The 115343-nt window shown below is 36.4% G+C and carries 110 protein-coding genes, 1 pseudogene and 1 riboswitch (1 of these 112 running past the window's edge); of the genes and pseudogenes, 91 read left to right on the plus strand and 20 right to left on the minus strand.

All coding sequences use genetic code 11. From position 1 onward, the window contains the following. Both BM012_RS10710 and fsa read left to right on the plus strand, forming a co-directional pair. Positions 1-405, plus strand: a 405-nt coding sequence (locus BM012_RS10710) for a class II fructose-bisphosphate aldolase (RefSeq protein WP_197232479.1), incomplete at its 5' end; no start/stop codon positions are given. 96 nt (positions 406-501) lie between these two features. After that, a complete protein-coding gene (gene fsa / locus BM012_RS10715; RefSeq protein ID WP_061804814.1) occupies positions 502-1149 on the plus strand; it encodes a fructose-6-phosphate aldolase in 648 nt (215 codons plus the stop codon). A gap of 43 nt (positions 1150-1192) precedes the next feature. On the opposite strand, the gene BM012_RS10720 is transcribed toward fsa, so the two are convergent. From BM012_RS10720 to BM012_RS10730, 3 genes are read right to left on the minus strand one after another with little or no spacing between them, the layout of a single operon-like run. Further along, the gene (locus BM012_RS10720) at positions 1193-1852 is read right to left on the minus strand and encodes a DUF1129 family protein (RefSeq protein WP_061804813.1); all 660 of its coding nucleotides are present in this window, start codon (positions 1850-1852) and stop codon (positions 1193-1195) included. A 43-nt stretch (positions 1853-1895) separates the two neighbouring features. Further along, the gene (locus BM012_RS10725) at positions 1896-2567 is read right to left on the minus strand and encodes a G protein-coupled receptor family protein (RefSeq protein ID WP_061804812.1); all 672 of its coding nucleotides are present in this window, start codon (positions 2565-2567) and stop codon (positions 1896-1898) included. A gap of 1 nt (position 2568) precedes the next feature. Then, a complete protein-coding gene (locus tag BM012_RS10730) occupies positions 2569-2892 on the minus strand; it encodes a PadR family transcriptional regulator (RefSeq protein WP_061804811.1) in 324 nt (107 codons plus the stop codon). Between the two features lie 402 nt (positions 2893-3294). On the opposite strand from BM012_RS10730, the gene BM012_RS10735 reads away from it, so the two are divergent. The 41 genes from BM012_RS10735 to BM012_RS10935 all read left to right on the plus strand — a co-directional run bounded on the left by BM012_RS10735 (position 3295) and on the right by BM012_RS10935 (position 40701). Beyond that, a complete protein-coding gene (locus tag BM012_RS10735) occupies positions 3295-4581 on the plus strand; it encodes a UDP-N-acetylglucosamine 1-carboxyvinyltransferase (RefSeq protein ID WP_061804810.1) in 1287 nt (428 codons plus the stop codon). Between the two features lie 24 nt (positions 4582-4605). Next, positions 4606-5574: a class II fructose-bisphosphatase gene (gene glpX, locus BM012_RS10740; protein WP_061804809.1), complete on the plus strand. Its 969-nt coding sequence runs from the start codon at positions 4606-4608 to the stop codon at positions 5572-5574. Between the two features lie 582 nt (positions 5575-6156). After that, positions 6157-7431 carry a transcription termination factor Rho gene (gene rho / locus BM012_RS10745; RefSeq protein WP_061804808.1) on the plus strand — a complete coding sequence of 425 codons (1275 nt, stop codon included), beginning with the start codon at positions 6157-6159 and terminating at the stop codon, positions 7429-7431. 134 nt (positions 7432-7565) lie between these two features. Beyond that, on the plus strand, positions 7566-7766 hold the full coding sequence (gene rpmE / locus BM012_RS10750; RefSeq protein ID WP_019394784.1) for a 50S ribosomal protein L31: 201 nt from the start codon (positions 7566-7568) through the stop codon (positions 7764-7766). Between the two features lie 225 nt (positions 7767-7991). Then, the gene (locus tag BM012_RS10755; RefSeq protein ID WP_019394785.1) at positions 7992-8564 is read left to right on the plus strand and encodes a thymidine kinase; all 573 of its coding nucleotides are present in this window, start codon (positions 7992-7994) and stop codon (positions 8562-8564) included. Positions 8565-8759: 195 nt separating this feature from the next. Beyond that, positions 8760-9809 carry a 2,3-butanediol dehydrogenase gene (locus BM012_RS10760; protein WP_061804807.1) on the plus strand — a complete coding sequence of 350 codons (1050 nt, stop codon included), beginning with the start codon at positions 8760-8762 and terminating at the stop codon, positions 9807-9809. Between the two features lie 235 nt (positions 9810-10044). Beyond that, complete coding sequence (gene prfA, locus BM012_RS10765) at positions 10045-11121, plus strand: peptide chain release factor 1 (protein ID WP_321170003.1); 1077 nt, start codon at positions 10045-10047, stop codon at positions 11119-11121. Beyond that, positions 11121-11987: a peptide chain release factor N(5)-glutamine methyltransferase gene (gene prmC, locus BM012_RS10770; RefSeq protein ID WP_082802597.1), complete on the plus strand. Its 867-nt coding sequence runs from the start codon at positions 11121-11123 to the stop codon at positions 11985-11987. The genes prfA and prmC overlap by 1 nt, the downstream gene beginning before the upstream one ends. A 119-nt stretch (positions 11988-12106) precedes the next feature. Continuing rightward, on the plus strand, positions 12107-12811 hold the full coding sequence (spoIIR, locus tag BM012_RS10775) for a stage II sporulation protein R (RefSeq protein WP_061804805.1): 705 nt from the start codon (positions 12107-12109) through the stop codon (positions 12809-12811). 63 nt (positions 12812-12874) lie between these two features. Next, positions 12875-13321 (plus strand): GNAT family N-acetyltransferase, encoded by a 447-nt coding sequence (locus BM012_RS10780; protein ID WP_061804804.1) that lies wholly within the window; start codon positions 12875-12877, stop codon positions 13319-13321. Between the two features lie 174 nt (positions 13322-13495). Next, positions 13496-14539, plus strand: coding sequence for an L-threonylcarbamoyladenylate synthase (locus BM012_RS10785; RefSeq protein ID WP_061804803.1), 1044 nt, complete (start codon positions 13496-13498; stop codon positions 14537-14539). Positions 14540-14607: 68 nt separating this feature from the next. Continuing rightward, positions 14608-15168, plus strand: coding sequence for a manganese efflux pump MntP (locus tag BM012_RS10790; protein WP_061804802.1), 561 nt, complete (start codon positions 14608-14610; stop codon positions 15166-15168). 76 nt (positions 15169-15244) lie between these two features. Further along, a complete protein-coding gene (locus BM012_RS10795; protein WP_061804801.1) occupies positions 15245-15679 on the plus strand; it encodes a low molecular weight protein arginine phosphatase in 435 nt (144 codons plus the stop codon). A gap of 77 nt (positions 15680-15756) precedes the next feature. Then, entirely contained in the window at positions 15757-17040 is a 1284-nt protein-coding gene (locus BM012_RS10800) for a methyl-accepting chemotaxis protein (protein ID WP_061804800.1), read from the plus strand. An 83-nt stretch (positions 17041-17123) separates the two neighbouring features. Beyond that, a complete protein-coding gene (locus BM012_RS10805) occupies positions 17124-17627 on the plus strand; it encodes a TIGR01440 family protein (RefSeq protein WP_061804931.1) in 504 nt (167 codons plus the stop codon). Between the two features lie 218 nt (positions 17628-17845). After that, positions 17846-19087 (plus strand): serine hydroxymethyltransferase, encoded by a 1242-nt coding sequence (locus BM012_RS10810; protein WP_061804799.1) that lies wholly within the window; start codon positions 17846-17848, stop codon positions 19085-19087. Between the two features lie 336 nt (positions 19088-19423). Beyond that, positions 19424-20053, plus strand: a complete 630-nt coding sequence (upp, locus tag BM012_RS10815) for a uracil phosphoribosyltransferase (protein WP_019394797.1) — start codon at positions 19424-19426, stop codon at positions 20051-20053. A 22-nt stretch (positions 20054-20075) separates the two neighbouring features. After that, positions 20076-21221 carry a non-hydrolyzing UDP-N-acetylglucosamine 2-epimerase gene (wecB, locus tag BM012_RS10820; RefSeq protein WP_061804798.1) on the plus strand — a complete coding sequence of 382 codons (1146 nt, stop codon included), beginning with the start codon at positions 20076-20078 and terminating at the stop codon, positions 21219-21221. 76 nt (positions 21222-21297) lie between these two features. Beyond that, positions 21298-23505, plus strand: coding sequence for a S8 family serine peptidase (locus BM012_RS10825; protein WP_061804797.1), 2208 nt, complete (start codon positions 21298-21300; stop codon positions 23503-23505). A gap of 363 nt (positions 23506-23868) precedes the next feature. After that, positions 23869-24090, plus strand: a complete 222-nt coding sequence (locus tag BM012_RS10830; RefSeq protein ID WP_026009747.1) for an AtpZ/AtpI family protein — start codon at positions 23869-23871, stop codon at positions 24088-24090. Positions 24091-24095: 5 nt separating this feature from the next. Then, positions 24096-24467, plus strand: coding sequence for an ATP synthase subunit I (locus BM012_RS10835; protein ID WP_061804796.1), 372 nt, complete (start codon positions 24096-24098; stop codon positions 24465-24467). Positions 24468-24488: 21 nt separating this feature from the next. Continuing rightward, positions 24489-25199, plus strand: a complete 711-nt coding sequence (gene atpB, locus BM012_RS10840; protein WP_061804795.1) for a F0F1 ATP synthase subunit A — start codon at positions 24489-24491, stop codon at positions 25197-25199. A 52-nt stretch (positions 25200-25251) separates the two neighbouring features. Further along, positions 25252-25464 (plus strand): F0F1 ATP synthase subunit C, encoded by a 213-nt coding sequence (gene atpE, locus BM012_RS10845; protein ID WP_061804794.1) that lies wholly within the window; start codon positions 25252-25254, stop codon positions 25462-25464. Between the two features lie 145 nt (positions 25465-25609). Beyond that, complete coding sequence (atpF, locus tag BM012_RS10850; protein ID WP_061804793.1) at positions 25610-26137, plus strand: F0F1 ATP synthase subunit B; 528 nt, start codon at positions 25610-25612, stop codon at positions 26135-26137. Next, a complete protein-coding gene (locus tag BM012_RS10855; RefSeq protein WP_061804792.1) occupies positions 26137-26679 on the plus strand; it encodes a F0F1 ATP synthase subunit delta in 543 nt (180 codons plus the stop codon). Before atpF ends, BM012_RS10855 begins: the two co-directional genes overlap by 1 nt. Before the next feature lie 15 nt (positions 26680-26694). Then, the gene (gene atpA, locus BM012_RS10860) at positions 26695-28206 is read left to right on the plus strand and encodes a F0F1 ATP synthase subunit alpha (protein ID WP_061804791.1); all 1512 of its coding nucleotides are present in this window, start codon (positions 26695-26697) and stop codon (positions 28204-28206) included. 70 nt (positions 28207-28276) lie between these two features. After that, on the plus strand, positions 28277-29143 hold the full coding sequence (locus BM012_RS10865) for a F0F1 ATP synthase subunit gamma (protein WP_019394807.1): 867 nt from the start codon (positions 28277-28279) through the stop codon (positions 29141-29143). Positions 29144-29221: 78 nt separating this feature from the next. After that, complete coding sequence (atpD, locus tag BM012_RS10870) at positions 29222-30640, plus strand: F0F1 ATP synthase subunit beta (RefSeq protein ID WP_019394808.1); 1419 nt, start codon at positions 29222-29224, stop codon at positions 30638-30640. Between the two features lie 25 nt (positions 30641-30665). Beyond that, a complete protein-coding gene (locus BM012_RS10875) occupies positions 30666-31070 on the plus strand; it encodes a F0F1 ATP synthase subunit epsilon (RefSeq protein ID WP_061804790.1) in 405 nt (134 codons plus the stop codon). Between the two features lie 110 nt (positions 31071-31180). Further along, a complete protein-coding gene (locus tag BM012_RS10880) occupies positions 31181-31417 on the plus strand; it encodes a DUF1146 family protein (RefSeq protein WP_019394810.1) in 237 nt (78 codons plus the stop codon). Between the two features lie 149 nt (positions 31418-31566). Beyond that, positions 31567-32319, plus strand: coding sequence for a YwmB family TATA-box binding protein (locus BM012_RS10885; protein ID WP_061804789.1), 753 nt, complete (start codon positions 31567-31569; stop codon positions 32317-32319). Between the two features lie 31 nt (positions 32320-32350). Beyond that, positions 32351-33655 (plus strand): UDP-N-acetylglucosamine 1-carboxyvinyltransferase, encoded by a 1305-nt coding sequence (gene murA / locus BM012_RS10890; protein ID WP_019394812.1) that lies wholly within the window; start codon positions 32351-32353, stop codon positions 33653-33655. Between the two features lie 127 nt (positions 33656-33782). After that, complete coding sequence (gene spoIID, locus BM012_RS10895) at positions 33783-34817, plus strand: stage II sporulation protein D (RefSeq protein ID WP_061804788.1); 1035 nt, start codon at positions 33783-33785, stop codon at positions 34815-34817. A gap of 144 nt (positions 34818-34961) precedes the next feature. Continuing rightward, on the plus strand, positions 34962-35777 hold the full coding sequence (locus BM012_RS10900; RefSeq protein ID WP_061804787.1) for a stage II sporulation protein SpoIIQ: 816 nt from the start codon (positions 34962-34964) through the stop codon (positions 35775-35777). A 362-nt stretch (positions 35778-36139) separates the two neighbouring features. Continuing rightward, a complete protein-coding gene (spoIIID, locus tag BM012_RS10905; RefSeq protein ID WP_019394815.1) occupies positions 36140-36409 on the plus strand; it encodes a sporulation transcriptional regulator SpoIIID in 270 nt (89 codons plus the stop codon). A gap of 285 nt (positions 36410-36694) precedes the next feature. Continuing rightward, complete coding sequence (gene mreB / locus BM012_RS10910) at positions 36695-37696, plus strand: rod shape-determining protein (RefSeq protein WP_061804786.1); 1002 nt, start codon at positions 36695-36697, stop codon at positions 37694-37696. A 91-nt stretch (positions 37697-37787) separates the two neighbouring features. Beyond that, on the plus strand, positions 37788-38609 hold the full coding sequence (locus tag BM012_RS10915; RefSeq protein ID WP_061804785.1) for a flagellar hook-basal body protein: 822 nt from the start codon (positions 37788-37790) through the stop codon (positions 38607-38609). A gap of 16 nt (positions 38610-38625) precedes the next feature. Beyond that, positions 38626-39450: a flagellar hook-basal body protein gene (locus tag BM012_RS10920; RefSeq protein ID WP_061804784.1), complete on the plus strand. Its 825-nt coding sequence runs from the start codon at positions 38626-38628 to the stop codon at positions 39448-39450. A 19-nt stretch (positions 39451-39469) separates the two neighbouring features. Further along, positions 39470-39751 carry a DNA-directed RNA polymerase subunit beta gene (locus BM012_RS25880; protein ID WP_225985354.1) on the plus strand — a complete coding sequence of 94 codons (282 nt, stop codon included), beginning with the start codon at positions 39470-39472 and terminating at the stop codon, positions 39749-39751. A gap of 14 nt (positions 39752-39765) precedes the next feature. Continuing rightward, positions 39766-40203, plus strand: coding sequence for a 3-hydroxyacyl-ACP dehydratase FabZ (gene fabZ, locus BM012_RS10930; protein WP_019394820.1), 438 nt, complete (start codon positions 39766-39768; stop codon positions 40201-40203). A 120-nt stretch (positions 40204-40323) separates the two neighbouring features. Next, positions 40324-40701 (plus strand): hypothetical protein, encoded by a 378-nt coding sequence (locus tag BM012_RS10935; RefSeq protein ID WP_061804783.1) that lies wholly within the window; start codon positions 40324-40326, stop codon positions 40699-40701. 51 nt (positions 40702-40752) lie between these two features. Here BM012_RS10935 and BM012_RS10940 read toward each other — a convergent pair whose 3' ends face one another. After that, positions 40753-41154 (minus strand): helix-turn-helix domain-containing protein, encoded by a 402-nt coding sequence (locus BM012_RS10940; RefSeq protein ID WP_061804782.1) that lies wholly within the window; start codon positions 41152-41154, stop codon positions 40753-40755. Between the two features lie 350 nt (positions 41155-41504). Here BM012_RS10940 and BM012_RS26395 point away from each other — a divergent pair, with 350 nt between their 5' ends. Beyond that, the gene (locus BM012_RS26395) at positions 41505-41660 is read left to right on the plus strand and encodes a hypothetical protein (protein ID WP_161939314.1); all 156 of its coding nucleotides are present in this window, start codon (positions 41505-41507) and stop codon (positions 41658-41660) included. Here the strand turns inward: BM012_RS26395 and BM012_RS10950 are convergent. Beyond that, entirely contained in the window at positions 41651-42067 is a 417-nt protein-coding gene (locus tag BM012_RS10950; RefSeq protein ID WP_061804780.1) for a YwpF family protein, read from the minus strand. The genes BM012_RS26395 and BM012_RS10950 overlap by 10 nt on opposite strands. A 115-nt stretch (positions 42068-42182) precedes the next feature. Here BM012_RS10950 and BM012_RS10955 point away from each other — a divergent pair, with 115 nt between their 5' ends. Continuing rightward, positions 42183-42518, plus strand: coding sequence for a single-stranded DNA-binding protein (locus BM012_RS10955; RefSeq protein ID WP_061804779.1), 336 nt, complete (start codon positions 42183-42185; stop codon positions 42516-42518). A 140-nt stretch (positions 42519-42658) separates the two neighbouring features. Here the strand turns inward: BM012_RS10955 and BM012_RS10960 are convergent, their stop codons facing one another. Then, positions 42659-43714: a C40 family peptidase gene (locus BM012_RS10960; RefSeq protein ID WP_061804778.1), complete on the minus strand. Its 1056-nt coding sequence runs from the start codon at positions 43712-43714 to the stop codon at positions 42659-42661. Between the two features lie 292 nt (positions 43715-44006). Here BM012_RS10960 and galU point away from each other — a divergent pair, with 292 nt between their 5' ends. The 6 genes from galU to BM012_RS10990 all read left to right on the plus strand — a co-directional run bounded on the left by galU (position 44007) and on the right by BM012_RS10990 (position 51452). Continuing rightward, positions 44007-44888 (plus strand): UTP--glucose-1-phosphate uridylyltransferase GalU, encoded by an 882-nt coding sequence (gene galU, locus BM012_RS10965; protein WP_061804777.1) that lies wholly within the window; start codon positions 44007-44009, stop codon positions 44886-44888. Between the two features lie 122 nt (positions 44889-45010). Beyond that, complete coding sequence (locus BM012_RS10970) at positions 45011-46354, plus strand: UDP-glucose dehydrogenase family protein (RefSeq protein ID WP_061804776.1); 1344 nt, start codon at positions 45011-45013, stop codon at positions 46352-46354. Between the two features lie 138 nt (positions 46355-46492). Beyond that, positions 46493-47776: a nucleotide sugar dehydrogenase gene (locus tag BM012_RS10975; protein WP_061804775.1), complete on the plus strand. Its 1284-nt coding sequence runs from the start codon at positions 46493-46495 to the stop codon at positions 47774-47776. Between the two features lie 88 nt (positions 47777-47864). Beyond that, positions 47865-48572, plus strand: coding sequence for a WecB/TagA/CpsF family glycosyltransferase (locus BM012_RS10980; protein WP_061804774.1), 708 nt, complete (start codon positions 47865-47867; stop codon positions 48570-48572). A 10-nt stretch (positions 48573-48582) separates the two neighbouring features. After that, positions 48583-50112 (plus strand): murein biosynthesis integral membrane protein MurJ, encoded by a 1530-nt coding sequence (murJ, locus tag BM012_RS10985; RefSeq protein ID WP_061804773.1) that lies wholly within the window; start codon positions 48583-48585, stop codon positions 50110-50112. Between the two features lie 32 nt (positions 50113-50144). Then, entirely contained in the window at positions 50145-51452 is a 1308-nt protein-coding gene (locus BM012_RS10990; RefSeq protein ID WP_061804772.1) for an oligosaccharide repeat unit polymerase, read from the plus strand. Positions 51453-51693: 241 nt separating this feature from the next. On the opposite strand, the gene BM012_RS10995 is transcribed toward BM012_RS10990, so the two are convergent. From BM012_RS10995 to BM012_RS11010, 4 genes are all read right to left on the minus strand, one after another. Further along, positions 51694-52920 carry an S-layer homology domain-containing protein gene (locus BM012_RS10995; protein ID WP_064505004.1) on the minus strand — a complete coding sequence of 409 codons (1227 nt, stop codon included), beginning with the start codon at positions 52918-52920 and terminating at the stop codon, positions 51694-51696. A 256-nt stretch (positions 52921-53176) separates the two neighbouring features. Continuing rightward, complete coding sequence (locus BM012_RS11000) at positions 53177-54061, minus strand: accessory Sec system S-layer assembly protein (RefSeq protein WP_139210333.1); 885 nt, start codon at positions 54059-54061, stop codon at positions 53177-53179. Between the two features lie 65 nt (positions 54062-54126). Next, on the minus strand, positions 54127-56487 hold the full coding sequence (gene secA2, locus BM012_RS11005) for an accessory Sec system translocase SecA2 (protein WP_061804929.1): 2361 nt from the start codon (positions 56485-56487) through the stop codon (positions 54127-54129). Between the two features lie 148 nt (positions 56488-56635). Beyond that, positions 56636-57886 carry a polysaccharide deacetylase family protein gene (locus BM012_RS11010; protein WP_061804771.1) on the minus strand — a complete coding sequence of 417 codons (1251 nt, stop codon included), beginning with the start codon at positions 57884-57886 and terminating at the stop codon, positions 56636-56638. A gap of 307 nt (positions 57887-58193) precedes the next feature. On the opposite strand from BM012_RS11010, the gene BM012_RS11015 reads away from it, so the two are divergent. From BM012_RS11015 to BM012_RS11025, 3 genes are all read left to right on the plus strand, one after another. Then, complete coding sequence (locus BM012_RS11015) at positions 58194-59039, plus strand: polysaccharide deacetylase family protein (protein ID WP_061804770.1); 846 nt, start codon at positions 58194-58196, stop codon at positions 59037-59039. 165 nt (positions 59040-59204) lie between these two features. Continuing rightward, positions 59205-62723 carry a S8 family peptidase gene (locus BM012_RS11020; RefSeq protein WP_061804769.1) on the plus strand — a complete coding sequence of 1173 codons (3519 nt, stop codon included), beginning with the start codon at positions 59205-59207 and terminating at the stop codon, positions 62721-62723. Positions 62724-62853: 130 nt separating this feature from the next. Continuing rightward, the gene (locus tag BM012_RS11025; protein WP_061804768.1) at positions 62854-65250 is read left to right on the plus strand and encodes an S-layer homology domain-containing protein; all 2397 of its coding nucleotides are present in this window, start codon (positions 62854-62856) and stop codon (positions 65248-65250) included. Between the two features lie 51 nt (positions 65251-65301). Here the strand turns inward: BM012_RS11025 and BM012_RS11030 are convergent, their stop codons facing one another. Further along, positions 65302-66300 (minus strand): C40 family peptidase, encoded by a 999-nt coding sequence (locus BM012_RS11030; RefSeq protein WP_061804767.1) that lies wholly within the window; start codon positions 66298-66300, stop codon positions 65302-65304. Positions 66301-67001: 701 nt separating this feature from the next. Here BM012_RS11030 and BM012_RS11035 point away from each other — a divergent pair. The 5 genes from BM012_RS11035 to BM012_RS11055 all read left to right on the plus strand — a co-directional run bounded on the left by BM012_RS11035 (position 67002) and on the right by BM012_RS11055 (position 74624). After that, the gene (locus BM012_RS11035) at positions 67002-69686 is read left to right on the plus strand and encodes an S-layer homology domain-containing protein (RefSeq protein ID WP_061804766.1); all 2685 of its coding nucleotides are present in this window, start codon (positions 67002-67004) and stop codon (positions 69684-69686) included. Positions 69687-69833: 147 nt separating this feature from the next. Next, complete coding sequence (locus tag BM012_RS11040; protein WP_235606169.1) at positions 69834-71306, plus strand: ArnT family glycosyltransferase; 1473 nt, start codon at positions 69834-69836, stop codon at positions 71304-71306. A gap of 198 nt (positions 71307-71504) precedes the next feature. Continuing rightward, positions 71505-72482 carry a glycosyltransferase family 2 protein gene (locus BM012_RS11045; protein ID WP_061804764.1) on the plus strand — a complete coding sequence of 326 codons (978 nt, stop codon included), beginning with the start codon at positions 71505-71507 and terminating at the stop codon, positions 72480-72482. 2 nt (positions 72483-72484) lie between these two features. Next, the gene (locus BM012_RS11050) at positions 72485-72898 is read left to right on the plus strand and encodes a GtrA family protein (RefSeq protein ID WP_061804763.1); all 414 of its coding nucleotides are present in this window, start codon (positions 72485-72487) and stop codon (positions 72896-72898) included. A 232-nt stretch (positions 72899-73130) separates the two neighbouring features. Then, positions 73131-74624, plus strand: a complete 1494-nt coding sequence (locus BM012_RS11055; protein WP_061804762.1) for an ArnT family glycosyltransferase — start codon at positions 73131-73133, stop codon at positions 74622-74624. Positions 74625-74646: 22 nt separating this feature from the next. Here BM012_RS11055 and BM012_RS11060 read toward each other — a convergent pair whose 3' ends face one another. From BM012_RS11060 to BM012_RS11080, 5 genes are all read right to left on the minus strand, one after another. Continuing rightward, positions 74647-75942, minus strand: a complete 1296-nt coding sequence (locus BM012_RS11060; RefSeq protein ID WP_061804761.1) for an ArnT family glycosyltransferase — start codon at positions 75940-75942, stop codon at positions 74647-74649. A 34-nt stretch (positions 75943-75976) separates the two neighbouring features. Continuing rightward, positions 75977-76318 carry an EamA family transporter gene (locus BM012_RS11065; protein ID WP_061804760.1) on the minus strand — a complete coding sequence of 114 codons (342 nt, stop codon included), beginning with the start codon at positions 76316-76318 and terminating at the stop codon, positions 75977-75979. After that, positions 76315-76665: a DUF2304 domain-containing protein gene (locus BM012_RS11070; protein ID WP_061804759.1), complete on the minus strand. Its 351-nt coding sequence runs from the start codon at positions 76663-76665 to the stop codon at positions 76315-76317. The genes BM012_RS11065 and BM012_RS11070 overlap by 4 nt, the downstream gene beginning before the upstream one ends. Before the next feature lie 4 nt (positions 76666-76669). Continuing rightward, positions 76670-77377 (minus strand): glycosyltransferase family 2 protein, encoded by a 708-nt coding sequence (locus BM012_RS11075; protein ID WP_061804758.1) that lies wholly within the window; start codon positions 77375-77377, stop codon positions 76670-76672. A 197-nt stretch (positions 77378-77574) separates the two neighbouring features. After that, on the minus strand, positions 77575-79794 hold the full coding sequence (locus tag BM012_RS11080) for a S8 family peptidase (RefSeq protein ID WP_061804757.1): 2220 nt from the start codon (positions 79792-79794) through the stop codon (positions 77575-77577). Positions 79795-80435: 641 nt separating this feature from the next. Between BM012_RS11080 and BM012_RS11085 the strand changes: the two genes are divergently transcribed. The 13 genes from BM012_RS11085 (at position 80436) to BM012_RS11145 (ending at position 93235) form a co-directional block, all read left to right on the plus strand. Next, complete coding sequence (locus BM012_RS11085) at positions 80436-81611, plus strand: CAP domain-containing protein (RefSeq protein ID WP_061804756.1); 1176 nt, start codon at positions 80436-80438, stop codon at positions 81609-81611. Between the two features lie 143 nt (positions 81612-81754). Next, a complete protein-coding gene (locus BM012_RS11090) occupies positions 81755-82648 on the plus strand; it encodes an S-layer homology domain-containing protein (protein WP_061804755.1) in 894 nt (297 codons plus the stop codon). Positions 82649-82820: 172 nt separating this feature from the next. Beyond that, complete coding sequence (locus BM012_RS11095) at positions 82821-83093, plus strand: hypothetical protein (RefSeq protein ID WP_061804754.1); 273 nt, start codon at positions 82821-82823, stop codon at positions 83091-83093. 128 nt (positions 83094-83221) lie between these two features. Then, a complete protein-coding gene (locus tag BM012_RS11100) occupies positions 83222-83563 on the plus strand; it encodes a YflT domain-containing protein (RefSeq protein WP_061804753.1) in 342 nt (113 codons plus the stop codon). A gap of 112 nt (positions 83564-83675) precedes the next feature. After that, positions 83676-84254: a DedA family protein gene (locus BM012_RS11105; protein ID WP_061804752.1), complete on the plus strand. Its 579-nt coding sequence runs from the start codon at positions 83676-83678 to the stop codon at positions 84252-84254. 162 nt (positions 84255-84416) lie between these two features. Continuing rightward, the gene (locus tag BM012_RS11110; RefSeq protein WP_061804751.1) at positions 84417-84695 is read left to right on the plus strand and encodes a hypothetical protein; all 279 of its coding nucleotides are present in this window, start codon (positions 84417-84419) and stop codon (positions 84693-84695) included. A 583-nt stretch (positions 84696-85278) separates the two neighbouring features. Beyond that, a complete protein-coding gene (locus BM012_RS11115) occupies positions 85279-86745 on the plus strand; it encodes an N-acetylmuramoyl-L-alanine amidase (RefSeq protein WP_061804750.1) in 1467 nt (488 codons plus the stop codon). Between the two features lie 201 nt (positions 86746-86946). Further along, a complete protein-coding gene (locus BM012_RS11120; RefSeq protein ID WP_061804749.1) occupies positions 86947-88077 on the plus strand; it encodes a polysaccharide pyruvyl transferase family protein in 1131 nt (376 codons plus the stop codon). 20 nt (positions 88078-88097) lie between these two features. Beyond that, positions 88098-89192, plus strand: coding sequence for a glycosyltransferase (locus BM012_RS11125; protein ID WP_197232467.1), 1095 nt, complete (start codon positions 88098-88100; stop codon positions 89190-89192). Positions 89193-89195: 3 nt separating this feature from the next. Then, on the plus strand, positions 89196-89681 hold the full coding sequence (gene pssD, locus BM012_RS11130) for a PssD/Cps14F family polysaccharide biosynthesis glycosyltransferase (protein ID WP_019394859.1): 486 nt from the start codon (positions 89196-89198) through the stop codon (positions 89679-89681). Then, entirely contained in the window at positions 89678-90172 is a 495-nt protein-coding gene (gene pssE, locus BM012_RS11135; protein ID WP_061804748.1) for a PssE/Cps14G family polysaccharide biosynthesis glycosyltransferase, read from the plus strand. Before pssD ends, pssE begins: the two co-directional genes overlap by 4 nt. Positions 90173-90176: 4 nt before the next feature. Further along, positions 90177-91700, plus strand: coding sequence for a murein biosynthesis integral membrane protein MurJ (gene murJ / locus BM012_RS11140; RefSeq protein ID WP_061804747.1), 1524 nt, complete (start codon positions 90177-90179; stop codon positions 91698-91700). Between the two features lie 485 nt (positions 91701-92185). Then, positions 92186-93235: a glycosyltransferase family 4 protein gene (locus BM012_RS11145; protein ID WP_019394862.1), complete on the plus strand. Its 1050-nt coding sequence runs from the start codon at positions 92186-92188 to the stop codon at positions 93233-93235. 72 nt (positions 93236-93307) lie between these two features. Here the strand turns inward: BM012_RS11145 and BM012_RS11150 are convergent, their stop codons facing one another. Together BM012_RS11150 and BM012_RS11155 are read right to left on the minus strand one after the other, a co-directional pair. Next, on the minus strand, positions 93308-94300 hold the full coding sequence (locus BM012_RS11150; RefSeq protein WP_061804746.1) for an LCP family protein: 993 nt from the start codon (positions 94298-94300) through the stop codon (positions 93308-93310). 170 nt (positions 94301-94470) lie between these two features. After that, a complete protein-coding gene (locus tag BM012_RS11155; protein ID WP_061804745.1) occupies positions 94471-95106 on the minus strand; it encodes a YigZ family protein in 636 nt (211 codons plus the stop codon). A 468-nt stretch (positions 95107-95574) separates the two neighbouring features. On the opposite strand from BM012_RS11155, the pseudogene BM012_RS11160 reads away from it, so the two are divergent. The 15 genes and pseudogenes from BM012_RS11160 to tenA all read left to right on the plus strand — a co-directional run bounded on the left by BM012_RS11160 (position 95575) and on the right by tenA (position 107737). After that, positions 95575-96734 (plus strand): annotated as a pseudogene (locus tag BM012_RS11160) (sensor histidine kinase). Between the two features lie 35 nt (positions 96735-96769). Beyond that, a complete protein-coding gene (locus BM012_RS11165; protein WP_061804744.1) occupies positions 96770-97456 on the plus strand; it encodes a response regulator in 687 nt (228 codons plus the stop codon). 130 nt (positions 97457-97586) lie between these two features. Continuing rightward, on the plus strand, positions 97587-98429 hold the full coding sequence (locus tag BM012_RS11170) for a DegV family protein (protein ID WP_061804743.1): 843 nt from the start codon (positions 97587-97589) through the stop codon (positions 98427-98429). A gap of 101 nt (positions 98430-98530) precedes the next feature. Continuing rightward, positions 98531-100003 (plus strand): ATP-dependent helicase ComFA, encoded by a 1473-nt coding sequence (locus tag BM012_RS11175; protein WP_061804742.1) that lies wholly within the window; start codon positions 98531-98533, stop codon positions 100001-100003. After that, the gene (locus tag BM012_RS11180; protein ID WP_061804741.1) at positions 100000-100701 is read left to right on the plus strand and encodes a ComF family protein; all 702 of its coding nucleotides are present in this window, start codon (positions 100000-100002) and stop codon (positions 100699-100701) included. The genes BM012_RS11175 and BM012_RS11180 overlap by 4 nt, the downstream gene beginning before the upstream one ends. Before the next feature lie 92 nt (positions 100702-100793). Beyond that, positions 100794-101162, plus strand: a complete 369-nt coding sequence (locus BM012_RS11185) for a hypothetical protein (protein ID WP_061804740.1) — start codon at positions 100794-100796, stop codon at positions 101160-101162. 172 nt (positions 101163-101334) lie between these two features. Further along, a complete protein-coding gene (gene flgM, locus BM012_RS11190; protein ID WP_061804739.1) occupies positions 101335-101613 on the plus strand; it encodes a flagellar biosynthesis anti-sigma factor FlgM in 279 nt (92 codons plus the stop codon). Positions 101614-101616: 3 nt separating this feature from the next. After that, positions 101617-102090, plus strand: coding sequence for a flagellar export chaperone FlgN (flgN, locus tag BM012_RS11195; RefSeq protein WP_061804738.1), 474 nt, complete (start codon positions 101617-101619; stop codon positions 102088-102090). Positions 102091-102110: 20 nt separating this feature from the next. After that, positions 102111-103544 carry a flagellar hook-associated protein FlgK gene (flgK, locus tag BM012_RS11200; RefSeq protein ID WP_061804737.1) on the plus strand — a complete coding sequence of 478 codons (1434 nt, stop codon included), beginning with the start codon at positions 102111-102113 and terminating at the stop codon, positions 103542-103544. Positions 103545-103557: 13 nt separating this feature from the next. Next, positions 103558-104439, plus strand: coding sequence for a flagellar hook-associated protein FlgL (gene flgL, locus BM012_RS11205; protein ID WP_061804736.1), 882 nt, complete (start codon positions 103558-103560; stop codon positions 104437-104439). A gap of 80 nt (positions 104440-104519) precedes the next feature. Further along, positions 104520-104954 (plus strand): flagellar assembly protein FliW, encoded by a 435-nt coding sequence (fliW, locus tag BM012_RS11210; protein ID WP_061804735.1) that lies wholly within the window; start codon positions 104520-104522, stop codon positions 104952-104954. 11 nt (positions 104955-104965) lie between these two features. Then, positions 104966-105193 carry a carbon storage regulator CsrA gene (gene csrA / locus BM012_RS11215; RefSeq protein ID WP_061804734.1) on the plus strand — a complete coding sequence of 76 codons (228 nt, stop codon included), beginning with the start codon at positions 104966-104968 and terminating at the stop codon, positions 105191-105193. Between the two features lie 100 nt (positions 105194-105293). Beyond that, entirely contained in the window at positions 105294-105551 is a 258-nt protein-coding gene (locus BM012_RS11220; protein ID WP_061804733.1) for a hypothetical protein, read from the plus strand. A gap of 41 nt (positions 105552-105592) precedes the next feature. Continuing rightward, positions 105593-105694: riboswitch (TPP riboswitch) on the plus strand. An 85-nt stretch (positions 105695-105779) separates the two neighbouring features. Beyond that, positions 105780-107063 carry an acetylornithine deacetylase gene (locus tag BM012_RS11225; RefSeq protein ID WP_061804732.1) on the plus strand — a complete coding sequence of 428 codons (1284 nt, stop codon included), beginning with the start codon at positions 105780-105782 and terminating at the stop codon, positions 107061-107063. Next, entirely contained in the window at positions 107060-107737 is a 678-nt protein-coding gene (tenA, locus tag BM012_RS11230) for a thiaminase II (protein ID WP_061804731.1), read from the plus strand. Before BM012_RS11225 ends, tenA begins: the two co-directional genes overlap by 4 nt. A 196-nt stretch (positions 107738-107933) precedes the next feature. On the opposite strand, the gene BM012_RS26400 is transcribed toward tenA, so the two are convergent. After that, complete coding sequence (locus tag BM012_RS26400) at positions 107934-108101, minus strand: hypothetical protein (RefSeq protein ID WP_019394881.1); 168 nt, start codon at positions 108099-108101, stop codon at positions 107934-107936. A gap of 352 nt (positions 108102-108453) precedes the next feature. Here BM012_RS26400 and BM012_RS11235 point away from each other — a divergent pair, with 352 nt between their 5' ends. Then, the gene (locus BM012_RS11235; protein WP_061804730.1) at positions 108454-108708 is read left to right on the plus strand and encodes a GlsB/YeaQ/YmgE family stress response membrane protein; all 255 of its coding nucleotides are present in this window, start codon (positions 108454-108456) and stop codon (positions 108706-108708) included. Between the two features lie 38 nt (positions 108709-108746). Here BM012_RS11235 and BM012_RS11240 read toward each other — a convergent pair whose 3' ends face one another. Further along, positions 108747-109556 (minus strand): MBL fold metallo-hydrolase, encoded by an 810-nt coding sequence (locus BM012_RS11240; RefSeq protein ID WP_061804729.1) that lies wholly within the window; start codon positions 109554-109556, stop codon positions 108747-108749. 624 nt (positions 109557-110180) lie between these two features. Here BM012_RS11240 and brnQ point away from each other — a divergent pair. From brnQ to BM012_RS11255, 3 genes are all read left to right on the plus strand, one after another. After that, positions 110181-111536 carry a branched-chain amino acid transport system II carrier protein gene (gene brnQ / locus BM012_RS11245; RefSeq protein WP_061804728.1) on the plus strand — a complete coding sequence of 452 codons (1356 nt, stop codon included), beginning with the start codon at positions 110181-110183 and terminating at the stop codon, positions 111534-111536. Positions 111537-111946: 410 nt separating this feature from the next. Beyond that, complete coding sequence (locus BM012_RS11250) at positions 111947-113803, plus strand: acyltransferase family protein (RefSeq protein ID WP_061804727.1); 1857 nt, start codon at positions 111947-111949, stop codon at positions 113801-113803. 141 nt (positions 113804-113944) lie between these two features. Further along, positions 113945-115343, plus strand: partial view of a flagellar hook-associated protein 2 gene (locus tag BM012_RS11255; protein ID WP_235606168.1) — the 5' portion only. The gene runs 89 nt beyond the window's last position; the window shows 1399 of its 1488 coding nt (coding positions 1-1399); the start codon lies at positions 113945-113947; its stop codon lies beyond the right edge, outside the window.

Genomic DNA, 115343 nt, shown 5'->3' on the forward strand with positions numbered 1-115343 from the left:
GGCGTAATTTACGCAGATGCACAAGAATGTAAAGAGCTTGTAGAGCGTACAGGTATCGACTGCCTAGCTCCAGCACTTGGTTCTGTTCATGGTCCTTACAAAGGGGAGCCAAACTTAGGATTCAAGGAAATGGAAGAAATCAGTGGTCTTACAAACATGCCGCTTGTATTACACGGTGGTACTGGAATTCCAACAAAAGATATCCAAAAAGCGATTTCTTTCGGTACAGCTAAAATCAATGTAAACACAGAAAACCAAATTTCTTCTGCAAAAGCTGTTCGTGAAGTATTAGCAACAGACGCTGAAGTATATGATCCACGTAAATACCTAGGACCAGCTCGTGAAGCAATTAAAGAGACTGTTATTGGTAAAATGCGTGAGTTTGGTTCTTCAAACAAAGCATAATTAAACATGTGAGGAAGTCTTTTTTGCAAGCTTCCTCACTTTTATATCTTTCTTGTAACCGTTTTAAATAAAAGGAAAAGAGAAGGGATGAGGAAAATGAAATTTTTTATCGATACAGCAAATCTAGATGAAATCAAAGAGGCACATGAATTAGGAATTCTAGCTGGTGTTACAACAAATCCTAGCCTAGTTGCAAAAGAGAATGTATCTTTCGAAGAGCGTTTAAAAGAAATCGCTAGTCTTGTTCCAGGATCTGTAAGTGCAGAGGTTATTTCATTAAAAGCGGAGGAAATGATTGAAGAAGGAAAAGAGCTTGCTCAAATTTCTCCGAATATTACGATAAAAGTTCCAATGACTCCCGATGGCTTAAAAGCTGTCAAATATTTTTCTGAAGCGGGCATTAAAACAAACGTTACACTTGTTTTCTCTGCAAACCAAGCACTTTTAGCAGCACGTGCAGGTGCAACATATGTATCTCCATTTTTAGGACGTCTTGATGACCTTGGTCATGATGGATTAGATTTAATCAGTGAAATTGCCGAAATCTTTGCAATTCATGATTTACCAACGGAGATTATTGCTGCAAGTATCCGTCATCCGTTACATGTTAAAGAAGCAGCCTTACGTGGTGCAGATATTGCGACAATTCCGTTAAAAGTTATCATGCAACTTTTCCACCATCCATTAACAGAACAAGGTATTGAGAAATTCCTACAAGACTGGGAAGCTCGTGTGAACGTTTGATAGATGAAAAAATCCCTCTAGAAATATCTAGAGGGATTTTTTGTTAGACCCATTCATTCTGAAGGGACTTAGACCATTTTTTTAAAGTATATTGAATCAGGAATAATGATAAGGTAATAAAGAAACTAATGGAAAGATTAATAGGCAATGTCCAAACACCTTCAAATAAATACCTTGAGACAATAAAAGATGGAATACTTAATGCTCCAACGATGATAGTGATCACAGTCCATAACTTTGAATCTGCGTTTTTAAGTAACTTCATGAAGCAAGCAATAAGAAGAGCTAAAGAAATTAAGCTAATAAGATAAGGAATGATTGAAAAGGTATCTTTTGAGAATCTATCAAAGAATGTGCTAAGAAACTGCCCTGCTGTTTCGACAATAAACATCCACATAAGCATTAAGGTTCCAAAATAAAAGGCATCAATTAGCTGAACTGATTTTGTTTCCTTAGGTAAGTTCGCTACAATATCTTTACTATATTGTTTTAAGTCCCGACCAAATAAATCTTCTGCATTTTTTCCATGTTTTTGCCCTGTGATTAAGTGCTCAATAATTTCTAAAAGCGTTTCCTCTATTGCGCGTTCAGAAACATTGCTTCCTCTTACATAGGCAAGCACTATTTCGTAAGCAGCAGCATTTCCCCTTGTTAAACTTCGTTGAAGAATAGTATTCCTTTTAATTAGTTCTTCTGTAGTCAACGTTTTTTGCTCCTTTTATAGGTTTTTTAGTTTATGTGAATGCTTAGCTGTAGGAGATTTTTGTTTCAAGATGTATTGAATATTTTTTAAATGCGTATTGAAGAGTGAAAAGTAGACAAGTAATAGAGATGCTTATTAACAGATTCATCGGAATTGTCCATATGTCTTTAAAAATTTGGTCTGTGAGAACGTATAAGATAGTACCGATGACGAACGTAGAAACTCCAAGGGCAATCCAGCCTTTTGAGCCATAAACACTATTTTTAATAGCTTTTAAAACTGCCCAAATGATAATCCATGTAAAAGGCCATGAAATTAAAAAGGGAAGGAGGGAAATACGATCTTCTGAAAAAGCAGGGTAGAAGAGACCAATGATTTCTCCAATAGTTTTAGGAATAAACATCCACATAAAAATTAAAGTATTGAAATAAAGCATATTCATAAATTGAAGAGCTTTTGTTTCCTTAGGTAGATTGACTAATACATCATCACAATAAGCCTTTGAATCAGAGCCGAAGATTTCTTCCGCCATTTTGCCATTTTGCTGTCCAATAACGAGATGTTCCAATATTTCAAGTAACGCTTCTTCTGTGGCTCGCTCAGATAGTGAGTTCAGTCTTATATAGACAACCATATTCTCGTAAACTTTTTCGTTATGAGTATTTAGGGATGCCTGTAGTTCCCTATTCCTCTTAATAATATCTTTCATATTCAAGCTACATCTCTCCTTTCAACTGACTAACGGCCCCAATGATATCATCCCAATTTTCTTCAAACTGCTTTAAGGCTTCTTTTCCTTCACTTGTCAGTTTGTAGTATTTTCGGTTTGGACCTGATGGAGAAGGTTTCATTGTGCCTTTAATCCATTTTAGTCTTTGCATACGAGCAAGCACTGGATAAATACTTCCTTCTTTCACCATAGTTAGCCCTGCCTGATGAAGACGCTCACTAAGTTCATATCCATATACTTCTTTTTGAGAGATAACAAGCAAAATACAGCCTTCTAGTATCCCTTTTAGTAACTGGCTTTGATTATCCAATTGTTCTCATCACCACAATTCTTACCTATATTGTTTTGCAAGGTAGATTACATACATTATATTCCAGTCTATATTGTTTTGCAAGGTACCTATATTCATTTATTGAAATTTGAGGAAGTAAGAATTGTTTTTTTAGGCAAGAATGATATATTGTATGGTAGAAGAAGGTTGAGAATAAGAAAAAAGATAGGGGTTAAAAAGAATTACTTTTTTCTTTATATGTGTGAAAAACCCTATCGTCATCCTTTTTTGAAAGTGTTATCATAAGGTAGTCTATTATAAATTGTTTAAAGTTTTTATTATTTTTGTAACATATAAGTTATTATCGGCAATAATGATGACGAACGTATAATACGTAACTCTGACATAGTAGAACATCGGTCTGCTAGAAAGGAGAATAACATGGAAAAATTGAAAATTGAAGGTGGTCACAAGTTAAAAGGTGAAGTGAGAATAAGCGGGGCTAAAAATAGTGCTGTTGCTTTAATTCCTGCTACGATTTTAGCTGAGTCGCCTGTTACAATCGAAGGTCTTCCTGATATTTCGGATGTTGCCATCCTAAGCAGCTTAATTGAGGAAATTGGCGGAAGTGTTTCAATGGATGCTCACGAGCTTAAAATAAATCCTGAAAAGATGATTTCTATGCCGCTCCCAAATGGAAAGGTGAAAAGGCTACGAGCTTCTTATTATTTAATGGGAGCTATGCTTGGAAGATTTAAGAAAGCAGTTGTTGGACTTCCTGGAGGATGTCATTTAGGTCCTCGTCCAATAGACCAGCATATTAAAGGCTTTGAAGCTCTAGGGGCAAAGGTGACCAATGAGCAGGGAGCTATCTATTTGCGAGCAGAAGAGTTAAAAGGAGCACGTATCTATTTAGATGTTGTCAGTGTTGGGGCTACAATTAATATTATGCTTGCAGCTGTAAGAGCAAAAGGGCGCACTGTTATTGAAAATGCGGCGAAAGAGCCGGAAATCATTGATGTTGCTACCCTTCTTACAAGCATGGGAGCACGTATTAAAGGGGCAGGAACAGACGTTATTCGTATTGATGGAGTTGATCATCTAAGCGGTTGCCGTCATTCCATTATTCCTGATCGGATTGAAGCAGGTACATACATGATAATGGCGGCTTCAATGGGAGAAGAAGTGTTAATTGACAATGTAATCCCTAAGCATATCGAACCATTAATTGCAAAACTTCGTGAGATTGGAGTAGAAGTGCAAACGAAAAATGATCAAGTGCTTATTAGAGGAAAAGAAAACTTAAAAGCAGCAGATATTAAGACACTCGTTCACCCTGGATTCCCAACAGATTTACAGCAACCAATTACAGCTCTTCTAACAAAAGCAGAAGGGACAAGCATGGTAACTGATACTATTTATAGTGCGCGCTTCAAACATATTGATGAATTAAGAAGAATGAACGCTTCTGTAAAAGTAGAGGGTCGTTCTGCTATTATTAATGGTCCAACAGAGCTTCAAGGAGCAAAAGTGAAAGCTTCTGATTTGCGAGCAGGTGCAGCACTTGTAACAGCAGGATTAATGGCAAAAGGTATCACTGAGATTACTGGACTTGAGCATATTGACAGAGGGTATAGTCATCTCGTTGATAAACTCTCAGGTTTAGGTGCAGTTATTTGGCGCGAACGTATGACAGAACAGGAAATTGAGCAATTTCAAAATTCTTAAATCACCGACTGGAGATGGATGAGAATGGAAAGAAGTTTATCAATGGAGTTAGTTCGTGTAACAGAAGCAGCAGCTCTTGCATCAGGACGATGGATGGGAAGAGGAAAAAAAGCAGAAGCAGATGAGGCTGCTACATCTGCAATGCGTGATGTTTTTGACACAATCCCAATGAAAGGGACTGTTGTGATTGGTGAGGGGGAAATGGATGAAGCGCCAATGCTATATATTGGTGAGAAGCTTGGTACAGGTTATGGGCCACGTGTTGATGTTGCTGTTGACCCTCTTGAAGGAACAAATATTGTTGCAGCAGGAGGGTGGAATGCCCTAGCTGTATTAGCTGTTGCGGATAATGGGAACTTACTTCATGCCCCTGATATGTATATGGAGAAAATTGCTGTAGGTCCGGAAGCTGTTGGCAAAGTTGATATTAATGCTTCTGTTATTGATAACTTGAGAGCGGTAGCAAAAGCTAAAAACAAAGATATTGAAGATGTTGTAGCAACAGTCCTAAATCGTTCACGTCATGAGAGAATCATTGATGAGCTTCGTGTAGCAGGTGCACGTATTAAGCTTATTAACGATGGAGACGTTGCAGGGGCTATTAACACAGCTTTTGACAATACAGGCGTTGACATTTTATTTGGTTCAGGCGGAGCGCCAGAAGGTGTTTTAGCTGCTGTTGCTTTAAAATGTTTAGGTGGGGAACTTCAGGGGAAGCTTTTACCACAAAGTGAAGAAGAATTAAAACGTTGTAAAGAAATGGGCATTGAGGATGTTGATCGCGTTCTTTATATGGATGACCTTGTAAAAGGGGAAGATGCCATCTTTGCAGCGACAGGGGTAACAGATGGTGAACTTTTAAAAGGTGTTCAATTTAAAGGATCTATCGGTACAACTCAATCACTTGTTATGAGAGCAAAATCCGGTACAGTTCGTTTTGTTGATGGTCGTCACAGTCTGAAGAAAAAGCCAAACCTAGTTATTAAGCCATAACGGAACTTTTTAACCATAATTAAAATTAGAGCTATCATATCTTGTATTTCTTTTGATAATGTACTATTTTAATAGTTGTATAAAGTCTAATGATCAAGCGTTGCCAGATTGAGGCAACGCTTGATATATTACTGGAATTTGTTTCCATTTCCTTTATAGTGACATTAGCCTAAAATGAAGGAAATGAAGGGATGAGCGCGAATTTATCTTTAATCTCCATTTCTAAGTCCCATTGTGATAGCTCACCTTTTTTGTTGATTAAAAAGTGTAAAAAGGGTTAGAATAGAGAATGCTACACAAATAGAAAAACACTACTCTACTCTTTATACTTCTGTTTATCTTATCTCAACTGCTTTTTATCCAGAACAAAGTAGTAAAGATGAACTCCTACACGTTAGAAGTTTTAATTTATCTTCTCCTAAAATATAGATTGATCCCAGCGGAAAAATAGTAAAAGAATTATTTAGGAAGAACAGGCTAAACGAGTATTTAGTTTTTTTATCATTGTTTGTGCAAGCTTTCCTAATGCTTTATAAAATCTTGCATTTTTGAAAAATTTTATCTTGAAAAGTGGTGTTTTCCATGAGCTTAACATTATCGAGTTTAGAAAATATGAAATTAAAAGAATTATATGAGCACGCTCGTGAATATAGTGTTTCATACTATAGTAAGTTAACTAAAAAGGAATTAATCTTTGCAATTTTAAAAGCACAAGCTGAAAAGGATGGCTTACTATTTATGGAAGGTGTTCTTGAAATTATTCAATCAGAGGGTTTTGGTTTTTTACGTCCAATTAACTACTCTCCAAGTTCAGAAGATATTTATATTTCAGCATCTCAAATTCGTCGTTTTGATTTGCGTAACGGAGACAAAGTTTCTGGGAAAGTACGCCCTCCTAAAGAAAATGAACGTTATTATGGTTTGTTACACGTGGAAGCGGTTAACGGAGATGATCCAGAGTCTGCAAAAGAACGTGTACACTTCCCTGCGTTGACTCCAATTTATCCAGATCGTCAAATTACGCTTGAAACAAAACCAAATCACTTATCGACTCGTGTGATGGATTTGATTGCTCCTGTTGGTTTTGGTCAGCGTGGTCTTATTGTAGCCCCGCCAAAAGCAGGGAAAACAATGCTTTTAAAAGAAATTGCTAACAGCATTGCTACAAATAATCCAGAAGCAGAGCTTATTGTTCTTCTTATTGACGAGCGTCCTGAAGAAGTAACAGATATTGAGCGTTCTGTAGAAGGGGATGTTGTTAGTTCAACATTTGACGAAGTTCCAGAAAACCATATCAAAGTAGCAGAACTTGTTCTAGAGCGTGCTATGCGTTTAGTAGAACATAAAAAAGATGTTGTTATCTTAATGGATAGTATTACAAGATTAGCTCGCGCTTATAACTTAGTTATTCCACCAAGTGGACGTACGCTTTCAGGCGGTATTGATCCTGCAGCGTTCCACCGTCCAAAGCGATTTTTTGGGGCTGCCCGAAATATTGAAGAAGGCGGTAGTTTAACTATTCTTGCAACAGCGCTTGTTGATACAGGTTCACGTATGGATGACGTTATTTATGAAGAGTTTAAAGGTACAGGAAACATGGAGCTTCATCTTGACCGTTCACTTGCTGAGAAGCGTATCTTCCCTGCGATTGATATTCGTCGTTCAGGTACTCGTAAAGAAGAAATGTTGATCCCGAAAGAGCATCTTGATCATTTATGGGCAATCCGTAAAACAATGGCAGATGCTCCTGACTTTGTTGATAAGTTTATGCGTCGTTTACGTCAAACGAAATCAAACGAAGATTTCTTTCAAGCATTGACAGAGGAAAGAAAAGCGGTCACACACGGCAAACGTTAACATTTTCTTCTTATAAAACAATGCTATTGCAAAAGAAGTAAACCCTTGTTATAATTCAAAGATGTGCGACATCACGCAATCAGCGTGGATATAACTCTGTTTCAGATGATTCAGGGCGGAAGGAGATGAAAAACATGAAATCAGCAATTCATCCGGATTATAAAAAAGCGACAGTAAAATGTTCTTGCGGAAATGAATTTGAAACTGGTTCTGTTAAAGAAGAGGTACGCGTAGAGGTTTGCTCTGAGTGCCATCCATTCTACACAGGACGTCAACGTTTTGCTTCTGCAGACGGTCGTGTTGAACGTTTCAATAAAAAATACGGTCTTAAGTAATCGTAAATATGTACGATCAAAACAGGCAAGCGGCTCAAGCTCTTGCCTGTTTTTTACATAGTGAAACATAAAACGTTTATATTATCATAGGGCACCTAGGAAGATATGTATAAAACTTATCTTCTTTTTAATGTGTTTCGCTCTAAACATAGAAAAGCGTAACGTATGGAAAGCTAATCCTAAGGATATGTAAAGAGAGATGAATAACAAGGTAAGGAGAATTTGATGGCACAGTTATTTTTTAAATATGGCGCAATGAATAGTGGAAAATCAATTGAAATTTTAAAAGTGGCAAACAACTATGAGGAACAAAATAAAACAGTCCTTATGTTTACTTCTGGAATTGATACAAGAGATGAAATTGGATATGTCTCAAGTAGAGTTGGCCTTCGTCGAAAAGCTATTCCAATATTTGATGACACCGACATCTTTAATATTGTCTTGGATCATTCTCCAAAGCCGAACTGTATCCTTATTGATGAAGCTCAGTTTCTTAATAAAGATAACGTTTTACAGCTTGCTCGTATTGTAGATGAACTCAATATTCCTGTTATGTGTTTTGGACTCAAAAATGATTTTCAAAACGAACTTTTTGAAGGAAGTCGTTATTTATTAATTTATGCTGATAAAGTAGAAGAAATGAAGACAATTTGCTGGTTTTGTGAGCGTAAAGCAATTATGAATTTACGCGTAGATGATGCTGGGAAGCCTGTTTATACAGGAGAACAAATTCAAATTGGGGGAAATGATTCCTACTATCCAGTTTGTCGTAAATGTCATGCTAATCCGCCTCTGTAAAATAAATAGTAATGGAAAAAGCGATGAAAATTCTTTTCTAGTTGAAGAGTTTTTATCGCTTTTTCTTATAATAAAAGGTAAACATGGACATTTTTTTACAATATATTCTTTATTATTGAAAATTTTACATAATAGGGGTAGATTGATGGTGAAAAGGTTTTTATTTACAATTATTCACTCTAGGAGATGAAACATATGAAAGCGTTGAGATGGCATGGAGTAAAAGACTTAAGACTAGAAGAAATTGAAGAACCATCAGTTCGAGAAAGCGAAGTGAAGATTAAAGTTGAATGGTGTGGGATTTGTGGAAGCGACCTGCACGAATATACAGCAGGACCTATTTTTATCCCAACAGAAACACCGCATCCATTAAGCGGTGACAAAGCACCTGTTACATTAGGTCATGAGTTTTCTGGAAGAGTTGTTGAAGTAGGTAAAAATGTAACAACAGTTAACGTAGGGGACAGAGTTGTTGTAGAACCGATTTATGCTTGTGGTGAATGTGAAGGATGTAAACAAGGGAAATACAATCTCTGTGATAAAATGGGTTTTTATGGACTTGCAGGTGGTGGCGGGGGTTTTTCAGAATATGCTTCAATCCCAGTTGAAATGATTCATAAAATTCCAGAAACCGTTTCCTTTGAACAAGGCGCACTTGTTGAACCAGCAGCAGTTGCTCTACATTCTGTACGTCAAAGTAAATTCAAAGTAGGTGATAAAGCAGCTGTATTTGGAGTAGGTCCAATTGGACTTCTTGTTATCGAAGCATTAAAGGCATCAGGAGCTTCAGAAATCTATGCAGTTGATTTATCACCGCAACGTCTGCAAAAAGCGAAGGATTTAGGTGCTATTGTTATTAATCCTAAGGAAGTTGATCCTATTGAACATATTCACAAGCTAACAAATGGTGGGGTTGAAGTAGCGTATGAAGTAACAGGAGTTTCTCCTGTGTTAACTCAAGCTATTAAATCAACAAGAATCGGTGGAGAGACAATGATTGTAAGTATCTTTGAAAAAGAAGCTTCTCTTCATCCTCAAAATATTGTGATGAAAGAAAGAACAGTAAATGGGATTATCGGATATCGAAACGTATTTCCTGCTGTAATTAGTTTAATGGCTCAAGGTTACTTCTCAGCAGAAGATCTTGTGACAAAACGGATTACACTTAATGAGGTAATTGAAGAAGGATTTGAAGGTCTTCTTCGAGAGAGAGATCAAGTGAAGATTCTTGTTCAAGCAAAATAAGGAAAAAAGGTAGGGAACTTTGTTTCCTCCTTTTTTATAAGAAAGAGAATGGTTCATCACCTTTATTTTGTAGGCTTATTTGCTTTTGACGTTTGCTACAGCCTATACTATAATTATAATGTTATGGATAAAATTTGATTTCCACTTAGAAGTGTCTATATTTCACTACTGTAAAGGGTGAGATGAGACATTTATTCAGATGTCTTTAAGACGCGATTAAGGGAATATAATAGAGGTGAAGAACGTGTTTGATCGTTTAGATTCAGTAGAAATGCGTTATGATAAATTAAATGAGCTATTGAGTGATCCTGAAATTGTAAATGACGCAAATAAACTTCGTGAGTATTCAAAAGAACAGTCTGATATTCAGGAAACAGTTGAAGCATACCGTGAATATAAAGAAGTAAAAGAGCAGCTTGACGAAGCAAAATTAATGCTTGAAGATAAGCTTGATGTTGAAATGAAGGAAATGGTAAAGGAAGAAATCTCGGAGCTTTCTGAACGTGAAGAAGAGCTTGTTGAACGTTTGAAAATCTTACTTGTGCCAAAAGATCCAAATGACGATAAAAACGTAATTATGGAGGTTCGTGGTGCAGCAGGTGGAGATGAAGCAGCTCTATTTGCAGGAGACCTTTATCGTATGTACAGCCGTTATGCAGAAGCAAATGGTTGGAAAACAGAAGTAATGGAAGCAACATCAACGGGTGTTGGTGGTTATAAAGAAATCATCTTTATGATTAGCGGAAAAGGCGCTTATTCAAAGATGAAGTTTGAAAATGGAGCACACCGTGTGCAACGTGTACCAGAGACAGAATCAGGTGGACGTATTCATACATCAACAGCAACGGTTGCTTGCTTGCCAGAAGCAGAAGAGGTTGAGGTTGATATCCATGAAAAAGATATTCGCGTTGACACCTTTGCATCAAGCGGTCCAGGTGGGCAAAGTGTAAATACAACAATGTCAGCTGTTCGTTTAACCCACGTACCAACAGGTGTTGTTGTATCATGTCAAGATGAGAAATCTCAAATCAAGAACAAAGAAAAAGCGATGAAGGTTTTACGTGCTCGTATTTATGATAAATTCCAGCGTGAAGCACAGGCTGAATATGATCAAAACCGTAAACAAGCGGTAGGAAGTGGAGATCGTTCTGAGCGTATTCGCACGTATAACTTCCCACAAAACCGTGTAACAGATCACCGCATTGGATTAACAATCCAAAAACTTGATCAAATCTTGCAAGGTAAACTTGATGAAGTGATTGAAGCACTTATCATGGAAGATCAAGCTCAACGTATGGAAGAGTCGATGTAATGATGAAAAACAGAACAAAAATTTTTGAAGTCCTTAAATGGGCTTCTTCTTTTTTAGAAGAACATAATCGAGATCAAAATGCAGGTGAACTTCTTTTGATTCACCATTTAAAAACAACGCGCTCAAAACTTTTAGCTTCTCTTCATGATGAAGTAAGCCAGGAGATCTTCTCTGCTTTTGAAGCTGATGTACAACGTCATGCTGAAGGACTTCCAATTCAATACCTCATTGGAAAAGAGAGTTTTTATGGGCGAGACTTTTTAGTAAATAAGGAAGTATTAATTCCACGTCCTGAAACGGAGGAGCTTGTCTTTCATGTTTTACAGAAGATAGAGCAAAAATGGGGAAGCAATAAGAAACTGAACGCTGTTGACGTTGGAACAGGCAGTGGGGCAATTGCGATTACCCTTGCACTAGAAAATCCAAATTTAGCTCTAAAAGCTATTGATATTGCTCCAGCTTCAATTGAAGTGGCAGAACAAAATGCTCGGTTGCTCGGAGCAGCTGTTGAATTTCTAGAAGGAGATATGCTATCTCCATTAATAAAGATGGGAAAAAAGGCAAGTGTTATCGTATCTAATCCTCCCTATATTCCAAGTTGTGATATTCATACACTTTCCCCTGTTGTGAAAGAACATGAGCCAATGCGTGCTCTTATTGGAGGAGAGGACGGGCTTGATTTTTATCGTCAACTAATGCAAGAACTTCCTGATGTATTAGAAAAAGACGGAATCGTAGCGTTTGAAGTTGGAGTTGGACAAACAAAGGATGTAGGAAACATGCTGCAAGAAACTTTTCCGACAGCGGATGTAAAAGCAATTGATGACATTAACGGCAAAGATCGAATTGTTCTAGCAAGTCTTTAAGTCAAATTCCTCTTTTAGGAGAGGAACTTCTTATCTGAAAAAATAAAAGAATAATAGTTTTCAAGGTTTAAGAAAGCAAATTTTGCCCATACTGTTCTAGTGAGAGGGCGGTGTGGGAAATGAAGAAACAAGCAATTATTTTTTTATTACTTTTATTTGTAGGAGCATATCTCCAAGTTACAGGAAATGGAACAGCACAGGCCACTGAACGAACGGTTATTCCAAATGACGCTATAAGGCTTCGAATTTTAGCTAATAGCGATAGTGATAAAGATCAAAAAGTAAAGCGTATGGTTCGCGATGAAGTGAACAAGGAAATTAATAAGTGGGTAGAAGAGCTAACATCTTTTGAAGAAGCTAGTAAAGTAATTCAAAGTAATCTTCCAGAAATTAAGGAAATTGCTAATAGAGTTCTTAAAGAACAAGGGTTTTCATATGAAGCAAACGTTAAATTCGGTAAAGTATCATTTCCAACGAAACTTTATGGGAATTTATTATATCCTGCTGGAGAATATGAAGCAGTATTGATTACGCTTGGAGAAGGCGAAGGCGCAAATTGGTGGTGTGTATTATTTCCGCCTATGTGTTTCCTGGATTTCTCAAACGGTCAAGCTATTCCAGAACAAGAAGGTGTAAAAGCTTCTGAATCAACTTCAAAGCCGGTGAAAGAAGAAGTGACACAAACAGAACCATCAGTAAATGTAGAGGAAGAAGAAACAAAAAATACTAAACCAAAAAAGAAAGAAAGCAAGATAGAAGAGAAAGAACAAAAACCAGAAGTGAAGTTCTTTGTTGTAGAATGGTTTGAAAAAGTGGTCTCTTAGTTCTATTTCTCTTTCCTCTTCATAGAGTAGGTAGTAGATATCAAAGACTAGGGGGAAAGAGAGATGCATTTACGCTATGCTGAGAAGAGTGATGCAAGAAATATACTTGCCTTTATTGAGAAAGCTGGAGTTGATTCAGAAGGGATTAAGGAGCAAATACAACATTTTGTTTTAATGGAGGACAAGCAAGGAAATCTACAGGGAACGCTAGGCATTTATAAACTAGGTGATAAAGGGCTTCTGCGCTCTCTTGTTATGAGTGAAAAAGTAAGTCAGGAAGAAATCTTAGCGCTCTTTCACGAAGCTTTTCGACTTGCATGGCAAAAAGAGTTGAAAGATTTGTACTTAGTGACGAATAAAAGCAGTGCTTTGCCGTTTTTCCATCTGCTTGGTTTTCAGGAAGTTCCTCCAGTAAGTTCACCATCTGTTTTCCAACGATTTTATCAAGAAGCTGTTGAGGAAAATGAAGAAATTTATTTTATGCATTATAATGTAAAGAAAGAAGCGTAGAAAAGCTGTTGATAACTTTTATAAAAAATACTATCCACAGAGTTATTAACACCCCAGCGCCTTTTATCCACAAAATGTGGACGAAGGGCGCTTATTGGTGCTATTTTTAGTAAAAAAGCGAGTAGAATCCCTGTTTTAGTGGGAATGAATAAAAAGATAATAGGAGGTAAGAAGATGAAAACAAACATGTGGATTGTGGATAATTCAGAAAATAACGTGAATAGTTATCCACAACTCGAAGAAGCTGCTTCTTTATTAAAAAAAGGGGAAGTTGTGGCTTTTCCAACAGAGACAGTTTACGGTCTTGGAGCAGATGCAACAAATGATAAAGCAGTGAAGAAGATTTTTGAAGCCAAAGGTCGACCAAGCGACAATCCTCTTATTGTACATATTGGGAATGCTAATCAGCTTGATGGACTTGTTGAGGAAGTACCCTTAAAAGCTAAAAAACTCATAGAAGCCTACTGGCCTGGCCCGCTTACACTTATCTTAAAAAGTAAAACAGGCGTCTCTCAAGGAGTGACAGCAGGGCTATCAACAGTTGGCGTTCGTATGCCTTCGCATCCTGTAGCTCTTGCTCTTCTCCAAAAAGTAAACCTTCCTATTGCAGCTCCAAGTGCAAATTTGTCTGGCCGACCTAGCCCAACTACTGCACAGCACGTTTACGAGGATTTACAAGGAAGAATTGCGGGGATTGTTGATGGGGGTCAAACAGGAGTAGGTCTTGAATCAACAGTATTGGACTGTACATGTGAACCGCCCCTTATTTTGCGACCAGGTGGTGTTACAAAGCGACAGTTAGAAGAAGTTATCGGAAAAGTTGAAGTTGACCAAGCATTATTAAAAGAAGAGGAGAAACCAAAATCTCCGGGTATGAAATATACGCACTATGCACCAAATGCTCCTCTTTTCATTGTATCTGGAACACGGGAGTTTATGCGAGAGACTATTATGAAAGCACAAGAAGACGGAAAGAGAGTAGGTGTTCTTTCTACAGAAGAAAACCATTCTTTCTATCCAGGAGATAAAGTCATTGTATGTGGACATCGAGAAGATCAAGCTTCAATTGCTGCCTCTTTATATGATTCATTGCGAGCTTTCAATCAGGAGGACCTTGATATTATTTATAGTGAAAGCTTTGAAAGAGAAGGGTTAGGAGAGGCGATTATGAATCGTCTTGTTAAAGCTGCAGGACATAAAATCATTTCAGAAGAATAGAACCATTCTAAACCCCTTTGGACGTGCATATGGTGAATTAGGATATGTACACCTGAGGGGGAGAAAAAATGACCTTGCCTGATTTTGCGAGTGAGTTTCTTACGTTATTTGTGATGGCATTTGCACTAGGAATGGATGCTTTTTCAATCGGTCTTGGAATGGGCCTTATTCAATTGAGGATGAAACAGATTTTTTACATTGGTCTAACTATTGGTATTTTCCATTTCATTATGCCTTTGTTAGGAATTGGAATGGGTCGTTTGCTTTCAGCGAAATTTGGGATGTTTGCAACATATGTTGGAGGAGCTCTTCTTCTTTTCCTTGGCGTGCAAATGATTTACTCGTCTTTTAAAAAAGGAGAAGATATACTAATAAAACCGGTTGGATTGGGTCTTATTGTTTTTGCTTTAAGCGTTAGTTTAGACAGTTTTTCAGTGGGACTTAGTCTAGGGATTTTTGGAGCAAAAACGTTGCTTACTGTTATTGTGTTTGGAGCTGTCAGCATGATATTAACGTGGATAAGCCTTTTACTTGGACGTCGTGTTCAAGGATTGTTAGGGGCTTATAGCGAGGTGCTTGGGGGAAGTATCCTTCTTGCGTTTGGTATAAAATTGCTCTTGCCATTTTAACTTTTTATAATAGAAAGAAGAGGAACAAAAGCTCAAAGATTTGAGCTTTTTATTTTTTAGAGAGAAGGTTGATTATATGAAGAGAGTTTTGTTCGTTTGTACAGGTAACACGTGCCGTAGTCCAATGGCTTCTGCATTGCTGAAGGAAAGAAAGGATTTTGAAGTTCAGTCAGCTGGAATATTTGCAGGAAAAGGAATGCCCATTTCCGCTGCAGCCTCTCAGGCTTTATTAGAAAGAGGAATAGAGCATAATCACCGCTCACAGCCCTTTACATCAGAGCTTGCAGAATGGGCTGATTATATTTTTACGATGACAAATCAACATAAGCAATTAATTGTTAGTCAGCATCCCTCTGCTGCTAAGAAAACATTCACATTGCATGAATTTTCTACTTCATCAGTTGGAGATGTACAAGATCCATATGGGGGAGATCTCTCTATCTACCGAGAAACACTCGGTGAATTAGATGAGCTTATTCGTCAACTTATCCTTAAATTAGCCGATAAATAGGACAGAAGTTCATTATCTCTAAATGCTGCATGGAAGGCATTGTAGAGGGGCATTTATCGGATAAGTGAGGGGTCTTTATGACGAAGCAGTATAAATTTAATTTAAGATTTAAGCTTGTATTTTTCACTTTTATTTTAGCAATCATCACCTATTCCACAAGTGCTTTTTTTCTATATTTTGTCTATCCCCATGCAGGAGAATTGATGAGTCAGACAGTCTTTACAGCTCTTGTTCTCACGCTTGGGGTATTTTGGACAGGGTTGTTAATGTTTTTAGCGACAGGTTTCATTATCCGTCCTTTGCAAAAGTTAGAGATTGTAGTAAATAAAGCAGCTGAAGGTAATCTCAGTGATGAAGTAAATCTAAAACTTTCAAATGATGAAATCTATGGTATCGGACAAGCTTTTAATAGTATGCTACAAAATATGCGTGACATAATTATGACCATTGACGAGAACACAAATAAAGCAAATGAGTGCGTGCTTCAAATCTCTAATTTAGCAGATGATGCCTTTAGACATTCTTCGCATATTTCCCAAACAATTGATGAAATATCAGAGGGTGCTGAGAACTCTGCAGCTGCTATTGAAGAAACAGCAGAATCTATTGAGCATGTGCTTGTTCTAGCAGGAGATGTGCGGGGAAAAGCACTGGATTCAAAGCGTCTTTCTGAAACAATGGTTGGATCTCTAGATGGAACAAGTGAAGCAACAGTTGGGCTTATAAAAGGGCTAGAACGATTGGTTGAGCAGAATGGTCAATCTTTGCAAGCTGTTGGCCAACTTAAGAAACACGCCCAACAAGTAGAAGATATTATCTCACTTGTAGGGGACATTTCGAGGCAGACCAATTTGCTTGCATTAAATGCCTCGATTGAAGCAGCACGGGCAGGGGAGCATGGAGAGGGATTTGCTGTTGTAGCAGAAGAAGTGCGTAAATTGGCTGATGAAAGTGCACAAGCTGTAAAAAGTATTACAAAGCTTATTCAAAATATTCAAAATGGGATTAGTGAAGTTGTAAATCAAATTCATCACCAAGTCGAAATCGGAAAGCAAGAAGTGTTAAAAGGGGATAAAACACAAAAAGTATTAAAAGATATGAAAGAATCTGTTTATGAGGTTTCTTCCTCTGTTGAAACTATTGTTTCTTTCTCGCAGCAGCAAGTACAAAACATAGGTCAAACATCAAGTCAATCTCAGGAAGTAGCAGCAATCGCTGAAGAAACATCAGTAGGTGCAGAAGAAGTAAATGCCGTAATTAAGGAACAGCTTCATTTAATGAAAGAAGTTAGTAATGTTGCAAAATATTTAGCAGAACAAGCTGAGCAATTGAAATCCACAATTCAACGTTTTAAGTTATAATGAAGGAAAGTGCGAATATTAACCGTGGAGAGGTGTTTACTTTGAGTAATAACTTCAGCAGTCTAGCGAGTGATTTTCAGGCAATGTTGACTGACTTTTCAGAACAAGTTTCTTTGCATGATAAAACACTAGTCATTGGTTGCAGTACAAGTGAAGTGAGCGGGGAGAGAATCGGAACAGCGGGCAAGAGCCCTGTAGCAGAGACGATTTTTTCTTCATTGGACAAGCTTAGTAAAGAAAAAGGAGTCAAATTAGCTTTTCAATGTTGTGAACATTTAAATCGAGCTATTGTTGTTGAAAGGGAGACGGCGAAAGAGCATGGATTAGATCCTGTAAGTGTTATTCCAGCAGCAAAAGCTGGCGGATCAATGGCAACGTATGCTTACGAACATATGAAAGACCCTGTTGTAGTGGAAGAAATAAAAGCTGAAGCTGGAATTGACATTGGTGACACATTTATTGGAATGCATTTAAAAGCTGTTGCTGTTCCTGTTCGGTGTCAAAGCAATAAACTTGGAGAAGCACACGTTACTTTTGCTACAACAAGACCTAAGTTCATTGGTGGGGCCAGAGCAACATATGCTTAAAAAATAGGCTTATTAACATATATTTTCATATTGAAAATCAGTTAATGTTCGTGTTTAAATAGAGGTGAACGTTGTTATTTGCCCTTTTTCTATTTATTTTTATATAAAACATGAACTTTTATAAAAAATAGCCTCTCATAGTTAAGGAAATGTGCTACAATAGGGAAAGACTTAGGACTAAATAACAAAAAGTACCGTAAAAGAAGGGGAGGACCACCATGGAAAAACTTTCAAAACAAGATCCAAAAATCTATAATGCCATTCAAGATGAGCTATCAAGACAAAGATCTAAAATCGAGCTGATTGCTTCAGAAAACTTTGTAAGTGAAGCTGTTATGGAAGCACAAGGTTCAGTATTAACAAATAAATATGCAGAAGGTTATCCTGGCCGTCGTTATTATGGCGGATGTGAGCATGTTGATGTTGTTGAGGATATCGCACGTGATCGTGTAAAAGAACTTTTTGGGGCAGAACATGCTAATGTTCAACCTCACTCAGGTGCACAAGCTAACATGGGTGTTTATTTCACAATTCTAGAACAAGGTGATACGGTTCTTGGTATGAACTTATCACACGGTGGACATTTAACACACGGAAGTCCTGTTAACTTCAGCGGTGTTCAATATAACTTTGTAGAGTACGGTGTAGACGAAAAAACACATCTTATTGACTATAATGATGTAAGACAAAAAGCAGTAGAACATAAACCAAAATTAATTGTTGCAGGTGCAAGTGCATATCCACGTGAAATTGATTTTGCTCGTTTCCGTGAAATTGCTGATGAAGTTGGCGCATATTTAATGGTTGATATGGCCCACATTGCTGGACTTGTTGCAGCTGGTCTTCATCCAAACCCAGTTCCATATGCAGATTTTGTAACGTCAACAACTCATAAAACATTACGTGGACCTCGTGGTGGTTTAATTTTATGTAAAGAAGAGTTTGCGAAGAAGATTGACAAAGCGATCTTCCCAGGTCTTCAAGGTGGTCCACTTATGCACGTTATTTCAGCGAAAGCAGTAGCATTTGGAGAAGCATTAGAGGAAGATTTCAAAACATATGCTCAACAAATCATTAATAATGCAAAAGCATTCGCAAGCGCTCTAAAAGAAGAAGGATTCTCTATTGTTTCAGATGGAACGGACAACCATTTAATTCTAATCAATGTAAAAGAGATGGGATTAACAGGTAAAGTAGCTGAAGAAGCTCTTGATTCAGTAGGAATTACAACAAATAAAAATGCTATCCCTTATGATACAGAAAGCCCATTTGTAACAAGCGGTATTCGTATTGGTACTGCAGCAGTTACAAGCCGTGGTTTTGGGGAAGAAGATATGAAAGAAATTGCTTCAATTATGAGTCTAACATTGAAAAATGTAGAAGATGAAAGCAAACTTGCAGAAGCAAAAGAACGTGTTGAAGCTTTAACAAGCAAATTTACACTTTACCCAACATACTAAAGATCGAAAAGGCACGTCTTGAGGACAGCTCAAGGCGTGCCTTTTTATCGTCTTAAAAAAGCTTTATTCCAGAAGAAGGACTTGAACTCACTTTTTTTTTTCTGTAAAATAAACGCAATGTGTTTATTTCGTTTAGGCGATATTACAAACGAACCGTTATTTATGATAAACAGTATTACATATTGCTGGTGAACGCTTTTCGCTTTTTATTGCTGTGCGTACTTGACGGCAGAACATGTGAGGCTAACAAGATTTGAGAGGTATTCTAAAAGTAAGATTTCTTATTTTAGAATGCCTTGTTCCATGTGTAACATTTTAACTAAAGGAGATGTAATTGTGGGAAAAGTATATGTGTTTGATCATCCGTTAATTCAGCATAAGTTAACGTATATTCGTGATAAAAGTACAGGAACGAAAGAATTCCGTGAGCTTGTGGATGAAGTAGCAAGCTTAATGGCTTTTGAAATTACAAGAGATTTACCTTTGCAAGAAGTAAACGTTGAAACACCAGTTTGTGAAGCTACATCGAAAGTATTAGCAGGTAAAAAACTGGGGATTGTCCCAATTTTACGTGCAGGCCTTGGAATGACGGAAGGAATTTTAAAACTTATTCCTGCGGCAAAAGTAGGGCATGTTGGTTTATATCGCGACCCTGAAACACTAAAACCAATTGAATATTACGTAAAACTTCCTCGTGATGTTGAAGAACGTGACTTTATCGTTGTAGATCCAATGTTAGCTACAGGGGGATCTGCGGTTGAAGCGATTAACTCTCTGAAAAAACGTGGAGCAACAAGCATTAGATTTATGTGTTTAGTAGCAGCACCTGAAGGAGTAGAAGTGATGCAAGAAGCTCATCCAGATGTTGATATTTATATTGCAGCATTAGATGAAAAGTTAAACGATCACGGCTATATTGTCCCAGGTCTTGGGGATGCAGGAGACCGTTTGTACGGAACGAAATAAACAAAATAAAAGGTGATGAAAAATGGCTAAGCGGATTAAAGTTATGACTATTTTTGGGACACGTCCGGAAGCAATTAAAATGGCTCCTCTTGTACTTGAACTAAATAGTCGCTCAGAACAGTTTGAATCAATTGTTACAGTAACAGCACAGCATAGAGAGATGCTTGATCAAGTTCTGTCCATCTTCAACATTACACCAGACCATGACCTTAACATTATGAAAGATCGCCAAACACTTATGGACGTAACAACAAGAGGTCTTCAAGGTCTTGATGCTGTAATGAAAGAAGTGCAGCCTGATATTGTCCTTGTCCACGGAGATACAACAACAACTTTCATTGCAAGTTTAGCAGCTTTCTACAATCAAATTGTTGTTGGACATGTTGAAGCTGGATTAAGAACATGGAATAAGTACTCTCCGTATCCTGAAGAAATGAATCGTCAATTAACAGGTGTGCTAGCAGATTTACACTTTGCTCCAACAAATAAATCAGCAAACAACTTAAAGATAGAAAACAAAGAAGAAGAAAACATCTACATTACAGGAAATACAGCTATTGATGCACTTCAAACAACAGTAGACGAAAGTTATCATCATGAAATCTTAGAAGGTCTTGGTGACCATCGTTTAATTCTTTTAACAGCACACCGTCGTGAAAATTTAGGTGAGCCGATGCGCAACATGTTTAAAGCGGTAAAAAGAATTGTCGAAGAGCATGACGATGTACGAGTAATTTACCCTGTTCACCTTAATCCAGTTGTGCGTGAACTAGCTGATGAGGTGCTTGGCAATGATCCGAGAATTCAGCTTATTGAACCGCTTGGAGTTGTAGATTTTCACAACTTTGCTTCACGTGCACATATCATCCTAACAGATTCAGGTGGAGTGCAGGAAGAAGCGCCTTCATTGGGTGTTCCTGTTCTTGTTCTTAGGGACACAACAGAGCGTCCTGAAGGAATTGAAGCAGGAACATTGAAGCTTGCGGGATTAGAAGAAGAACATATTTATAAGCTTACAAAAGAGCTTTTAGAAGATAAGGAAGCATATGAGCAAATGGCAAAAGCCTCAAATCCATATGGAGATGGACGTGCTTCAGCTCGTATTGCAGATGCTATTTTGTATCACTTTAAACAAAAAGAAAATCGACCTGATACATTCAATCCATAAAAGGTCTATATGATAAAGAAACATCTCTCGCATGAAAAGCGCTGTTTGTGAAACGCTATGTGAGAGGTGTTTTTTTATGAGAAAATGTTTCTTTATAAGTATTGTTTTATGTTTTCTATTGTTACCTATAGATGTATATGGACAAGCTTTTGAAAAACCTCCTTCAATTGACAATGCTCTTTCTCAGAAATTACAAAAGACCATTATCGTAGTAAAGAAGGGGCATCTTCAAGAAGCCATAAGAAATGTAAAGGCACATTACCCAAATGTCAAAATAAGAAATATGTATCATCATGTTTTTGAAGGTTTTTCAGTAGAAGGGCTTGGTATAGATCTTCAAGCAATCAAGAAAGAAAAGTGGACAGAACAGTTATTTGGAGTAACTTATTATCAGCAAACAATGAATGAGAGTGTTCCATTTATTGGTGGAGATGAAGTAAGAGGGATCTTTGACAAAGAAAACAAGCGTTTGACAGGTAAAGGTGTAAAAATCGGAATTATTGATACAGGTATTAACATGCTTCATCGCGATCTTCAACATTCATACAAAGGAGGCTACGACTTCGTTGATGTTGATGAATACCCAATGGAAACGGTGGAAAAGCAAGGACCTCCTACTTATCATGGAACACATGTAGCAGGCATTATCGGTGCAAACGGTAAAATGAAAGGCATAGCTCCAGAAGCTGATATTTATATGTACAGAGCACTAGGACCAGGTGGCATGGGAAGTTCAGAGCAAGTTATTCTAGCAATAGAAAAAGCAATTGAAGAAAAAATGGACGTGTTAAATCTTTCTCTAGGAAACGAGATTAATGGTCCTGATTGGCCAACAAGTTTAGCTGTAAATGAAGCTGTTCGTCAAGGTGTCGTAGTTGTAGCTGCAAATGGTAACTCAGGTCCTGATTTATGGACCGTCGGTGCTCCGGCAACCGCTTCTGAGGCTATTTCAGTTGGTGCTTCAGCTCCTCCATTAAAGTTGCCTTATCTTGAAGTTAACAGAAAGAAGGTTGCGCTTCAAAAGCTACAAGGATCGCCAAATTGGAATTTAGAACAAAGTTATGAAATTGTAGCAGGGGGTTATGGACAAAAGAACGAATTAGAAGATGCAAGAGGAAAAGTAGTCCTTGTAAAAAGAGGGAAAATATCATTTACAGAAAAAGCGCTTAATGCTGAGAAAGCTGGAGCAAAAGGAGTTCTTATTTCAAACAATGAGAGGGGTTTATTTGCTGGTGCTCTTCAATCTGAGCTCAAAATACCCGTCGCAGCAATTAGTCATAATGATGGGGAAGAGCTTCTTTCGAAGAAGAAAGATAAACGCCTTTATGGAGTAACACAATATGAAGAGATTCAAGACAAGATAGCTCCATTTAGCTCTAGAGGACCTGTTACAACAACGTGGGAAATTAAGCCAGATGTATTAGCTCCAGGGATGGAGATTAATAGTACAGCGTTGAAAGATTATATGTCTCTTCATGGTACAAGTATGGCTGCACCACATGTAGCGGGAGCGTGTGCTCTCATTTTACAAGCTCATCCAAGGTGGTCTCCAAACCAAGTGAAAGCAGCTCTTATGAATACAGCAGTATCTCTTCAAGACGATAAAAAAAGAAACTTACCTGCTTATGTTCAAGGATCAGGGCGCGTTGACTTAAAAAGAGCTATTGAACAAACATTGTTTGTCACTCCATCTTTATCACTTGGAATTGTTCATGAAACAAAAAAGGGTGAAACAACGAAAAAGGCTTCTTTAACAGTTGAAAATATAAGTGAAGAACCTAAAAGACTTAGCTTACAGTTTCCAAAACGCGAAGGAATTCGTTGGGAGGCGCCTTTATTTATAGATGTTCTTCCACATGAAAAAAAAGAAATTATGGTAAAGGCTGTTATTGAGAACTCAAGGCTTAAAAAAGGCCTTCATGATGGGCTTGTTTCTGTAAAAGACTCTACTCGTGAAATTCATCTTCCATATCTCTTTATTATAGGAGAACCTAGCTATCCTAAAGTTATGGGATTTCAATTCTCACGAGTTAAAAGTGACGATCTTTATCAATATGAGCTTTTCTTACCTGAAGGAGCAGATAAGTTAGGGATAGCTCTTTATGAAAAAGATACGTTAAGATTTGTTCAATATGTTGATGTTCGTGAAAATATTGGAAGAGGACGATTTACCTCTGTTGTTGAACGTTCATTACTTCCTGTGAAAGGGGAGTATAAAGCAGTCATTTTTGTGTATAAAAATGCAAAACAACAAACTTTTGAAGGTGAAATAACAATAGAATGAATAGTAAACAAACCTAAATGTTAAGCATATTAACATCTAGGTTTGTTTGTGAGAAAATATGACGAAAATGTGTACAAAAGCGAAGTTTTGGATGAATAAAGATGATTTTCACTTTAAACACATTGACATGAATATAGTCGTATTGTATGCTAACAGGGGATATGAATGGTAAGGTTTTCACACCCTAAAAAAAGTTGTAGTGTCAATGTTTTTCCTCATAAAATCAACCAATTTATAAAGCCGTGTTTTTTACAATTAGTAACAAATTTTTCCTCTCACACCCAACTCTTAAACATCAAATTTTCAAGGAATTATTAAAAGAATTTTAAAAATATTAAAAAAACGGGGGAGGGAAACTAGGTGATGAAAGATGGACCTCATCAGTTGCTTAAAGCAATGTCTTTGATGACAACCATTGTTTCACAACTAGCAGGCTTTCCATTGATTGGTATGTTTGTTGGAGGCTTTCTTGATCGAAAGTTTGGGACAGATCCCCTTTGGCTTATAGTAGGTATACTGCTTGGAATTGCCCTTGGGATTTATGTGATGCTTTACTCAATTAAGTACTTTTTCTCAGGAGACTAATGCCTATGTCAGACATTCAAAATCTATTTATAAGGTTAAGAGGGTACATGTTTTCCATTCTAGCTCTGTTTGCCATTGGCTGGGGAGTTACACCTTATAAAACCATCTTTCTTAGTTTGATTATGGGTGCAGCTTTTAGCTTTTACATGCTTTGGACAATGGTAAGAAGTCAGCAAAAATTAGCTAAGGCGCTGAAAGAAGGAAAAAAGCTTAGATCACTTGGTACCTTTACACGCTTTGCGATAGCATTACTTGCTGTCATTATCGCAGTAGAGTATCCGAAGCTATTTGATCCCATTGTAGTATTGCTTGGCTTAATGACAGTTTATATTGTCATTGTCATAGATTATCTTATTCAAATTTTACGTAATAAATAATGGGAAGAGAGGTGAGCAAAATTGGATCATAAAGCGCCTATACATGAATTCTTTGGACTTTCTTTCAATTTGAGTAATGTCTTAATGATTACAGTAGCTTCGATCATTGTATTCATCATTGCAGTTCTTGGTGCAAGGACATTGGCTATGAAACCTACAGGAATGCAGAACTTCGTAGAATGGATCATAGACTTTGTAAAAGGAATCATTGGCAGTAATATGGACTGGAAAACAGGAGGACGTTTTCTATTCCTAGGTGCGACCTTATTAATGTATATCTTTGTTTCTAATATGCTAGGATTACCGTTTGCTGTAGTTGTAGATCATACGCTTTGGTGGAAATCGCCAACAGCAGATCCAGGAATTGCCCTAACGTTAGCAGCAATGGTTGTCGTACTAACTCATTACTATGGCATCAAAATGAAGGGAGTAGCAGAGTACGGACGCGACTATTTCCGTCCATTGCCATTATTGTTCCCATTAAAAATCATTGAAGAATTTGCCAATACATTAACGTTAGGTCTTCGTCTTTACGGTAATATTTTTGCCGGAGAGATATTATTAGGACTTTTAGCAGGTCTTTCGGCAAGTGGAGTTTTTGGAATCCTTGGAGGAGCTATCCCAATGCTATTATGGCAAGGATTTAGTTTGTTCGTAGGAACAATTCAAGCATTTATTTTCACTATGTTAACAATGGTTTACATGGCTCATAAAGTCACGAAAGACCATTAAAAGTTATATAAATTAACTACATTAATACATAAATTAAAGGAGGAGCTTTTAAATGAATTTAATAGCAGCTGCAATTGCAATTGGCTTAGGTGCACTTGGTGCAGGGATTGGTAACGGATTAATCGTTTCACGTACAGTAGAAGGTGTTGCTCGTCAACCAGAAGCACAAGGTAAACTACAAACAATCATGTTTATCGGGGTTGCCCTTGTTGAAGCATTACCGATTATCGCTGTAGTAATGGCATTCATTTTCCAAGGCCAATAACAAGAATCTTAACAAGAATCTTAACAAGGATGAACACGGCGAAGATCATTCTCTACGAACCTTCGCCTTTCCTTTATTCACAAACTATTTTTTCTTTATAATACATTAAAAAAACGGTAACCCTCTGAAAGGAGTGAGCATCGCGATGTCTGTTCTAAATCCAGATTCACTTATGTTAGGAGCAGCTGGTGGAGGCTTTCTAGTTGGAGATATGCTTTTCCAACTTGTTATGTTTATTATCCTACTAGTGCTTTTAAAGATATTTGCATGGAAGCCTATTATGGGTATTATGAAAAAGCGTGAGCAATATATTGCGGATGAAATTGATCAAGCAGAACAAAGCAATGCTGAGGCTAGAAAGCTAGCTGAAGAACAACGCGAAATTCTAAAAAATTCTCGTCAAGAGATTCAAACAATGATGGAAGAAGCGCGTAAAACAGCAGATGAGAAGAAAGAAGAAATCATCGCTGCTGCAAGAAATGAAGCGCAGCGTTTGAAAGAATCTGCGAAAAGAGAAATTGAGCTTGAGAAAGAGCAAGCAATGGATTCTGTACGCGAGCAAGTTGCCTCTCTATCTGTTTTAATTGCCTCTAAAGTTATTGAAAAAGAGCTTTCTGAAGATGATCAGGAGCAATTAATCAAACAATATATTAATGAAGTAGGGCGAGCGTAATGAGTAACGGAGTAGTTGCAAGACGTTACGGAGTGGCCTTGTTTCAATTAGCAAAAGAGCAACATATTTTAGATGAGGCAAGCAAACAGCTTGAAATCATTAAAAATGTGTTCGATGAAAATCCGCAATTTCTTGAAATTTTAACACATCCTAAGATTGATAGACAAAAAAAGAAGGCGTTGATGGAAGAAACGTTTTCTACATGTCTTCCACCAGTTCAGCACGCGCTTTTATTACTTTTAGATCGTCACCGAATTGCTATTGTGACTGAAGTGATTGATCATTTCCTTGCGCTATATGATGAAGAAAAGAGCGTGGCAAAAGCGCTGGTTTATTCTGCAAAAGCACTAAGCGAAGATGAGAAATCGTCGCTTTCCAATACTTTTTCTAAGAAAGTAAACAAGAAGTCTTTACATATTGAAAACATTGTTGACCCAAGTCTTATTGGTGGTGTAAAGCTTCGAATTGGCAATCGTATATATGATGGCAGTGTGAAAGGACGCCTAGACCGTGTCCGTAGCACGCTTACAAAGAGATCGTAGATAGGGGTGAAACACATGAGCATTAAAGCTGAAGAAATTAGTGCACTGATAAAAAAGCAAATTGAAAACTATCAGTCAGATGTTCAAGTTCATGACGTGGGAACAGTAATCCAGGTCGGAGATGGTATTGCTCGTGTTCATGGCTTAGATGGTGTTATGGCTGGAGAGCTTGTGGAATTCTCAAACGGTGTTATGGGATTAGCACAAAACTTAGAAACAAATAACGTAGGTATTGTTATTTTAGGACCTTATACAGATATCCGTGAAGGTGATGAAGTTCGCCGTACAGGAAGAATTATGGAAGTACCAGTTGGTGAAGAACTAATTGGTCGTGTCGTAAACCCACTTGGGCAACCAGTTGATGGAGCTGGTCCAATTGGCGCAACGAAAACTCGTCCAATTGAAAGCCAAGCACCAGGTGTTATGGATCGTAAATCAGTTCATGAACCATTGCAAACTGGAATTAAAGCAATCGATGCTCTTGTTCCAATTGGTCGTGGTCAGCGTGAGTTAATCATTGGTGACCGTCAAACAGGTAAAACATCTGTTGCAATCGATACAATCTTAAACCAAAAAGACGAAGATATGATTTGTATCTACGTTGCTATTGGACAGAAAGAATCTACAGTACGTAACGTAGTAGAAACGCTTCGTAAAAAAGGAGCTCTTGACTATACAATTGTTGTGACAGCGTCTGCTTCACAGCCTGCACCATTGCTGTTCTTAGCACCATATGCAGGTGTAACAATGGGTGAAGAGTTTATGTACAATGGAAAACACGTTCTAGTTGTATATGATGACTTAACAAAACAAGCATCAGCATATCGTGAACTTTCATTATTATTACGTCGTCCTCCAGGTCGTGAGGCATATCCTGGTGATGTATTCTACTTACACTCTCGTTTACTTGAGCGTGCAGCAAAGCTTTCAGATGCAAAAGGAGCAGGTTCTCTAACAGCTCTTCCATTCATCGAAACGCAAGCTGGTGATGTTTCAGCATACATTCCAACAAACGTAATTTCCATTACAGATGGACAGATTTTCTTACAATCAGACTTGTTCTTCTCAGGCGTACGTCCAGCGATCAATGCAGGTCTTTCTGTATCTCGTGTTGGAGGATCTGCTCAAATTAAAGCAATGAAAAAAGTAGCCGGAACGCTTCGTCTTGACTTAGCTTCTTTCCGTGAACTAGAGTCATTCGCCCAGTTTGGTTCAGACCTTGATAAAGCAACACAAGCAAAACTTAACCGTGGGCAGCGAACTGTTGAAGTATTGAAACAAGGATTAAATAAGCCTTTAACAGTTGATAAGCAAGTTGCTATTCTTTATGCGTTAACTCGTGGTTTCCTTGATGATATTCCTGTAGGTGATATTCAACGCTTTGAAGAAGAATATCTTACATGGTTAGAAAAGAACAAGAGCGATATGATGAACGCTATCCGTGCGACAGGAAACTTACCTGAAGACGAAGAGTTCAAAGGTGCAATCGCAGAATTTAAAACGAAGTTCGTTGTATCAGAAGAATAAAAAGGGAAGTTTAAAGAGCTTTCCTCTTTAAACTTCAACGTGACTTTTTGAAAAAAAGGTGGTGAGACCTTTGGCATCTTTACGTGATATTCAGTCTCGAATTAATTCGACGAAGAAAACAAGCCAAATTACGAAAGCAATGGAGATGGTTTCAGCCTCCAAGCTAAATCGAGCTGAGACAAATGCAAAGTCTTTTAACCCGTATATGGATAAAATCCAAGATGTTGTTGCAAGTATTGCGAGCGGAAGCCGTAATGCTACACATCCTATGTTAAAGTCTCGTGAAGTTAAACGTACAGGCTACGTTGTCATTACATCTGATCGTGGTTTAGCAGGTGCTTATAACAGCAGCATTCTTCGTACGGTTTATAATAAAATTAAGCAAAATCATCAGTCTCCAAACGAATATGGCGTTATTGTCGTTGGACGCGTTGGCCGAGACTTTTTCAAAAAGCGTGAAGTTCCAATCATGCTTGAAGTTATTGGTCTGTCTGATCAACCGAGTTTTTCAGATATTAAAGACCTTGCATCTCAAACAGTAAACATGTTTGGTGACGAGACGTTTGATGAAATTCATTTATTCTACAACCATTTTGTAAGTGCTATTCAGCAAGAAGTAACAGAGAAGCAGCTTCTTCCTCTAACAGATATTGGAGCAGAGAGTAAGTCTCTTAATCTTACATCTTATGAGTTTGAACCTTCTCAAGAAGAAATTTTAGAAGTGTTACTTCCTCAATATGCAGAAAGCCTTATTTATGGAGCTTTATTAGATGGAAAAGCAAGTGAACATGCTGCACGTATGACAGCAATGAAAAATGCGACAGATAATGCAAAAGATCTTATTAGCTCGCTTACACTTGTTTATAACCGTGCTCGACAAGCAGCAATTACACAAGAAATTACTGAAATTGTTGGTGGAGCAGCGGCACTTGAATAGAAATTTTACATTGAACAAAGGAATTTTACATACTATTCCTTGTTTTAGACTGATAAATGTACGTTAGGAGGGAACATGATGACAAAAGGACGCGTTACTCAAGTTCTGGGTCCAGTTGTAGACGTGAAATTTGAAAGTGGACACCTTCCAGAAATCTATAACGCGCTTCACATTGTTCGTGAAGCAAATAATGAAAATAATGTGAGTATTGACCTTACACTAGAAGTTGCTCTTCACTTAGGGGACGACACAGTTCGCGCTGTAGCAATGTCATCAACAGATGGTATTGTTCGCGGTATGGAAGTGGAAGATAAAGGAGCTCCAATCTCTGTTCCAGTAGGGGATGTTACATTAGGACGCGTATTTAACGTTCTTGGAGAGAAAATTGACCTTGATCCAGATCTTCCTGCAGATATTCAGCGTGATCCAATTCACCGTCAAGCACCAACCTTTGAGAATTTATCAACAGAAGTTGAGATTCTTGAAACAGGTATTAAAGTTATCGATTTATTAGCACCGTATATTAAAGGTGGAAAAATTGGGCTGTTTGGAGGAGCGGGTGTTGGTAAAACCGTTCTAATTCAGGAGCTTATCAATAACATCGCTCAAGAGCATGGCGGTATCTCAGTATTCGCAGGTGTTGGAGAGCGTACACGTGAAGGTAATGACCTTTATTATGAAATGAAAGACTCTGGAGTTATCAATAAAACAGCTATGGTATTCGGTCAAATGAATGAACCACCTGGTGCTCGTCAACGTGTAGCACTAACAGGTCTTACAATGGCAGAGCATTTCCGTGATGAGCAAGGTCAAGACGTACTTCTTTTCATTGATAACATTTTCCGCTTTACACAAGCAGGTGGTGAGGTATCTGCCCTTCTAGGACGTATGCCTTCAGCCGTAGGTTATCAGCCAACTCTTGCAACAGAGATGGGTCAATTACAAGAGCGTATTACATCAACAAACGTTGGTTCTGTTACGTCAATCCAAGCAATCTACGTTCCTGCCGATGACTATACAGATCCAGCACCAGCAACAACATTTGCTCACTTAGATGCAACAACAAACCTTGAGCGTAAGTTATCAGAGATGGGTATCTATCCAGCGGTAGATCCGCTTGCTTCAACTTCTCGTGCACTTTCACCTGAATATGTAGGTGAAGAACATTACAATATTGCACGTCAAGTTCAGCAAACTCTACAGCGTTACAAAGAGCTTCAAGATATCATTGCAATCTTAGGAATGGATGAGCTTTCAGAAGAAGATAAACTGACAGTACACCGTGCACGTCGTATTCAATTCTTCTTGTCTCAAAATTTCCACGTTGCTGAACAGTTTACAGGTCAGAAAGGTTCATATGTTCCTGTAAAAGAAACTGTTAAAGGATTTGGAGAACTTCTTGCTGGTAAGTATGATGATCTTCCAGAAGATGCTTTCCGTCTAGTTGGACGCATTGAAGAAGTAGTTGAAAAAGCAAAAGAAATGCAACAAGCATAATGATAGGGACCTAGGAGGGTGTTAGATGAAGACGATGAATGTCAGTGTGGTAACTCCTGATGGCCCGGTATATAGTGAAGATGTAGAAATGGTCATTGCCAAAACACAGGGCGGTGAGCTAGGTGTTTTGCCAGGTCATATTCCGATGGTCTCACCGTTGAAAATCGGAGCTGTAAAACTTAACACGCCAAGTGGAACAGACTTTATCGCAGTAAGCGGCGGTTTTCTAGAAGTAAGATCGGATCAGGTGACAATTTTAGCACAGGCAGCAGAGACAGCAGGTGCCATCGATATCAAACGTGCGGAAGAGGCTAAGCAGCGTGCGGAAGAGCGGCTAGCTAACAAGCAAGCTGACCTTGATGTTCAGCGTGCTGAACTTGCTCTAAGACGTGCTTTAAACCGTATTAAAGTAGGTAGCCGTAACGTTTAACATAAAAAACCTCTAGGGAACGAACGTAGAAACCCTAGAGGTTTTTTTATCTATATTTATTAACAATTCAAGCATGCAAAAACAATAGGATTTAAAAGGAATGATAAAATATGTTACAAGCAATTGGTCAACAAGCATTAGTTGGGATGTTTTCACATCTTATCTTTCTTGTTGTAACATGGTGGGCTCTTCAAGCTCTTTCCATTGATAAGATGATTAGAGCTAATCGTGTTGTGCAAGCACGACTTTTATTAATGCTTCTTACAATTGCCATCGGCACAAGCGTTAGTAACTTCTTTCTGGACTTTTTGTCATGGTCCCAATCGTTACCATCACTTTTCTTTTAATATTGTACTGTCAAAACGTTTTTTCTTTTTATAGCTATGCATAGCGATATATCGTTAGACAATCTCCTCTGAATTCTGTCGATTTTTTTCACGTATGAGACATTCTCATTTGGAAAAAATGAGAGATAAGGAGAAGGGGGAGAAATTGGATGTTAAAATTTAAAAATAGTGTCTTTTTAGCTATTTTCATTCTAGCTATATTCCTATATCATGGTAATTACGTGAGTTTTGCTTTTGGGGAGAAATACCCAATTGAAGAGCTTGCTCACGGGGTGCATAAATCAGAAGGAACGATTACAGAATGGTCAATTTATAATCGAGAGCAAATTGATGTAACAACAAAAGCAGCTTTTGAGAGCAAAGTGGCTTTATTAAAGAAGAAGTATGCCCATTTTCAGTGGTCGATTCAAAAGGATAAAGAGGTTTGGAAAGCTGTTGGGGTAGGGAAAGAGAAAAAGTATGGAATTAATGAAAAAATTCAGCTACTAATGACCCTCAAAAAAGAACATCATCAATCGTATATTATATATGATGTCAAAGGGAAGCAGTGGAGTCAGGAAGTCTGGTCTTATTTTAATCCATATTTAACAAAGAAAAACGAAGAATTATTTACAGGAAATTTCGAAAGTTTTGCTTGTATTAGAGGGCACTTCAATGATAATATTAAAGGTGTTTTGTCTTTAGGCTCTCAGAAACTATTGAAAGCATTTAAAGCAGATTCTGTCGAAGAGCTTAGTGAAGAAGCATTTGTTTCAGTAACAGCATATACTGAAATGTGGGAAGACGTTCTTCTGACACAAGATCAACAAAGAATGAACTTACAAATAGCAATAAGAAATCAAGGAATGGGCGAAAAGACGACCTTTGTCGTTGGCACACCCATTATTACGTCTGAATATTAATATATAGAAAATGGACGCGGAGGGGAATACCTTGGAAAAAATCATCGTCCGCGGCGGAAAACAGTTGAACGGCACAGTAAAAGTTGAAGGTGCAAAAAATGCTGTGTTGCCTGTTATCGCTGCAACTTTATTAGCTAGTGATGGAAAAACTATTCTGAATGATGTACCTGCTCTCTCCGATGTATTTACAATTAGCGAAGTTTTACGCTACTTGAACGCAAAAGTAGAGATTAACGGTAATGAAGTAGTTGTAGATGCATCACAAGAACTTAAAACAGATGCGCCTTTTGAATATGTACGTAAGATGCGTGCTTCTGTGCTTGTTATGGGTCCTTTATTGGCTCGTAATGGAAAAGCAAGTGTAGCTTTACCGGGAGGCTGTGCGATTGGTTCAAGACCAATTGATCAGCATCTTAAAGGCTTTGAAGCAATGGGTGCAAAAGTACAGGTAGGAAATGGCTTCATTGAAGCTCATGTTGACGGAAGACTAAAGGGAGCTAAAATTTATTTAGACTTCCCAAGCGTAGGTGCTACTGAAAACATTATGATGGCTGCAGCTCTTGCAGACGGTACAACAACGCTTGAAAATTGTGCTAAAGAACCTGAAATTGTTGACTTGGCTAACTTTATTAATGCTATGGGAGGCAAAATCAGAGGAGCTGGCACTGGTACAATGCGTATTGAGGGCGTTCCTACATTATATGGCGCTCAACATACGATTATTCCTGATCGTATTGAAGCAGGTACATTTATGGTAGCTGCAGCGATTACAGGAGGAAATGTCCTTGTAAGAGGAGCTGTTATGGAGCATTTAAGCTCTCTAGTAGCGAAGATGGAAGAAATGGGTGTAACCATTACTGAAGAAGGCGATGGCTTACGCATTATTGGTCCAGAAAAACTAACTCCAGTTGACATCAAGACAATGCCACATCCGGGCTTCCCAACGGATATGCAATCACAAATGATGTCATTGCTTCTTCAAGCATCTGGTACAGGTATGATTACAGAAACAGTTTTTGAAAATCGTTTCATGCATGTGGAAGAGTTCCGTCGCATGAATGCTGATATTAAAATTGAGGGTCGTTCAGTTATTATTAACGGACCTTCTAAATTGCAAGGAGCAGAAGTCGCTGCAACAGATTTACGTGCAGCAGCAGCTCTAATCCTTGCTGGTCTTGTAGCAGAAGGCTATACGCGCGTTACAGAGCTTAAGCATCTTGATCGTGGTTATGTGAATTTCCATGGCAAATTACTTGCCCTTGGAGCAGACATTGAGCGCGTGAACGATGAAGCTGTAAAACCAGAAGTTTCTAAAGTAACAGATATGAACGTTTAATTTATAAAAAGGTGGCTTTTATAAGCCACCTTTTTTTTATGGTTTCTTCAGTCATAAAAGGTTGTCCACTTCCATAAAAATGAACATAGATGATTAAATTTTAAGAGAGTGGAGGCTATTTGCGTTCATGAAACGTTACAAACCCCTTTTTATCACAGCAGCAGTTCTATTTACGGTCATCTTAATCATTCCTGCTCTTCTAGTTGTTCCTTTTGGAGAAAAAGCTAGTGAAGAGAGTATGGAAAGTGTCCAACCTCCCAAAAAGGAAACAGAAAGTGCTAGTGCAAAAAAGAAACAGAACGCAACAGCTGTTAAAGTGGCAGTATACAGAACAGAAACTAAAGAAATCGAGAAGCTTCCGCTTGAAGAGTACCTAGTTGGTGTTGTTGCTGCAGAAATGCCCGCAGAGTTTGAAGAAGAAGCTTTGAAAGCTCAAGCTCTAGCAGCTCGTACTTATATTGTAAAACATTTAACATCAGGCTCTTCTAACCTTCCAGGTGAAGCAAATGTCACGGATACTGTTCAAGATCAGGTTTACCACAATAGAAAAGAGCTAAAGAAACTCTGGAAAGGTAACTATGAAGAAAAGATTCAGAAAATTGAAGAAGCTGTTGCAGAGACGACAGGCGAAATCTTAACGTATAAAGGTGATCCAATTGAGGCAACCTTCTTTTCAACAAGCAATGGTTATACGGATAATTCAGAAGAATATTGGCCGAATTCAATTCCATACTTGAAAAGTGTTGAAAGCCCTTGGGATAAGAAATCACCAAAGTTTACGGCAAAGAAAGTCATATCAGTGGATCAATTTGAAAGAAGTTTAGGTGTTACTCTTGGAGATGGGGAACAGATAGGGAAAATTATATCAACTACTCCTGGTAAACGAGTAGAAAAGGTGAAATTTGATAACAAAACACTAACGGGTAAAGACGTGCGTACAAAATTAGAATTAGCTTCAACTGATTTCTCATTTGAAAGGCATGGGAACGAGATTACCATTAACACAAAAGGGAACGGTCACGGCATTGGGATGAGTCAATACGGAGCAAATGGAATGGCAGAGGAAGGAAAAGATTATCAAGATATTGTTCATCACTATTATCAAGATGTCTCTATTTCCTCCTATGATCAAGAGTTGAATAGTTTAATGGCCAAGAAATAAAAGCTTAGAAAAGAGTACCTCTTCTAAGCTTTTTTCTTATTTTCTGCATAATTTAACGTTTTTAGCGAAAAATAAGTGAAAAAAATTCTTTTTGTGTATATAATGCCTTGTTTTTGTTCAGAATGATTGCTGAGGTGATAACATATGAGAGACGAAGAAAAAAATCGCGTTTCACAACCATCAAAATTCAAGAAGTTTTTTAGAAAACGTTGGGTATATCCGGCTGTTTACTTATTCAGTGCAGCAATCATTCTTACAGCAGTTCTTTGGTTCCAAGGAAACAGCAATGATCAAGCTAATGACAAAAATAATGACCAAACTGTATATGACGGAAGTCAAGATGCTGTAGAAGTAAATTCAAGCGTTGAGGAAATTGCAAAACCTTTTGCAAATGAAGACAAAATGGTTGTAAAGACAGAGTTTTATGACCACAGTGCAAAACCGGAAGAACAAGAAGAAGCAATTGTTTTCTATAACAATCAGTACCATCAGAATACAGGTGTTGATTATGCACGCGAAGATGGAAAAAGTTTTAAAGTAACAGCAGCAGCAAGTGGTACGGTAACAAGAGCAGAGAAAGATCCTCTTTTAGGCTATGTTGTTGAAGTTGAGCATGCTGATGGTGTTGTAACACATTATCAATCACTACAAGATGTGAAAGTGGAAGCTGGAGACACTGTAAAGCAAGGACAGGCACTTGCAAAAGCAGGACAAAGTTTATTTAATAAAGAAGCTGAAACACATGTACATTTTGAAGTGCGAAAAGATAATAACGTTGTAAATCCAAATGAGTATTTCGGAAAAACAGTTGGTTCTGTAAAAGCAAGTGAAGAAGCTCCTGTAGAAGAAGAGCAAGCTGATGATCAGAAAGAAGATGAGAAGCAAGAAAACTCTTCAGATGAGCAAGACAAGCAGGAAGAATCCTCTTCAGGCCAAGCAAGTGCAAAATTAAATGCGTAACAAGTGAAAGAAAGAGCTAGACTTCTAGCTCTTTCTTTTTTTGTGACAAAATTCCCGACTAATAAAAATTGACTCAATTTCTGTTGGAAAGTCACTGACTCTGTCAAAAATCTCATTCCCCAAAATAAAAAGTAAAAAAATATTCATAAATTGTTGTCCCTATTGACTTTTTGTTGCATATATCTTCATCCAAGCTAATACACTGTTACAAACCTAACAAAGAGAATGTTTGAGGTGAGAAACTATATACCCTACCTTATCCTCTATTATCTTCTTTTTAAATCATGAACAAGCTGAAACAGAACTTTGGATACAACTCTCATTTCACGCTTCTCACATCCAATTTGGGGAGGGCGAGTGGTGTGCACGATTACATCAAAGAGCGAACAATCAAGATTGGCAAGTATATTGTGGAAACAAAGAAAACGGTTAGAGTGATTGCAAGAGAATTTGGAGTTTCCAAAAGTACAGTCCATAAAGATTTAACTGAGCGACTTCCAGAGATCAATCCTGATTTAGCTAACGAAGTGAAGGAGATTTTAGATTATCATAAATCAATTCGTCACTTACGAGGTGGAGAAGCCACTAAGTTAAAATACAGGAAAGAAGAACTTCAAGAACCTGTTAAATAATTTGTAGAGATGGTTGTTTTGTTAGGTCTAAAAAGATAAAAAACAGACGATTACTCTAATTTTTAAAAGGGTATCGTCTGTTTTTTAGAGCGCTCGCTTCTTAAGTTCTAAATCCCTACTTATAAGGATTTAGAAGTTCTAAAGTATCAAATAAATAACTCATATTGGTATATGGGGAAAATATTAAAATTAATCATACATATATCCTCTTTTGTGATAAAATACTATATTAGGACAAAAGAACGTGTTTTTAAGAGGAAGATTTTGAAGGAGGAAAAAGCAGTAATGTTAGCAAAAGATATTGGGATAGATTTAGGTACGGCAAATGTTTTGATTCATGTAAGAGGAAAAGGAATTGTTTTGAATGAACCCTCTGTTGTAGCTATCGATAAAAATATAGGAAAAGTCCTTGCGGTCGGAGAGGAAGCTCGCCAAATGGTCGGCAGAACTCCATCAAATATCATTGCTATTCGCCCATTAAAAGATGGTGTTATTGCAGATTTTGATGTAACAGAGGCTATGCTGAAATACTTTATGGATAAATTAAATGTAAAAGGTGTGCTATCAAAACCGCGTATCCTAATCTGTTGCCCAACGGACATTACGCTAGTTGAGAAGAAAGCAATTAGAGAAGCGGCTGAAAAAAGTGGCGGAAAGAAAGTTTATTTAGAAGAAGAACCAAAAGTAGCAGCTTTAGGAGCAGGAATGGAAATCTTCCAACCGAGCGGAAACATGGTCGTTGATATTGGCGGTGGAACAACAGATGTAGCTGTTTTATCAATGGGAGATATCGTAACTTCTGCCTCCATTAAAATGGCTGGAGACAAGTTTGATCAGGAAATCCTTAACTACATTAAACGTCGTTATAAACTGCTTATTGGAGAGAGAACAGCAGAAGAGATTAAAATCAATATCGGAACGGTCTTTAATCAATATCGTCAAGAAGAAATGGACATTAGAGGACGAGATATGGTGAGTGGTTTACCACGTGTCATTACTATCAAGTCGGAAGAGATTGAAGGCGCGTTACGAGAATCTGTATCTGTTATTGTGCAAGCTTCGAAAAGTGTTTTAGAGCAAACACCTCCAGAGCTTTCTGCCGATATAATCGATAGAGGGATTATTTTAACTGGCGGTGGAGCACTTTTACACGGAATGGATCAACTATTAGCAGAAGAACTAAAAGTTCCTGTTTTCGTAGCTGAGAACCCGATGGACTGTGTGGCTATTGGAACAGGTATTATGCTTGAGAACATGGATAAACTGCCACGCCGTCAATTTAGTTAAAAGAAGTCTACTCTATATTGTTTCTATCATAAGGAAGGGAAGTTTCGGTAACATAGAAATTTCCCTTTATTTTAGTAATGGAGGTCTATATATGTTCAAAGGCTTTTACTCAGCGGCAAGCGGTATGATGACGCAGCAGCGCAATGTTGAACGGCTGACAAACAATATGGTAAACGTTAATACAGTTGGATTTAAACAAGATCAGGCTTCAATTCGATCTTTTCCTGAGATGCTGCTTGATAGGGTGCAGCGTGAAAAAGGAGTCGATAATCATCAAATTCCAGTTCGTAAGAGAATAGGCTCACTGAACACAGGAGCTTATATGCAAGAGTTAACCCCTAGCTTCACTCAAGGTGGACTTCAGAGTACAGACCGCTCTACAGATGTAGCTCTTATTGATGGAAAGGTTCCAGAAGGTAAAGCAGCACAGAAAGGCTCGTTCTTTTTTATAGTAGAGCAAGGTGATGAGGTACGTTATACAAGGAACGGTAACTTTGCATTAAGCAATGCTGGTTACTTAACAACAAACGACGGTCACTATGTTTTAGGGCAAAATGGGACAAGAATTTCGTTAACTGATGACAATTTTAAGATTAGTGAACAAGGTGTAGTCACTCAAAACGGAGAAGTGGTCGGTACCATTGATATTGCTTTTTCAAATAATGTTGAAGATTTGAACCAAGAAGGAAATGGCCTTTATTCTGTTGAGACTCCTCTTCCAAGCGCTATTGGAAATGAAGAGGTTTCTTATAAGGTAAATCAAGGTATGCTAGAAAATTCAAATGTTGATAGCTCACAAACAATGACAGAGATGATGTCTGCCTATCGTTCATTTGAAGCAAACCAGAAAGTTATGCAGGCTTATGATAAAAGTATGGAAAAAGCAGCAAATGAAGTAGGGCATATTAGTTAAGAGGGGGGAACTTATTATGAACCGTTCAATGATCAATGCAGCAAATACGATGAATGGATTGCAACAGCAGCTTGATCTTATCTCGCATAATGTTTCAAACAGCTCTACTATAGGATATAAAAGGCAGGAAGCGAATTTTAACTCTCTTTTATATCAACAATTTGCTACCCCTGTTGATGATACTAGAGGGAACGAAGGCAGAAAAACTCCGAGCGGTATTAGAGAAGGAGTAGGAGCGACGCTTAGCCACACGAGTACAGATAATGAATTAGGTTCTCTTACAACAACTAAGCGAGATTTAGATGTAGCTCTCTATAAGAAAGGTTATTTCTTTACTATTGCTACAAAAGACGGAATAAAGTATACAAGAGACGGAGCGTTCAATCTTTCCCAGGTAGATGAAAACTCTGTTATGCTTGTAACAGGAGACGGTAATCCTGTTCTTGATGAAAATGGGGAAACCATTATTATTCCTTCAAACTATCAAAAAATCTCCTTTACATCGCAAGGAGAACTAGCTGTTTATGGAGAAGATGAAACAGTACCTTTAAACGTATATGATCTTGGCATTGCTTATGCACAGAAACCTGCGCTTCTAATGAGGGATGGAGACAACTTCTTTTCTGCCCCAACGGAACAAGGAATAGAAAACCCCATGCTTAACATTAGTGGGCAAGAGAGATCTCGAATTGGATTAGAACAAGGTGTGCTAGAACAATCAAACGTCAATATAGGTGATGAATTAGCAAATATGTTGAATGCTCAGCGAGCTTATCAATTCAATGCTAAGTCTATTACCCTTTCAGACCAAATGCTTGGTTTAATTAATACAATGAGATAAAACTATAAGAGAACGGGGGATGAGGCAGACAATGACAGCACCAACAAGTGAGGTAAGACATCAGCATAAGAAAAAAGAAGGATTTCTAAAAGCGGCATGGAATGATTTACAGCAGGCGAGAAAAAATCGGGTTAAATTGTTTCCCCTTTGGTTACGTGTTATGATTGTCAGTGTTCTAATGACGGTTAGTGCTCTTATTGGGGTTGTCGTTGGCTATGCCTTTATTGGGGACGGCTCTGTTTTCGATGCTTTAAAACCGTCTACATGGAATCACATTATGGAATTCATTGTGAAAGAGTAAGGAGTGCAGAAAGTATGCTTGATATTGAACAAATTAAAGAAATTATTCCACATCGCTATCCATTTTTGCTTGTTGATCGCGTTTTGGAAGTTGAAGAAGGAAAGAAAGCAATTGGTATTAAAAATGTATCTGCGAATGAAGACTTCTTCAACGGACACTTTCCTACATACCCTGTAATGCCAGGAGTTTTAATTGTGGAAGCACTTGCACAAGTAGGAGCAGTAGCGATGCTAATGAAAGAAGAAAATCGTGGCCGTTTGGCTTTCTTTGCTGGCATTGATAACTGTCGCTTTAAACGTCAAGTTCGTCCTGGTGATCAGCTTCGTTTAGAAGTAGAAATGGTGCGTTTTCGCGGAGCTGTTGGTAAAGGAAAAGCGGTAGCAACTGTTGACGGAGAACTTGTGTGTGAGACAGATATTATGTTCGCACTTGGAGACAAGCAAGAAGGATAAAAGCCGTTGCAGCAGCACGGCTTTTTTTCTTTGGATATAATAGGGTAACATGCTCTCTTTTAACTGATTATGTTATAATGAGTTAAAAGAGAGCTTACAGTTTGGAGGTACTTTCGTTAAATGTTAAAGGATTTGCCACAAGGAGTAAAAGTCAGTATTACGCGTTCTATTACAAAAGCTTTTGAAGACTATATGAGTGAAATTAAGTGGAATGAAAGTCAATATAGTTCTAATGCATTTATCGATCAATGGAAGACCTATATTAGAAATAATGCTTCTTGGTTTAAAAAGATTGACGAGTCGATGAAAGAGAGTCCTGAATTTCATCAAGAACTCGCTGTTAAGATTAACGAGACAATTCAAAAAGTGATAACAGAGCCGCCGACGGAAGAACAAGTGGCACAGTTAGAGCGCTTAACGAAAGAGCAAGGAAATATTAACGTAGATTACTCTTGTAAAGCTGAAGCAAGATTCTGGATTCATAAATTTGTTAACTAATAAACTTAAATAAAAGACTGTTGATTTTATATCAACAGTCTTTTTATCTTATTATTCTTCAATAATTGTTTTAAGGACCTTTGTAAGGAAATGAACACGACTTCTAGACCCATTATCATTTTTAAAAATAAAAGTATAGAGATTTTCTTGAAGCTTAGGGTATTTTTTTAAGACTTTAACAAGTTGCTCAATTTCATTAGAATAATGGTTTTTGTAGGTGTGCTGAAACTCTTTGAGGAAAGGTGTATTCTGTTCTGCTTTCCCATATAGCTTGTCCATAGAAACTTGGTAGATTTCGCAGAGCTTAACGAAGTCCTGAAGGGAAGGATAGAGCTGAGCAGTTTCCCATTTAGCAATGGTAGAACGTGAGATATCCATTTCTCCAGCAAGATCTGCTTGTGTCCAACCTCTTTGTTTACGATAGTGACGAATGTTCATACAGAGAGAATCCATAAATAAGCTCCTTTTAAATAGAATAATAAAACATAGTGCTATTTGAGAACATAGCCCTGTAGGTTCTTAAATAGATCATAAAAAGTAGAGAAGTTTTTGAAAAATTTTAATTGTATAAAGACCCAAACTTTTGAATAAGAAAAACTAGAAATCTTCTACTAAAAAGTATGTCTACTCTTGTTGTATAAAATATGTATAATTATGTCAACTTATCGAAGAGTTTTCCTTACATTTACAGTGAAAACCTTCTAAAAAAAGAAAGGAGGAGTATGGTAATAACAAAAGGAGATTGCAAAAGAGAGAGAATATATTATGATGACAATAGAAATGCGAAAGGAGGTATAAAAGGGATGAGAAAGTTCTATTTAAGTAAATCGAAATGGTATAGCAGCATAGAACGGGAGGCAAGAAGGCCGATAGTACTTGGGAAAGCCTATAAAAACAATTTTCTATCTCCTCTATATGAAAATGATGTTATGGCATTTCCCGAAAAGCACTATCGTTGATATGATTTATTAACTTTTGTTTTAAATTCTTTTAACAGGGCTTCACCTTCAAGACCTTCTTGCAATAGTTGAGCAAGAATTCCTTCTGCGATATTTGGGCGTGTGTTTTTCAAATAGCCGTTCATAAGCACGCTAAAATAGTTCTTCATCTCTGTTGTAGCAATTACTTTTGTTTGAAAAGTAGCTGGTAAATTATTTTTTTTAGAAATAGTTGCTTTTACAGTTAGCTTCTCTTCTGATCTGCAAAGCTCTTGGAAGTAGTCTAATTCAGTTTTAGGAAGCAATGCTTCAATTGTCCAAAGGTTTTTCTCATCTTCTTTATTAATGATTAACCCGTCCTTTAGCAAGAGATCTTTTCGTTTGTCCGGACTTACAATATCTAAGTGGACAAGTTTAAACGTTTTCAAGATAACATCCCTCCATCACAAAATTAGAAATTATTATTTAGTATAGCATACTTAAACCCTTTATAGCCTTAACTACTCTAATCCTCCCTAATAATGAGAAAGGAGGTTACACTAATTGTTTAATCAAGTTACGTTAGTTGGTCGTCTTGCAAGAGTACCGGACCTTCGTTACACAACAGACGGAGTTGCTTATACTCATTTAGTATTAGCAGTTCAGCGCTCTTTTCGCAACCAACACGGAGAGTTTGACGCTGACTTTGTTTCTGTTACTGTATGGAGAAAAAATGCAGAAAATACAGTTCAATACTGTGAAAAAGGAACTTTAGTTGGAATCACAGGTCGAGTACAAACTCGTCAGTATGAACGTGATGGAGGTGAAAAAGTATTTTCAACGGAAATTATAGCTGATCGGATTCGCTTTTTGCAACGTAAAATAGGAGCACCATCCTAGATAGATCACAACTTGAAAGGGGGTGGAAAATCGTTTTACAGTGCCTCACTTCTTATACCTTCTAAAAAGACAATATAAACTTATCCTCTATTACCTCTCCAAAAATAAACCAGCTACAATATGTAGCTGGTCTTTTTTCATTAAAGAGCTCGAGCTCCTAAATAACGTTGATTCCAGTATGAATTTGTAAGCGATGAAACGCTTACTCCATTTGAGGAACTAGCATGTACAAATTGATTGTTTCCTAAATAAATACCCATATGAGAAGGACCAGAACGGTATGTAGTGAAGAAAACTAAGTCTCCAGGCTGTGGAGAAGAGACTTTTGTTGTTGTGCTCCAATATCCTGCCGTTGTTAAGCGTTGTCCGCCTGTTTGATCTTTTAATAAATAATAAATAAATCCGCTGCAATCAAATCCGCTTGTTGTTGTGCCTCCCCATTTATAAGGGATACCTTGAAGAGATAGGGCATCATTAATAAATTTTTGTTTATTAATAGAACCATTTGGTGTAGGCGTAGCAGGTGTTTTTGGTGGTGCTGGTTTTGAAGTGTTATTGTCTGTTTTAGGAGAACCAGTTATTTTCAATACTTGATTTTCATATATTGTATTGGTTGTTAATCCATTTAGGCTCTGCAATTGAGAAACGCTTATCCCGTATTGAGAGGCAATTTTCCATAAGGAGTCACCGCGTTTAACAGTATAAGAACCTGTGCTTTGTTCGTTTTGTCCCCCTGTTGGTGAAGGTGAAGAGCCAGTAGTTGGTGATGATGTACTTTCACCTGAAACTTTTAGCGTTTGGCCAACGTAAATTAAGTTGGAGCTAAGGTTATTTAACGTTCTGAGCTCTGCTACAGATGTCCCTGTTTGGGATGAAATTTTGTAAAGAGTGTCCCCACTTTTCACTTGATATGTTGATGTATGATTACTTGTTGAAGTAGGTGGTTGGGCTTGTGAGCTTTGTTCATTTGCAGATTGTCCATTTGGTAATTGAAGAACTTGTCCAATACGTAAAAGGTCGCTGCTTAAGTTATTGACCTTCTTTAAATCAGAGACACTTGTATTAAACTGTTTTGAAAGTTTAAAAAGGGTATCGCCTTTCTTTACTTCGACACTTGCTGCGTCTACGGACGTTTGAAAAAGATAAGCACTGCCTAGAACTGCTAACGATGTTAAAAATGGTACTCGTTTCCTCACATATATTCCTCCTATATGTTATTTTTTAACAATCATACTTGAATTTATTATACTATGGTTTTTGAAACTTGAGCTAACATTTATCGTCTATTAGTATAAAAACACGTAATATGTCTCATATCGGATTAAGATGTAAAACTTTAACCTTTAATGTAAAAATTGGCGACCTTTTTTTCATTTTGGTATTATATGAATGTGATAAATTAAGGCTACTATATATTGGTAACATTCTTTTGTTACTTTAAAACAGGAATGAGAGATAAAAGCTACTTCCAAAGGGGTTGTGAAGAGTATGGGGAAAATTCGCAAAGCCATTATTCCAGCAGCAGGGCTTGGAACCCGCTTTTTACCTGCAACGAAAGCGCAGCCGAAAGAAATGCTTCCAATTGTAGATAAACCAACGATTCAATATATTGTAGAAGAAGCAGTAGCTTCAGGAATTGAAGATATTCTAATTGTTAGCGGTCGAGGGAAACGAGCAATTGAAGATCATTTTGATAAATCGTATGAGCTTGAAGAAACGTTAGCAAAGCGACAAAAATGGGACCCATTAGAAGAGATTCAACAAATTTCACGCCTTGCAAACATCCACTATATTCGTCAAAAAGAGCCAAGGGGACTAGGGGATGCTGTAAACTGCGCCCGTACCTTCATTGGAAATGAGCCTTTTGCCGTCATGCTTGGAGATGATCTTGTTCAATCTAAGGTACCTTGCCTACTGCAACTTATAAAAGCGTATGAAAAAGAAAATCATACAGTCATTGGCGTTCAAGAAGTAGAATGGAAAAATGTTTCAAAGTACGGGATTGTTGAACTTGGAGATACACTAACAGAAGACTACTTTAGGGTAAAGTCTCTCGTAGAGAAACCAAGAAGAGAAGAAGCGCCTTCAAATTATGCGATTATGGGACGATATATATTAACACCTGAAATTTTTCACATTTTAGAGAATTTGCCAGCAGGAGCTGGAAATGAAATTCAGCTTACAGATGCAATTAGTAGACTTAGCGCTTTTCAAAGCATAGGAGCGTACCATTTTGAAGGTTGTCGATACGATGTGGGGGATAAGCTAGGATTTGTAAAAGCAACAATTGATTTTGCATTAGAGCGACAAGCGCTAAAACCTGCTCTTTTAGATTATATGAAAAAGAAGCTAAATGAACTTCAGCAATAAAAATCTGCGAAGAATAGCCTCTTAGCTTTATAGGAGGATATTCTTCCTCTTTTTATATGAAAGACATCTTAGCAATTTAGAAATTATTTTACTATACAAGTAAAGATGGTGGAGGGAAGATTGTGAATATTTCCATTGCTGGGACAGGATATGTAGGATTAGTGACAGGTGTTTGTTTAGCTGAAGTGGGTTATAAAATAACATGTTTTGATATTGATGAGAATAAAGTACAGCTTATGAAAGATGGATTCTCTCCCATTTATGAACCTGGTTTAAGTGAACTTATGAAAAAAAACAGCAAACAAAACCGCCTCTTTTTCACTCACGAGCCAAAAGAAGCATATAAAGATGCAGACATCATTTTTATTGCGGTTGGAACTCCTGAGCAAAAAGATGGTTCAGCAAATCTTCAATATGTAGAAAGCGTTGCAAAAGCAATTGCTGAAAACGTTGTAAAAGATACAATCGTTGTAACAAAAAGTACGGTTCCTGTTGGGACAAACGACAGGATCAAAGATATTATCGAAAAGCACAAAAAGCATGATGTGAAAATTCGTATTGCCTCAAATCCAGAATTTTTACGAGAAGGCACAGCTATTTATGATACGTTTAATGGAGACCGAATTGTAATTGGTGCAGAAGATCCTTATGTAATTGAAATATTAGAAAAATTGTACGCACCGTTAAACATTCCTATTATCAGTACAAATATTAGAAGTGCAGAAATGATTAAATATGCAGCAAACGCATTTTTAGCTACAAAAATCAGCTTTATTAATGAAATTGCGAACATTTGTGAACGAGTTGGAGCAGATATCGGTGATGTAGCTAATGGAATTGGATCAGATCAACGAATTGGGCATCAGTTTTTACGTGCTGGAATTGGCTATGGAGGTTCTTGTTTTCCAAAGGATACGAAAGCTTTAGCTCAGCTTGCTAATCATATTAACTATGATTTTCACCTGTTAAAATCTGTGATTGAAGTGAACAATGATCAGCGAGTATTGCTTTATGAAAAAGCGAAGGAACTTTACGGATCTCTAAAAGGAAAGAAGGTAGCAGTGCTAGGACTTGCTTTTAAACCAAATACGGATGATATTCGTGAAGCAGCAAGTCTACTTCTAATCGATGCTCTCAAACAAGACGAAGCACAAATCGCTGTATATGACCCAATTGCAACTAGACATATTCAACATATTTATGGAGATACTTTAAATTATATGGAAGTACCAGAAGATGCATTAGCACAAGCTGATATAGCATTCATTGTAACAGAATGGGATGAAATTAAGGAGATTCCTTTTTCAACGTATAAACAGCTTATGAAAGAGCCAGTTATTCTAGATGGTCGTAACTGCCATGATATTGAAGAAGCTAAAAAAGAGGAAGTGACGTATCTGTCAATTGGCAGGGAGCCTGTATATTATAAGGCAATTGAATCCTACGATATAGAAAATAATTCTTAATAAAATGGCAAAAAATTATAAAAAACGAGAAAATCTTTTCATGTTTTTCGAATAATGCTATCATGAATTTGTATTTTTCGATATAATATCAGTTAGGTTTAAATTTCAAAGCAAGTCATGTAAAGGAGACCTTTTGAAATGTCAAAGAAGTTATGCGTAGTCGGCCTTGGATACATTGGATTGCCAACGGCTGTTATGTTTGCAAACCATGGACTAAAAGTGCATGGAGTAGATATTAATGAGAAAGCAGTACAATTAATTAATAATAAGCAACTTCATATAGAAGAAAACGGCTTACAAGATCGTCTTGTATCAGCGATTGAAAGCGGTCATTTTACCGCTTCAACAGAGCCTGTAGAAGCAGACGTATTTATTATTGCTGTTCCTTCTCCAATTAAAGCTGATAAGACAGCAAATCTAGATTATGTACGTGAAGCAACAGAATCAATTGTCCCATTTTTAAAAGAAGGTAACTTGGTGATCCTTGAATCAACAGTGCCTCCTCGTACTGTTGAAGATGTGATGATGCCAGTACTTAAAACATCGCCATTAGAAATTGGTACACAGCTGTTTGTTTCTCATTCACCAGAGCGAGTAATTCCTGGTCGAGTTTTTGAAGAGCTTGTTGAGAATGACCGTATTGTTGGGGGAATTAATGAGAAATCAAGCCAACTTACTGTTGATCTTTATAAAACATTTGTAAAAGGAAACATTCACGTAACAGATGCTACAACAGCAGAAATGGTAAAAGTAATTGAAAACACCTACCGTGACGTAAATATCGCTTTTGCGAATGAATTAGCTAAGGTTAGTGAGAAAATTGGTGTGAATGCATGGGAAGCGATTAAGTTGGCTAACTACCATCCTCGTGTAAATATCCATTTACCAGGCCCTGGTGTTGGAGGACATTGTATTGCTGTTGATCCATGGTTCCTTGTTGAGCTTCAACCAGAACTAGCCAAAATTATTTCTCTTTCTCGTCAAACAAATGATTCTATGCCAGAATACACGGCATTAAAAGCAAAACAGATCATGGAAGAAAAGGGAATTAACAACGGACGTGTTGCAGTGCTTGGTCTAGCATTTAAAGGAAACATTGACGATATGAGAGAAAGTCCATCTGTTGAAGTTGTTGAACACTTAGAAAAACTAGGTGTGGATTACACAGCATATGACCCTCATATTAAACAAAATAACTTAGCAAAACAAACACAGAGCTTAGAAGAAGCAGTTAATCATGCAGACTTAATTGTCATTTTAACCGATCATAATGAGTTTAAAACCCTTGATCCGAAAGTAGTAGAGGGTAGTATGCGTACGAAGATGATCTTTGATACTAAGAACTGTATTGATCGTACGCTTTGGGAAGATAATCAGTTCGATGTTTTCTTACTAGGTGATTCTAAACATTCAGAAGTATGATGAACAATTAAAAGCGGCGCTTATTAAGAGTGCCGCTTGAAACATTATGTTTACGAAACTATTACTATTTTCTAAATTAGGTGATTAGATGAAGGAAAACATCTTAGGAGTAGATGTTTGCGACCAAACGTATGATCAGCTTGCGTCCCATTTATTAAGTGATATTGAGAACAAGCGTAAGTCGTTTATCGTAGCCATTAATCCAGAAAAGATTATGAAGGCGCAGGAAGATGAATCTCTTAGGAACCTGCTAAATGCTGCTACATACCAAATTCCAGACGGCGTTGGTGTACTTATTGCTTCAAAGTTAAAAAAAGGCAATATTAAAGAACGAGTAACAGGAATTGATATGATGATGAAACTTTGTGAACAAGCTCATCTTCATGGGAAAAAAGTCTTCCTCTACGGAGCAAAACCCGGGATCGCAGATGAAGCGAAAGCAAAGCTTGAAGAAATGTATCCAGGAATTCACATCGTCGGTACATTGAATGGCTACGAAAAAGATGAGAAAGTCATTGAAGAAACTATCAATGGTTCTGGTGCAGAAATCATTTTTGTAGCACTAGGTAGTCCAACCCAAGAAAATTGGATTATTAATCATAAGGAGAAATTAGCTCCATATGTTTATCAAGGAGTCGGCGGCTCATTTGACGTAATTTCTGGGCGATTAAATCGTGCCCCAGCTTTCTTCCAGCGTCTTGGACTTGAATGGTTTTACCGCCTCATCAAAGAACCTTGGCGTTTTAAAAGACAGTTAATCTTACCAAAATTTTTGATCAAAGTACTCAAAGGATAGACGTGGTATAATGTCAAAACTTAAATTTGTTACACTGCTATTTTTCGTATCAACGTTTGTATTAAAGTTCTCTAGTATGCTTAGGGATGTAGCCATTACAAACTATTTTGGAAGTACTAGAATTACAGATGCATACACAGTTTCAATGGTCATTCCAAATGCTATTGTTTTATTTATGCTAACGGGAATGAAAGAAGCCTTTTTACCGAGTTATTATAAATATGATGCAAAAGGAAAAGGATTTTCTCACTTAACAAACGTTGTGAAGGGGACAACCGTTATTGCGACATTGATTGCTTTAATCGGAATGATGTTGTCACCTTTTATAGTGCCCCTCATTTATAATGATTTTCAAGGCGAAGCAAAAGATGTAGCAATTTGGACATCTGTCATTTATTTTGCTTCCATTCTTCTTGTTGGAGTCAACGCTGTTTTTGAAGGCTATTTTGACGCTCAAAGAAAATTTTCCTTCTCTGTATTTTCCCAAACTATTGTTGTCTTCTGTACAATTGGAGGAGCAATTTTCTTCCATGCACAGCTTGGTATTTATTCAGTACCACTTGGCTATTTAGTTGGGACGCTAATTTCATTTCTAATCAAACTTGTGTATTTTAAGCCAACCAATTTTATTGATTGGAAGCAAAAGTCGGATTGGAGCGAAATCAAAGCCTTCTACTATATTTTTGTTCCTGTAGGTTTAACAATTGCAGTTGGACAAGTTAACTTGCTTGTAAACTCTATTTTCTCAGCTCAGCTTGGGGACGGAGCGGCAACAAATTTAAATCTTGCTTTCAGGCTGATTAATATTCCGCAGGCTGTGTTTGGTGTAACAATTGCAACAATTATCTTTCCTATGCTTGCTCGTGCAAAGTCACAAGATGATAAGGTGCTCTTTAAAAGAGGGATTGAAAAGGGGCTTTCGCTCATGTTTTTATTCCTAGCACCAACTCTTGCAGGGATGCTTATTCTTATGCCTGAGGTTGTAAAAGTAGTCTATGAACGTGGGAAATTTACAGCTGAAGCAACTGCTGCCACGAGTCATTATGCAATATTCTACGTTGGCTCAGCACTTTTCTACAGTATTCAAGCTGTTATTGCAAAAGGGTTTTATACGTTAGAAAAAGGACATTATATGTTACGAGTGGGAATTGTCTCTATTATATGTAACGTTATTCTAAATGCTATTCTTGTTAATACTCTAGGGGCATCAGGACTTGCTCTTTCATTTTCACTTGTTGCCTTAATATATTCTGCTATTACATTTACAACTCTGTATAAATTGATAAATGGTTTCTCTCTATCTTATGTTGGAATGGAATATGGAAAAGTATTTATCGCTACATGTGCAATGTTTGGATTGCTGATGTTGATGAAGGGGACTGTAGAAACATACAGCCCAAATGAATATGTATATTTAATGGTTATGATTATTATAGGAGCTATTTCGTACTTTATTGTTCTGTTCCTAACAGGATCACGTTCAATGAAAGAACTTATGAACATTAAACAACTAAAACGAGAAGCATCTGAGGGGAGGTAAACGTTACTATATTTGTAGTAACAACCTTATTTATGTTTAAAAATAATCGACTTATTCAATTTATTAATAAAGGTGACGTTTTTTCACCTTATATCTTCTTTCCAGCGATCTTTGCTATTTACTTTTTTATGAGTTTGTTTGATTTTGGTCGCATTCAGTACTTTAAGGCCTATAACAATATTTTCCTACCGGTTATTGTTGGTCTTATTGCCTATTATATAGCTGTATTTTTAATCCAAAAGCTTGGTTGGAAATTTCCGAAATTTGGACTTTCCTTTTTGAAAGGAAAAACAATTTATTTTGTTTATCTCCTAACTCTTGTAGGATTAGTGAGCTACTTAGCTATGCTTTTTACAGGTCAAATTGGAATTACAGATGAATCTGTACGTCGTAATCTAGATCCAAAACTTAACTTCCTAAGTTCCCTATTATGGTTTGGCGGTCTTCTTATTGTCTTCTATGGTGTTGTAGGAAGCGGTGGTCGTTTATCGAAGAAACAGAAGATCTCTTACGGTGTTATTATTGCCTTAATCCTTGTGGCGTTTATCCTTATGGGATATCGTACACCAATTGCTATTATGTTTTTTACATCACTCATTGCTTTTCACTACTTAGTAAAGAGAGTAAAAACATCCTGGATTATCTTAATGGTAGCCGTTATTGGTATTTCATTTTCTCTCTTCGGACTCTTCCGTGTATTAACAGAGGATACATCGAAAGAATTTAATACACGTCAAGGTCCTCAAGTTGAAGAGGAACATCAGCAGGAAGAAGCAATCACGGAAAAGCAAGAAGCTATTCGTAAGGTAAATGAAACTCCAAAATGGGTTCGAGCTTTAACTGAAACAATGGTCACAGGCCGTATTGTTATAAGCAAAATTGAAGATTATACAGAAGATCACGGTTACCTGAATGGAGAACTTCATAAAAGTATTCTTGGTACAGTGCTTCCAGGTGAGCAAAAATCACCGCGTATGATTGTAACAGAAGCAGCTAACGATTATGCAGTAAAACAGGTTGGAGAGTATGTTACAAGACCTGGAAGAACAACAACGCCAACTGTTATTGGTCAGTTTTATATGGACGGAGGATACGTTGGAATTGTTATTGGAATGGGTATCTTCGGTATTATTCTATCTCTTCTTTACAACAGAATGAGACAAACAACAACAAAGTCATATCAAACAATTGCGTATGGTTTTGTTACAACGATTTTTATGATTTCCATTCATACAGGATTGCTTGATCTGATTTTCCTACTTATGATTGGTTTTGCCGTTATTGCAACATCTATTGAGCAAGATAAGCGCAGAGATGGGCAGTTTAATCGACTATCATAAATTTCCTAAAAACCTTCATAAAAGTAGAAAAAACAAATTGTCGATTTGTTGTATAGATGATAAAATAGAGGCGTAGATAAATATTTCCTTCTTTTGAAATAATAACCTCGGTTGGTAGCCCAGTGAGAAAAGACGCTGTATATATAGCGTCTTTTCTTATATGTAAAAACGAGTGTACTATAGGTTAAAAGTCATGCATAATAAAGAAAAACCTACTTCAGATGAAGTAGGTTTTTCTTTATTACGAATTTGTTTGTTCATTAACCTTTTCCATTACTCTATAAATCATCATGATTCCTTGTGCACGTGTCGCATATTTAGTGGGACCAAATTCTGTTTCAGAGAAACCATTAATAACGCCAGCTGCAGAAGATTTAGAAATAGCTTCATAAAACTCTGAAGAGGTGTTCACATCTTTAAATGCTTTTTCTTGTCCGCTATATTGGTTATAGTCTAAAAGCTGCTCTGTTGCACGATAGACCATAGCTGCAATATGTTCACGTTTAATTTTCTCATAAGGCATGAATTTCCCATTGCTTCCTTTTACAATCCCTAAACTTGCTGCTGTTTCAAGATATACATAATCTTTATCATTAGGATTTACGTCTGTAAATGTTGGAGCATCTCCGTCTTTCTCAAGGCCAAGAGCTTGAACAAGAATCTTTACAAATTGATATCTTGTGATATTGTCGTAAGGTTTTACATAAACTTTTCCCTCAATATCGTATCCATCAATAACGTCGTTCTTTAAGAAAAACTGTACAGCTTCATATGCTTCATTGTTTTTAGAAACGTCTGCAGGGAATGGATTTGGATCTTTATTTGGAAGAGTAATAGAACCTTCATTTTCAACTGGTGGCTTCATTTTAGAAGCAAAGTTCTGCATTTCTTCATAAATTGAAAGAATATCATTCCCGTAGTTCCCTCTTGGTTGCATTGCCCATCGACCTTGCAAATCTGGCCAAGTTGGAGCAATTCCTTTTGTCACATATTTGTATCGTGGATCAACAAGTGGAGTGTTTAGAGGTTCTTTAGAAGCATATGCTTTTAGATGTTGAATTTGTGCGTAAACACCAGTAGCAGGAGTATCAAAGTAATGTCCCTTTACACCACCGCCAGTTGTCCCAATTCCAGCATAATTATTTTGTTCTGGAACAACGTCACCGCCATATTTAAAATACCCAGTTTCTTTTAGAGCTTGTACAAAAGCTACATCTCCTCGTACCCCTTCATTTTTTCCAGCAATAAGAAAGAGTTGAGCAAGTTCCTCTACCGTAATGCCATGAAGACGAATATTGCTTGGGTTTTTACTATGTACGAATGCTGCCATTTGTGAAGCTGTTAACACTGAATCGCCCATAATGTTTTTGTTTATATCGCTACTAGCTTCTGCGCGTTGTGTAGAGAAGGGAGAAACAAGCACAAAAACAGCAAATGAAATCGTCAAACACAAAGATAAACGTTTCAAACCAAAAGCTCCTTTCTGTACGATTAATAGATTTAATTTGTTATAAATTAAAAGATATTAAGAACTATAAGAATATTAATCCTTATGAGTCTAAAGCTTCATAACGAGTTATATATTACCACATAGAGGTTATATTGTCCTATTACATTAGTATTTGTAACAAAAATGAAAAGTTTTTTACGAGAAATGTAGAAAGAAAAAACGATCAAAAGAACTAGCATTTATGCTAAACTTTTGATCGTTTTTATCTTACTTATTATTGATTTGGATATGCTCTCCATCGACTGAAATCAGCATTTTCTTTTTGAATTAAGCTTGCTGGAAAAATAAATGTCCACGGTTTTGTTGTATATGCCTTAATTAGTAGATCTTTTGTTTGGAAAACGCCTTCTGCTACTTGCTCTCCCATGGCATCTTCTACAATGAGAGGAATCTGTTCAAATGTTACATCTTGATCTGTTCCATTTCTTAGTAGAAGGGAAATATGTAGATTTCCGTTCTTGGCCTGATCTGCTTGTAGACTTTGAAAATTTACTTCTCCATCTTTAGGAGGAGTCATCTCTTTTTCAACAAGATTCTTGAGGCTCTCTTTTTCATTTTCTGATAAATTGTTTTCCCAAGTCTCATCTAAATCTAACTTATGAGGGGGAGCTACTTGGAAAGCCAATGTCCAATTTTCCTTTGGAAGATCTTTTGTTTTTAAGCTTTCTTTTTCAAAAGTAAACTGCCAAGGTCTGCTTGAAGCAGGAGGAATTTCGCCAAGCTCTTTAAAGTTAAAAGATTTTTTAGCAATAATATTTTTCTCACTATCCATTAACACAAGTTTCATAACATCTAGCGTTAACGGGGTTGACAAGCTTGTGCGGACAAGAGCTGTTACAACAGCATTTCCATTTTCATCTTTTGTGAGATTTGCACCTGATAAAGAAACTTGATTAGGTTTCAGTGGTGCACAGTTATTATTCAAAAACTGATAAACATAGCGATCCTCTTCTGTTGCTTCCCAATCAGGATGTAGTGAAAGTTTAGGGGAGATGCTAGCCTCTTGATCTTCCCTTGTTACTCTTTCTTCTGATTCAATTGTACTATCAAGACCTTGTTTCTTAATATTCTGTTCTCCACGTTTAAAAAAGCGAAACAAATTTCTCATCCTTTCAATATAAAAGGGTGTCACTCAAAAATGAATGGAGCACCCTTATCTTTATATTATTTCTCTGCTCTTAATGAAGCTGTTGCCTGACAAAGTGCTTCTGCCATATAGTATTCAAGCTCTTGGTATGAAGTCGAGAAGAGCTCAAGACCTTCACGCTGATATTGACGCATAGGGTCTTCTTGACTATAGCTTCGCATACCAATTCCTTCTTTTAAACGCTCCATATTTTCAATATGTTTAATCCACTCTCGATCAGCAATTTGCAGCACGGCAGTTCTTAGGAAACCATCTAATGGTTTTTCCTCTTCAATGACTTCTTTAATTAAGTCCAAATAGTTTTGGAGAGCTTCTTCTACTTGCTCTTGAACATCCTGAATTTCTGCAATCCCTTTAATATCTAATGAAATACTTTCCCCAATTACCTTAGTTAAATCAATTGTTAGGGAATTAAGATCCCAGTCTTCTGGAAGAACTTCAGGTGAGCAGTATCCCTCTACATAATAATGAACAGTTGAGGAAATCATAGGTGTTAAAAGGGTAAGAATGCTTTCATCTGTTAAAATTCGATTTCTTAATTCATAAATAACGCTGCGCTGCTCATTAATAACGTTATCAAGTTTTAAATTATACTCTCTAATTCCATAATTGCTTCCTTCACAAATACGCTGAACTTTATCGACAAAATCAGCAATTTTCTTTGATTGAATAAGACCTGTGCTATCTTTATGAAGATTTTTACGCAGTTTAGTTACTTCTTCATGAGCAAAGCGTACAAACATATCATCTTCAAGAGAAATGAAAAACTGTGATCTTCCTTTATCACCTTGACGTCCAGCTCGTCCTTTCAACTGATTATCAATCCGTCTCGATTCATGTCGTTCTGTTCCAAGAACAAACAATCCCCCAAGGTCCTCAACACCATCTTCAAGCTTAATATCTGTTCCGCGTCCTGCCATATTTGTGGCAATTGTAATCTGACCTTTTGTGCCTGCTTTGGAGATAAGTTCAACTTCTTGTTCAATGCTCTTAGCGTTTAAAAGTTGAAAAGAGAGACCCGCATCTTGTAGAGATTGGGCAATTGTTTCAGATTGACGAATAGAAGTTGTGCCAATTAAAATAGGCTGTCCTGTTTGATGTACACGGATAATTTCTTTTGTTACTGCTTTATATTTTTCGTCCACTGTTTCATAAATTTGATCACTTTCATCAATTCTTAGAATTGGACGATTCGTTGGGATTTGAATTACGTCCATTGCATACACTTGTTGAAACTCTTTTTCTTCCGTTTTAGCTGTTCCTGTCATTCCACTAAGGGTTGGATACAAACGGAAGTAATTTTGGATTGTAATAGAAGCTTGTGTTTTATTTTCTTCTGTAATTGTTACGGATTCCTTAGCTTCAAGAGCTTGATGAAGACCATTGCTTAATGTACGGCCTTCCATTGTGCGTCCTGTAAATGCATCGACAAGAACAATTTCATCATCTTTTACAATATAATCTACGTCTTTATGAAACATAACAAGGGCTCTAAGGGCCTGAATCATATAGTGATATAGAGTTTGATGTTCTACATCGTATAAATTATCAATTCCAAAGCCTTTTTCAATCTTCTCAATCCCTTGTTCTGTAAATCCTGTTGCTTTCGTTTCTTCATCAAAGTGATAATCTTCATCTTTCATAAAGCCTTTCACAATTTGAACACAAAGCTGATGAAGATTATCACTTACGCCAGATTTGCCAGCAATGATGAGGGGGGTTTTTGCTTCATCAATCAAAACACTATCAATTTCATCAATGATAGCAAAATGGTATGGTCGCTGAACACGCTGAGCCAGGTCAATAACTGTATTATCACGAAGGTGATCAAAGCCAAATTCTGTTCCGACTCCATAAGTAATGTCAGCATTATAAGCTTCTTTCTTTTTTTCATAATCTATGCCAGCTATGTTAAGTCCAATTGTCAAACCAAGAAAGGCGTGAACTGGCCCAACAAGTTCACAGTCACGTTTTGCGAGATAGTCGTTCACTGTAATAACATGGACACCTTTTCCTTCAAGAGCTCGTAAATAACTTGGGAGAGAAGCGACAAGTGTCTTTCCTTCTCCTGTTGGCATCTCAGCAATATTTCCTTCTGTCAGAACAAGCCCACCAATCATCTGTACATCGTAATGACGCATACCAAGCACCCGTCTCGATGCTTCTCGAACGGTTGCAAATGCTTCTGCTTGGATATCAAATACCGTTTTCCCTTCGGCTAAGGCTTCTTTAAATTGAACTGTTTTATGTTTTAACTCTTGATCTGACAACTGTGTAAATTGTTCTTCAAGACTGTTAATTTCTTCTATAATTTTAAAGTACTTTTTTAACCCTTTTTCTTGCTTATCGCCCATTGCTTTCTTGATGTATGATAACACCATGCGACAACTCTCCTAGCATATTAGACTTTCTACAAAACTAGTATAGCACTCTTTATTTACTGCTTCACCGTTATATGGTAAAGATTATATATAATTTCCTGCTTAGAAATTTATATAAAAAAGGTGAGAGGAATTCCTCACCTTTTCAATTAGAAGTTGCAAAGATATTTTTAAAATCTTCCATATCCATATTTGGATAAACCCCTTTACGATCTAGAATTAATGGATTATCTCCTGGAAAGACTCTTCCTTCCTGCGTTGTGAAGGCTAATTTAAATCCGGCATCCCTTACAGCTCTTATACCAGTTTCATTTAGGTTTCCATAAGGATAGGCAAAGTAAGAAGAGGGAGTAGGAAGTTCCTTTCTATTTAATTTTAGATCTGCCACAACTTCATCATATGGAAGCTGTGTTAATAATCCACTTGTATGAGCATCTTTGCGATTATGTAAAGCATGAGTATGGGCTCCAAAGGAAAAGACATCTTTCATTTTCTCCATATCCTGCATACTTAAAGCTTGTGTAGTAAGCTGATCAGGAACAAAAGGCTGACTTTGATCAGGTGTACGGGATGTAATAATGAAATTTTCAGCCTTAAAACTATATTTTTTAAGGATAGGATAAGCATATTGACGAGTCGAGACAAATCCATCATCAAATGTAATTACAAATGATTTATCGGGTAATGCCTTTTTCTTTTCAACATATTTTTGTAAATCTTCAAGGGAAATAGTGTGATAACCGTTATCACGGAGCCATTTCATCTGGCTTTCGAAAAACTCCGGGGTAATCGTTACAAATGTATCTTTGAATTTATGGTTTTCTTCTTCTCTAAAAAGATTGTGATACATTAAGACTGGAATGCCGTTATCAATCTGCAAATCTTCTTTTTGCACGTATCCTACAAGTCCTCCTAGATTCACCTTTGACCAATTCTCATTTTGATTTATCACTTCTATTTGGATGTGTGCATCAAACTGGCCTATTTTTTTGGAGCTTGTGGAAATAGAGCTATAAATAGGGGTTTTTTCCTCTGTTAAAATAGCATCTCCATGAAAAGTAGAAGAAACCTGTTCAGGACGAGGTGCCCCAGTTTCCTCTATTTTAGTCTCTTTTTTAGACACATATCCAAATGAATTGCCAATAGGAATTCTCCACCAATCTGTATTAAACGAAACATAATTGATGTAAGCATTTCCTTTCACTAGATAGCCTTTAACTTTAGTGCCTTTGTTATGTAAGGCTTTTTCATAAATGGCTACTGATTCCTTTTGGACAACTAGAGCTTGATATGCATCTGCTCTAGTGATAGTTTTTTGAAATGAGGCATAAATCCCAAACGCAGTAACGAATACGAATAAAAACAATAATGAATACAGTAATTTCCTTTTATTCATGCTAAAACTCCTAATTATAATTTCCACAACCAAGTATATTAGAATATTTAGGTAATTACAATAGAAGATAATAATCTATAAATAGAAATGTAAAGGTGAAAAGAGAAGGGGTAATTGTCATTACATTGAAAAAACAGTAGTTTTAAAGGTATAAACTCTTATGTAAAAACCAATAAGTAGAATTTTTAGAGATCGAGAGAAAGAAAAGGACAATTAACCTATGAAAAAATGATTATTAATTAGAAAATTAAGTTAAAAAAGGTGTTATACTCATCAATGTCTAATCTTTTGAAAGGAATGACATGATGTGAAGAAAAAGATAACAGTAGTCGTAGCTTTAGTCGTTCTAATTGCTGCAGCAGTTTCGTCCTTATTTATTATAAGTTTTACTAAAAAGGCAGATATGATCCCTGTTTTAACATATCACCGCTTATTGTTAGAAGGTGAAAACAAACTTTATAAAAACCAACCAGATGTTCTATCAGTGGAAGCATTTGAGAAACAGATGAAATGGCTTCATGACAACGGTTACCATACAATGACAATCCATGAGCTAGATCAATTTCTAAATGAAAAAAAAGAGTTTCCAGCTAAAACTGTCATGATTCAGTTTGATGATGGACGTAGGGATGTGAAACATTACGCATATTCTATTTTAAAAAAGTATGACTTACATGCTATTGAAAATATTATTACAAGTCGTACAAATCGAAATGATGGTCCGTGGGATCCAGATAAGCATCAGTTTATGAAAATGAATGACATTAAAGATACTCTAGGTGTATTTGAGTTAGGAGCACATACAGACAATTTACATAACTTAGGTGAAGATGGAAAAGGGGACATGCTTAAGAAATCGGATGAAGAAATTCTAAAGGACTTAAAGTTAAACAGAAATCTTCTTAATCAAACAGAACTATTTGTTTACCCATTTGGTCATTATACTTCACACACAGCTGATCTTATAAAAGAAGCTGGTTTTAAGTATGCTTTTACAACAAAAACAGGATATGTCAGCCAAAATGATGATCCATACCAATTGGCAAGACAAGGAATTGGACCTAAAGTAACAATAAAGGATTTTGAAAATATTTCAGAAGTAAATTCCTTTAAAAACAAAGCAAAGCGTTTTGTAAAACATATAACGAATTGATAGATAAAAAGCAGGTGAAGGATTTCTCATCTGCTTTATTATTTTAATTCTATTAAAATAATAAAAAAATTATTAAGAAAATTCTATTATTTTTGTAACCTATTTGATTTTGAATCGTCTAACTATACTGATGAAAATTTTTCTTAATTTGAAAGGGGATTTTATATGAAGAAAGGGCTTCGTACTCTAACTGCACTAGTATTAGGATTAACCCTGTTAGTACCCTCCTTTGCCTCAGCTGCAGTAGAGAGTAATGCATCACAGGTAAAAGAGAAGAAAAGCAAAGTAATGGAGAAGTTTAATTTGTCTCAAAGTGAAAAGAGCAAAAAACTTTATCAACAGAAAAAAGCAGAAAAGGAGAACCTAAGTAATAATACCATCATTATAAAGTACAGCAAAAAACTTTCTTCTTCAGTACATAAGAAGCTAGGTGGAAAGGTTATCCGTTCATATCCGGAATTTCAATATGAAGTAGTTAGAATAGGTAAAGGTCAAAAGATTGAGACAGCTATTTCAAAATATGAGAAAGTAGATGGCGTTAAGAGTGCATCACCAAGTGTGAAACTTAAAACATTTGCAACAGAAAGTAATGCAAAAATAAGTGATCCAAAAGCAAGCAGCATGTATCATTTAAAAACATTAAAAGTCGATGAAGCCCTGAAAAAAGCAGGCAAAAATAAAGTAAATGTGGCTGTTATTGATACAGGCATAGATACAAATCATGAGGAGTTAAAAGGAAATTTGCTTGCTCCTTATAGCGTAACAGATCCAGCAAACCCTGGATATGCAGGAGACCATGGGACACATGTTGCAGGTATTATTGCAGGTAAGAAAGGGAATGGAGTTGGTGGATATGGGGTTAATCCAAACGCCAATATTATGCCTGTAAATATCTTTGATCAAAATGGTAGCTTTGACTATGTACTTGCTGATGGCATTATGCACGCAGTTGACAATGGGGCTGACGTTATTAATATGAGTCTTGGAGCCTCATTTGAAATTCCGCTTGTTGAAGAAGCTATTAAAAAAGCTGTAGATAATGGTGTCGTTGTAGTAGCTGCAGCAGGAAATGATGGAGATATGGTCTATAACTATCCAGGTTCATATGATGGAGTGATTACTGTTGGAGCAACAAATGATCAAAATAAAAAGGCTTACTTTACAACATATGGTCCAAACATTGATGTTGTAGCACCAGGTGAAGATATTTATAGTACTGTTTATACGCCAGAATCAGGATCATCCTTTGTTAAAATGAGTGGAACATCAATGGCCTCACCGGCAGTAGCAGGAGTAGCTTCCCTTATTAAATCAAAGTATCCTGACTTGAACTCCTATCAAGTAGAATATATTTTAGAACAAACAGCTCAGGATTTAGGGAATAAAGGGTTTGATATGGATTATGGATATGGACTTGTTGATCCATCTAAGGCACTTGATTTTGATATAAATAAGCTTCCTTCATTTAAGAAGCTAACAATGGATGAGATTGTGAAAAAAGCAACTGCTGTTAAGGTTGGAAAAGGAACCGTTAAGAAGACAGGCTCATTAATTAAACCAGCTCAGCAAGATTGGTATAAAGTCAATGTAGAAAAAGGTGAATTTCTACAAACCGTTCTAGATGCTTCTAAAAACTATGACTATAAGCTAGAACTTAAATTTAGAGGTGAAGATGGAACAGAACAAGAGGTAGATGTAGATAGTGTGACCCAAGGAAAAACAGAAGGTTACCTTTATAAAGCAGAACAAAAGGGAGAACTGTTAATCGGTGTTAAAGACCGAAATGAAAATTACAGTACATCAGGAGCTTCAACATATACACTTCAGTTAACTAAAGGAACGAATATTAATGATAGTAAAGCATCAAAAGAGAAACCAGCTAAAATTAAAAGCTTTCCTTATAGCAGTAAAAAATCAGAAGGAGATTTAACTCTTATTAATAGTGAAGAAGGAGCAGATAGTGATTATTTCCGTATGTCCTTTAAAGAGGGCAAAAAAGTGAATCTAGATCTTTCAGCACTCCCAGGAGTGGATACAGAAATAAAAGTATACGATGAAGCAGCTTTTAAAGAAGAGCCTCCAGCAGATCTTCCTGAAGGAGAAGAATGGCCAATTGCAGAATATGCGGCAAATAATAATGGAATGAGTGAAGGGGAAGGACTTGCTTTTGAAGCATTACCAGATACCTCTTATATTATAGAAGTTACATCAAGTCCTGTAAGTTCGTCACAAATGTTAGATATGATGATGGCGTTAATGATGGGAGGCTCTTCTGACGAAGAAATACAAGAAGTTCTTGGTTCTCTAATTCCTTATGACTTGAAAGCAAATGTAAAAGATCTACCAGAAGATGAAGATAGTCTACCACTTGCTATCCCCACTCCTGTAGAAGAGCCTGAAGAGGAAGAAAGCTTACCAGAACCAACAACATATAAGGAAAAATATGATGCTCTTACTGATTTACTAACAGGCGAGTATATGGAATTTGATGAAGAGACAACAGAAGCTATTCTTAAAGATGCTAGAAATTATGAAATAGGTTCCGTTGGGACAGGCTATTTCCAACAGCTAGAAGATGAAGATTGGTTTAAAGTAAAAGTAAAGGAAGATGGTTTCTATAAACTATCAACTAATGGAACAAATACACTTAAACCTATGATTGGTTTATTCCAGTATGATAAAGAATCAGGCATGCTAAACCAACTAAGTGGCTCAGGAGACCCTTTAATGGACTTGTTAACAGGGGGGAGTGAAGGAACCTCTGAAACAACAATCATGCTTCAAAAGGGTCAAGAGTACTACATTCATCTTCAAAATGGTACACCACTATCACTGGATAAATATGAATTAACATCGGTAAAAGTAAAAGATGCTCCAGTTGATCAAAATGAAGCAAACGATGAGCCAATTGAAGCAACTGTTTTAAAACCGGATCAACCTGTAAAAGGAAACTTTGCTCCATTAGGTGACATTGATACATTCTATTACAAGCATCGCAAAGAAGATGGATTGTATGGGTTCTATGCAAATCCGCTACCTGTTAGTGAAAACCAAAAGAAAGGCCTCCCGCTTGAAATGGGATTGCCACTTGATCTTATGATCACCATCGTAGAAGATACAAATGGAAATATGGAAATAGATAACAATGAAGCCTCTAAAGTTATCCTCTTTGACAAAACTGATGGAGGAATTGAATCAGGATCGTTCAAAGCGAAAAAAGGAACAGGATACTTCATTGTTGCCGAAAACTACGGTGGCTCAAACATTGGTGGGTACGAGATGTTGCTAAACACGTTAACAAAGAAAGATGAGGATGAGGGTTCAACTGTTAAAAATAATGTACCTTCAAAATCAATCTCTCTTAAAGCAAAAGGCAAGAATGCATGGGAAGCAGCAGGATACTTAAATGCTGGAATTGATTTTGGTGATCGAGATTTCTATGCTCTTAACGTTTCGGAAAAGGGCACATACAAGCTAAATATGGATGCCCCAAAAGAGATTGACGGTGTAATTAATGTTTATAATGAAAAAGGTACACTCGTAAAACAGTTAAACAACTATTATATTGGTGATAATGAAGTTGGATTCGCAGATCTTAGCAAAGGAAAATATTTTGTGGAAATTAAGGATAAGCAAATGCGTTCTAGTGCCAAGCCTTACAAATTAACAATTGCAAAACAATAGATAAGAATGATGTAAGCTAGCTTTCTAGTATATAAGAAAGCTAGCTTTTTGTTTTTCTGTGGTCTAGAATAATAAGGTAATAGTAGAATATTAATCTAAAAAAGGACTAATATGTAAGGGGGAGTAAATGATGAAAAAACTGCTGTTACCTATGTTTTTTGTTGTCAGTTTGTTTTTTATTATCCACCCTTTAAATACTTCTGCACAAGTTGTGGATGAAACAAAACTAAAAACAGCTCAGTTTGATTATGAAGATTATTATCAAAATAAAGTAATGACGTACAGGGGAGATTCTGGTGTTACTTTTATAAGCTATAGTACAAAATGGAATACGATAGAAAAACTAAAAGCGCTTGAAACAGAATTGCTTAAAAATAAGCATGGGGAAGAACTCAAGCTTTTATCAACCATTAATATTTTTTCAGACTACCCAGCTGGACAAGATGTTCTTGGACAATATTTTGCTGAATATACGTATGGAAGTAAATCAGTCTCGCTTTCCCCACATCGAAAAATTCATCTTTATGGAGGCGATAAATATTCAACAGTAGAAAGTATTGCTTCAACTATGGCCCATGAGTATGGACATCATTTTACGTTTTATCATCTTTTTAAAAAAGAACATTTAGTTCCTAGCAAATGGAAAGACTCTCAATATGCACAAATTCGTCATATGACACAGTACAAGCCATTCAATCAAAACCCTGTTCCATACAAATGGGATTTATCAGAGATATTAGCTGAAGACTATGTTGAGTTATTTGGTTCCAGCAAAGCCATTGCTACCCATATGCCACTGAATAGTGAAATTCAGTCACCGTTTGAAAACAAGAGCATCCAACAATATTGGACAGACGCTATACAAGAAAAAGGATATAAGCGAGAAGAAGCTATCCCGCTTTATTTTACAGATTATAAATCCTCCAATTTACTTAGCTTACAATTAACCGCTTTAAAACTTGGAACACATGACACTTATCTAATGGCCCAAGATGATAAAGATAAATATTTACCAATCCTTTTAGATACTTTTAAAGGTGTGATGCAAGTACGTAAATGGTATGAAGGTGAGAAGCTTGGAAGTAAATCAAGCTGGCTTTTCTCAAGAGACCAAAATAGCGGCATAGTATTCAAACTTATTCAGCATAGTGAAAATGGTTTTAATAGGGGATCAGAGCGGTTAAAGATCAATCTTCAAAATATAGAGGAGAGTAAAACAAGCAATGCTAAGCTTATCGAACACTTAAATCTAACTAAAGAGGAAATAGAAGAGAAAATGCTCCAAGAGGGAATAAGACAGGGCGTTCCCTACGAATTGATTACAGCAGTTGCAGCACAAAGCTCCAATTATGAACAGTTTCAAAATGAGCAGCCTAAAATAGATGAGAACGGTAGAATAGGCATTATGGGAGTAAAACTAACAGCTGAACAGGCTACAGCTCAGAATATTGATTTCGAATCCTTAAAATATAGCCCACTTTACAATATTGAAGTTGGAGTAAGATTATTAAAAGAGCAGTTTGATGATAATACGCTGCCCTCTATGAAGAACAAAAATCAGAAAATGTTAGAACATTGGTATTTTGCCCTTATAGCATACAGGGGTTTTACAGAAGATACAAATCCGCAAAAAAAAGATAGCTTTCAGCATTCTGTATACAAATATATTGAGGATATAGTAGATAGAGATCTAAAAGAACTCTTATATGTAGAAGCTAGCCAAGATAATGGGGTAGTTAAGTTAACAAAGAAAGTTTATCCTTTAGAAGAGGCAACAGAAGCAACAAGTTTATATACAAATAATCAAAAAGGCTATGTTTATACTGATACAGGGGTTTTATATAATCAACCAGGGGGAAAAGGGCTTACAAGTCTCCTGAAATATACTCCAGTTTTAATTAGGGAAAATGCTCTGCTGAAAGATGGTCATCTTTTTTATAAAGTTAATACATTTAACGGGCAGAACGGATATATACGAGCAGAACATATCAAAGGTGGAGATGTAACAATATTCAGTGATATTGTTCAAAATGAAGTTGTTTCAGCAGTAGCCTATCTGCAACTAAGAAGAGTTATTGAAGGTTATGGAGATGGAACATTTCATCCATATCAACCATTAAGCCGTGAACATGCAGCAAAGATGCTTGTTCAGGAACTGCAGTTAACGAAAAATCCTACATATAAACTGAAGGCAACTGATGTTAATAAAGATAATCTCTATTACACACAACTTGCTATTTTAGAACAATATGACATCATGGGGCGGGGAGGAAAACTTCGTCCGAAAGAACCATTAACAAGAGAACAAATGGCAGCTGTTCTAGCGAGAGCTTACAGCAAAGTATATAAGAAAGCAGAACAAGAGAGAGTTTTTAAAGATGTAAAAAGAACTTCTTGGAGTTATAACGATATTAATATATTAGCAGAGAACAAAATTACAATATTAAACGAGTATTATCGCCCTTATGAAAATGTAACAAGAGGTCAATTTGCTCTTTTTCTCCAGAGATCTGCAGCATTGAAATAAAAAAGAGCTCCCTTTCTTTTAGAGAAAGGGAGCTCTTTTCTTTACATATTATTATCGGCTTACAGCACGATTTACGAATGCTGCCATTTGAGCACGTGTAACAGGCTCATTCGGTTTAAATGTTCCATCATCATATCCCGTTGTAATACCCGCAGCAGCAAGAGCGGAAATATCTGCAGCAGCCCAATTGTCTTTAGGCACGTCTTTAAATGTATAAGAAGAGTTAGCTTTTAAATCAAAAGCATCTGTTAATACAGCTGCCATTTGAGCACGTGTTAAAGCTTTGTCAGGCATGAAGTAACCGTTGTTCCCTTCAAAAATTCCAGCAGATTTTACTGCATTTACAGCTCCAACAGACCAAGCTGATGATGTTACATCTTTAAAAGGCTGTTTGCGGTTTGTCATTTTTAAGTCAAGTGTATTAGCAAGAATTGTTGCTGTTTGTGCACGAGAAATACTTTCGTTCGGACGGTAGTAGTTATTTGAATACCCTATTACAATGTCTTTATTTGCTAGTGCATTTACATCTTTAGCTACCCAGCTGTTTTGAGTATCGCGGAAGTTGCCTTTTGCGTTTCCAGTTGAGAAAATACGTTTTGCTCCAACATAGCGAGAACCCCAATAGTATGGATCGTTAACTTTTGCAATACTTACACCTTTTGAGCTTGCAGCGTTGATAAATTCATTATTTCCAACGTAGATTCCAACATGTGAAACCCCTCTGCCAGATGTGTTGAAGAAAACAAGATCGCCAACACGTAGATTGCTTTTTGAAACAGCTGTACCTTGTCCATACATTTGAGCAGCTGTTCTAGGAAGGGAAATACCCACTTCACTGTACACTTGGCGTACATACCCAGAGCAATCAAATCCAGAAGCCGTTGTTCCCCCATAACGATAAGGAACACCCATATACTTATAAGCAGCAGGCAATAACTTATCATAGTTTGTGAGATTAGCCGCTTTGGCTGATGAAGATGGTTCTAGCAGTAGACTCGATAATAGTAACGCAAAGCATGAAATCAACGTCAGTGTGACTCGTCTAATCATATGTATCCTCCAAATTATCCTAAATTTTCTATGTTAAAATTTCATTATTCTACCTTTTTCAACAGATGATAACAGTTTATCATAGAAAAACAGGCTTCTATTTTACAGTTATGTAACAAAAGAACTACAGTTTGTTATAATGAAGTTGGTAATTTTACAATAGTGGAAGAAAGATAGGGAAAAAGAAATGTATTAGTAATGTAAAAATTTTGAATAATTAGAATAATAAATTCTGTTTTTCCTATTTAGACCTCTTATATTACAATATTGTTACAGTATGATTTAGGTATTTAGAAATTCCAAACTAATTTATAAAATCTTAAAAAAAGTTAATATTTTCTTTATGATTATTTTTTATTGTTTGAATTTGGGTCTTTATTCTCTATTAGAAATAGTTTGAAACAGGAGATAAAGACCTAAAAAAATACAAAGTTATGTAAAAACTATTGAAACTTATAGGAAATATTGTAGAATTATAGGTGGGGTTTTCCCTAATATAGTTATTTTAGTTAATTTTCATAGATTATCCATATAAATCTCTATTTTTTACATTAATTAAAAATATTGACATAAAATCTATGAAAACCTATACTAATATCTGTAATTGTTTAGTAACTAATGTTAAGAGATATACATATATAACAAACTCTTGATATTAGTCTTATTTTACTAGAACACAATTTTAAGGAGGAAATAACTCAATGGCTTACCAACCAAAATCTTATCGTAAATTCCTAGTAGGTACTGTTTCTGCTGCTGTAGTAGCAAGCGCAATCGTTCCTGCTGCAAGTGCTGCATCTTTCTCTGATGTAACAAAGGAAACAGTTAAAGATCACTACCAAAACATTGCAACTGCATCTGAAAAAGGATACATCAAAGGCTATGGCGATGGAACTTTCAAACCTTACAACACAATCACTCGTGGACAAGTTGTTAAAATCCTTGCTCGTACACTAGGAGACGATGTAGACACTTCTAAAACTGAGAACTTCTCAGATGTACCAAGCAACTATTCTGATAAAGAGCTAGTAGAAGCTTCTTTAAAAGTACGTGCAGCTGGCGTTTTCACTGGTAACGGTGGAAAACTTCTTCCCGATCAAAACATTACACGTCAACAAATGGCAAAAGTACTTGTTAATGGCTTAGGCTTAGAAGCTCTTGTTGATAGCGATGATACTTCTAAAGTAAAAGACCTTGACAAAGCATACAGCGAGTATCGTGAAGATATCCAAACTCTTTCTAAATTAGGTGTAACTGATGTTGAAACATTCAACCCAGAAACAAACCTAACTCGTGCTCAATTTGCTTCATTCATCGTTCGTGCTTACGAAGTTAAAGAATCAAGAACTGCTAAACCAAGCGTTCAAGATGTAACAGCAGTTAACGGAAAAGTAACTGTTGAGTTCAACAAAGCGCCTGAAACAGCCCCAACTGCTAACGATTTCACAATCACTAAATCTGTAAACGGTGGTACAGCAACTTCTGTAGCTCCAACAGATTTCAAATATGATGCTAGCTCTAAAACAGCTACGTTTGGCGTAGAAAAAGTAGAAGCAGCCACTGCTAAGCAAACTGTTTCTTATTCTGTAGCTTACAAAGAAACTGATGCTAAATCTGGAAGCTTCACTGTTGACGCTCTTCCAGCAGCTTCTATTCTTTCTGTAGGTGCGGCAGGAAACCAAGCAACAGTAATTTTTAACAGCCCTGTTGATACTGCAACAGCTCAAAACGTTATTAATTACACTTATGACAACGATCGTAACAGCACTACAAATGTACCTGTTCATCCAACAAGTGCATCTGTAAACACTGAAGCAGTAGGTCCTTATGCAGCTGGTCAAGTTGTAACATTAACTTTTAACAACGGTGCTCTATCAACTGAAGATAAAGGTTCTCTAAACATCCAGAATGTTAAATCTGACAAAGGAATTGTTATCGCTTCTAAAACAGTTAACGTAACTCCTGTAGCTGATGGTGCAAAACCAGAAGCAAGTGCTACACTTACTAACGGTGCTCAAACTTCTACAAAAGTATCAGCTAATGCAGGAACTACTGTAAAATTAAATGTTAAAGCAAAAGATGATGCTAGCAATATCGTTGCAGCTCGTTACCGTATCCAAAATCCAGATAACACGTTCACAAGCTGGACAAACCTAGAAGCAGAAGATGGTGCTTTTGATGAAACTTCAGAAACAGCTGTAGGTTCAATCAATACTACTGGTTTTGCTGGTGGAGATTACAAAGTATACATTCAAACTGTAGATGCAGCTGGAAAAGTTAGTGATTCTGAAGTAGCAGCTACTCTAGAAATCACTAAGAAAGATATTACAGCTCCAGTAACTGTAAACAGTGAAGCAACTTACAAATCTGCAACTCGCACTGTAGAAGTTAAAGGTTCAGTAACAGATGCAGATAGCGATGTTAAGAACGTACAATATCGCGTATCTACTTACAATGCATCAACAAATGCTTATACAACTTCTACTGAGTGGACAAACGCAACAGCAACAGATGGTTCATTCAACGAAAAACAAGAAGATTACAAATTTGCAACACCACAACTTAATGCATCGACAACTTACCTAATTGAAGTAAGAAGCGAAGATGCAGCTGGTAACACTAGCAAAGCTCAAAACGTTACTGTAAGTGGTGTAGAAACAGCTGGCGGTAATGCAAAAGAAGGAACTTTCAAGACTCCAGCAAACTCTGGCGACACAACGATCCCAGGTGAAAGCACACCAAAATCCAACGTTGGAGAAGTTACAAACAAGAAAGACGTTAAGATTACAGGTGTAGCTAATGACAATGTTGAAGTAGCTAGCATTGAGTACGCAGTATACCGTGATGCAGACAAAGACGGAAGCTATGAAACTCAAGTTCAAGCTTACGGAAAAACGGGTGTTACAATTAATGACGGAAGCATCAACTCAGATTCAGAAGCTTACACAATCAACTACGATTTACCATCAGTTGACGGTAAATACCGCATCCTAGTTCGTACAACTGATACTTCTGGTAATGAAAGAGTTGAAAATGTAGATACAGTTCTTGATACAGTATCACCTACTGTAACAATTGCTGCTGATACAGAAACATCAGGTAAAAACGACTTTATCGTTACTTTCAGTGAAGATGTTCAAGCTGGAACAGAAGAAGCAGCTAACGAAGTAGCTTCTAAGTTCGCTCTTGATAAAGACAACTACACTGTAAACCAAGGTGGTCAAGTAGTTCAAAACGCTGCAGCTTCTGTTACTAAAGTATCTGAAAAACAATTCAAAGTTACTTTTGCTCAAGCTCCAACAGACGCTCAAACAATCAGCATCACATCTGTACAAGATTTTGCTGGTAACGCAATCAAAGCAACTAGCGTAAACGTTCCTAAATAATAGGAGCTAATCAAAAAAGCCAACCACATCTGTGGTTGGCTTTTTTTATATAAATAAGTGCGCTCTTAATTCTGTTTATATTCCAAAATAAGGTATAATTTACATTAAGAAGTTAATTATTTATAACAAAAGAACTAGAGGATGAAGGTGAAGGCAGCATTGGTTAATGGATTAAATAAGGGATTACATAAGCTTTTGATGATAATAACACTTTCTTTTTTTGGACTTATGTTTTATTTTTCGTGGAGAACGGAACAACAATATATTAAGGAACAATTGAGATTCTCAAATTTAGGTGCCTTTGCTCTTGTATTGTTTCTTCTTATTATATTAGGAGCACTGCTATTTTCACTAAGTTACTATATTAGGAAGCTAAAGAGTCGTACTTTTTTATTTTTGCTTATATTCGTAGCTTTTTCAGTGCGTCTTATATGGATCTTAACTATCAATACACCACCAGCAACAGACTTTAGAGCTATGTATCATGGCGCAGTGGGAATTCTTTATGGTGATTGGGCACCGATTCAGCGGGAATATTTCTATTCTTGGCCATATCAACTTGGTTTTACAGCATATGAATCATTTTTGCTTTCCCTGTTTGGTGAAGAAACATTTAGTATCAAGTTTTTAAATGTGTTATATGGAGTGGGCACAGTTTTCTTTACTTATAAGATTGCTTCACTTCTACTTAATGAATTTGCAGGGAGAATAGCGGGGATCTTTTATACGTTTTACATTCCAGCTATTGTAATGACCTCTGTTTTAACAAATCAGTATATCGCCATCTTTTTCTTTTACTGGGCTTTCTATCTTCTCCTTAAGAACGGCATTAATTATAAATGGAACTGGATCTTTATTGGTATTTTATTAGCTTTAGGGGATATCATGAGGCCGCTTGGAGCATTTATTTTACTTGCTGTTTCTTGCTACATGTTTTTAGCTTTTCTCAAGAAAGGTAGAATACATAAAGGAAGAGTAGTAAAAAAGCTTATTGGAATATTTGCGGTATTTTACTTTGTTCACTACCTTGTGAGTGCCTCTTTCATTGCATGGGGAATTACAGAATATCCGCTTTCTAATCGCAATCCACTCTGGAAATTTGTTCTTGGGTTTAATCACGAAACAGGAGGTCAATATTCAGTAGACGACGCAGAATATGTTGCTCGCTATCCATTGGGTACAGAGCGTAATGGAGTGGAACAGGAGCTTATTAAAGAGCGCTTAGAAGATAAGAGTGAGGTGGTTGCTTTACTTTGGAAGAAGTTTAACAACATGTGGGGAATACGAGATGAGTCTATTTTCTGGAGCATGGGACATCAAAAGGAATCTGCTCAAGACATTCATAAAGTGCTTTATGCCTCAGAACGAATGATGTTTCTTCTTTTACTCTTTGGAGGGATAGCCTATTTATTCCTTTCTTTTCGAGTAGAGATAGACAAAAAGGAAGCTTTTTTCCTTATTCTTATTCTTGGCTATGTTCTTGTTCATCTTCTCGTCGAAGTCCAAACTAAGTATCGTTTTTTTATCAACCCAGCACTAGCTATTATCGCTTCATTAGGCTTCGTTACACTCTTTTGTCATACTAAATTACTAAGTGATAGAGAGAGGAAAGAAGGATAAGAAGCAATCTTAAACTATGAATGACTTTCACTGTCTTACTAGTGAAAAAAAACAAGATAAGTTATAATTAAGTGACAGAAAGTTAAGAATTCAGTTCACTTCCGCTCTATTTTTTAGACGCAAGTGAACTTTTTTGTTAGGTGGACTATTTTGTATCGATAGGCACCAAAATAGGCTTAATAGAAAGGAGAAAAAACATTGAAGACTATTTCAATTATGATTCCAGCCTATAATGAAGAAGATGTGCTGGAGCAGTTATATGAGAAGTTGACGTTTGTAATTGAAGCTATTCCAAACTATGATTTTGAACTTTTGTTTATCAATGATGGAAGTAAAGATAGAACGTTAGAAATTATTAAGGAAATGCGTGAAACAGATCATCGCATTTCATATGTTGATTTATCTAGAAACTTTGGAAAAGAAATTGGTATGATGGCAGGATTTGATTATGCTAAAGGAGATGCGGTCATTATTATTGATGCTGACCTTCAAGATCCGCCAGAACTTATTCCTGAGATGATTAAATATTGGGAACAAGGTTATGATGATGTTTTTGCAAAACGAAGAAGTAGAGCAGGAGAAACATGGATGAAAAAGTGGACAGCTAAAACATTCTACCGCGTGCTTCAAAAAATCACAAAGATTCCTGTTCAAGAAAACACAGGTGATTTTCGGTTACTTGATCGTCGTTGTATCGAAGCTCTTCGTACACTACGTGAAACGCAGCGTTATACAAAAGGAATGTTCAGCTGGATCGGTTACAATAAGAAGGAAATTTTATTTGACCGTAATCCAAGAGCGGCTGGTGAGACAAAATGGAATTATAAAAAGCTTATGGATTTAGCCATTGAAGGCATTACGTCTTTTACAACAGCTCCGCTTCGCTTATCAACTTACTTTGGCTTTACTATTTCACTTTGTGCATTTATATACATGATGTTTATTATTGCAAAGACCTTGGTTATTGGTGAAATGGTTCAAGGTTATCCGTCCCTTATGACAGTCATGTTATTCCTAGGGGGAATTCAGCTTATTTCCTTAGGGATTATTGGAGAGTATTTAGGAAAAATATTCACTGAAACGAAACATCGTCCACTTTATTTTGTTGATGAATACAACAATGAGAAAGTGATGTTTGAGAAAAAAGAACGTCATTATGAATCTAAGGGGATTTAAGGATGAACAGTCGAACAAAAGAGATGATTAGTTATCTTGTTTTTGGAGTGCTCACAACAGTAGTGAACATTGCTTTATACATTTTACTTACAAAGGGCTTTTCTATAGACTACAGATGGGCTACAACGGTTGCTTGGATTGTATCTGTTCTATTTGCTTTTGTAACAAACAAGCTTTATGTATTTAAGAGCAAAACTCTTACTACTAGCATTATGTTTAGAGAACTTCTTTCATTTTTCTTTTTTAGGGGACTTTCATACGTATTAGATCTTGCTATTATGATTATATGTGTCAGCTGGCTTTCCATCGATGATATTGTTGCTAAAATTTTAGCAAACATCGTTGTCATTCTTGTCAATTATATAGCAAGTAAGTACTTTATTTTTAAGAATAAAGAAGAGAGAGCAGTAGAGTAAAGGAAGAAAAAGTTGATAGAAAAAAGAGGGCTTTTTCTCCTGTAAAGTGTACGGGCATTAGAGAAGACTAAGCCTTTTCTATCTAGTTTTCAAAAACGGAATACAGTATAATTAAGCATATTGAAAAGTAGAATCAAAAAGTTCACTTAAGACAGTACAAGCGTTGAAAGTGAACTTTTTTATGTATGAAGTGTATAGCGCTTCAAGCAATTAAGTAAGGAGTATATACGATATGTCGAATTTCAATATGAATGCCGTTAGTGGTCTTTTTAACAAATTTCTCGTTCTACTTACTTTAGTTATTTTTGGAGCCATCTTTGTTTTTTCATGGGAAGCAACATCTCAATTTCTAAAAGTAGGACAGTTGAATTTTTCAAGTAATACAGCTATTCTAGTGATAGCAATGGGCATTATTATCTATGGGTTGATTATCTTTTTAATTTCTTCCTATGTAAAAAAATTAAGTCAGAAGACATTTTTAATTGTAATGTTAAGCGTTGCTTTTTTACTGCGCTTTATATGGATTCTTGTTGTAGATACACCAATTCAATCTGATTTTAATGTGTTGTATACAGCTGCTGTGGACGCGAGTAAGGGAGACTTCTCATTTAGCCAAACGCCATACTTCTTATCATGGGTGTACCAAATTGGTTTTACAATGTATCAAGCTCTTATTTTATCCATTTTTGATGGAGGAGCATTTGTACTTAAACTTCTAAATGTTGTATATGGAGTTGGAACCGTCTTTTTGGTTTATAAAATTGGTACGCATGTTTTTAATGAGGCTGCAGGTAGAGTTGCAGGTGTCTTTTATACCTTATACTTACCAAGTATCTTTATGACCTCTGTATTAACAAATCAATATATTGCGATTATCTTATTTTATGCTGGGTTTTATCTGCTTGTGAAAAATGGGGTAGACCACAAAAGCAGCTGGTTCTTTATTGGGATTCTTCTTTCACTTGGAGATATCATGCGTCCGCTTGGAGCATTTATTTTAGTTGCCTTATTTTGCTATATGTTCTTACAGTTTATAAGCAGTAAGAAAGATCGAAAAAAGACAGTGGCCAAGAAATTTATTGGGATCGTTGCCGTTTTTTATCTTCTTCATTATGGGGTAAGTTTTGCCTTTATGACAGCTGGCGTAACAGATTATCCATTATCAAACCGCAATCCAATGTGGAAATTTGTGCTTGGATTTAATCATGAGACAGTTGGGCAGTATTCGACAGAAGATAGCAATTTTATGACTCAGTATACGCTAGGAAAAGAGCGAACAGAAGCTGAAAAAGAGCTTATTAAAGAAAGATTAGAAGATAAGGATGCTGTTATTGATTTGATGTGGAATAAGTCCGAAAAAATGTGGGGAGATTTAGATGCATCAATCAATTGGAGTGTTGGCTATCAAGGGCAATCGTTTATTCACAACATTTTTTATGTTGGTGAACGAATCATGTATATGACAATTGCTATTGGCAGCATTCTTGGCTTATTATACAGTCTTATTCGAAAGAGTAATATGAATCAATCACTCTTTTTATTGCTTGTTATTGGATATGTTTGTATTCACTTTCTTATTGAAATTCAAACACGTTACCGTTTCTTCATTATCCCATCGTTCATTATTATAGGAAGTTATGGATTTAGTTTGTTTGTTGAAAGTAAGAAAGCTAAAAGTCAAAAAGAAAAATCATCGCCTCCTCAAGAGGTAGCAAAAAACGTGTAGAGAAGCTTCTCTACACGCTTTTTTAATATTTAGCAGATGTTTCTTTCACCTTTCCTTTTCGCTCTTTTAGATGTTTGGTTACTTTCGTTCCAATGTCTACGAGTCCATAGCCAGTTAGCATACAGAGGAAAGGATAAATAAGTAATCCATAACGTGGCAGAGTAAGAAAAACATTAGAGAAACAAATATAAATGATAATAGAGAGAACTAAGCATAAGACAGGCTTTCTTTTACAGTAAATAAGTGCGAAAAGAAATCCGACTGCAACTGTGAGCAAGTTTTGATATTTAGAAAGCTTTTCCATCCAGTTTGGTAAAAGGTGAGCATATGCACCAAGTCCGTCAGGGTTCCCTGCTTGATCGACAAAAAGCCACGTTGTTTTTCCAATTGTAAGCCATGAAAAGTAAAGTGGAAAATTTTCTCGTAAACCAGTTAGGATCTTGTGGAGAGAAAACTCTTCAATACTCATTCCAAGCTCTTTTGCTTGTTGTTCATACAGGGAAAGATCATCAAGATAAAAAGGATTAGTTCCAGCAATAAGCGGGTTTGAACCATGTGATGAAAAAAGATACATATGACCAAACATTAGATAGTTTCGAACTGCCCATGGAGCCATAACTAGAATAGGCCCAATACACCATATTAAGCCAGTCTTAACCCCTTTTTTAAATCCATTTCGATATACAACAATACCCCATGCGAGCCAAAGTAAGAGAGCTGGTGAAGCTCTAAACATCAGGAGAATAGAGGCCACAATTCCAAATAAAATATGATAGCGGTATTCTCCTTTTTGAAGGGCAACAATAAAGATAAAGGTTGTTAATAGAAATAAAAAGATTGTTGGTGTTTCTGTTAGCGCCGTTTGAAAATAGTGTGTTGGTGCTGGATGTACTGCAAATAAGAAAGCCCCAATAAGGCTAATGACACGACGGTGAAAAAGCTTTTGAGCAATTACATAAATAAGGATGAAGGCACCGATGTTTAATATCATATTGGATAATCGATAGAGCATAATATGATTTGTATTGAGAAGTTCTGCAACTTTAAAGACAGCTACAAGATAAAAAGGCTGTCCATATGTTACATAAGCATTTGGAACAGTTGCGTTGTATCCGTAAATTCCTTCATGAATGAGTTGCCAAGCCATTTTTGCGTACAGGGAAGCATCTCGTGAGCCGTACGTAGAAATCGGTTCTCCAAAAATATCAGGCCTGTTAAACACAAGGCCTGGATGTGTGAACAGAAGGAAAAGGTTAAAAACTAAATAGAGAAGAAGTAGTAGTAGAAAAGCTGTGTGAAATTTTATAAGTTTCATCATGTTAAATTTTCCTCCAGAATTTCACTGATTAATATTATCGGGCTATAAAATAAACGCCTATAATAATGACAAAAATACCAAACCATTGCTGAGCTGTAACAGTTTCTTTGAAAATAAGAAAAGCAGCGATAGCTCCAAGTACATAGCTTATGCTTTGAAAAGGATAAGCTATGCTTAAAGGGAGCTTTGATAAGATAACAAGCCATAAGCCAGTAGCTAAAACGTAAAGAATACCTCCGCCAATAAAGAATGGAGAAAGAAGAACGGAAATAGCTTTTTGCAAAGTCCAAGTATCAACGTTAGCTACAGCTACTTTCCAGAGGATTTGTCCTGTTACGAGCATTAGAATATTTAAGAGTATTAGAATATAAATCACTGTTGGTGTTGTCCTTTTTCTTCATATTTTTGTTTTAAGATGGCATATTCTTGTGTTAATGTAACAAGCTGCTGATTCATCTTAGAAATCCGTCGAGTTAAGTCAAAGACTACAATAATAAGAAAAAGCATTCCAAACAAAAAAAGGATTGATGGAGCATAGTATACGTTAAGCACATCAGCAATCTTGTTGATAAGGGAAGAGTTGGCACTCAAAATACCAATTCCTAAGCATGTTAAAATCCAAATGATTGAGTACTTTGTTTCAAGAATCCCTCTTCTTACAGACTCAATAACAAATATAAAAATACCAATTACAATAATGAGAGAGATAATGGCGATTTTCATGATGTCACTCCTTTACAATTCGTTGAATAACAATAGATAGCGTTACTTTGAACATGTAATATATAGATTTAAAAGGAGTAATAGAGGAGTGTCCTCCTTGACGATTCGTCATATTAACCGTGATTTCTTGAATGCGAAGTCCTTTACGAGAGAGGTAGATTAATACCTCTGGTTCTGGGTAGTCTTTTGGATACGTATTAGCAAATATTTTGATGACTTTGTGGTTGATAGCTCGATAGCCTGAAGTAGGGTCTGTGAATGTTTGTCCAGCTAGTGACCGAAGCAGCAACGTGAAGTAATAAATCCCAACTCTTCTTGAAAAAGCTCCTTTATAGTCCGTCTTTTTCAGAAATCTTGAGCCTACAACCATATCTGCTTCATCTTTTTGAAGGGGGTGGATAAGTCTTTGAAGTGAATTTGCATCGTGTTGTCCATCTGCATCAAACTGAATCGCAATATCGTAGTTATGACGATATGCATATTGATAACCAGTTTGAACAGCTCCTCCAATTCCAAGATTGTAGGGAAGATCAATGAGTATAACGTCTTTGAAGCGTTTTACAATCTTTGAAGTTTGATCTTTGGAGCCGTCATTAATAACACAAATATCTAAGCTAGGGTGTTCGTTCTTAAGATGAAGTAATGAATAGAGCGTATTTGAAATCGCTTCTTCCTCGTTATAAGCGGGAACAATAATTAATACTTTATTCATTGGTGATCACACCTTTCATAAAGGAGGTATTAATCTTTAGAAGAACCTTAAAAATAATATAAAAGAATATTCTCTTAATTCAATATATTAGCATAAAAAGACATATTTTTGGTAAAATCTTTCTATTTCCTATTAAAAAGATGAATGATATTACTGAAAGAATATAAGGAAAAGAGAAGACGATGAAATCTTCTCTTTTACAGTTTTGAAGCACGATATAACATAGCCGAAAATTGGGCACGCGTAATCGGTTCATATGGTCTAAATTTGTCTTGTTTCGTAATGATGCCAGCTTCTGTTAAACGACTGACTGCATCAAAGCAAAAATTTGAAGAAGAGACATCTTCAAAAGTAAACGTGCTTTTCTCTGACAAAGAAAGTGAGCGATCTAGAATAAGGGCCATCTGGGCTCTTGTAAGGGTATTTTCTGGCTTAAACTTATGACCATAACCCTTCACAACACTATGCTGATAGGCGCTTAGAACAGCGAGCCCTCCGCTTTGGTCTAGAAGGACATCATTAAATGGGGTGTCGATTAATTTAGGTTCTAATGAAAGAAAACGAGAGATCATCATAACACCATGCCTTCTTGTGAGAGAATCATTTGGCTTGAAAAACCCATTCTCATATCCTCTAATCCATCCTTGTTCAAGACCTGTTTGAATGTCCTTTTTCGCCCATACTGCTTCATCTAAATCTTGTGGAATCATCCTTTTCTCGCCCGAAGTTAATGTTCGCTTATTTTTAGTTAAGATTTTACCTTCTTCGTCTACAACAAATAATCCTACGCTACTAGGAAGTCCGTCATCTAAGAAGGGAAGGGGAATATCAACGAGCTGCGATGTGATGTTTTGTTGCTTTATAATATCTCCATTTTTGGTGATAAGAAGTTTTTTGTTTATAAGATTATGAGTAAAAGCTAGAGCGATACTTTTAGGTTCTGTTAGAGATTGTCCGTTCTTTATATTAAGAAATTCTGCTTTCTCTGACGAAGATGGCATATTAATAGCCTTTTCAACATTTAGAAGACCGTAGGTTGTTGAAAGATTCTCTGCTGATAAGAGAATCTTGTCTCTTATTAAAAGCCAGTCTAGGTTTGGATTTACCGTTCTAATTAATGCAACAGCACTGCTTACAAAGGGAGTTGCAACAGAAGTGCCGCTGTATGATTTGTACTCATTCAAGCCATATGTACTATAAATATCCTCTCCTGGAGCACTTATATCAATTTCCCATCCTTTATTGCTGTTTTCTAATGGTGCCCTAGTTTTTGTGATTCCTGTAACAGCAATTACCCCAGGATACGAAGCTGGGAAAATGGTGCTAATATCCTTGTTTTGATTTCCAGCTGCAGCTACAACAGCAATATCATGAGAAAGAGCGTTTTGAATTGATTCACGTAATATAGTAGTTTCACCACTACCAGCAAGACTAAGATTAATAACGTCAACATCTTTCTTTATAGCATCTTCAATAGCTTGGCTAATTTCAAAGTCACTTCCATTCCCGAAATCATCAAGAACTTTAAGAGGAATAATATCTACAGCTCCATTTAATATTGCTCCATCTATTCCCTTGTTATTGTAAGCACAAGCTCCAATGATTCCTACAATATGAGTGCCATGGCCAAGCTTATCTGAAGGCCAATCATGAGGAGAAATATAGTTCCTTCCTTGGCTTGTTAAGATATTATCGCAAAAGTCTTCATGTTGATTTATACCAGAATCAATAACCGCAATTCTTGCATTGTTCACAGCTGTTATGTTCTCTATAGATGGAGTCTTATTCCATCCTGCAAATGAGGGAAGCTCTACAATCATGTTTCCATATGTCATCTTTTTCGGAAGAAGCACATCAGCCCTTTTTAGCCCTGTTTTTTGTTCACTAATCAGAGAGCCATCATTATATACTTTAACAGACCAATCTTTCTCAACATGATCAAGTGTGATGCTTAAGCGGGATAATGTTTGATTTTCCCAGGCTATCTTTAGCTTTGTTTCTTTGCTAGCCGTCTTAAAGGTTTGTCCTATATATCTTATAGATGTTCCTTCATCAACATCTTGGATTTCTTTGTCTAAAAGGAGATTATTGTTTTTCCATAAGTTTGATGGTACATAAATAAGCTTTAGCCCCCATTGTTCATCAACAAGAGAAGAAGTTTCAGCACTTACTTCTTTCTTTTTTTCGCTTTCATAAAATGAGATAGTCCCTTGTTTTTTTAGCATTTGAATCTCTGAATTGGGGAGATCTGTTTTGACAACATTGTTACTTTGTTTCGCATCAGGATATTTAGTAAGAAAAATTTTAGCTTCCTTCTCAGTTTGAAAGTAGAGAAGAGATGAAGCATTAACAGTAGTAGAAAAAGAAAAAATAAAAGAAAACAATACAATTAGCGAACACATATATTTAGTTTTCATGTTGTTGCTCCTTTAATATAGAGGTACTTCTTAATAATAGGAGAGGAATAAAATGAAGTAAATGGAAGGATATAAGTTTTTATACATAAAAAAGGCCCATCTATACGAGTAGATGAGCAAAAATATGGTTTACCAACCAAAATCTTATCAATTTTTATTATACTTAATTCTTATCTATAATTCATTTAATATATTTTAGTATTTATGTATAATTAAACCTATAAAAGATTATATTGGAATATATTTGGGTATAAAAGCCCTTTTTGTAAGCTTGAAGTTTGAATTTGGAAGTAAAATGATTAATTAGGATTGTATTACATCATTATAAAAGGTCTAATGGCTTACTTTTAGATATACATGTATTAAATTACCAGTTGATATCTTTTTCTTTTCATACTACTATTAAATCTACCAATCGAGGTTTTCACAACCTAAAGCTACTGTTTCAGTAGTCATAAAAAGCTGCTAGATCTTTCTAGCAGCTTTTTTATATTGTATGACTGTAGAGAGATACTGTTTTGTAATGGAATAAGGAGAATATTTAATACAGTGTAACTTTTTGTATGTGTTGTACGTTAACAAATAGAGAAGTTTTTTAAGGGAGGGAGATATTCCCCCTTAATAAAGGAAGTGTCGAGAGTATGAATAAATTATTTGGTGCAAGTGTTGCCCTTTTCTTTTTATTCAATATGACTCCTTTTTCAGAGAGTGATCTTTCAAATATGAAGCTAACAGAGTATGCAGCAGCCGTTGACAATATAATTGGACCCCAAACAGAAGCAGCAACTACTAATAACAGAGTAGATAGTGTGGGAGAGGTCAACGAAAAGAAAGAAAATATTTCAAACGAAGATAAGGTAATAGCTAAAGGGACAACAGAAGTACAGCAAGATAAAAATAAAATAGATAATGGGAAAGTAAATACAGTTTCTTCTAATAAAGAGATGAAAATAGAAAAACAAGACAATAAGCCATTAGTGACAATTCATTCTATATTCATTGGAGAAAACAAAGAATCTGTTCTCCAAAAACTTGGAGACCCCATTAGAAAATCATCGAATGATTATGGAATAGAGTGGAACACGTATCATCAAAATTACAATCATTTCTTTATGGTTGGTTATCAAGATGAAAGAGTTGCTGCCCTTTATACAAACCAGGATGTATTCAAAACAACCAGAGGGATAAAGTTAGGCTCTACTTTTGATGAAGTGAGAGAGAAATATGGTTCTCCACTTGGAACTATCCAGAAAAATGGAAGTAACTATTCTATTGAAGATGAAGAATACGATACGTATGAGCTAGATGGATATTACGTAACATTTTTCTATGATAATCTAGATGGACGAAAAGTAACGGCTGTTCAAGCCATTACAAAACGTGCTGAAGAAGAGAAGAAAGGCTACTATGGTAATCCATCTCAAATGTTGGAGGAAGGATTCAAATGGCAAATGTTCGATCTTATTAATGCTACAAGAGTAAAACATGGCCTTCTTCCTCTTGTATGGAATGATCAAATAGCTAAAACAGCTCAGCATCATAGTTTAGATATGGCTGACAATGATTATTTCAGTCATAAAAACCAAAATGGCAAAACGCCTTTTGATCGAATCAAAGAAGATCATATAGAATATTCTGTTGCAGGAGAGAATATAGCTATGGGACAGCAAAACAGCATCTTTGCTCATGAAGCATTAATGAATTCTAAAAGTCATCGTACAAATATTCTTGATCAACGTTGGACGTATTTAGGCGTTGGTGTTTCAATAAATAATGAAGGAATCCCATATTTTACGGAAAATTATTTTACTCTCTAATAAAAGTCGCCTTTTGGCGACTTTTTGTTTTCTAGTTAGAAAAGAGGATGTAGCAAAGAAACAAATTATGATAGGATAAGAGAGTATATTCAATAATATGACAATTTTTTTAGAAACTAGAAAAAGAGATGGAGGTTTTTTAATTGGGAAAGACTTCACGTAAAATTCTGGTTGGAACTCTTTCAGCAGCTGTAGTAGCAAGTATTGTTGCTCCTGTTGCACATGCATCTTCATTTAAAGATGTTTCAGAAGATTCTGATCATACTGGAGCTATTACTTCTTTAACAGAGAGAGGAATTATTAAAGGGTTTTCTGATGGAACATATCGACCATATCAAGAGATTACAAGAGGGCAAGTAGCGAAAATATTTTCTCGTCTTCTTGATGGGGAAGGCAAGAAAGAATCTGTATTCAGTGATATCCCAGCTGACTATAAAGATCAAGAACTTGTTTTAGCTGCAAGCGAGCTTTATCATAAAGGAATTATGACAGGATCTAACGGTAAAATGATGCCTAATAAGCCAATTACAAGACAGCAAATGGCGAAAGTATTAGTTGAAGCACTAAATTTACAACCAAGCACCGCGTACCCTAATAATCTTCAAGATCTTGATTATGTACCAAGCAATATGCGTAAATATGTGCTAACACTTGTTCAAAATGGAGTAACGCGAGTTGATGACGGCTTGTATCGTCCAAGTGAAGCAGTTACACGAGCACAGTTTGCTTCTTTCGTATATCGAGCTCTTGAAGTAGGAGAGAGCAGAGAGGAAGAGTTTGAAATTAATGAGGCAACAGAAAATGAGGAACAAGTTTTATTAACTTTCTCAAAACCTGTTGAAAAAACGTCCATTACAAAGGAGGATTTTTCTGTTGAAGGAAGTCTTCCTGCGAAAGTAGAGGGAGAGGGAAATAAAGTGATTTTAACTTTAGCTTCTTCTGCAAATAATAAGAAGGCTGACACAGTAGATATTGTAGGCCCTATTAGCAGTGATAGTGGTGAACTATTATCAAATGTCACTATAAAAGTAAAATAAAAGCACTGAAAAGGTGCTTTTATTTTATATTTATAGAGCATTTAATTTCCCTCCATTGTGTAAAATACTGCTAAAAGTAATTATAAAGACACCTCATAAAAGGAATTTATTTACATTTATATAGCGGATTATGTTAAAATGGTATTATTAACCTTTTGTAAGGAGGGCAATCATGAAAATATTTCTAAACGCTTTATTAGTAAGTGTTTCAGCATCCTTGCTTTATATATTTATAATGTTTGTAACACCGATGATTTTAATGATGAGAGGAAGCTCAGCTTTTACTTCTAGCCCAGAGATGTTCGGACACACGCTTTATGTACTACATATTGCAGATCAAGAATTTTTATCAAAAGCTACAAACCTAGGCCTAATCCTTTCGTTCATACTAGGAGGAGTTCTTTATTATGGAGGGCGTACGTTAAGAAACAAATGGCTTCATTAAAATCTCTAATATATATATCTAATATATAAGACTATTAAATTTCTCCTTTGAAATGTGCTCTTTATGTTTTAAATCTTTTTTTCTGTGGAATAGTATTTATACATTTCATAAAGGAGGAATTTAAGATTATGAAACCAGTAGTACGCGAGTATACAAATGATGAATTATTAAAAGAAGATGTGAAGAAACTTCAAGCCCAAGGAGTAGACGCAAAAGACATCTACGTATTATCCCATGATGACGAACGAACAAACCGTGTTGCTAATAATGCAGATGCAAATACAATCGGCATTAAAGAAATGGGCTTAGGCACTGCTGCAAGCAACTTGTTTAACAAAAAAGGGGACGAGCTTCGTCATAAATTAAGCGAGGTTGGTCTTTCTAAAACTGAAGCTGAGATGTATGAAGAAAAGCTTGACCAAGGTAAAGTTTTAGTTATCGTTACAAACAATGAAACAGTACGCTTATAATTATGACCTAGCGCGTCTTCACGATGCGCTTTTTTCTTTTCCATTAATTAACTTGTTTAATAATCAATCATAAAGGCTATATTCTTTCCAAAAGGGGAAGGAGTCGGAAGGTATGATTGATTTTATTACGGAGGCGCTTAAAGATTTTGGAATATGGGGTCTTTTAGCTGGCCTTGCTGTTGAGGCTTCTTCTCTACCGTTCCCAGGTGCTCTCATCACGCTTATTTATGGTTATCTGCTAAACAGTTCTTTTCTCGATGCATTTTGGATCTCAACTATAGGAAGCATATGCTATACACTATTCAGCCTTATCCCTTATGGAATTGGCTATAAGTTAGAGGATAAGTTATCTCAAAAATGGAAAGATAAAAAAGTATTTAAGAAAAGTCAGCGCTGGTTTCAAAAATGCGGTCAATGGACAATTGCTCTTGCAAGACCAATTGGAGTTGGCAACTATGTTTCATATTTAGCTGGAATTTCAAAAATACGCCTTCTTCCATTTTTATTGCTAACATTCTTAGGTATCTTTCCATGGGTACTAGCAATGATTCTAGTAGGGGGAGCGGGTAATCTAAAAATGGCTAATTTCATCATCTCACAGGCTCAGACGTATATTTTTGTGATTGCAGGCATTGCTATTATTGGGTTTGTTATCTATAAAATGTACGCTCGCAAAAAGAGCGAATGCTAACGTTTACAAAATAAAAATAGGGGTATTTAATAAGTAGAAAGATAAATCTTTATTCAACAATAAAAGTGTCTCTATGACAAAATAACCCGGTTTCAAAACCGATATATATATGAAACAATAGAATTACAAAAATTAACTATTTAAATAAGGAGTGCAGTTAAAATGTCAAACATCGTTTCATTTAATCTAGCAGGAAGTCGGTTAACTCTTAAAGAAATGACTTATTTGTACAAGCTTACAAAAACACATGGGTGCAAAATTTTCTTCTACAAAGATTTAGAAATTTGTAATGTTGCAGAATTAACAAAACTTGTTCCTTTTACATTAACAGCTAAGAAAACACAGGAAACTTACGTTGTTGTTGAAGGAGAAGACATTTCTGCTGTGGCAGATAAAGTATCAAAACTATTAGAAAAACAAGAGCAGCTTGCAAGCATTTAAAATAGCATAGGCTCACTTGTCAAAGGAATGAATATATGGACACATTAATGATAAAAGAAAAAAGGTGGAATGAATTTTTACATACCGTAAAATCAATTCGTTCCACCTTTTAGTATGCGTCAAATCTCCCTTTTTCACCAAAACCCCTCACAAATGGCTAGAAAAACTTCCTGAAAAATGCAAAAAGTTAGGTATAAGAGCAAATGGAAATTAAACCATAAAATGATAAAATAAATATTGTCGAATATTGCAGAAATCTGTCTTAGGAATAGGGATGTGCCTATTCTCCCTCTTGTTCCCTAATTATTCCTTAACTTAGGTATAAAGAAATAGGAATGTGGAAGCGTTTTTTGATTTGTAAAGAAAATAAAATATTTGGATGTTTATAGTGCTTAATCCCTTGCTAATCAAGGGATTATTAAGTTAGTAATCTATTATCGAACATTGAATTTACGATAAATTTTGATATAATTGGAAAATGAGTTATGACTTATAAAAATGAGTAAATATTAGTATTTTTAGGGGAAGCAGGGCGATTGTTGTTTTGCACTGCTATACCAAAAATGAAAGGAGCTATTTTTTTATGTGGAAGAAAGTTGTTTCTTGTGCAGCAGCAGGTTTTTTACTAGCTTCTGCGCCGCTTCCGTCTGCTCTTGGAGGCAACGCAAGAGAGGCACATGCAGCAGCAAATTTTAACGATGTCTCAAGTAGTTTTTGGGCAAGTAAGGAAATTAATTTCTTACATTCAAAAGGAATTATTGAAGGGTATGACGATGGTTCGTTTTTACCAAATAACAAAGTTACAAGAGCTCAGGCAGCTAAAATGATTTTAAGTGCTCTAGGGGAAAAAGAACCAACTGTTTCAAATGATGTATTTTCTGATGTTAAAAAAGATCACTGGGCAGCAGGATGGATCAGCTTAGCGAAACAAAAGGGAATTATTAGTGGATATGAGAATGGCACATTTAAGCCGGAAGAAACATTAACAAGAGCGCAAATGAGTAAACTTCTTGTTAGAACATTTGAGCAAGAATATGACCTCTCTGTTAAAGATGACACAGTTGAACCGTTTAGCGATGTATGGATTAATCAAGAATTTCGTCCATATGTAAGTAAACTTTATCAACACGGAATTACAACAGGAACTGATAGTACCCACTATAGCCCGTATAGCAGCGTGAACCGTGCTCAGTTTTCTGTATTCTTAAGTAGAACAATTGAACCGAGCTATCGCGTTAGCAGTGCAGAGAACGGTGGTTCGTCCACAACTCCTCCGGCAACAACAAGTACATACGGAATTGTAAAAACTGATTCTCTCAATATGCGTAGCGGTCCATCTACAAGCAGTGGGGTTGTTGCTTCTTTAAAGAGAGGGACAAAAGTAGACTATCTTGGGGACCAACAGGGTTACTGGGTAAAAGTCCGTTATAATGGACAAACTGGATATGTACATAAGCTCTACTTAAAACTTAAAAATGAGCAAGGAAGCTCTGTAGCAAACCGAGTGATTGTGCTTGATGCAGGTCATGGTGGAAAAGATCCCGGTGCTAGCGGGAATGGAGTTGTTGAAAAAGAACTTGTGTTGGATATAGCACAACGTGTTCAGAAAAAACTTGAAGCTGCTGGAGCAACAGTTATTATGACAAGAACTGATGCAGCAACATATCCAGAGCTTAAAGACCGCACAGATCTTGCGCAAAGCAAATATGCAGATATGTTTGTAAGTGTTCATACAAACTCAGCGCCTTCAGCACCTTCAGCAAATGGTTCTGAAGTTTACTATGATACATCTCAAAATACTAATGGATCGGAAAGTGCCATTCTAGCAAAAGAAATTCAAGAACAGTTTGTTTCTTTAGTTGGAATGAATGATAGAGGAACAAAAGATAACGATTTTTATGTTGTGCGTAATACAGATATGCCGAGCGTTCTTGTTGAATTAGGTTTTCTTACAAATTCAGGAGATGCCGCTAAGTTTAAATCTGATTACTATCGCAATCTTTTTGCAGAAGCAATCTACTTAGGAATTAAGAATTACTACAGCTTATAATAGGAAAAGAGAAGGAGAAATCCTTCTCTTTTTTCATATTTTAATAAGACTATCTCATTGTCCGAGTTTCGACAAAAATTATGGTATCAAAGGTTTAATCCTTTTAGTAAGAGTAGTATAATAAAAAAGTTGACGAATTTCAGCTAAAAACAACATTTTATTATAAATACAACAGAAAGTCGGATAATAGGTGTACACATGATGAGAGTAGGTATTATTGGAAATTACGGGCATGACAATAATGGAGATGAGGCCATTTTGTCAGGCATCTTAACACAGTTAAATACATTAGGTATTCGTAAAGGTGAAATTGTCATTTTTAGTAACAATCCAAGCAATACAGAGTCTCGTTACAACATCAAGGCAGTTCCCCTTTTACATAAGAAAGGTAACTTCATTCTCTCTGTCCTTCATACTGTCAAGCAAAGTTTCAAAATTATGAAGGACCTTGACTTACTTATTATTGGCGGCGGTGGTCTCTTAATGGATATGTATAAGAGAGATGCGCCTCTTTATAGTACGCTCGGTTTACTCGGATACTATGCTAAGTGTAGGGTAGTGATCTACGGAGTAGGGGCTGGCCCTATTACAACAAAGGCAGGAAAGTTTTTCATTAAAACATTAGCAAATAAAGCAGACTCTATCTCAGTAAGAGATGTAAAATCTAAAGAGTTATTAAAGGACATTGGAATCCGAAAAGAGATTGACATTATCGGAGACCCTGCTTTTGCTATTGAACCTGTTCGAAAAAGAAGTAAAACAAATGAGCTTAAAAAAGTAGCTGTTACAGCTGTTCCTTACTTTAGTAAACAATATTGGCCACAGCGAGATGACAGTAAATATGAGGCGTATGTAAAAGGTATGGCTCAAAATCTAGATGAACTTATTGAAAAAAAGGGCGCCACTGTCACATTTTTCTCAACAAAGTACCCTCAAGATGTTGAGGTTACAAGAGAGATTTATGATATGATGACATATAAACAGTTTGTTCGTCTTAAAGATGAAAACTTGCATCCAGACGAAATTGTTAAGCTTTGTGCAGAGCAAGACTTAATTATCGGGACTAGACTTCATTCTTTAATTTTGTCAGTTGTGGCAAGTACACCTGTGCTTGGTGTTGGTTATCATCATAAGGTGGAACATTTTCTTCAAGCGCTTGGCAAAGAAGAACATTTTGTAGAGATTGGGGCTTTACAAGAAAAAGATACTTTCCTGCAAAAAGTGCAAGCAATGACAAGACAGTGGGATGAGACACAGTGTGCTTACGAAGATCTTTCTGAAACTTTCGCACAGCGTGCTGCAAAAGGGTTAGAAAAGTTAGCGAGAAAATAATACAGTGCGGTGATACGAAAATGAAACCGAAAAAATTACTAGTATTAAGTAATATGTACCCAAGTAAAGAGGCTTTAACATTTGGCATTTTTGTTAAAAACCAAGTGAACGCATTAAGAGAGCAGGGACTAGAAGTAGATGTAGTAGCTGTTCAAAACCCAAATATGGGAAAAGCAAATGTATTGAAAAAGTATGGAAAATGGGCGCTCCAAACAGCAGGTAACTTGCTTACAAAAGGGCGTTCTTATGATGCTGTTCATGCTCATTACGTATTTCCAACAGGGATGTTAGCCCTTTTATATAAGAAATTATTTAAATGTAGAATGATTATAACAGCTCATGGTGGAGATATTGATAAAATGGCGAAAAAATCTCCGCGTATTCGTAAGTGGACGGCAAAAATATTAAAAGAAGCAGACCATGTTATTGCAGTTGGAAATGAGCTTTATGAAGAGATTCATGGAAGCTTTCATGTTCCAAAAGAAAAGCTCTCTATTATTAATATGGGCGTGAATCGAGAAGTGTTCAAACCTACGGACCAAGCAGTAGCTCGAGAGAAGTTAGATTTGTCGCAGAATGAGCATATTTTCTTGTTTGTGGGCAATTTGATTAAGCAAAAGGGACTAATGGAGCTTGTTCAAGCTTATGAGAAACTTCCAAAGGATAATAAACGTCTCATTTTAATGGGAGCAACAAAAGATGTTCGTTTTAGAGAAGAATTGGAAACCTACATTAAAGATCATAATGTAGGGAATGTAGATATCTTGGAACCTCGAGCACAACAAGAGGTTGCATTATGGATGAGTGCTGCAGATGCTTTTGTATTGCCATCTCATATTGAAGGGTTTGGCCTTGTTGCGTTAGAAGCAATGAGCTGTCATACGCCTGTTGTGGGCACAAATGTAGGTGGTTTGCGTTATTTATTAAATGAAGACAGCGGTATATTAGTAGAGCCGCAAAATGTTTCATCGCTTTTTGAAGGAATGAATAAAGTGTTGACTGATGTTGCTTCTAGAGAACAATTGATTTCAAATGGCGAGAAAAGAGCACAAGAGAATGATCAACAAACGTTAATACGGAAAGTAATCAACGTTTATTCTCCTCTTGGAGGGTAGAAAATGAGAAGAAAGAAAAACAAACAAAAGAAAGTCTTATTTATTGCTTCTGTTGGTGGACATTTAACACAGCTCTTACAGTTAAAACCACTGTTTCAAAAATATGATTATCATATTATTACAGAACGCTCTGTTATTACAGAAGCCCTTCAAAAGGAATATAAAATGTCCTTTCTCGTATATGGGGCTCGTAACTATTTGTTTCGGTACTTATTTAAGTTCACTTATAACTGCTTCAAATCGCTGTATCTATTCTTAAGAGAAAAGCCTGATGTTATCGTAACAACAGGAGCTCATACAGCTGTTCCAATGTGCTATATCGCAAAGCTATTCGGAAAGAAAGTTATCTTTATAGAAAGCTTCGCAAAAACAACGACTCCAACAATATCAGGACGTCTTGTTTACCCGATTGCTGACTTGTTTATCGTGCAGTGGGAAACGATGAAAGTACATTATCCAAAAGCAGTGCATGGAGGTTCAATCTATTGATTTTAGTTGTCTTAGGAACTCATGAGCTCCCTTTCACAAGGCTTCTAGAAGCTGTTGAAGAAGCAATAGAAGCAGGATTAATTCAAGAGGATGTTATTGTTCAAGTCGGACATACACCATTTACTTCAAAACATATGAAGCTTATCGATTTTACAAGCTATGATGAGATGGATCGCTTGTACGATGAAGCAAGAGTCATTATTACTCATGGTGGCACAGGATCAATTACATCAGGTCTTAAAAAAGGAAAGACATTAATTGCGGCTCCTAGGCTTATTAAATATGGTGAGCATAATGATGATCATCAGCTTGAGATTGTTAATCAATTTTCAAGAACAGGTCACCTTATTCCTTGGACAGATGAAGATAATTTTGAAGAGGTGCTTCAAAGAGCTGCTCACTTTACACCACAGCCTTTTTATAGCGGGAAAAATAACATTCTCTCGTTAATTGAATCATTTATAGATGAGAATGTGAAGGGAAAGAACTAAGAGTATGTCAAAAAAATCACTTTTAGCTGTAATAGGCGTTGTGGCTCTACTCAATATTCTTTCCCGTTTTTTTGGTTTCTTTAGGGAAGCAGTTATCGGATATCAATTTGGAACATCAGATAAGGCTGATTCTATTATATTAGCTTATACGATTCCAATGTTCCTTTATACTGTATTAGGAGGAGCTATTACAACGGCTTTTATTAGCATTTATAAAAAGATGACTAAAGAAGACGAAAAGCGACAATTTCAGGAAGTTCTGTTTACTTATACATGTATTGGTATGGTTTTCTTATCTCTTTTACTTGTTGTTTTTGCAGGCCCAATTGTGCAGGTTCTTTTTCCAGGTCTTTCTGCAAAAACGGAAGAGACAACTGTTTACCTATTTAGATGGATGGCTCCGTCGTCTCTTTTTCTTGTGTTGTCAATGTGGCTAACAGGAATTCTAAATATTTATAATCGGTTCTTCATGCCAGCATGTTCCACATTAGCTAACAATGCTGGTTTTGTTGTACTCGTACTTATTCTGTACCCTTTCCTTGGGATCGATGCGTACAATATAGGAGCTCTTGCAGGCGCAATTGTAATGTGTATTTTATTAGCTATTGAAATTAAAAAGTATAATATTATGACGTTCCGTTTTCGCTTAAGTATGAAAGAAGGGGCGTATGTCCAACGATTTTTTAGAATGATGATTCCCATTTTGTTAGGAGGAGCAACACTACAGTTTTATTTTCTAATTCAGCGTATGTTTGCTTCTGATTTAAGCGAAGGGGTCATTGCAGCTTTAAACTATGCTTCAAAGCTTGTTCAGCTACCACAAGTGGTTCTAATGACAGCTGTCACAACCGTTATTTATCCAAAACTTGCAGGTGAAGCATCTAAAGGAAATAGTGAAGGTGTCAATCTGATGTATGAAAAAGGACTAAAAGCGCTTCTTTTATGCATTGGAGGGGCTACAGTTTTTGTTTATGTATATGCCCATGAAATCATTGAAGCTGTATTTCAATATGGTTCTTTCACAGAAGATTCTACAATGCTTACAGCAACGCTTTTGAAATGGTTTGTTATTGGAATGTTCGCACATGGAGCAAATGTTTATGTGACGCGCTTTTTCTATGCTTTAGAGCGTCCATTCTTCCCAGTAGTAAGTGGGGTTATTGCTGTTTTTGTAATCAACGTTAGCCTTATTTATCTGTTTATGGAAAGCATGGAAGCTAGTGGTGTTGCTTTAGCAACAACGATCAGTGCATTTGTTCAATTTACTGCTCTTATTATTGTTGGAAAAGGGAAGCTAGGGCTTAGTATACGCAGTTCCCTATTAAGCGGTTCTATTTGGATTTTTCTTCTGTTGCTCACAGTTGTTACAGTTCTTATAGGATGGGGATTACCTATTGAAAACAGCATAGGTCGTCTCATTATAGGAGGAATCCTTTTTGTTATCACTGTTCTATTAGCTGGTGCAGTTACTAAAATCCCTGAGATTTCTTCTTTCTTCAATAAAATGAAGCGCAAAGTGATAAAATAGCCGGAGATCTTCCTCGGCTATTTTTTATGAAGAAAATGTCTTCAACAAAAATAGCTGTAAAATCCTTATCTAATGAGTTTTATTATGATTCTATTATTCAGAAAAAAAAGATAGAATTTTGACAGATTAAGAGAAAAAGATTATAGTTTTGTAGAGAGAATAAATTTCTATAAAAGCAGCTGTAAGATCTAAAAGTCTAATTGAAAAGGATTTCAGTTACGTTAGTTTTATAATGTCATAGAATTTTTAAATTTTTAGAGCTAAAAATCTTATTTAAGTCATAGATTCTATGTGGTATAATCCTTTTGGTAACTGAAAATCTTCATTGTTAGACCTTTTTATTGGTCAAAAATGCTCTGTAGCTACAAAGAAGTTACAAAACCTGCATAAAAAGACAAAAAAGTGTCTTGTAATACTAACCAATTGAAGATGTTAAGTATTGATTAAGAATTGATTTGGTTAAGATAAGCCTGAGGAGGGTCTACATGTTGTACTTGACCTTGTTTATCTGTTTTATCTCTTCGATTTTACTAACACCTCTTGTAAAGAAGTTAGCTTTCGTCGTAGGGGCTACAGATAAACCAAATAAACGAAAAGTTCATCAGCGCATTATGCCTCGTTTGGGAGGATTAGCAATATTCTTTAGCTTTATCATCGGCTTTTTGATTATGCAACCAGATAATAAATTTGCTTGGCCGATTGTTTTAGGAAGTATCATCATCATTATCACAGGGGTTTTAGATGATATTATCGAGCTATCTGCAAAATACAAGTTAGCAGGCCAGCTTTTAGCAGCAGCTGTTGTTGTTATTTATGGAGATGTTAAAGTTGTATCCATAAACCTCCCGTTTGATGGAATGCTCCACTTTGGTTTTCTAAGTATTCCAATCACAATCTTATGGATTGTAGGAATTACAAATGCCATAAACTTGATTGACGGACTAGATGGATTGGCTGCAGGAGTGTCATCTATTTGTTTAATTACTGTCTCTGGTGTGGCTATTATGATGAATGATCCATTTGTTGTAACAATGGGTGTTATTACCCTTGGAAGTACATTAGGCTTTTTACTGTATAACTTCCACCCAGCTAAGATTTTTATGGGGGATACAGGAGCCTTATTTTTAGGATATATTATTTCCGTCTTATCACTTCTTGGTTTTAAAGGAGTAACGGTCATATCTTTTATCCTTCCAATTATTGTTCTCGGTGTACCAATTTCTGATACATTTTTCGCAATTGTGCGTCGTATTGTGAAAAAGCAGCCGTTATCAGCACCGGACAAATCCCATCTTCACCACTGTTTAATAAGAGTAGGCTATAGCCATCGTCAAACAGTACTCATTATTTATGCAATGAGCGCCGTTTTTGGTCTAGCAGCCATTATCTTATCAAAAGTGGATATGTGGGCCTCGGTTCTTGTTATAGGAATTTTGCTTATTACGATTGAAATTATCGTTGAAAAAATTGGTCTTGTACATCAAAGTTACCGTCCAATTTTAAATATGGTACGCGGCATGCGAAAAAACGCGTAAAGAGAAAGCACTGACTGGATAGTCAGTGCTTTTTTGTATAAAAAGAACGCCTTGGACAAGGCGTTCTTTTAGTTAGTTGCTTGAAGAGTCAATCTCCAGATGCTTCTTCAACTTTTTAGATATTTTTTCAACAGAATCGTCATTGAGTTTGTAATAATACGTGCCTCCAGGTTGGTAATCTTCACCTTCAAGCGTTAATGTTTCAATATCAAGCTTTGTTCCTTTTGTTGCATAATCATAAAACGAAAGCATATCATTAAAAGTCAAGTTTGTTTTCATGTTGTCACCAATTGCTTTAATTACACCTTCATATTTGTTGATCGATCCAACAGAAGAAGCTTTATTAACAATGGCTTTCATTACTTCTTGCTGACGCTGTCCTCGGTAAATATCACTATCTTGCTTACGTGTTCTTGCAAAGGCTAATGCTTCTTCACCATTTAATGTTTGAACACCTTTTTCAAGATGGATAGCATTATGCTCGTCTTTTGAATTTTTCTCATACATTTCATAAGGTACGTTTACTTTTACCCCATCAAGAGAATCAACAACTTCCATGAATGCTTTGAAGTTTAATTTCACATAATAATCTACAGGAACATCAAATAGTTCTTCAACCGTTTCCATTGTAGCTTTTGAACCACCAGAGGCATGAGCATGGTTAATCTTATTTTCCTTACCTTCTTCAGGAATGTACACGTAAGAGTCACGAGGGATACTCACAAGCTTGACGGACTTTTGTTTTTTATTAAATGTAGCAAGGATAAGACCATCTGTTCTTGTATTGTTTCCATAGTTTCTCTGTTCTGTTTCATCAATTCCCATAAATAAAATAGAGATGTTGTCATCATCTGGATCAATTGCGCCTTCTCTTAGGGGAGAATGAGCACGATCAATCTTTTCAAATGATTCATCCATTGCTGTTTTTGCTTTAGCAAATAAGTTAAATCCATAAGCGGTGGCGCTTCCGACAACAAGTAAAATAGGTAAAACAAGGAAGATGAATAGTCGTCTTCTTCGCTTGCGCTTGTTTACTTTCTTTTGAAAACGTCTGTATTGAGACATTCTTTGACTCCTTTTAACGAAATTAATAAAATTTTACGACAGAATAGTTTAATGTTCTCCCACATGAAAAACATTAAATAGCTTTTTGGCTTGTTTTGAGAAAATAACTGTGTTCAATCAAAGCGTTAGATTTCATTTTACAATGTTTCTTCATATTCGTAAACAAGCCTTTAGAGAACGTCTTCTTCTAGGTAGGTATTTTCTCCTTCTTCAATTATTGCCTGTGCATTTGTTAATTCTGTCATCCATTCGACAAAGGAATCAATACGAGGTTCTTCAACATAAACTTCAAATTCAACATCTTCCGCATAGTTGATATTCTTAAGCTTATAGGTAGATGTGCGCAGTTCATTTTCAAGTTTGCCAAGCCAAGTATAGTCTACTTTTATATGCATGACTTTCATTAGGGTTCGCTTAACAATTCCTACAGCGTTAAGACCTTCTGACGTCGATTTGCTGTATGCTCGTACTAAACCGCCAGCACCTAGTTTGATGCCTCCAAAATAGCGTGTAACAACAACAACAGTATCTTTTAAACCGCGTTTTTTTAACACTTCAAGCATTGGCACACCTGCTGTCCCACTCGGTTCACCATCATCATTAGCTTTCTGAAATTGATCTCGTTCTCCTACAAGATAAGCAGAGCAGTTATGGGTAGCATTCCAATGCGTTTTTTTTATGTCTTGGATAAAGTTTTGTGCCTCTTCTTCTGTTTTCACGCGCTGTACATGACAGATAAAGCGTGACTTTTGGATGATAATCTCATGTTCTCCTTGCTCTTTTGCTGTATAATATTCGGTAAGCACTGAAAAAAGTCCCTCCTTTAAAATTATAGGTTAGCCTGAAATCTATACATATTCACCAAAACTATAGTCATGTTTTATGTATTATCGTTTTATTAAATCTATGTTACATTTTGATGTTTTTAAAAAAAAATAGGGAAAGATGTGTGAAAATAGTGTCGTATTTGAACAACTTCACTATGTTCACTTTCTCATTATAATGACAAAAATTGTACTCGGCAAATTAAAAGGAACACGAAATGTCATAAGCACAGTGGTAAGAGAGCAAGACTTTGACAGGTGCCTATTAAGTTAGTAATAATTTTACTAATAAAGAAACTCTACAACTGACGGAATCCCCATTCCGTACTATAACGTGAAGTTCACGTTGTGAAAAGTTTAGAAGGATAGAGGCGTGTTGCCTAACTATATGAAACAATGTGACATTCGCATGTTACATTTGTCCAAAAAAGCTTGTCTTGAGGTGAAAAGATGTCGAAACAGAAATTGACAAGCCGAGTATTAGATGAAATTTTTGAACGAATTATTTATACAGTTGACAATAGCAAAGGTGAGATTCACCGTATTGCTGAAGATTCTCGCAAAGAATTCGAGCAATTGCACCAGGAACTTGAACAGTTAAAGAGAAAAGTGCTTGAAACTATTGCAGAAGGTGATCGTCTTGAAATAAACGTGCGTGCTGCGAGAGCAAGACTCTCTGATGTGAGCCGCCATTTTAAAATTTATGACGAAGTGGAAGTAAAGGAAGCCTACGAGAAAGCACACAATTTCCAAACAAAGCTTATGGTCAATCGTCAGCTTGAACACCAGCTTAAACAAAGACGTGATGAAGTTGAAAGACGGCTTCTTACGTTAACAGAGACGATTGAACGAGCTGAACATCTTGTGTCGCAAATCTCGGTGATTTTATCGTACTTAACAGACGATCTCCAACAAGTTGGAGAGATTGTTGAAGATGCCATTCAAAAAGAGTATTTTGGTTTCCGAATTATTGAGGCTCAAGAAGAGGAGAGAGGAAACGTTTGTCCCGCGAAATTCACGACGGTCCTGCTCAAATGCTCGCTAACGTTATGATGCGTTCCGAACTAATTGAGCGAGTCTATCGTGAAAGAAGCCCTGATGAGGCAATGAAGGAAATTAGAGACTTACGGAAGATGGTTCGCTCAGCTCTCTATGAAGTAAGGCGAATTATTTATGATTTAAGACCGATGGCACTAGATGATTTAGGGCTCATTCCCACTTTAAGAAAATATATTAGTACTGTTGAAGATTACAATGATGGTAAACCACAGATTTCATTCACATCACTTGGATCTGATAAAAGGATGCCGCCAAAACTTGAGGTTGCTTTATTCCGTCTTGCGCAAGAATCGATTACAAATGCTATTAAACACGCCGATGCAAACTATGTGACTGTCAAAATTGAAGTGTGTGATAGCCAAGTCATTCTTATTGTAAAAGACGATGGAAAAGGTTTTGAAGTAGAAGAGAAAAAAGAGCAATCATTCGGGATTATGGGAATGAAGGAACGAGTGGAAATTTTAGATGGAAAACTAGAAATCAATTCAGCTATTGGCAAAGGTACAAAAGTGATGATTATTGTTCCTCAGTCTCAGCTGTTCCAATCATAAAACGTAGGCACATAGATTTTAGGAGGTAAGAAGATATGGAAACGAAAATAGTAATTATAGATGACCATCAATTGTTCCGTGAAGGGGTAAAACGAATTTTAGACTTTGAGCAAGACTTTGATGTTGTAGCAGAAGGTGACGATGGAGAAGAAGCTGTAAAGCTTGTTGAAGAGTATAATCCAGATGTTGTGATTATGGACATTAATATGCCTGGATTGAATGGTGTTGAAGCAACAAAACAGCTAATTGAAGAATATCCAGATACAAAAGTTATCATTCTATCTATTCATGACGATGAAACATATGTAACACATGCTTTGCAAACAGGTGCGCTTGGATATCTATTAAAAGAGATGGATGCAGATGCTCTTGTACAAGCTGTGCGCGTTGTAGCAGAAGGTGGTTCATATCTTCATCCAAAAGTAACAAACAGCCTTGTGAATGAGTATCGCCGTCTAGCTTCACAAGCTCAAAATGAACGTAAATATGCGGCAAGAGAAATTGAAATTCGCCGTCCGCTTCACCTTTTAACTCGTCGTGAGTGTGAAGTATTACAGCTTTTAGCTGATGGTAAAAGCAACCGCGGAATTGGTGAAACATTATATATTAGTGAAAAAACAGTTAAGAACCATGTAAGTAATATCCTACAAAAAATGAATGTTAATGATCGAACTCAAGCTGTTGTTGTAGCTATTAAAAATGGCTGGGTAAGCGTTCTGTAAAAGAAAAATAGTCAAAAGGGTGAGGCAAATTGTCTCACCTTTTCTTGCACATAGAGTAAAAATACATAATAATGGGTATTCTTTCTTTAGAAAGATTTTATACATAGGAAAAATCTGAGGAGGAGCATGAGTGAAAACGGCAATTATTGTTGATAGTACAGCATATATTCCAAAATCATTGAGAGAAGAAAAGAATATATATAGTATTCCATTAAGCATTATCTTTAATGACAAGCAATACAGAGAAGAAGAGAATATAACTGCAGAAGAGTTTTACGAGAAAGTAAAACAAGAAAAAATTTTTCCCACAACATCACAACCACCAATTGGTGAGATTGTAGAGTTATTGAAAGAAATAGCAGTTGATTATGATGAAGCAGTATTTATCACGCTCTCAAGTGGTATTAGCGGTACTTATCAAACCGTTCAGTCTGCAGGGAGAATGGTAGAAGGACTGACTGTTTATCCATATGATTCAGAGATAAGCTGCATGGTAGAAGGGTTTTATGCTCTAGAAGGAGCAGATATGGCTGCTCGTGGCAAAAGTGCAACGGAAATTGTTAAACGTTTTGATGAAATGAAACCGTTCATTAGGGCTTACTTTATTGTGGACGACTTATCACATCTTCAAAGAGGAGGAAGATTGAGTGCTGCACAAGCCCTAATTGGCAGTGTTCTTCAAGTCAAACCAATCCTTCATTTTGAAGATACAAAAATTGTTCCATTTGAAAAAATTCGCACAAGAAAAAAAGCTTTAAAACGAGTGTTAGAGCTTTTTCATGAAGATGCTTTTCAAGGGGTGCCAATTGAAGCAACAGTTATTCATGCTAATCGTCTTCAAGAGGCGGAAGAACTTTGCAAAGAGATTGAAAATAAATATCCCAATGTAAATGTTAATATTTCTTATTTTGGACCTGTAATAGGTACACATCTAGGTGAAGGTGCTTTAGGGCTTGGATGGTACCGTAAATAAAAAAGAACGAGTTTTTATGCTCGTTCTTTTTTATTATCCCTATGAAGACGTTGATAACAAGTTATGAAAAGTTGATATAGTAAAAAGAAAAGAGGTGTTTTATGCTTTTTACTGTTGAAGATAATAAGCTTGTCTTCTCTCCTCAAGAAGGTCAACCGATTTCCTATCACTCTACCTACACTTTTTATCCCATAAATGATGCCTACCCTTTTTCACAGAAGCTTCAAGAAGAGTTATCACAACGAAAGTTGCTTCTTACCGAACTTTCAGTTCCATTTATCACCCTTTATGAGCATTATAAAGAAGGATATGTTCAGATTATAAAAGGAATTAATAAAAAAAAGGATATATGTCAATGTAATCGTTGTGGAAATACGGTCTTACAAAAGTTTGGAGCATTTCCTTGTTATACATGTAAAGAGATGTGCTTTTATTGTCGTGCTTGCATTGGAATGGGGAGAATCAGCATGTGCACACCACTTTTTGTTTGGAGTGGTCCTATCTATAAGAAAAGGGAACATCCAGCTTTCTTAGCATGGAACGGTAAACTGTCCGAGATGCAGCAAAAAGGAGCAGAGGCCATTAAAGAGACAATCCAAGGAAAAGGAGAACTCTTAGTTTGGGCCGCTTGCGGAGCAGGGAAAACAGAAATGCTTTTTGAAGGAATTAATTATGCTCTCTCACAAGGAGAGAATGTTCTTATTGCTACACCAAGAGCAGATGTTGTACGTGAATTAAAGCCTCGTATAGCGCAAGCATTTCCTTACTCTTCTGTTATCGCTTTATATGGAGGCAGTGAAGACAGAGGAAAAAGTGGAGCTATTACGATTTCTACAACTCATCAAATGCTTCGTTATGAAAAAGCATTTGATGTAGTAATTGTAGACGAGGTAGATGCTTTTCCATTCTCATATGACAAAATGCTTCAACAAGCGGTAGAAAATGTGAAAAAACAGAGTTGTGCAACAATCCTCCTCACTGCAACACCGAATCGTCAGTGGCAGCGGGAAATAAGGAGAGGAAGGAGAGATGCCTTTGTTCTACCTGCACGCTATCATCGAAGAGAGATACCTGTACCACATATGATTTGGTGTGGAAACTGGAAAAAACAGCTCTTAAAAAACGAGCTTCCATGGAAGCTTAAAAAATGGCTGAAGGAAAGAAGAGAAAAACAAGTCTTTTTGTTTGTACCATCGATTGAAGTGATTCCTAAAATTGTGGGAATTATAAAAAAAGGGGAAAAGCAGACAGAAGGAGTCCATGCAGAAGATCATGATCGAGAAAAAAAGGTGCTACGGTTTCGAAATGGTGAAACACGCATTTTAGTAACAACTACTATTCTAGAGAGGGGAGTAACAGTCCCTAATATAGATGTTGCTGTTTTAGGGGCGGAGGAGGATATTTTTACAGAAAGTGCGCTCGTGCAAATTGGAGGAAGAGTGGGTAGAAGTGCTAATTATCCAAATGGAGATGTTACCCTTTTCCATTTCGGCCGAACTCAAGAGATGATTCGGGCAAGAAAACAGATTCTTTCTCTAAACGAGAAAGCGCGTAAGATGGGGCTTATTGAATGAATACCTGCCTATATTGTGAAGGAGTACATACGTCACAGTTTACATTCTCTCACTTTTTGAAAGGGGGGGAAACTGGCCTTTGTGAGCTTTGTCTTAAGAAATGCTTATTTATTAAAGAACCGTATTGTTTGCTATGCGGACGTAGCCTTCTTCATCTTTCTTCGCAGTTTATTGATCATGATATCTGTAAGGACTGTGCTGTCTGGAAAACTTCTTCATATAGGGAGATGATGACAAAGAATCGCTCTCTACTGCACTATAATGCTTTTATAAAAGAATGGATGAATCGTTTTAAGTTCCAAGGAGACTATGCGCTTTTGCTATCTTTTAAAAAGGAGTGGCTTTCCCTTTTCTATCAACACTTTAAGACTTGCTCCCTTATCATCCCTATTCCTCTCTCAGCAGAACGCCATTTGGAGAGAGGATTCAATCAATCTGAAGCTTTAGCTTCTCTTTTACCTCGACAGATCGTCTCGCCCCTTTCCCGCCTTCATACAGAAAAACAGTCCCAAAAAAATAAACAAGAGCGTCTACAAGAAGAGCTTTTTACCTTCTCTTCCTCTCGGAAACTCAATAATGAAGAGGTTCTCCTCATTGACGATATTTATACAACAGGAGCAACTCTTTATAGAGCAAGTAAGGTGTTAAAACAAAACGGAGCAGGTCTTATTTCAGCAATGACATTAGCAAGAAGCTAAGATAAACAATTGTAAGAACTATCCGATAAGAAAGGTAACGGCGCGACTTTCTTTTTAGGAGAAGAGCGGAATGAAGGAGCGAAAGGGTAAGAATGTCACAACTATTAAACTGTCCGACGTGTGGAAGTCTGTTTATTCAGAATAGCTTTATTAGTGTTTGTAACGATTGCTATAAGGAAGAGATTGCTCACTATGAAAGAATAGGAGAGTTTATTCGTAATAGAGACAACCGACTCTTAACACTTGAAGAGATAACAGAAGCTACTGGGGTGCCTATACCGCTATTCTATAAGTTTGTTCGTAAAGGGTGGCTTCAGCTTTCATATTTACCAAATGTATACTACCAATGTGAAGTTTGTCATCAAGAAACGCGTGAAGGAAGGATATGTAATTCTTGTCGCTATGATTTTAGAAAAGATTTAGAGATTTATGAACGAGAACAAACCTTGAAAAAGGAATAAAGTTCTAGTTCTTTTGTCACGAAAAAACAAATAAAAAGTAGAAAAAAGAAGAAAAATATGTTATTATTACTATTTTTATCATTTTCCTTAAATTCCTTTAAATCCTCTGTTTTTTTACCGATAATAAAAGAAAGATAAGATATAGCGGTAATTATTTCGTGAGGTGAGGAAAATGAAGATTAATCCTTTTCATTCATCAGGAATGAATCCATATCAAAACCAAACTGAAAAACAGAGACAGGTGGAAAGAACTTCTGTCACAAGACGTGATGAAGTTCAGATATCAACTCAGGCAAAAGAGCTTCAAAAAACAAATAATTTTCAAAATGAACGAGCAGATAAGATCGAACGATTAAAGAATCAGGTGCAGAATGGAACGTATAAGGTTGATGCGCATAAAGTAGCGTCTTCACTTGTTGACTATTATAAGAAATTTTCAAAAGGTGAATAAGTAATGAACATAGACCGGTTAGAGGCATTATTAGAAAAGCTTTTATCACTTCATAAAAGTTTATTACATTTAGCTCAACAAAAAACAGAATGCTTGAAGGAAGAGAACGAAACAATGCTCTCAAAGCTAATGAGTGAGGAGCAGTCTCACATAAAAGCTATAACAAAACTAGAAGAAGCTCGCCGGCGAGAAGTGTTATTAATATGGGGAGAATCCCTTACACTAGGTGAGATTATCGAGAAACTCCCTCTTCCTCAAAGAGCCAAATATGAGGTACTGAAGGAAGAGTTGAGCACTTGTCTTTTAGCATTAAAAGAGCGTAATGAACTAAATCAGCAGCTTCTTTATCATTCCCTACAAGTTGTGAATATGACTTTAGATATGTTCGGCAATCAGCCTAAAAACTTAAATTATCATAGTTCGCAGAAAGAGCGTCCGTCAGCTCCTAGTCGTTCTATGTTTGATAGTAAAGCATAAAAGAAACGGAGGAAAGACTGGTGCGTTCTACATTTCAAGGACTTGAAACATCACTGCGGGCTCTTCATGCTCAGCAATCAGCCCTTCAAACAACTGGACAGAATGTTGCGAATGCCAATACAGCTGGCTATACAAGGCAACGAGTGAATTTGCAAGCAACTTCCCCATATCCTTCGGGTGGGATGAACTCGCCGCAAATAGCAGGAACGATAGGAACAGGGGTAGAAGCAAGCTCAATTGAGCGAATTCGTGATCAGTATCTTGATGCTCAATATCGCAGCGGAGAGGCACAAGTTGGTTATGCTGACATGGAAAGTAATATCCTTAAGACTGTTGAAGCAATTATGAACGATCAAGAAGGTGCAGGTCTTTCGGGAGCGATGGATGAATTTTGGAGCTCTCTTCAAGATCTTAGTATTAACCCAAATGATGAAGGAATTAAAACGGTTGTCCGTGAGAAAGCCGTTTCTTTAACAGACACATTCCATTACTTAAATAGTGCACTAACAACTGCACAAGAAGACCTTCAAGCAGAAGTAGATGGAGCAAAAGATGATATTAACTCTATTGCATCTCAGATTGCAGATTTAAATCAAAAAATCGGTGAACTTGAGCCATCTGGTTACTTGCCAAATGATCTTTATGATCAACGTGATTTGCTTGTTGATAAGCTTTCAAGTTATATGGGTATTAAAGTTGAGCGCACTTCGTCAGGCAGCGGAGCTAACAGAGCCGCTGCAGGTATCTATACGATTAAGGTAGCTGGAAGCAGTGAAGCACTCGTACAAGGGAATATAGCGAAAAAGGTTGAGACAGTTTCTAACGGAAGTGATCTAGAAATCCAGATTAATGGTACAACTGTATCTTCAACAGGAAGTTTTCAAAGTTTAATTCGTAACCTTGGCACAGATCAAAGCATCTATAAAACAACGATTGATCAGCTTGATCAGCTTGCGCTAACTCTTACAACAGAATTTAATAATATTCATGGGAATGGCTACAAGCAAGATGGAGAAAAAGGGAGCGACTTTTTTACGTTTTCATCAGAAAATGCTTCAAGCACAATCACACTTTCAGATGACATTATGAAGAGTACGGATAATATAGCAGTTGGAGCTGAAGGAAATAAGAAAAGTGATGGAGGAAATGCAGCAAAACTTGCTGAACTTTTAAATCCCAATGTTGGCAAGGGAACAATCAGGTCTGCTTATAGTGAAATGATTGGGGAGATTGGTGTAAAAGTCCAAAATGCTAATAGACTAAAAGTAAATAGTGAAAATGTCAGAGATCTTCTTTCAACAAAGCGAGACAGCGTTAGCTCGGTTTCTTTAGATGAGGAAATGACAAATATGATTAAGTTTCAACATGCATATAATGCAGCAGCAAGGAGCATGACGGTCATGGATGAGATGCTTGACCGAATCATTAATAATATGGGCATTGTTGGCCGCTAGTGGAGGGAAAACGATGAGAGTAACACAGTCCATGATTTCTCAACATACGTTGCGTAATATGAGCAATAGCTATGAGAAACTAATGAATTTACAAGAACGAGCAACAAGTGGTAAGAAGTTGAACCGCCCATCTGATGATCCAATTGGTGCTGTTAAAAGCTTAAACTACCGAATAAATTTAAACGAGAATAACCAATATAAAGAGAATTTTACAGAAGCCTACAAGTGGCTTGATAACAGCGATGGATCTCTGGAAGAAGCAAATAAAGTGATGCAACGAATTCGAGAACTTACAGTGAGTGCGTCAAATGGAACAAAACTTGAAGATGAGCGAGAAGCTATTAGACTCGAAGTGAGCGGACTAAAAGAACATCTTGTTTCAATTGCGAATAAAAACATTGAAGGGAAGTTTCTTTTTAACGGAATAAATACTGGACAAGCGCCAGTAGATAACAAGAACGGAACAATTGTTGTAGGAGCTAGTGAGAAACCAATATCAATTGAACTATCTAAAGGTTTTCCAATTGATATTAGTACTGATGGAACGGGCGTTTTTAGTCAAGCTTTCTTTGATAATCTTACAAAGCTTGAACAAAGCTTAGCAGAAGGTTCATCAGGAGAGGAAATTGGTGATCAGCTTTCCGCAATGGATGAAAATATTAACTCTATTATAAGCGCTAGAACTCTCATCGGAGCTCGTACAAATCGTCTGGAAATTATGGAAGCACGTTTAAACGAGCAAGGAGAACTTCTTGAAAAGAAACTTTCAGATGTAGAAGATATAGATTTTGAGAAAGCAATTATGGACCTACAAATGCAGGAGACTGTTCAGCGGGCAGCATTAGCTGTGGGAGCTAAAATTATGCAGCCGAGTTTAGTAGATTTTCTAGCATAATAGACAGCAAAAGGCTCGGCATTTACCGGGCTTTCTGTTTAAAAACGTCAAAAACAACAATACTATAAAGTGGTGAAAAGATGAAAATAGCAACGAAATATCATGGGGAATTAGAAGTAAATCGTGAAGAGGTGATTACTTTTTCGAAAGGTATTCCTGGTTTCTTAGAAGAAAAGAAATTTACTCTTTTACCTCTCAATGATGAAGACGTCTTCTTTTTACTTCAGTCTTTAAAAACACCAGATTTAGCTTTTGTGATTGCAGATCCGTTTGCTTTTTATAAAGAATATGACTTCAACCTAGCTTCGCATTATATGACAGAACTTGATATTACCTCAGAGAAAAATGTAATGGTCTATGCTTTTGTAACAATAATGGACCCATTTTTGGAGTCTACTATTAATTTACAAGCACCGCTTATTTTAAATCGTGAACAAAAAAGAGGAAGACAAATTATTTTAACAGGCACGGATTATAAAACTAAACATCCACTCTTTCGGAAGATGATGAAGTAGGGGGGATCTTTTTGCTTGTCTTAACACGAAAAGTTGGCGAAAGTATCCGAATTGGAGAAGATATTGAACTGAAAATTGTAGATATTGATGGAGAACAAATTAAGCTAGGGATCAATGCTCCCAAACATATTGAAGTTCATAGGCAAGAAGTGTACGAAGCAATCCAAACGGAAAATGAGCAAGCTGCAAGTCTTGAAGAAAATCTTATGAATATATTTAAGAATATGAACAATCCTTAAGAGAGTCTCCTTAAAGGGCTCTTTTTTTAATAAAACGAGGCGACGTTCCTATATCATCCTAAACCTCTTTTTGTTAGTATTTCTGTAAAGGAGGAACGCAATGTCTTATGGAAATTACGAACGAAATCTATCCCTTTTCGTTATAGGTTTATTCTTTGCTTTTTTGACCATTTTGTTTCCCCTTCTTGCGCTGATAACGTCGAGGGAACTTTTTTTAGACTTAATGGGTGTCACACTAGGAATTTCTCTTATCATTTGGGGTTTACATAAACTGAAAAGTTCAAAGGGAAAAGGACTTAGACGCATTTTAATTGGAGGAGCTATTTTTATCTTCCTTATGATTAAGCTGTTTTTATGAACGTTTGCAATAAAAAAAGTATTATGATAATAATAGAGAAGTAAGACTGCTAGGGGTGCCGTGAAAGGCTGAGAGAGACGAGTGTCTTGACCCTTACACCTGATCTAGGTAATGCTAGCGAAGGGAAGTGGTTGGCGAATTGTTTTATTAGGCATTCGTACATAATCACACCCCTTCACATTGTGAAGGGGTTTTTTCGTTTCCTTCGCTCTAATAAGGAGTGAAAGTATGGAACATATAGAAAAGATTTTAGGAGAAGTAGAGTTAAGAAAAGAAGAGCTAATCTCACTTATTGAGAAACTTGTGAAATTTAAAACACCTGCCCCTCCCGCCCGTAATACAAGGGAAGCGCAAGAATTTGTGGCAAAGCAGCTTAAACAAAATAAATTCGCAGTTGAAATGTGGGATGTTTATGAAAACGATCCAAATGTTGTGGGAGTTAAAAAGGGGAAAAGTAGTGGAGAGTATAACAGCTTAATTATTAACGGCCATATAGATGTGGCTCAAGTAGATGAAAACGAGCAGTGGGAACGTGACCCATTTCTTCCTTTTGTACGAGATGGATATCTCTTTGGAAGGGGAACTTCCGATATGAAAGGTGGATTAGGGTGTGCTCTCTTTGCATTAGAATTATTGGGAGAGTATGGTGTAGAACTTCCTGGTGATGTAATTTTCCAATCTGTGATTGGAGAGGAAGTAGGAGAAGCAGGAACAAAACAGTGTTGTGAAAGAGGGTATAGTGCTGATTTTGCACTTGTTGTAGATACAAGTGAAATGGTTATTCGTGGTCAGGGCGGTGTAATTACAGGATGGATTACAGTAAAAAGTGATCAAACATTTCATGATGGAACAAGGCGGCATATGATTGCAGCGGGAGGAGAAACGGTCGGAGCCAGCGCAATTGAGAAAATGATGAAGATCATTAACTGGCTCAATGAACTCGAAAGACATTGGATGGTCACAAAAACTTATGATGGTTTTCTCCCAGGAACAACAACAATTAATCCTGCCGTCATTGAAGGAGGAAGACACCCTGCTTTTGTAGCTGATGAGTGTCGCCTGTGGATTACCGTACATTTCTATCCAAATGAAACTTACGAGAGTGTTACAAAAGAAATTGAAGATTATATTTTAAGAATGTCTCATGGTGACCTATGGTTAAGGAATTATCCTCCAAGCTTTAGGTGGGGAGGATCATCAATGATTGAAGAAAGAGGAGAAATATTTCCTGCACTTGAAATTGATGAAACTCATGATGGAGTGAAAATGCTTCAGCACATCCACAAAGAGGTTTTAAAAAAACAAGCTGAAATAGAAATGTCTACCTCTGTCACAGACGGAGGATGGTTAGGGGAAGCAGGAATTCCAACCGTTATTTATGGACCAGGGGAAACAAAGTATGCACATGCCGTAAATGAGCGAGTATCAATTGAGAGTTTAGTAGATTTCACAAAAGTATTAATTGAATTTATTTATAACTGGTGTCATACAAAAAAGGGGGAAAATAAATGACATTCTGTGAAGAACTTTATGCAAAAGCCAAACACATTTGGATCGCAAATCATAAGCATCCATTTGTTCAAGGGATCGGCCATGGCACCCTTCCAAAAGAAAGTTTTCGTCATTATATGATTCAGGACTATCTCTATCTCATTGACTATGCAAAACTTTTTGCACTTGGAAGTGTGAAAGCAACTGATGTTGAAACAATGGGTAAATTTGGAGAAATCTTGCATTCTACGTTAAATGTCGAAATGGATCTTCATCGTCAATATGCGAAAAAATTTGCTATTTCAGAGGAAGAGCTTGAAAATGCTCAGCCTGCTTCCTCAACAATTGCCTACACGCATTATATGCTACAAGTTGCTCAAAATGGTACACTTGCCGAACTTGTAGCAGCCCTTCTTCCTTGCATGTGGAGCTATAATGAAATTGGAAGGGAATTGGCTAAAATTCCAGGAGCTCTTGAGCATGAATTTTACGGAGAATGGGTAGAGATGTATAGTTCAAAGGAATTTGGTGAACTTTCAAATTGGTTAAAAGACTTAATGAACAAACTAGCAATAGGAAAATCAGAGGAAGAAAGAAAGAAACTAGAGGAAATTTTTCTAAATACAAGTAGATTTGAATTTCTTTTTTGGGATATGGCTTATCACGGAGAAACGTGGCCTGAAGATATTCGATAAAAAAGGCACCGTTCATTGAACGGTGCTAAACTTTGGCGTGAGCAAAATATATTATTAAGAGTAAATAGCGTTAATAATCTACTATCTCTACAATTCGTTTCAAAATTACATTTTTAAATTTTCAAAAGTTTCAATTGATGGAACTCCATAAGGGTAATGTAAAGTTTATACCTTTAAAGGGGCCCATGTCCCAAAATTAAACAGCCGCCTTTTCAACGATGAATTCGTCATTATAATAAATAACTTGAGAGAGAATCTTGCAAGAGCAGTTCTCTAACTTTCCTAGCGCTTCCTTTGCCTCATGTTCATCGTCAAACTCATACATTTTTACGTCTTGGTCTGCATAAACAGTAATTACCCACACGTTTTGTTTTCCTCCCTTTTTTGAATTTAAAAGATAAATTGTTTACCTTTTGATGCTATCATACGCCCTTTAGTAATTAATGTAAACCATAAAAACAATCTTTCTATAAAAGTTCATAAATTCATTTTGGTCATTATATTTATAGTAAAAAGGATGTCAAAGAGAGTCACTATGAATGTAAAAAAAGATCTCATTGAAAGAAGTTTAAATAGAATTAAAGTTGAAGAAGAAGACAACTTTAGATTTTATTATAGGTTTAATTTCTATGTGTTCAATGACGTTTTTAAATTTTCTTTCTGGGTATACTTTAACTAAGCAACGAAAACAATCTTGATAAAGGAGGAGATAAGACATGTCGTGGTTATGGACAATTATTGTTGGTGGCATTATCGGTTGGCTTGCAGGAGTTTTAACAGGTCGTGATGTCCCAGGTGGAATTATTGGAAATATTATTGCTGGTTTTATCGGAGCCTGGTTAGGTTCACTTATCTTTGGTAGCTTTGGTCCGACTGTTGGCGGTTTTGCCCTTATCCCTGCAATTATCGGTGCCGTCATCCTAGTTCTAATTGTTAGCTTTGTTATGAGAAAGATGCGACACGCATCATAATAAAAAAGAGTTTCCCTTTAAGGGAAACTCTTTTTTATTTATATATTTAATAGTGAGCCATCTAAAGCCTTAATGTAGCGCTCAGCTGATCGTTGTACAGCTCTATTGGCATCTTCCTTTACACTACGGTGGAAAGCATTGTAAAGTCGATCGAAATGTAAAGGCTTTAATTGTTCTACCATTTCGCTCACTTTCGAAGCTGGGAGAGGAATCAGGTTTGGATAGCTATACATAAAGCTAACCCAATGCTGATCTGCTACAACTTGAACAATATCTCCCGTAAGTAAGACACCATCTTCATTTCCCCAATGCAGTACAGCGCCTCCTTTAAAATGTCCTCCTAAGCGATAAAGCGTAATATCCTGACTAATCTTTAACATCGAACCTTCCCAAAAAACGATATGTTCACTATCCCTCATAACCCACTGTTTGTCATCACGATGAATATAAAGGGGAACATTAAACGCTTCTGCCCACTCTACTTGAGTTGAATAATAATGAGGATGGGACAAGGCAATAGCATGAATTCCTCCTAGGCTCTTAATGTACTCTATAGTGTCTTCATCAAGATAGGAAATACAGTCCCATAAGATATTTACTTCTGTTCCTTGAAGAAGATAAGCTGTTTGGCCAATAGCAAACGTGGGACTTGTTTTAATACTATAAAGGCCCTCTTCAGCTTGAGAAAAGATATTTCGGTATGAAGAGTCCTTTAGCTCTTCAAGTGTTGTCCATGATTGTCCATTAGGGTTCACATATTGTCTTTCATCGTTGCAAATTACACACTTTTTAGGGTGTTGAAAGCTACTGTCATATTGAACACCACATGTTGTACAGATATAAAACATAATGTGAATACCTCCTTTGTTATCTATACTTTTATATTACACGAAGAGAAAGGGATAATTAATAATAAAAGGTAAAAAAGTAAATTTTATGTAGTGATAGGAGGCTTGCTCACTTTAGGTTCTTATTACATATTTGAAACTGGGATGGTTTTTTGGATAAACATCCTAGTTCATGAAAAATAGAATATCCCTTAGAGTGAAAAATGTTTTAACACAAAGCATTTTATGAATCAGAAATCAATTGAAAAAATCATACAAGTATTAATTTGTAGTTGAAAAAAATAGATTTAACAAGAATTTTTTTACTAATTAAAGAATTATTGGGAATGATAAAGTAAGACAGAAAGGGAAAAGAGCGAGCTTGTTTTAGTACAAGAGAGGTTCTTTTTTAGTAACTGCAAAGAAATATATGAAAAATTCTGGTTCTTTAGTCCTTTTGTTTGTTAGATTTGAAGCGCTTTCTTTCGGGGGAGGAAAAATAAAACTAAAATTATATATTGAAATACCGAAATTATACGTATATAATACGTTAATAGTTCTTAAAATTGTGTTCGATTATAATTTTCGGAAAATTTTAATTGTTTTCTACAATAATTAATTTTAATTCTCACGGAGGTTTTGAATATGTCAACTAGAGTACCGACTTCCTTTGTTGTTGTGATCGGTCTTATGCTTTTTGCTCTCTTCTTTGGAGCAGGAAATTTAATATTCCCAGCCATGTTAGGCCAAACAGCGGGGGAACACATTTGGTCTGCAAACGCTGGATTCCTTGTAACAGGCGTCGGTTTGCCGTTACTTGGTGTACTTGCTCTTGGCTTTTCTGGTAAGGATGATTTGCAGTCACTAGCAAGCCGCGTAAATCCTGTTTTTGGACTTGTTTTTACGGTTGTTCTTTATTTAGCAATTGGGCCTCTATTTGCAATGCCAAGAGCAGGAACGGTGTCATATGAAATTGGAGTTCATCCATTTGTAGTTCAATTTTTAGGTGAAGATGCAGGGTTCTGGCCACTTCTTATTTTTACGATTATTTTCTTTAGCATTGCGTGCTTTTTTTCACTAAATCCTGCGAAAATTGTCGATTTAGTAGGAAAAGTATTGACTCCACTGAAGTTAACATTTATTGGAATTTTGGTTCTTGTAGCTTTTATTAATCCTATTGGACCTTTTCAAGCACCGCGTCCTGAATATATGACACATGCTTTTTCTAAAGGATTCCAAGAAGGATACTTAACAATGGATACGTTAGCCTCTTTTGTATTTGGAATTATCATTATTAATGCAATTAAACAAAAGGGAGCTAAAACAAAAGGACAAATCATGAAAATCTGCGTGCAGGCAACTATTATTGCAGCCGTGATTTTAGCCGTAATTTATACCGCACTTTCTTATATGGGGGCATCAAGCGTTTCAGAGCTTGGTCATTTAGATAACGGTGGAACAGTTTTAGCACGTGTTTCAGATTACTATTTCGGTTCTTATGGCGCTATTCTTTTAGGACTTATGATTACTGTAGCTTGCTTAACAACAAGCGTTGGCTTAATTACAGCTTGTTCAGCTTTCTTCCATAAGTTATTTCCGTCTGTTTCATATAAAGCTATTGCAATTACTCTATCTGTATTCAGTGCGATCATTGCTAATGTTGGTCTTACTCAGCTTATTGCTATTTCAGTTCCAGTATTAACTATTATTTATCCACTAGCTATTGTGCTTATTTTCTTAACATTTCTACATCCTTTATTCAAAGGACGAACAGAAATTTATCAAGGTAGTTTGATTTTAACATTTATTGTTAGCCTTTTTGATGGGCTAGGAGATGCGGGTGTTCATATCACATTTATCGACAATCTTTTCGGAAGTATTTTACCATTATACTCAATTGGTTTAGGATGGATTGTTCCAGCAATTGTTGGAGGGGTAATTGGATATATTGTAAGCTTGCTTGTATCTAAAAGTTACTATAAAGAAGAGACAAGCAATTAAGGTTCAGTAAGAGAGCAGCTAGAACATTTTCTAGCTGCTTTTCTTATGGAGAAAAAAGCCTTTTTGTTATTTGAATTGATTAGTGACAAATGTTAAATTTTCCTATATTATGGTAAATGAGAGTGGGGCTTAAGACTTATTATTGAAAATGGGATGAAGTTTAATTGCAGAAAATATATAATGGAAAAGGAGTCTTTTTGAGACCTCTTTTTTGTTGATATAGTTTGTAGAAGAAGGGTAAAAGGTATACATAATTGTCAGTCAGAATATATTTAAAAATCACATCAGACCTTATCTCCGTTCCTTAAAATAACTTACGCTAAAATGAAAATTCTTTTTTTATTACATTAATGTGAACAACTTTTGTACACAACAGGGAGAAACAGAAAGGGTTATTGGAGGAATTTATATTGAGCAACAAAACGCATCATCGATATGTCTATGGACTAGATGGACTTCGAGCGTTTGCCGTGTTATCAGTTATTGCTTATCATCTGAATTTTAGTTGGGCCAAGGGAGGATTTCTCGGAGTTGATGTTTTCTTTGTGCTGTCCGGGTACTTGATCACTTCTATTATTTTACCTTCGCATGGAAGCAGACTAACATTCGATTTTCGGGACTTTTGGATAAGACGAATTCGCCGATTACTTCCTGCAGCATATGTAATGATTATTGCAACCGTTGTATGGGTTGTCTTATTTAAAGAAGAACTGTTAGCAACTGTACGCGGAGATGCTGTATCATCTTTATTTTATACGAGCAACTGGTGGTTTATTTTCCATAAGCTTTCATACTTTGATAGCTTTGGATCTCCTTCACCATTAAAGAATTTATGGTCTTTAGCGATTGAAGAACAATTTTATTTACTATGGCCAATATTGTTAGCGGTTAGTTTCTATATCTTTAAAAGAAGAAGTGTAGTATCATGCGTTGTTCTCGTTGGGATTCTGATCTCAGCAATGTCAATGGGAATGCTTTACGAACCAGGCATGGATCCTAGTCGTGTTTACTATGGTACAGATACACGTTCATTTGAGCTTTTGGTTGGCTGTTGGCTAGCACTTGTTTGGCCATTAAAAAGGCTCTCAGCAAAAGAACTTCCTGTGAAAGTGAGAAAAATATTTAACGGAGTAAGTATTGTTTCTTTCCTTATTATTATACTTTGCTTCTTCTTTGTTAGTGAATATCAAACGTTTGTATATCAAGGTGGAATGCTGCTGTTTTGTTTAAATACTGCCATTCTTGTTGCATGTATTTGCCATCCAAGCAACCTTCTTGGTAAATTGCTATCTTGGAAGCCATTAAGATGGATTGGTTCACGTTCATATGGAATCTATCTTTGGCATTATCCAGTTATTGTACTTACAACGCCTGTAGAAGAGATTGGTACACAAAATTATTGGCGTATTGCTTTGCAGATATTCGTGACTTTTGTTGTAGCAGAGTGGTCATATCGAATGATTGAGATGCCGATTCGTAAAAACGGGTTTAGACAATTCTTCAAACGCTATATTCCAACCACAACACTAACGTGGAAAAAGCTTTCTATTACTCGCAAACTATCAACAGTAGCTATTTTTCTCATTGTACTTGTATTTACAGCTGGTGTAACGGGTCTAGCTAAGGGAGAAGTAAGACATGAATCTCCAGAGAAAACGAGCGTTAAGGTTTCTCCAAATCAAAATGAAGAGGAACACGCTGTAAAAGAGAAAAAAGAAGAATCTCAGCAATCAAAAGACACAGATTCAAAAGAGAAGGAATCAGAATCCTCTAAGGTGGATGAACAAGAGAAGTCATTAACTCCCCCTGAGAAAATATTTGCAATTGGAGACTCTGTTATGCTTGATATTGCAGGAAATCTTCATGAAAAATACCCAAATATAACAATTGATGGGAAGGTTGGAAGACAGCTTTATGAGGCGATTGAAATAGCTCCTTCATATGCATCATTTAATAATAAAGATGCAGTTGTTGTTATTGAGCTTGGAACAAATGGTTATTTTACAGATGAACAGATTGATAAATTACTATCATATTTCGATGAAGCAAACGTTTATCTTGTAAATACGCGTGTTCCACGTTCATGGGAAGATCAAGTTAATGAAACACTAGCTAAAAAAGCCAAGGAGTATAAGAACGTAAAATTAATAAATTGGCATAAAGAATCCTTAGAGCACCCCGAATATTTTGGGGGAGATGGAGTTCATCTTACTCAAAAAGGATCGGAGGCATTAACTGAACTTATTCAGGATGCTGTGAATGAATGAAAACCAAGGCCATAAGAGTGGTCTTGGTTTTTAGTTTGTGTAAAAATATAGATTATAATTCGAGCTAACTTCCTATTAAAAAGAAAAAAGAAAAGCCGATATAAATAAAAATACCTTCGAAGAAATATAGGCGGTGAAAAGATGACAGGAATGAGGATCAGTGGATTAGCAAGTGGGATTGATACGGAAAGCATGGTTGAGAAATTAATGACGGCTGAGCGTGTTCCACTTAATAAATTAACAGGGCAGAAGCAAACTTTAGAATGGCAACGCGATCAGTACAGAGAGATTAATACTTCATTAAATGATTTAAGTAACTATACTTTTGATAATATTATCCTAAGTAGTACATTCAACAAGAAAATGGTTACTTCTTCTGAGGAAGGAAAGGTTACAGCGACAGCAGTAAACATTAGCCAAAATATCTCTACTCAAATAGAAGTTAAACAGCTTGCAGCTTCTAGTCGATTCAAATCAAGTGGTTTCACTTCTTCATCAGCTGCCCAGGAATTGAAGTTCACAGTAAAAGACCCAGGAAGTACAGAAGCTCGAGAGGTGTCGTTTTCTATTAAAGCAGGAGCAACAGCTGATGACGTTGTAAAAGCAATTAATAGTTCAGGTTTAGGCGTAAGAGCTATGAACGAACGAATTCGTGATACAACAAGTGGTCAGTACGTTGAAACACTTGTGTTTGTAAACAATAAGACAGGAACTGGCGGGGAAATTAGGGCTGCAGATAGTGCCACAAGTTCATATATGACGGATAATCTAGGGTTTCAACTAAACGATACAGTACTTCAAGAAAGTGAAAAAGGTAAGGATGCAACCGTTATCATAGATGGATTTGAAATGCAAAAAACAACAAATACTTTCGAAATGAATGGAATGAAGTACACCTTGAAAGGAGTAACTAACACTCCTGTTACTATTACCACATCTACAGATGTTGATGGTATTTTTGATAAAATTAAAGAATTTGTTACGAAGTACAATGAAACAATTACCAAGATTAATGAAAAAGTGGGAGAAACTCGTTATCGTGACTATGCGCCACTTACAAGTGATCAAAAGAAAGAGATGTCTGATAAAGAGGTTGAACTGTGGGAAGAAAAAGCAAAAAGTGGACTTCTTCGTAGTGATAGCACATTGTCGAGTGCTTTAAATAGTATGAGGTCTGATTTTTATACGTCACTGCAAGGTGGATCTTTTGGTATTGATCACTTATCTGAGATTGGAATCACAACAACAAAGCAGTATCGTCTCGGTGGGGTCTTAGAAATTGATGAAGCAAAGCTGAAGAAACAAATTGAGGAGAACCCACAAGCCATTTCAGAGCTTTTCTCAAAAAATGGAGATACATATGATACACAAGGAATCGCAGTGCGTCTTCGTAATACGATAAAAGATACCATTATAACAATTGAAAAACGAGCAGGAAACACAGGACAGTCTGATACTCAATATACAATTGGGAAAAGCCTTAATGATCTTGATGAGCGTATTAATAATTTTAATGACCGTTTGAAAATGATTGAAAATC

It is taken from the genome of Priestia endophytica DSM 13796, from assembly GCF_900115845.1.
Classification (GTDB): Bacteria; Bacillota; Bacilli; order Bacillales; family Bacillaceae_H; genus Bacillus_I; species Bacillus_I endophytica.

What these genes read in the sequence shown, in the direction of transcription:
- BM012_RS11080 (WP_061804757.1), bottom strand. Translation starts at nt 79,794, where the DNA reads ATGAAAACTAAATATATGTGTTCGCTAATTGTATTGTTTTCTTTTATT.
- BM012_RS11060 (WP_061804761.1), bottom strand. Translation starts at nt 75,942, where the DNA reads ATGATGAAACTTATAAAATTTCACACAGCTTTTCTACTACTACTTCTT.
- BM012_RS11070 (WP_061804759.1), bottom strand. Translation starts at nt 76,665, where the DNA reads ATGAAAATCGCCATTATCTCTCTCATTATTGTAATTGGTATTTTTATA.
- BM012_RS10900 (WP_061804787.1), top strand. Translation starts at nt 34,962, where the DNA reads ATGAGAGACGAAGAAAAAAATCGCGTTTCACAACCATCAAAATTCAAG.
- BM012_RS11120 (WP_061804749.1), top strand. Translation starts at nt 86,947, where the DNA reads ATGAGAGTAGGTATTATTGGAAATTACGGGCATGACAATAATGGAGAT.
- BM012_RS10875 (WP_061804790.1), top strand. Translation starts at nt 30,666, where the DNA reads ATGAAGACGATGAATGTCAGTGTGGTAACTCCTGATGGCCCGGTATAT.
- flgM (WP_061804739.1), top strand. Translation starts at nt 101,335, where the DNA reads ATGAAGATTAATCCTTTTCATTCATCAGGAATGAATCCATATCAAAAC.
- BM012_RS10785 (WP_061804803.1), top strand. Translation starts at nt 13,496, where the DNA reads ATGAAAACAAACATGTGGATTGTGGATAATTCAGAAAATAACGTGAAT.
- mreB (WP_061804786.1), top strand. Translation starts at nt 36,695, where the DNA reads ATGTTAGCAAAAGATATTGGGATAGATTTAGGTACGGCAAATGTTTTG.
- BM012_RS10760 (WP_061804807.1), top strand. Translation starts at nt 8,760, where the DNA reads ATGAAAGCGTTGAGATGGCATGGAGTAAAAGACTTAAGACTAGAAGAA.
- BM012_RS11035 (WP_061804766.1), top strand. Translation starts at nt 67,002, where the DNA reads ATGGCTTACCAACCAAAATCTTATCGTAAATTCCTAGTAGGTACTGTT.
- BM012_RS11240 (WP_061804729.1), bottom strand. Translation starts at nt 109,556, where the DNA reads ATGTTTTATATCTGTACAACATGTGGTGTTCAATATGACAGTAGCTTT.
- BM012_RS11110 (WP_061804751.1), top strand. Translation starts at nt 84,417, where the DNA reads ATGTCAAACATCGTTTCATTTAATCTAGCAGGAAGTCGGTTAACTCTT.
- atpF (WP_061804793.1), top strand. Translation starts at nt 25,610, where the DNA reads ATGTCTGTTCTAAATCCAGATTCACTTATGTTAGGAGCAGCTGGTGGA.
- BM012_RS10935 (WP_061804783.1), top strand. Translation starts at nt 40,324, where the DNA reads ATGTTAAAGGATTTGCCACAAGGAGTAAAAGTCAGTATTACGCGTTCT.
- BM012_RS10885 (WP_061804789.1), top strand. Translation starts at nt 31,567, where the DNA reads ATGTTAAAATTTAAAAATAGTGTCTTTTTAGCTATTTTCATTCTAGCT.
- atpE (WP_061804794.1), top strand. Translation starts at nt 25,252, where the DNA reads ATGAATTTAATAGCAGCTGCAATTGCAATTGGCTTAGGTGCACTTGGT.
- BM012_RS10990 (WP_061804772.1), top strand. Translation starts at nt 50,145, where the DNA reads ATGTTTAAAAATAATCGACTTATTCAATTTATTAATAAAGGTGACGTT.
- flgL (WP_061804736.1), top strand. Translation starts at nt 103,558, where the DNA reads ATGAGAGTAACACAGTCCATGATTTCTCAACATACGTTGCGTAATATG.
- atpA (WP_061804791.1), top strand. Translation starts at nt 26,695, where the DNA reads ATGAGCATTAAAGCTGAAGAAATTAGTGCACTGATAAAAAAGCAAATT.
- BM012_RS11095 (WP_061804754.1), top strand. Translation starts at nt 82,821, where the DNA reads ATGAAAATATTTCTAAACGCTTTATTAGTAAGTGTTTCAGCATCCTTG.
- BM012_RS11055 (WP_061804762.1), top strand. Translation starts at nt 73,131, where the DNA reads ATGTCGAATTTCAATATGAATGCCGTTAGTGGTCTTTTTAACAAATTT.
- BM012_RS11105 (WP_061804752.1), top strand. Translation starts at nt 83,676, where the DNA reads ATGATTGATTTTATTACGGAGGCGCTTAAAGATTTTGGAATATGGGGT.
- pssD (WP_019394859.1), top strand. Translation starts at nt 89,196, where the DNA reads ATGAGAAGAAAGAAAAACAAACAAAAGAAAGTCTTATTTATTGCTTCT.
- murJ (WP_061804747.1), top strand. Translation starts at nt 90,177, where the DNA reads ATGTCAAAAAAATCACTTTTAGCTGTAATAGGCGTTGTGGCTCTACTC.
- BM012_RS11025 (WP_061804768.1), top strand. Translation starts at nt 62,854, where the DNA reads ATGAAAAAACTGCTGTTACCTATGTTTTTTGTTGTCAGTTTGTTTTTT.
- prmC (WP_082802597.1), top strand. Translation starts at nt 11,121, where the DNA reads ATGATGAAAAACAGAACAAAAATTTTTGAAGTCCTTAAATGGGCTTCT.
- BM012_RS11050 (WP_061804763.1), top strand. Translation starts at nt 72,485, where the DNA reads ATGAACAGTCGAACAAAAGAGATGATTAGTTATCTTGTTTTTGGAGTG.
- murJ (WP_061804773.1), top strand. Translation starts at nt 48,583, where the DNA reads ATGTCAAAACTTAAATTTGTTACACTGCTATTTTTCGTATCAACGTTT.
- rpmE (WP_019394784.1), top strand. Translation starts at nt 7,566, where the DNA reads ATGAAATCAGCAATTCATCCGGATTATAAAAAAGCGACAGTAAAATGT.
- BM012_RS10780 (WP_061804804.1), top strand. Translation starts at nt 12,875, where the DNA reads ATGCATTTACGCTATGCTGAGAAGAGTGATGCAAGAAATATACTTGCC.
- BM012_RS11100 (WP_061804753.1), top strand. Translation starts at nt 83,222, where the DNA reads ATGAAACCAGTAGTACGCGAGTATACAAATGATGAATTATTAAAAGAA.
- BM012_RS10755 (WP_019394785.1), top strand. Translation starts at nt 7,992, where the DNA reads ATGGCACAGTTATTTTTTAAATATGGCGCAATGAATAGTGGAAAATCA.
- BM012_RS11220 (WP_061804733.1), top strand. Translation starts at nt 105,294, where the DNA reads ATGTCTTATGGAAATTACGAACGAAATCTATCCCTTTTCGTTATAGGT.
- wecB (WP_061804798.1), top strand. Translation starts at nt 20,076, where the DNA reads ATGGCTAAGCGGATTAAAGTTATGACTATTTTTGGGACACGTCCGGAA.
- BM012_RS10835 (WP_061804796.1), top strand. Translation starts at nt 24,096, where the DNA reads ATGTCAGACATTCAAAATCTATTTATAAGGTTAAGAGGGTACATGTTT.
- tenA (WP_061804731.1), top strand. Translation starts at nt 107,060, where the DNA reads ATGACATTCTGTGAAGAACTTTATGCAAAAGCCAAACACATTTGGATC.
- BM012_RS10980 (WP_061804774.1), top strand. Translation starts at nt 47,865, where the DNA reads ATGAAGGAAAACATCTTAGGAGTAGATGTTTGCGACCAAACGTATGAT.
- spoIID (WP_061804788.1), top strand. Translation starts at nt 33,783, where the DNA reads ATGAAACGTTACAAACCCCTTTTTATCACAGCAGCAGTTCTATTTACG.
- BM012_RS11225 (WP_061804732.1), top strand. Translation starts at nt 105,780, where the DNA reads ATGGAACATATAGAAAAGATTTTAGGAGAAGTAGAGTTAAGAAAAGAA.
- BM012_RS10855 (WP_061804792.1), top strand. Translation starts at nt 26,137, where the DNA reads ATGAGTAACGGAGTAGTTGCAAGACGTTACGGAGTGGCCTTGTTTCAA.
- BM012_RS10825 (WP_061804797.1), top strand. Translation starts at nt 21,298, where the DNA reads ATGAGAAAATGTTTCTTTATAAGTATTGTTTTATGTTTTCTATTGTTA.
- flgN (WP_061804738.1), top strand. Translation starts at nt 101,617, where the DNA reads ATGAACATAGACCGGTTAGAGGCATTATTAGAAAAGCTTTTATCACTT.
- BM012_RS10805 (WP_061804931.1), top strand. Translation starts at nt 17,124, where the DNA reads ATGTTGACTGACTTTTCAGAACAAGTTTCTTTGCATGATAAAACACTA.
- galU (WP_061804777.1), top strand. Translation starts at nt 44,007, where the DNA reads ATGGGGAAAATTCGCAAAGCCATTATTCCAGCAGCAGGGCTTGGAACC.
- rho (WP_061804808.1), top strand. Translation starts at nt 6,157, where the DNA reads ATGAGCTTAACATTATCGAGTTTAGAAAATATGAAATTAAAAGAATTA.
- brnQ (WP_061804728.1), top strand. Translation starts at nt 110,181, where the DNA reads ATGTCAACTAGAGTACCGACTTCCTTTGTTGTTGTGATCGGTCTTATG.
- BM012_RS10800 (WP_061804800.1), top strand. Translation starts at nt 15,757, where the DNA reads ATGACGAAGCAGTATAAATTTAATTTAAGATTTAAGCTTGTATTTTTC.
- BM012_RS10920 (WP_061804784.1), top strand. Translation starts at nt 38,626, where the DNA reads ATGAACCGTTCAATGATCAATGCAGCAAATACGATGAATGGATTGCAA.
- BM012_RS11145 (WP_019394862.1), top strand. Translation starts at nt 92,186, where the DNA reads ATGTTGTACTTGACCTTGTTTATCTGTTTTATCTCTTCGATTTTACTA.
- BM012_RS10940 (WP_061804782.1), bottom strand. Translation starts at nt 41,154, where the DNA reads ATGGATTCTCTCTGTATGAACATTCGTCACTATCGTAAACAAAGAGGT.
- BM012_RS25880 (WP_225985354.1), top strand. Translation starts at nt 39,470, where the DNA reads ATGAGGCAGACAATGACAGCACCAACAAGTGAGGTAAGACATCAGCAT.
- BM012_RS10795 (WP_061804801.1), top strand. Translation starts at nt 15,245, where the DNA reads ATGAAGAGAGTTTTGTTCGTTTGTACAGGTAACACGTGCCGTAGTCCA.
- BM012_RS10830 (WP_026009747.1), top strand. Translation starts at nt 23,869, where the DNA reads ATGAAAGATGGACCTCATCAGTTGCTTAAAGCAATGTCTTTGATGACA.
- BM012_RS11030 (WP_061804767.1), bottom strand. Translation starts at nt 66,300, where the DNA reads ATGATTAGACGAGTCACACTGACGTTGATTTCATGCTTTGCGTTACTA.
- BM012_RS11150 (WP_061804746.1), bottom strand. Translation starts at nt 94,300, where the DNA reads ATGTCTCAATACAGACGTTTTCAAAAGAAAGTAAACAAGCGCAAGCGA.
- BM012_RS10915 (WP_061804785.1), top strand. Translation starts at nt 37,788, where the DNA reads ATGTTCAAAGGCTTTTACTCAGCGGCAAGCGGTATGATGACGCAGCAG.
- fabZ (WP_019394820.1), top strand. Translation starts at nt 39,766, where the DNA reads ATGCTTGATATTGAACAAATTAAAGAAATTATTCCACATCGCTATCCA.
- BM012_RS11115 (WP_061804750.1), top strand. Translation starts at nt 85,279, where the DNA reads ATGTGGAAGAAAGTTGTTTCTTGTGCAGCAGCAGGTTTTTTACTAGCT.
- BM012_RS11010 (WP_061804771.1), bottom strand. Translation starts at nt 57,886, where the DNA reads ATGAATAAAAGGAAATTACTGTATTCATTATTGTTTTTATTCGTATTC.
- BM012_RS11075 (WP_061804758.1), bottom strand. Translation starts at nt 77,377, where the DNA reads ATGAATAAAGTATTAATTATTGTTCCCGCTTATAACGAGGAAGAAGCG.
- BM012_RS11085 (WP_061804756.1), top strand. Translation starts at nt 80,436, where the DNA reads ATGAATAAATTATTTGGTGCAAGTGTTGCCCTTTTCTTTTTATTCAAT.
- BM012_RS26395 (WP_161939314.1), top strand. Translation starts at nt 41,505, where the DNA reads ATGAGAAAGTTCTATTTAAGTAAATCGAAATGGTATAGCAGCATAGAA.
- glpX (WP_061804809.1), top strand. Translation starts at nt 4,606, where the DNA reads ATGGAAAGAAGTTTATCAATGGAGTTAGTTCGTGTAACAGAAGCAGCA.
- BM012_RS10975 (WP_061804775.1), top strand. Translation starts at nt 46,493, where the DNA reads ATGTCAAAGAAGTTATGCGTAGTCGGCCTTGGATACATTGGATTGCCA.
- BM012_RS11185 (WP_061804740.1), top strand. Translation starts at nt 100,794, where the DNA reads ATGTCACAACTATTAAACTGTCCGACGTGTGGAAGTCTGTTTATTCAG.
- BM012_RS11180 (WP_061804741.1), top strand. Translation starts at nt 100,000, where the DNA reads ATGAATACCTGCCTATATTGTGAAGGAGTACATACGTCACAGTTTACA.
- atpD (WP_019394808.1), top strand. Translation starts at nt 29,222, where the DNA reads ATGACAAAAGGACGCGTTACTCAAGTTCTGGGTCCAGTTGTAGACGTG.
- BM012_RS10735 (WP_061804810.1), top strand. Translation starts at nt 3,295, where the DNA reads ATGGAAAAATTGAAAATTGAAGGTGGTCACAAGTTAAAAGGTGAAGTG.
- BM012_RS10790 (WP_061804802.1), top strand. Translation starts at nt 14,608, where the DNA reads ATGACCTTGCCTGATTTTGCGAGTGAGTTTCTTACGTTATTTGTGATG.
- BM012_RS10810 (WP_061804799.1), top strand. Translation starts at nt 17,846, where the DNA reads ATGGAAAAACTTTCAAAACAAGATCCAAAAATCTATAATGCCATTCAA.
- BM012_RS11235 (WP_061804730.1), top strand. Translation starts at nt 108,454, where the DNA reads ATGTCGTGGTTATGGACAATTATTGTTGGTGGCATTATCGGTTGGCTT.
- BM012_RS11020 (WP_061804769.1), top strand. Translation starts at nt 59,205, where the DNA reads ATGAAGAAAGGGCTTCGTACTCTAACTGCACTAGTATTAGGATTAACC.
- spoIIR (WP_061804805.1), top strand. Translation starts at nt 12,107, where the DNA reads ATGAAGAAACAAGCAATTATTTTTTTATTACTTTTATTTGTAGGAGCA.
- BM012_RS11175 (WP_061804742.1), top strand. Translation starts at nt 98,531, where the DNA reads ATGCTTTTTACTGTTGAAGATAATAAGCTTGTCTTCTCTCCTCAAGAA.
- BM012_RS11125 (WP_197232467.1), top strand. Translation starts at nt 88,098, where the DNA reads ATGAAACCGAAAAAATTACTAGTATTAAGTAATATGTACCCAAGTAAA.
- BM012_RS11165 (WP_061804744.1), top strand. Translation starts at nt 96,770, where the DNA reads ATGGAAACGAAAATAGTAATTATAGATGACCATCAATTGTTCCGTGAA.
- fliW (WP_061804735.1), top strand. Translation starts at nt 104,520, where the DNA reads ATGAAAATAGCAACGAAATATCATGGGGAATTAGAAGTAAATCGTGAA.
- BM012_RS10880 (WP_019394810.1), top strand. Translation starts at nt 31,181, where the DNA reads ATGTTACAAGCAATTGGTCAACAAGCATTAGTTGGGATGTTTTCACAT.
- fsa (WP_061804814.1), top strand. Translation starts at nt 502, where the DNA reads ATGAAATTTTTTATCGATACAGCAAATCTAGATGAAATCAAAGAGGCA.